The following is a 115,343-nucleotide window of genomic DNA, read 5'->3' on the forward strand; positions in this document are numbered from 1 at the left end:
CGGATGATACAGCAGTTATATGCTGGTTGTTTGTTTCTATTGTCAGGATACTGTTTTTCATGTTTTTTCATGGAGAGTTTGATCCTGGCTCAGGACGAACGCTGGCGGCGTGCTTAACACATGCAAGTCGAACGATGACGACCGTGCTTGCACGGTCTGATTAGTGGCGAACGGGTGAGTAACACGTGAGTAACCTGCCCTCCACTTCGGGATAACCTCGGGAAATCGTGGCTAATACCGGATATGAATCCTTGTCGCATGGCGGGGGTTGGAAAGATTTATCGGTGGGGGATGGACTCGCGGCCTATCAGTTTGTTGGTGAGGTAATGGCTCACCAAGACGATGACGGGTAGCCGGCCTGAGAGGGCGACCGGCCACACTGGGACTGAGACACGGCCCAGACTCCTACGGGAGGCAGCAGTGGGGAATATTGCACAATGGGCGAAAGCCTGATGCAGCGACGCCGCGTGAGGGATGACGGCCTTCGGGTTGTAAACCTCTTTCAGTAGGGAAGAAGCGAGAGTGACGGTACCTGCAGAAGAAGCGCCGGCTAACTACGTGCCAGCAGCCGCGGTAATACGTAGGGCGCAAGCGTTGTCCGGAATTATTGGGCGTAAAGAGCTTGTAGGTGGCTTGTCGCGTCTGCCGTGAAAACCCGAGGCTCAACCTCGGGCGTGCGGTGGGTACGGGCAGGCTAGAGTGTGGTAGGGGAGACTGGAACTCCTGGTGTAGCGGTGAAATGCGCAGATATCAGGAAGAACACCGATGGCGAAGGCAGGTCTCTGGGCCATTACTGACACTGAGAAGCGAAAGCATGGGTAGCGAACAGGATTAGATACCCTGGTAGTCCATGCCGTAAACGTTGGGCACTAGATGTGGGGGACATTCCACGTTTTCCGCGTCGTAGCTAACGCATTAAGTGCCCCGCCTGGGGAGTACGGCCGCAAGGCTAAAACTCAAAGGAATTGACGGGGGCCCGCACAAGCGGCGGAGCATGCTGATTAATTCGATGCAACGCGAAGAACCTTACCAAGGCTTGACATGCACCGGACGACTCCAGAGATGGGGTTTTCTTCGGACTGGTGCACAGGTGGTGCATGGTTGTCGTCAGCTCGTGTCGTGAGATGTTGGGTTAAGTCCCGCAACGAGCGCAACCCTTGTTCTATGTTGCCAGCACGTGATGGTGGGGACTCATAGGAGACTGCCGGGGTCAACTCGGAGGAAGGTGGGGACGACGTCAAATCATCATGCCCCTTATGTCTTGGGCTTCAAGCATGCTACAATGGTCGGTACAATGGGTTGCGAAACTGTGAGGTGGAGCGAATCCCAAAAAGCCGGCCTCAGTTCGGATTGGGGTCTGCAACTCGACCCCATGAAGTCGGAGTCGCTAGTAATCGCAGATCAGCAACGCTGCGGTGAATACGTTCCCGGGCCTTGTACACACCGCCCGTCAAGTCACGAAAGTCGGTAACACCCGAAGCCAGTGGCCCATCCTCGTGAGGGAGCTGTCGAAGGTGGGATCGGTGATTGGGACTAAGTCGTAACAAGGTAGCCGTACCGGAAGGTGCGGCTGGATCACCTCCTTTCTAAGGAGCATCACCAATTATGGTGGCCATCTGCCTGCCCGAGTGTGGTGGGGGTGGTTGCTCAAGGGTGGAACATCAACGAATGGGCACTTCGCTTGCCGGCGATGTCTTCTAGTACGACCTTTCGGGGTCTGGAACGGGAATGGCCGGTGGGTTTGAGGTGGAGACACGCTATTGGGTTGTGAGGCTGCACGCAGCCCCGACGGGCCCTTCTTTGGAAGGGCGTTGTGGGGGTGTGTGGCTGGTCCTCCCTGATGCTGCTTGGCGCGAATGCGTAGGTGGTGTTGGTGTGGGGTTGTTTCTTGAGAACTGCATAGTGGACGCGAGCATCTTGTAAGCAATTTTTATTGACATTGTGTCTTTGTGTTGCCGTAAGTTTTAAAGGGCGCACGGTGGATGCCTTGGCAAGAGGAGCCGACGAAGGACGTGGGAGTCTGCGTTAAGCCTCGGGGAGTTGACAACCGAACTGTGATCCGAGGATGTCCGAATGGGGAAACCCACCACGAGTCATGTCGTGGTACCCGCCACTGAATGTATAGGTGGTGTGGAGGGAACGCGGGGAAGTGAAACATCTCAGTACCCGCAGGAAGAGAAAACAATAGTGATTCCGTGAGTAGTGGCGAGCGAAAGCGGATGGTGGCTAAACCTGGTCTGTGTGATACCCGGCAGGGGTTGCAGGTTGGGGGTTGTGGGACGTATCAGAACTGTCTGCCGGCAGTTCGGCGTGGACGTGCAGCGGTAGTCGAAGTCGTGGTGAGTGCGACGGCGTAGAGGGTGTGACCCCCGTAGACGAAATCGATGTGCGGCGTGATGCTGTTCCCGAGTAGCACCGGGCCCGTGAAATCCGGTGTGAATCTGCCAGGACCACCTGGTAAGCCTGAATACTACCTCTTGACCGATAGCGGACAAGTACCGTGAGGGAAAGGTGAAAAGCACCCCGGGAGGGGAGTGAAATAGTACCTGAAACCGTGTGCTTACAATCCGTCGGAGCCTTTAGGGGTGACGGCGTGCCTTTTGAAGAATGAGCCTGCGAGTTAGTGGTCGGTGGCGAGGTTAACCCGTGTGGGGTAGCCGTAGCGAAAGCGAGTCTGAACGGGGCGTTCAGTCGCCGGCTCTAGACCCGAAGCGAAGTGATCTATCCATGGGCAGTGTGAAGCGCGGGTAAGACCGCGTGGAGGCGCGAACCCACTTCAGTTGAAAATGGAGGGGATGACCTGTGGATAGGGGTGAAAGGCCAATCAAACTTCGTGATAGCTGGTTCTCCCCGAAATGCATTTAGGTGCAGCGTTACGTGTTTCGTGCCGGAGGTAGAGCACTGGATAGGCGATGGGCCCCACCGGGTTACTGACCTTAGCCAAACTCCGAATGCCGGTACGTGAGAGCGTAGCAGTGAGACTGTGGGGGATAAGCTTCATAGTCGAGAGGGAAACAGCCCAGAACATCAGCTAAGGCCCCTAAGCGTGTGCTAAGTGGAAAAGGATGTGGAGTTGCTGAGACAACCAGGAGGTTGGCTTAGAAGCAGCCACCCTTGAAAGAGTGCGTAATAGCTCACTGGTCAAGTGATTCTGCGCCGACAATTTAGCGGGGCTCAAGCACACCGCCGAAGCTGTGTCACTCCGGTCTTGTACTGGGGTGGGTAGGGGAGCGTCGTACAGCCAGCGAAGCTGCGGGGGAACCCAGTGGTGGAGGCTGTACGAGTGAGAATGCAGGCATGAGTAGCGAAAGACGGGTGAGAAACCCGTCCGCCGATTGATCAAGGGTTCCAGGGCCAGGTTTATCCGCCCTGGGTTAGTCGGGACCTAAGGCGAGGCCGACAGGCGTAGTCGATGGACATCGGGTTGATATTCCCGAACCGATCGTAGGAGGACCCATACCGAGGCAGTCGATGCTAACCACCCGAGCCGTCTCTTCACCCTTCGGGGTGGGGTTGGTGGTGAGGCTGGGAACCAAGGTTGTAGTAGGTCAGCGCATGGGATGACGCAGAGAGGTAGCTTCCGCGGACTTAATGGAATAGTCCGTCTAAGCGTGCAGCCCGGCCCCGGGTAATGCTGGGGCCTTGAGGGTGAGACGTGATGGGGATCCCGTATGGGCGTAGGTGAGTGATCCTGTACTGCCAAGAAAAGTTCCGGCGTGACGAATACGGTCGCCCGTACCCTAAACCGACTCAGGTGATCAGGTAGAGAATACCGAGGCGTTCGAGAGAATCGTGGTTAAGGAACTCGGCAAAATGCCCCCGTAACTTCGGGAGAAGGGGGGCCCTATCCGTGAGAGCGGTGAGGGCCGCAGAGACCAGGGAGAAGCGACTGTTTACTAAAAACACAGGTCCGTGCGAAGTCGTAAGACGCTGTATACGGACTGACGCCTGCCCGGTGCTGGAAGGTTAAGAGGACCGGTTAGAGCCCTTCGGGGTTCGAAGCTGAGAATTTAAGCCCCAGTAAACGGCGGTGGTAACTATAACCATCCTAAGGTAGCGAAATTCCTTGTCGGGTAAGTTCCGACCTGCACGAATGGCGTAACGACTTCTCCACTGTCTCAACCGCGAACTCGGCGAAATTGCATTACGAGTAAAGATGCTCGTTACGCGCAGCAGGACGGAAAGACCCCGGGACCTTTACTATAGTTTGATATTGGTGTTCGGGACGGCTTGTGTAGGATAGGTGGGAGACTGGGAAGCATTCACGCCAGTGAGTGTGGAGTCGTTGTTGAAATACCACTCTGGTCGTTCTGGATTCCTAACCTCGGTCCGTGATCCGGATCAGGGACAGTGTCTGATGGGTAGTTTAACTGGGGCGGTTGCCTCCTAAAGAGTAACGGAGGCGCTCAAAGGTTCCCTCAGCCTGGTTGGCAATCAGGTGTTGAGTGTAAGTGCACAAGGGAGCTTGACTGCGAGACTGACAAGTCGGGCAGGTGCGAAAGCAGGAACTAGTGATCCGGCACCTCATTGTGGAATGGGTGTCGCTCAACGGATAAAAGGTACCCCGGGGATAACAGGCTGATCTTGCCCAAGAGCTCATATCGACGGCATGGTTTGGCACCTCGATGTCGGCTCGTCGCATCCTGGGGCTGGAGTTGGTCCCAAGGGTTAGGCTGTTCGCCTATTAAAGCGGTACGCGAGCTGGGTTTAGAACGTCGTGAGACAGTTCGGTCCCTATCCGCTGCGCGCGTTGGATATTTGAGAAGTCCTGTCCCTAGTACGAGAGGACCGGGATGGACTGACCTCTGGTGTGCCAGTTGTTCTGCCAAGGGCATGGCTGGTTGGCTACGTCGGGAAGGGATAACCGCTGAAAGCATCTAAGCGGGAAGCCTGCTTCGAGATGAGATATCCGTGCACCTTTTGGTGTGGGAGGGCCCCAGTAGATGACTGGGTTGATAGGCCAGATGTGGAAGCGCAGTAATGTGTGGAGCTGACTGGTACTAATGGCCGATGACTTACTTCAACACTATTGTTTGCGTGTGTGTTTGCGTCCACTGTGCGGTTCTTGGGAAACAACTCCTCGGAGCTGGATCACTCTTGGGGGGGGGTGTGTCTGGTTCTGGAGGGGCTTGTTGTCTCATAGTGTTACGGCGGTCATAGCGTCGAGGAAACGCCCGGTTCCATTCCGAACCCGGAAGCTAAGCTCGATTGCGCCGATGGTACTGCACTCGGGAGGGTGTGGGAGAGTAGGTCGCCGCCGGACATCTTCACTGGGAGTGGAGGAGTGCTTGAACCCCTTATGGGTGTTCGCCTCCTCCACTCCCATTTTTTTTATGCCCAAAACTCGGAAGGCCACGCGCGTTGGCTGGGCTGCCATTCTCGCGGCGGTGGTCCCTTGATCCCGTGCACCACCCCCGCTTCCGCCATGATGCTCGGCTCGAGCGCTGCATAGCCGGCGCTCTGGGCGCTCGAGCGTTGCACAGACGGCCTTCTGAGCCGTAAGAGCGCCGACTGCGCAACGCTCGTGAGCGTGGAGGGTCCAGAGATCGTCGTACCGCTCACGCCGGGACCACCGCGGCGGCCCGGTCACCCTTCTCCCCGGTAGACTCGGTGGCTGGGCAGAGCCGCGCCGCACCGCCCAGGAGCTCGATGACTCACCGTCTCGAGCGACAGCACACCACAGACGGGGTGCGCCCTCACGGGGTGCCCCCTCGGACCACCAGGAGAGCCATGCCGTCCACGTTGCCGGGAGTTCCCGACATCGATGAGCAGCTCGCAGCCGATGTTCTCGAGCAGCTCGGAGTCGTCGAGGAACGGCTGCGTGCCTCCGTCGCCACGTCCGATGACATGGTCCGCTGGACTGGCCGGCACCTCATGGATGCGGGCGGCAAGCGTGTGCGTCCGATGCTCGTGCTGCTCGCGGCATCCCTCGGTGACATAAAGGCGGAGAGTGTGATCGAGGCTGCCGTCCTCGTCGAGCTCACGCACCTGGCGAGCCTCTACCACGACGACGTCATGGATTCTGCTCCAACCCGTCGGGGCACGGACAGCGCTCACGCGCTGTGGGGCAACAACGTCGCCATCCTCACCGGAGACTTCCTCTTCGCACGGGCCAGCGCGCTCAGTGCCCGCATCGGCACCTCGGCGGTGCGCGAGCACTCCGAGACCTTCGAGCGTCTGTGCCTCGGCCAGCTGCACGAGACCGTCGGCCCCACGGCTGAGGACGACCACTTCGCGCATTACATCTCCGTGCTCTCGGACAAGACCGCATCGCTCCTCGCCCTCGCGGGCAGCCTCGGGGCGTCCCTCGGCGGGGGACCTGAGGGATCGGCGGAGGTGTTGCGTCGTTACGGCGAGAAGATCGGAGTCGCCTTCCAGCTCGCCGATGACGTCCTGGACCTCGAGAGCGATGCGTCCACCAGCGGGAAGACTCCTGGGATCGATCTGCGCGAAGGCGTTCCCACGATGCCGACTCTGCTGGTGCGCCGTCGCGCCGCCGAGAAGCAGGACGCCCGCTCGCTGGACATGGTCGCCCGCCTCGACGGCGACCTCAGCTCCGATGCTGCTCTCGACGAGCTGGTCTCCCTGCTGCGAGAAGACCCCGCCCTCGAGGAGACCCGCGAGCTCGCCCAGCGCACTGCCGACGAAGCGGTTCAGATCCTCGCCGAGCTGCCGGCCGGACCGGTGCGCGACGCACTGACGGCGTTCACGCGGACTCTGGTCGAGCGCAAGTCCTGACCCTCGCGGCGGGGAGAACAGCGCCGCGGCCCGGTGTGAGCCGGGGGAGTGGCCCACGGGTGTGGCGTGATGCGGACTCCGTGGTGCTGACGGCTGTCTACGAGTACCCTGGGCACGGCGTGCGCGCGACGGGGCCCGGTCCCTGGCGGCGGCGGAGCGGGCAGGGGTCGTCGGCGCGCTGAGAACTGAGCGATGTGCTGGGGGTACGTCCATGTCTGTCACTGCGCGACCGAAGCGGCGCCGCAGGAACCGCGTCACCGTCGTGTCCTCGGCGGTCTTCTCGGTCATCGCGCTGGTGCTGACGGGCTTCGCCCTCTCCCATCCCGGTCTGACCTCCTCCGAGGTCGACGTCTCCAACGGCGGCGTCTGGGTCGCGAACCAGGACCGCGGGCTCCTCGGCCGGGTGAACGTCGATGCCGGCGAGATCGATGGCAAGGTCGCGTCGACCGGCCAGGATCTCGACATCATCCAGTCCGGCTACCACGTCTTCGAGACAGGGCCGCGCGGCATCACCCCGATCAACACCACCTCCGTCACACGGGGCGGGCTCGTCGAGCTGCCCGAGGGGTCCGTCGTCAAGCTCGGCCACGACCGCGTCGTCATCTCCGCTCCCGACGGCAAAGTCTGGATCGTCTCCCCGGATGAAGCCGCCGCGTTCAGCACCGCCACCGTCGACCCCGTCCATGAGGGCGGCAGCGGGCCGCTGCCCGTGACCGTCACCGATCAGGGGCACGTCTACGTCCTCGACGGCAACGAGCTGGTGAAGTTCCCTCGCGCCGAGTCCACCCGGGAGACCGCCGCGGACGATCCCCTGGTGGCGGGGAACCTGTCGACCAAGCCCGAGGACGTCCAGCTCACCTCCGTCGGCGACCAGCCCGTGATCATGGACCGGCCCAATCGGCAGCTCCGCGTCGGTACGGAGCTCAAGGCCTACGACCTCACAGAGTACGGTGTCTCCTCCCTCGACGACGCCGAGCTCCAGCAGGCGGGAGCCGCCTCGGACGACTTCGTGCTCGCCACCGTCGACACCCTGTTCGTCATCCCCTTCGACGGGGGCGAGGCGACCGCGATCCCGGCCGGCGGCAACGGCAGCACCGTGGTGCCTCCCGCCCAGGTGAAGGGATGCGCCTACGGGGCCTGGGGCGGCTCGCTGCGCTACGTCCGGGCCTGCGAGGGCCAGGAGCCCGTCAAGGAGTCGATCCCCGACGCCGAGGACTCCGACGAGCTCAAGCTGCGCGTCAACCAGGACCTGGTGATCCTCAACGACCAGCGGTTCGGGCTGTCCTGGCAGATCATGGACAGCATGGAGCTGGTCGACGACTGGGTCATCGAGCAGGAGATCCAGACCGACGACTCCAAGAAGCGTGAGCGGGAGACCCTCACCACCACGATCACCAACACCGCGGCCGAGCGGGAGGAGGAGAACCGCGCGCCCACGGCGAAGGACGACTCCTTCGGCGTGCGCGCCGGCCAGAGCGTGGTGCTCCCGGTGACGCGCAACGACTCGGACCCCGACGGCGACATCCTCACCGCGAGCGTGGAGGGGGACCAGCCGAGCATCGGCACGGTGACCCCGATCCGCGGCGGGACCCAGCTCCAGATCGATGTGGACGAGGACGCCTCAGGCACTGCCACCTTCGTCTACGAGGCGGATGACGGCCGCGGGGGCACCGACACCGCGACCGTGACGCTCGAGGTTCGCGCCGACGGGGAGAACTCCGGGCCGCGGCCTGCCGAGGACAGGGTGACCAAGGTCCAGGTCCGCTCGGGCCAGGAGGTCAGCTTCAACATCCTCCCGTACTGGGAGGACCCCGACGGCGACGCCTTCTACCTGGCCAACGCCACCGTGGCCCCCGAGGACCTGGTCACCTTCCGTCCCGACGGCCTGATCACGTTCAATGACGCCGGCCTGGCGCCGGGCACCAAGCAGGTCCAGCTCACCTTCCGCGACGAGCACGGCCAGACCGGTGAGGGCATCGTCGAGATCGAGTCCGTCACCGAGAGCGACCTGACCCCGATCACGACCGCAGATCACGCCACGATCGTCGCCGGGCGCAACACCACCATCAAGCCGCTGCTGAACGACCTGAACCCCAACGGCGGGAACCTCGAGCTGATCAGCGTGAGCGATGCGGACGGACTCGACGTCGAGCCGGTGCTGGACGCCGGCACCGTCAACGTCGAGGGCAGCACCCCGGGCGTCTACTACCTCGAGTACACGGTCGGTGCCGGCGGCTCGAGCGCCTCGTCGATGGGACTGATCCGCGTCGACGTGATCGAGCCCGATGCCGAGGACCTCGCCCCCGTCGCCGTGGACGACATGGGCACGGTCACCACCGGCACCGACACGCTGCTGGACCCGCTCGAGAACGACGTGGATCCCACCGGCGGCGTGCTCGTGGTCAACACCGTCGAGGTCCCCGAAGGCAGCGGCCTGAAGGCCACCGTCGTCAACCACCACCTGGTCCGGGTCGAGGCCGAGCCCGGCGCGGTGGTCGCGACCGAGCCCGTCCCGCTGACCTACGAGGTCGCGAACTCCTCCGGCCGGTCCACGGGCACCATCCGCGTGATGGTCGCCAGCACCGACACCCAGTTCGCCAACCCGGTGGCCGCACCGGATCGCGCGGTGGTGCGCGCCGGCGACATGGTCAACATCGACGTGCTGGGCAACGACATCTCGCCGACGGGCGCGGATCTGCATCTGGGCCAGGAGCTGGACAGCACCCGCGCCGATGACCTGGGCGACACCGAGCCCCATCAGGACCAGGTGCGCTTCCGGGCGAACGATGACGCCTCCGGCGAGGCCGTCGTGCAGTACGAGGTGGTCGACTCCACCGGCCGCACCGGCTCCGCCCTCGCGTACATCACGATCGTGCCGCGGGACGCCGACAACACCGCGCCCAAGCCGGACAACCTCACGGCCCGTGCGGTGGCCGGCACACCCGTGCGGATCCCGGTGCAGACCACCGGGATCGACCCTGAGGGCGACTCGGTGATGCTCACCGGCGTCACCAGCCCGATGCCCACGCTCGGCGAGATCGTCAGCGCGAACGGGGAGTGGATCGAATACCTCCCGTACGACGATTCCGTCGGCACCGACCGCTTCCGTTACCAGGTGATGGATCGGCACGGCGCGATCGGCACCGCCGAGGTGCTGGTCGGCATCGCCTCTCCCAACGATCGCAACCAGGCCCCCTACGCGGTCGACGACACCGTCGAGGTCCGACCGGACCGTGAGGTCCAGATCCCGGTGCTCGACAACGACACCGACCCCGAGAGCGACCAGCTCTCGGTGGTGCGCAGCGATGTCGAGGCGATGACCGATATCGAGGAGCATCCGCCGGCCGAGGGCGCGGAGGACGGTTATGTCACCGTCACCACCCCGTCCGAGCCGGGCACGCACACCCTCCTCTACGCCGCCTCCGACGGCCAGCTCAAGAGCTCGGCCACCGTGACCGTCAAGGTCGCGGAGAACGCTCCGCAGCGCTCCCCGGTGGCCCGGGACGACTTCGTCCCGGTCGAGGACGTGATGGACCCCGACCAGGTGGCGGTGGACATCAACGTGCTCGACAACGACTCAGACCCCGACGGCAGCACCAGCGACCTGGTGGTCGAGCTGGAGGGCTCGCCCGAGGGCGCGCAGCTGCTCGACGAGGACGGCACCGTCCGGGTCACGCCGCAGGAGGAGCAGCAGCGCCTGCGGTACACGATCACCGATGTGGACGACCGCACCTCGGCCGGGTACATCTGGGTCCCCGGTACGGCGAAGCAGGCCCCCGTCTGGGTGGGACAGCCGCTCGAGGTGCAGGCCGGCTCCGAGGGGACCGTCGACCTCTCCGATCCCAACAACGTGCGCGTGCGCCCCGGCGGCCAGCCCGCACAGGTCACCGACCCGGGCTCGGTCACCGCACAGCACCACGACGGCGGTGAGCTGGTCCAGGACGAGAACACCCTTCTTTACCGGCCGGCAGCGGACTTCTCCGGCAACGACACCATCACCGCCGAGGTGACCGACGGCCCCGTCGGCGATCCGACGGCGGCGGTCGCGACGCTCGCGATCCCGGTCGTGGTCACCCCGGAGGAGACGAACCTCCCGCCGACGCTGCAGGGCGCGCAGCTCGAGATCGAGCAGGGCGGGCCGCAGTCGACCATCGATCTCTCCGCGGGAGCAGAGGATCCTGAGGGCGATGAGCTGACCTACGCGATCGGCGAGTACACGGAGGACCCGGAGATCTCCGTGTCCCTGGACGGCTCCACCCTGAGCGCGGGCGCGTCCACGAGCTCACCCAAGGACACGATCCTGGAGGTGCCGATCAACGTCTCCGACGGGACGAACCCTGCGGTGACGGCGAGTGTGCAGATCACCGTCGGCGGCTCGCAGCGACCCACGATCTCCGCCGCGCTGGACGAGGCGACGATCGATGCGGGGCGCACCGATTCGATCGCCGTGCTCGAGAACGATTCGAACCCCTTCCCGGGCGGGGATCGGGAGATCCTCGACGTGGGCCTGATCTCCGGTGACGGAGAGGTCTCCCTGGACGGCGATCAGGTCGTGATCACGCCCGATGCGCAGTACTCCGGCATCCTCAACGCCCGGTACACGGTCGTGGACGAGACCGGCGACCCCGATCGTCAGGTCAGCGGCGAGATCCGGGTGACCGTGCGCGGCCTGCCGGATGCCCCCTCTGCCCCGCGCATCGGCGAGGTGGGGGACGGATTCGTCGAGCTGAACTTCTCCGCGGGCCCTGACAACGGCGCCCCGATCACGGGCTACGAGGTCACGAGCGTGACCGGTCCCTCGATCAGCCAGACGTGCTCCTCGACGTCGTGCACCATCGACGGGCTGACCAACGGCTCGGAGTACACCTTCCAGGTGATCGCCATCAACGAGGTCGGCGAGTCCGACCCCTCGGCCGCCTCGGCGGTGGCGCGACCTGACGTGCGCCCGGACAAGCCTGCACAGCCCACGGTCGAGCGCGGTGATGGTCAGCTGACCGTCACCTGGACCCCGCCCACGAACCGCGGCTCGGCGCTGCAGTCCTACACCGTGCAGATCTACGACTCCTCGAACCAGGCTGTGAGTAGCCGGGAGGTCGCCGCCGGCACCACGCAGACCGTGTTCTCCGGCCTCGAGAACGGGGTGAACTACCGGTTCCGGCTCCTGGCCCGGAACCTCTCCGAGGAGCCCTCGGAGTGGTCCGAGTGGTCGCAGCTGGAGCATCCCGCGGGCAAGCCGAAGAAGCCCGCGAGCGCGCCGACGGCCGAGCGCGTCAACGATCCGCGCGGCGGCGCGATCACGGTCACCTGGGCGGCGATGGGGAAGGACCGCAACAACGGCGAGCCGATCACCAGCTACGTCGTCACGTCCTCCTCGGGGAAGTCGCAGACCGTCCAGGCGCCCAAGACCTCCGCGACCTTCACCGGTATGGACGCCGATTCGGAGCACACATTCACGTACATCGCCGTGAACTCTGTGGGCAAGGGGCCCGAGTCCTCGGACCGTTCCAACGCGGTGACGCCGTGGGCGAAGCCTTCGCCGCCGACCAACGTGACGGCGAGCATGCCCAGCGAGGGCGAGGGCAAGGGCCCGAACGGCCGCGCGACGGTCCATTGGGACGCCGCCGACGGCAACGGGACCACGATCACCAAGTACGTGATCTACGGCGGCCCCTCACCGGTCACCGTCGATGCCTCGAAACGCAGCCATGAGTTCTCCGGCCTGAAGAACGGTACGAGCTACCGGTTCACCGTCGAGGCCCGCAACGGCTTCGAGAAGAACGGTGGTGTGAGCAAGCGGTCGAAGGAGTCCAACGCCGTGCGGCCGTACACCACTCCGGACCGCCCATCGATCACCTCGACCAGCAGCAAGTGCACCGGCGCGAACTCGTGCCCGGTTGAATTCACGTTCACCGCCCAAGGCGACGGCGGCGGATCCGGCCGGACGCTCCACTACCGCATCGGCGGCGGCGACTTCCAGACCACGACCAACGGCGAGATCACGGTGAACAAGGAGATCAAGGCCGGCACGACGGTCGAGGCGGAGGCCTACGTCTCGATCGACGAAGGCCTGAAGAGCTCCACCGCCTCGAAGTCCCAGAAGGCGCGCTCCTGGCAGAAGACCCCGAAGTTCAGCGAGGTCACCTGGGGCTCGTACGTCCCGCCGGGCACGAAGGGCTGTTCGAACAACAACTGCAAGTGGTTCCGGCTCTCGCTGCGGAACATGACTCCCGGTGAGACCTATCGGGTCGCGTTCTCCAACGAGGGCGAGACGCATTACAAGATCATCGAGATGACGGCGAACAGCAACGGCACGGCGACCTCGGCGTCGCAGGAGAACTTCTACGGGTACGTCCGCGGCGGGGTACCCGATTGGCCGATGACCGTCGACGTCGAGGTGAACGGCAAGTGGGTGAAGGTGGCGGACGGCATCTACAGACCGTGATGACACTCCGCCCGATGCCCGGCCTTCCGCTCCCGTCCCTCCCACAGAAAGATCCCCTCCTCCCATGACCATGACCCCCGAACAGGCCCGCTGGTTCGCCGAGACCTTCGACAAGCTCGTCCAGAGCGTCGGTCAGGCCGTCCTCGGCAAGAACGAGGTGGTCCGCCTCGTGCTGACCGCGATGATGGCTCCCGGCCATGTGCTGCTCGAGGACGCACCCGGCACGGGGAAGACCTCGCTGGCCCGCTCGATCGCCGCGACCGTGCAGGGCACCAGCACCCGCATCCAGTTCACCCCGGATCTGCTGCCCTCCGACGTCACGGGCGTGACGATCTACGACCAGAACACGAAGTCCTTCGAGTTCCACAAGGGACCCGTCTTCGCGAACGTGGTCCTGGCCGACGAGATCAACCGCGCCTCGCCCAAGACCCAGTCGGCGATGCTCGAGGTGATGGAGGAGGGGCGGGTCACGGTCGACGGCGTCACCCATGAGGTCGGCAACCCCTTCATGGTCATCGCCACCCAGAACCCCATCGAGCAGGCCGGCACCTACCGCCTGCCCGAGGCGCAGCTGGACCGCTTCCTGATGAAGACCTCGATCGGATACCCTGATCACGCCTCGAGCGTCCAGATCCTGCAGGGCTCGGCCGCGCGGGACCGCAGCGCCCAGCTCACCCCGCGCATCTCCCTGCAGGCCGTCAACGACATGACCCAGCTGGCCGCCACCGTGCACGTGGACCCGGCGGTGCTCGAGTACGTCTCGCGCCTGATGGAGGAGACGCGCCTGGCGCCCGAGGTGCGGGTCGGGGTGTCCATCCGCGGCGCCCTCGCGCTGATGCGCGCGGTGAAGGTGTGGGCGGCCGTCAACGGCCGTCACTACGTGATCCCCGACGACGTCAAGCACCTGGTGGAGCCCGTCTGGCTGCACCGTTTCGTGCTCGATCCCGAGGCAGAGTTCGCGGGCACCACGGCCAAGAGCGTGATGACCAAGATCCTCAGCGAGGTGGCACCGCCCCAGGCGCGGCAGCAGACGGCATGAGCGCCGTCCGTCGACGAACTGCGAGGAACGAGCGGGAGGAGATGGACGCGTGAGCGCCGTGCGTCGAGGCACTGTGAGCAATGACGAGGGGGAGAGCAGCGCATGAGCTCCGAGAGCTCTCTGCCCAGCGACACCGCGGACGCGAAGGCGGCCAAGGCGCAGGCGAAGAAGCTCCGCAGGTCCGCGAAGGCCGAGGCACGAGCGGCGGCGCGCGCCGAGCGCAAGCGCGCCCGGGCCGTCGCACGCGGCGCCTCCGAGGACACCGCAGGCGGCGTGCAGCAGGCCGAGGCCGGGCAGAGCACCGGTGTGGCCGGGCTGCGCGACCGCTTCGTGGAGCTGTGGCTGCGTCGGATCCACCCGGTCCTGGACGTGGTCTCCCCGATCGGATGGGCGGTGCTCGCCGTCACCGCCGTGTGCTGGTTCGTCGGCCTCACCCTGCACGTGACCGAGCTGAACGTGATCGCTTTCGCGCTCACCGTGCCGCTGGTGATCGCTGCGCTGTTCGTCCTCGGGCGCGCCTCCTACCGGGTGACGCTGGACCTGCAGACCCACCGTGTGGTCGTCGGCACCCGTGCTGTTGGCCGGGTCGAGGTCGCCAACCCCACCACGCGCGACATCCTGCCCTCGCGGATCGAGCTCGCGGTGGGCTCGGCCACCGCCCAGTTCATGGTGCCGCGGCTGCGCGCCGGGGCTGAGCACGAGGAGCTCTTCGCGGTGCCCACCAAGCGGCGCGCGGTACTGGTCGTGGGCCCGGTGCGCTCGGTGCGCGATGATCCGCTCTCGCTGATGCGCCGCCAGGTCACCTGGGCCAAGGAGCAGGAGCTGTTCGTGCACCCGCGCACGGTGCGGCTCGACGAGGCCGCCAGCGGCTTCCTGCGCGACCTCGAGGGAACCCCGTCCTCGGACCTCTCCAGCTCCGACATCGCCTTCCACGCGCTGCGCGACTACGCCCCGGGCGACGACCGTCGGCACGTGCACTGGCGCACCACCGCCCGCACCGGCAAGCTCATGGTCCGCCAGTTCGAGGAGACCCGGCGCTCGCACGTGGTCGTCGCGCTCGACAACCTCGCCGAGCACTACGCGAGCGATGACGAGTTCGAGCTGGCCGTCTCGGTGGCCGCCTCGATCTCCGCACAGACCTTCCGGGAGGAGAAGGAGCTGACGCCCTTCTCCTTCGACGAGCGGCAGAGCACTCGCACGATGCGCTCGATGATGGATGACTACACCGTGATCGAGCAGCTGGGGGGCCGGCTCTCCTTCCATGAGCTGGGGCAGAAGGCCGCTGATCTGGCGCCCAACGCCTCCGCGGTGATGATGGTGGTCGGCTCCCACACCACGGCCCGCGAGCTCAACTCCGCCGCCAACCAGCTGCCGATCGGGGTGATGGCGGTGGCGATCCGCTGCGTGGACGATGCCGAGGTCAAGCGTTCGGCGATCGGCGGCCTCGACGTGGTGACACTGGGCTCGCTCGACACCCTGGCGCGCGCCCTGAGGGCGGTGGGACGATGAGCCGGACCGCTGCGGCCAAGCGTCCGCCCAGCCACTTCTCTAGCGTGACCACCACGCGCCGCGCCCTGGACCTGTTCGCGATGGGCGGGATGTTCCTGCTGGCGATCCTCGGATTCCACCACGTCTACGGCGGGATCCAGTACCTGCTCACGGGTGTGATGGCGCTCGTGTTCGGCACCTTGATCGCTCTGATCGGCGCTCGCTGGCGCTGGGGGCCGCTGCGCATCGCCCCGGCCCTGCTGGTGGTCTACTTCCTGTTCGGGCCGATGCTCGCCGCGCCCACGCGTGCGCTCTGGGGAGTGATCCCCAGCCCCGGCGCGCTGTGGGAGCTGGTCAAGGCACCGATCTCGAGCTGGAAGTCCGTCCTGACGGTCGCTCCTCCCGTGGGTGTCGCCCAGGGCGTGCTCGCGGTGGTCTGGATCAGCGCGCTGCTGCTGTCCCTGCTGGGGATGAGCGTGGTGCTGCGCTCCCGGCTGTACGTGCTGGCCTGGCTGTTCCCGCTCGCCCTGGTGGGCGTGACGATCTTCTTCGGCACCGACCAGGCCTTCCTCGCGGTGACCCGCGGCGTGCTCTACGCGATCCTCTCCGTGGCCTGGCTGACCTGGCGGTTCGAGGCCGGGCGCCTGTCCAGCGCCCGCTCCACGATCATCTCCGACTCGGTGCGACCGGGATCCTGGAAGAACCCGGTGCTGCGTCGGCGCGTGATCGGCGGCGCGCTGATCATGGTGCTCGCCGGCGGCGGTGCCGTCGCGGCCCAGTCCCTGCTGGACCCGCCCGCGGGGTCGATCCGGTATGCGGCCCGTGACCACATCACCCCGCCGTTCGATCCGAAGGAGTACGTCTCCCCGCTGACCGAGTTCCGCGGGTATCACAAGCACCAGCGGGCTGAGACGCTGCTGACCGTCTCCGGCATGAGCAGTGGTGAGCATGTGCGCCTGGCGACCATGGACCAGTACGACCTGCAGGTCTACAATGTCGCCAGCAGCCGCGACCGTGACGGCGGCTCCGGCGCGTTCCTGCGCACCGCCCCCGGAGTGGACCTGCACGACGGCAGCGGTCAGGAGCGCGTCTCCACGATCACCATCGGCGCCTACTCGGGGGTGTGGCTGCCCACCATCGGCCAGCGCACCAACCGCATCGACCTCGAGCAGATGACTCCCGAGCGCTCGAGCGTCACCGCGGAGAACCTCTACCTCAACGAGCAGTCGCAGACCGCGGTCAACGCGATGGGGGTGCGCGAGGGGGACGTCTACGAGCTCACCTACGAGCCGTACACCGAGCCCACCGCGGAGCAGCAGCGCACCGCCGAGTTCGCCGACGTCGACCTGCCCGAGGACCTGCCCTTCGAGGAGATCACGGCGGTGGCCGAGGAGTGGGCGGGCACCTCCGACTCGGACTTCGAGCGGTTCCAGCACCTCTCGCGCATGGTGCAGAAGGACGCCTACTACTCCCATGGGCTCGACGGGGAGGCGGCCTCGCTGTCCGGCCACGGCGCGAGCCGGCTGATGGCGATGATGGAGGAGTTCGGCTTCGACGAGGACGCGCCCGATGCCCAGCCCATGGGCCGGGTGGGGGACGAGGAGCAGTACGCGGTGCTCACGGCGGTCCTCGCCCGCTCTATCGGCATGCCCGCTCGGGTGGCGATGGGCTTCGAGGTCCCCGCCGGGCAGGATGGGAACGTCACCATCACCGGCGAGGACGTCACCGCGTGGGTCGAGGTGAAGTTCGAGGGCATCGGCTGGGTGCGCTTCGATCCGGCGCCCGACGAGGACGAGGAACTCACCCAGCCCGAGCCTCAGGATGTGGAGAAGCCGCTTCCCCAGGTGGCGCAGCCTCCGCCTCCGCCGGCCGAGCCGCCCACGCCGCCGCCCGGCGCGATGAGCGAGGACAGCGAGGACGAGGACGAGCCCGTCGAGGAGACCGACTCGTGGGTGGTCTACCTCGGGTTCGCGGCGATCCCGGTGCTGCTGCTGATCCTCGCCATGCTGACCGTTCTCATCGCGAAGCGGGTCAGGAGAGGGCGCCGACGCACCCGCGGCGAGCTGCCGTCGAGGATCGACGGCGGCTGGCAGGAGATCCTCGACCTGATGACGGACCTGGGGCGCGCCCCGGATCCTCTCCGCACCCGCGCCGAGACCGCGGCGATGCTCCAGGCGGACATCCCCTCGATGGGCGCCGTGCTCCTCGCCGGCCGTGCGGATCGCGCGGTCTTCGGCCCCGACGACCTCCCGGAGGCGGCGGCCGAGGAGTACTGGGCGCAGGTGATGGAGGCACGGCGTAGCATGTCCGCTGCGGTGCCGTGGCACAAGAGGGTGCGTGCGGCACTCTCGTTGCGGTCCTTCCGGCGCCGCTCCGCGGAGCGGCGTGCTCAGCGCAGGCGCGACCGGGCCAACTCCCGGGCCCGGGCCAAGGCGCTGCGACGTGCCGAGGCGATGCGCCGCAGCCGCTCCTCCCACCGCGTAGCAGCGAAGAAGTCGAGATCGTCGAAGAAGGGCCGGGCCTGATGAACCAGACGCGATACTGCAGCACCTGCGGGTCCCTGCTGTCCCAGAGCGCGGCGATCTGCGGTGAATGCGGCGCCCGCTACCAGGAGTCCCCCTACGAGCGTCGTGCCACCGACGCGCCGGGCGCCTGGTCGCAGGCTCCGATGCCGCGACGCCGTGACCTCGGCAGCGCACCGGAGCAGGAGGGGCAGGACGAGGGCATCGAGCTGGTCTCGCGCGAGTCGCTCGAGCCGAAGGCTCCCGGGGCGACGTCGCTGCGGAGCCAGGAACAGTACGATCAGTTGATGGTCACCCAGTCACCGATGCACCAGCCAGGACCGGGCTCCGCCTCGGGCGCCCCCGAGGGGCCGGGCTCCCCGGCCGGGGCACCGCGAGCGGGAGCGCAGATGGAACCGCCGCTGGACGGGTGCGCCCCGGCCTCCCCGCTGAAGCGGTTCCTGGCCGCTCTCGTGGACTCGGTGCTCGTCTCGCTGGTGACGCTGCCGCTGCTCATCGGCAGCATGATGCTGCTGCTCTCCGAGTCGATCGGGCTGCTGCCGCAGATCCTGATCGGCGTGGGGGTGGCGCTCCCGGCCGCGTACACCGTCCTGATCATCTGGCTGGTGGGCGCGAAGGGCTTCAGCATCGGCAAGCTGATCCTGGGCCTGCGTGTGACCCGCTACAGCGCTGCCGGCCCGATCGGTTTCGTGCGGTCCCTGGGCCGCTGGTTCCTGTACGGGCTGATCCCGCTGATCATGGCGCTGTCGATCTTCATCGACCCGAAGAAGCACCTGCGCGGCGTCCACGACCGGGCCGTCGACTCGGTGGTGGTGGACCTCAAGGAGGGGCGCAACCCCCTCAAGCCGCGCCCCGACGACTTCGAGCGCGAGGGCGCCGAGCACTACCTCGGCGCCCCGTCGGTCGCGGTCTCCACTCATCAGAACCTCCTGGCCGAGCCCGGCGCGGCCTGGCAGGACGAGTCCTCCGGGGAGCCGGCGCAGCCGTCGGTCCAGGGAGCCGGTGCCTGGGGCGAACCGCAGCAGATGGCCCCGAGCCCCTACGCACCCCCGTCCTCGAGCGCCTCGGCCCCGGAAGCCCCGATGCCGAGCACCGGCTGGGACGGACAGCCCGTCGCACAGAACCCCTCGGTACCGTCCGCGAGCGGTGACGGGGGATGGGCCCCGCCGCCGGTGGATCCGGTGCCGCCGGCGCCGTCGTGGGACGAGCCGGCCGGGCAGACCCAGGGCTGGAACGAGCCGGAGCCCCAGCCTCAGTGGGGTCAGCCCTCGCCCGCCCCGCAGCCGGAGTGGGGTCAGCCGTCGCCCGCGCCCCAGCCCGAGTGGAGCCAGCAGTCGTCGGCGCCGCAGCCGGAGTGGGGTCAGCCCTCGCCTGCGCCGCAGCCCGAATGGGATGCGCAGCCGGCGCAGTCCTGGGACCAGCCCATCGAGGGTCAGCCCAGCGCACCGCAGGCTCCCGCGGCCGACGCCGCGCAGGGATGGGCCCCGCCCGCCCCGGCCCAGCACCCCGCCCCCGTGCAGGAGCCTGCCCCGGTGCACGACCCGGCACCGAACGCTCCGAGCGAGCTGACCGCCGATGCCTGGGACTCCGGCGTCGACGAGCAGACGCGACTGACCGCGCCGGAGGGGGCGCTCGGCGATCTCGAGCAGACCCGCCTCTCGCCCGCCCGCCTGCCGCAGGTCAAGCAGCTGCGGCTGACCACGGACGACGGCGCCGAGCGCGTCGTCGACAAGGCCGTGGTGATCGGGCGCAACCCCTCCGCACCGGGAACGGAGGTGCTGTTCGTGATGAAGGATGACACCCGCTCGGTGTCCAAGACCCATCTGCTGATCGACGGCACGGGAGAGGACATCACTGTCACCGATCTGGGCTCCACCAACGGTTCGGCGATCCTGCGCGAGGACGGCTCCCGCGAGAGCCTCGTGCCGAACTCGCCCACCGTGCTGCCCACCGGGGCGCAGCTTACGCTCGGCGACCGGACCCTGTCCGTGGAGAGGACGCAGTGATCGACCGTTCCCTGTCCGACCCGGATCTCACGGGCACGATCCGCGTCGTCTCCGCCGCCGCGACCCATGTGGGTCACGTGCGCGCCACCAACGAGGACAGCATCCTCAACGCGCCGCCGATCTACCTGGTCGCCGACGGCATGGGCGGCCACAACGCCGGCGAGGTCGCCAGCGCGATCGCCGTCGAGGAGTTCGAGAAGCTCACGATCCAGGAGAACGTGACCGTCGAGCAGCTGGGGGAGGCGTTGCGCTCCGCGGCGATCCGCATCGGCGAGCTCGGCGGCGAGGCGACCCTGGGCGCCGGCACCACGGTTGCGGTGGTCGCCACGATGGTGCTGGACGGCGTGGGCTACTGGGTCGTGCTCAACCTGGGCGACTCCCGGGTCTACCGGCTCTCCGGCGACATCTTCGAGCAGGTGAGCGTGGACCATTCCGTGGTCCAGGAGCTGATGGACCGCGGCGAGCTCACCCCCGAGCAGGCCAAGATCCACCCCTACCGCCACATGGTCACCCGCGCCCTCGGCGCCGGGCCGGACTCCGATCCGGACTACTGGCTGATCCCCGCCGAGGCGGGGGACCGGATGCTGATCTGCTCGGACGGTCTGACCGGCGAGGTCGACGACGCCGCGATCGAGAAGCTGCTGCGCAGCCCCTCGGATGTGCGCACGCTCAGCCAGGACCTGGTGGGCAGGGCACTGGACGGCGGCGGCCACGACAACATCAGCGTGGTCCTGGTCGAGGCGGTCGAGGTGGTCGGGCAGTCCCGGATCGCCGAGGACACCGCCTCCCGTGACGGTGCGGAGCCGCAGGACGATGGTTTCGAGATCGACGAGGACACCCTTCCGCGAGGCCTTCGCGACGGTGGCGACGAGCGTCGATGAGCGAGGAGAAGGGCATCACCCCCGAGGATCTGCTCGGGGTCGGCACCTGGGTGCGTCAGGGGCCGGCCACGCTGGTGGTGCGCGAGAACGGCTGGGTGGTGCTGGTCCCGGGGATGCGCAAGCAGGTCACCGAGGCGGCCTGGGAGGTGCTCGGGCGGAAGCCTGCCCCCGAGGAGTTCCTCGACGCGTTCCTCGACGCCGGTGAGCTCGAGAGCATCGACAAGCTCAAAGCCCTGCTGTTCGGCTTCCACGACGGCACCACCGGCACCTTCGGCGTCAAGGGCTCGACACCGATCGTCGTCCACACCGCGGAGGGTGCGCAGCTCATCGCGGGCACGGAGGAGGAGCCCTTCGTGCTGAAGACCCTCGAGGGCGTGCGGCGCACCGCCTTCGGCGACCTGCCGGCCGAGGACGCCGTGGGGCTGCCCCGGGTGAGCGCCGGGATCATCCCCGTGCGTGGCTTCGTGCACGCCACCGTGGACCCTGCCGACCTCGCGGAGGCCGAGCGCACCGCCCTGGCCGAGCAGGTCGAGGAGCAGGGCCGCTCGATCGAGGATCCCGAGGCGAAGAAGCGGCGCGCCGCCGCCCCGAAGCCCCCGCCGCGGCCCGCCGGCAGCAGCGCCTCCGCACCGTTGATCAAGCCGGCCACCGCGGACCGTCCCACGGGATCGATGCCGCCGTCCCTCTCCCGCGGATCCGGCGGACGTTCCACCGCGCCGGCCGCCGCAGAGCCCGAATCCACGGGCCCGAACATGTTCGAGGGACTCTTCGCGAGCGCACCTCCCGCCGCCGAGGCCCCGCCCGCTGCTCCGCCCGCGCCGCCGCAGCCTGCCGCCCCAGCGCCGGCGACGGAACAGGCACAGGCGTCGGCTCGGCGGACTGCGCCGGGCCCGGCGGGCAGCCCCCGCGACCCGCCCCGAGCGGCTACGAAGGCATGCAGGGCACACCGGGCCAGCCCCCCAGGCCCGCCGGATACGCCGACGCCGGCGCGGCCGGCCACCAGGTCGGCCACCGCGGGCCCGACGGCCAGCCCCCGTCGGCACCGGCTCCGGCCGCTGCCCAGCAGGCACGGCCCCCGTCGAGCGGCCCGGGCATGCCCGCCTCGGCGAACGGACCGGGGCAGGTGGTCGGCGGCGGCGTGACGCTGACCGGACTGGTCTGCCCCAACGGTCACGCGAACTCCCCCGAGCACACAGCCTGCCGCGTCTGCGGCGTCCCGCTGCCTCGGGAGCCGCGCACCGTGGTGCGCCCGCCGCTGGGCATGGTCGCGATCACCGGTGGCGGCCGCATCCTGCTGGACCGCACCGCGATCATCGGCCGTCGGCCCCGCGCCTCCCGGGTGAGCGGGAACGAGGTGCCGCAGCTGATCACGGTGCCCAGCCCCCAGCAGGACATCTCCCGCTCGCACCTCGAGCTGCGGCTCGAGGGATGGCACGTGGTGGCGCTCGATCTGGGCACCACCAACGGCACCACCCTGTACCGGGAGGGCTACGAGCCGGTGCGGCTGCGACCGCGCGAGGGGATGGTCCTGCGCCACGGGGACCGCCTGGATCTGGGAGACGGAGTGCATCTGATGTATGGGGAGAGGGCATGAGCTCGAGACCACCCTCACCGCCGCCCCGGCTGCCCGGCTACGAGTACGAGCAGCTGCTCGGCTCGGGCGGCTTCGCCGACGTGTTCCTCTACCGACAGTTCCGCCCGCAACGGCGGGTGGCGATCAAGGTGCTGCTGTCCAACGTCCTCGACGAGTCGGTGCGCCGACAGTTCGACTCCGAGGCCAACGTGATGGCGCAGATGTCGACCCACCCCTCGATCGTGACGATCCACCAGGCCGAGGTCTCCGAGGACCATCGCCCCTACCTCGTCATGGAGTACTGCCCGCGCCCCAACTACGGGGTGCGCTTCCGCAAGGAGCGGATCACCGTCGCCGAGGCGCTGCGCGTGGGCGTGCAGATCGCCGGCGCCGTGGAAACCGCCCATCGCGCAGGCATCCTCCACCGCGACATCAAACCCGCGAACATCCTGGTCACCGACTACAACCGACCGGCCCTGACCGACTTCGGGATCTCCATCGCCACCGGGCAGGGAGATGACGTCGAAGACTCCCAGGGGATGTCCATCCCGTGGTCCCCGCCGGAGTTCTTCGCCGATCCGCCGCGGGCCGACGTGCGCTCAGACGTGTTCTCCCTGGCCGCGACCGTGTACTCGCTGCTGGCGGGGCACACCCCGTTCGAGCGGCCCCGGCAGCGCAACACCGCCTCCGACCTCATCCACCGCATCTCCAGCGAGCCGCTCGCCCCGCTGAACCGCCCCGATGTTCCCCCGGAGCTGAACCGGGTGCTGTCGATCGCGATGGCGAAGGAGCAGTCCGGGCGCTACGACACCGCCCTCGCCTTCGGGCGCGGGCTGCAGCAGGTCGAGCTGTCCCTCTCCCTGCCGGTCACGCAGATGGACGTGCTCGACGAACGCGGCACGGGCATGCCGCACAGCGCCGAGGACGACGACCTCGACATGCACACCCGGATCCGCAAGGTCGCCACCGTCGACCCGGACTCGGGCGGGACCACGGGACCGGGAATGCGGCGCCGGCTCGATCCCTACGCCGGGGTCGCCCCCGCCCTGGCCTCCCCGTCGGCACCCGGCATCGGGCCCGGCCCCGCCGGACCGATGGACAGCGCCGGGGAGTCGACGGTGCTGCGGCCCGTCGGCGCCCGCCAGCCGGGGCTCTCCGCGGCCTCGCCGCCGTCGGCCGTGGCCGCGCCGGAGGCTGCGGAGGAGGAGAGCGGCGGCACCCCCGTGTGGCCCTTCGTGACGCTCGCGGCGGTGCTGGTGATCATACTCGGCGTGGGCGCGACGCTCGGCGTGCGCCACTTCCTGATCCCCGAACCGGAGCCGATCGCGACCTCGCAGGTCAACACCGTGACCCGGGCGGGTGCACCGCTCGAGCCGCCCACCGATCTCACGATCGAGATCATCGCCCCCGAAGGGGACGGCGCGAACGAGACCGGCCGGGTGCAGGTCTCCTGGGAGCCCCCGGCAGGGGTCACCGAGGACGAGCACTACCTCGTCCGCTGGAAGGACATCCCCGAGAACTACGACCGCTTCGATGTGCCGGTCGAGGTGCACGGGGAGAACTCGACCGTCCTCGAGCTGCCGCCGAACCTGCCCGAGCGCTGCATCACCGTGCAGACGGTCAACCCCAACGGCAACGCCAGCCAACCGGTCGAGGAGTGTCTGGATGAGCAGTGACGGGTACGGTTCTGCCATGTGCGGTGACGGTGACAGAGGGGACAGCTGACGATGGCGTCGACGATTTCGGTCGAGTTCTGCGGGGAATGGTTCCGCGTCGAGGACGGCGAGGAGCTCACGATCGGCCGCGAGGCCGACCTGCGAGTCGATGAGGACAACCCCTTCCTCCACCGACGGTTCCTCACGATCGTGCAGGTGGAGTCGATGTGGTGGCTGGTGAACATCGGCTCGCGGCTGTCGGCCACGGTCACCGACGGCACCGGCTCGATGCAGGCGTGGCTGGCGCCCGGTGCACGGATCCCGCTGGTCTTCGACGTGACCAAGGTGGTCTTCACCGCGGGCCCCACCACCTACGACCTGTCCGTGCACGCGGACTCGCCGGAGTTCGCGCGGATCGCGGGCCCCGAGGATCCGGCGGGGGAGACCACCGTGGGTTCGGTGCAGCTGACCCCGAGCCAGAAGCTGCTGATCCTCGCGCTCGCCGAGCCGATGCTCACCCGTGAGGGCTCCGGGATGAGCGCCGTGCCCACCTCGGCGCAGGCCTCCTCGCGCCTGGGATGGCCGCTGACGAAGTTCAACCGCAAGCTCGACAACGTCTGCGACAAGCTGGACCGGCTCGGCGTGCGCGGACTGCGCGGCGGTCCTGGCAAGCTCGCCAGCAACCGGCGCGCCCGACTGGTGGAGCACGCTGTCTTCTCGCGCCTGGTCACCCGGGACGATCTGCCGCTGCTGGACGAGGCCCAGGACGCGGACGAGGACTGAACGCCCCACCGCCCGCACGGGCGGAGGAGGCGCACTGCAGCACAGCCAGCGGACGGCCGGGAGGCCGCCGTATCAGGCGGGCCGGGAGCCCGCTGAGGGGGAGGACCACAGATGCGCATCAAGCTCACTCTGCGCAGGCCCGAGGACCGACTGACCGACCTCGAGGTCACCGCCGACGCCACGGCCACCGTCGCCGACGTCGCCGGCGCGCTCTACTCCGCGGACCCTCTGCGCGGCGACGCGGAGGTGCCCGAGGGGCTGACCCTGCAGGTCCAGGACCCCGGCGCCGGGGCCGGGGCGAAGGGCGTGCGCTCGCTGGACCGCGAGATCGACCTGATCCAGGCGGGCCTGCGCTCCGGCAGCGTGGTCTCCATCGCCCGCTCCTCCACCGAGTACGCGACCCGTTCGGAGTCGCGCGGCGCGGCAGTCGCGCTGATGCGCGTGCTCTCCGGCCCCGAGGCGGGGCGAGAGTTCCCGCTGCCCACCGGTTCGAGCGTGATCGGCCGCGAGGGCGATCTCGACATCCGCATCGCCGACCCGATGCTCTCCAAGCGCCACGCCCGCATCAACGTGGGCGACACGATCGAGATCGTCGATCTGCAGTCCTCCAACGGCGTGGTCATCGGCGGCGAGCAGGTCCAGCGCGCCGTGGTGGGCCCCTCGGACACGGTGCTGATCGGCCAGACCACCTTCTCCGTGATCGCGCTGCACCGGCTCGGCGGCACCGCTCCGAGCTCGCCGGTGGTGGAGTTCAACCGCTCCCCACGCGTGGTGCCCCGCTTCCCCTACCGGCCGCTGAAGGCGCCCACCCCGCCCAAGGAGCCGCAGCCCCAGTTCTTCCCGATCTTCATGATGTTCGCGCCCATCCTGATGGGCGGATTCATGTTCTCGATGACTCAGAGCCCGTTCTCGCTCATGTTCGTGTTCATGATGCCGATGATGGCCACCGCCGGGTATCTCAACCGCAAGTTCCAGCAGAAGAAGATGCTCGAGAGGCAGATCGAGAACTTCGAGGAGGGACTGGCCTCCCTCAAGCGCCGCGTCACCGCCGCGCAGGACCTCGAGCGTGCGGTGCGCCTGGTGGAGGCGCCGTCGGCCGCGGACACCGTGGATGCGGCCTTCCGCCTGGGCCGACTGCTGTGGACCCACCGGCCCGAGCACAACGCCTTCGGGACCGTGCGGCTGGGCCTGGGCATCGCCGAGTCCCGGGTGGGGATCGAGATGCCGGGGGAGAACGATGCGATCCCCAAGTACTACGACATGCTCGATGACATGAACGAGGAGTACAAGATGATCGCCGGGGTGCCGGTGGTCGCGGAGCTCCGTTATGCCGGCAATCTCGGGGTCGCCGGCGGTGGGGAGGAGGCCGACGGGGTCGCCCGCGGCATCGTCACCCAGATCTTCTCCCTGCACTCCCCGGCGGAGGTCGCGATCGCGGCGATCACCTCCCGCTCGAGCCGGGAGATGTGGCAGTGGCTGAAGTGGCTGCCGCACACCTCGAGCCCTCACTCCCCGCTGCCCGGCGACCATCTCGCCGACACCCCCGGGCGCGGCACCTCCCTGCTCTCGCGCATCGAGGAGCTGATCGAGCAGCGCGCTGGCGACGCCCCGCCCACGCTGCGCACCCCGATGACCTCCGACGTCACCCAGGAGCCGCAGGCCCCGCCGGAGCCGATGACCCCGAACCTGGTGGTCGTCATCGAGGACGACGCCCCGGTGGACCGTGCCCGCCTGGTGCGCATCGCCGAGCGCGGCCCGGACGTCGGCGTGCACGTGATCTGGTGCGCCGCGAACATCGCGGCGCTGCCCGCCGCCTGCCGCACCTATGTCTCCGTCGAGGAGTCCGTGGAGGGCGCGAGCGCCGGCCACGTGCGGGTGGGGGAGCGGTTCTACCCCGTGACCGTCGAGACGGTCTCGGTCGAGGTGGCCTCGGGCGTGGCCCGGCACCTCTCCCCGGTGGTGGACGCGGGCGTCCCCATCGACGACGACTCCGACCTCCCGCGCGCGATCTCCTATCTCAAGCTCGGCGGCATGCAGATGGCCGAGGACGCGAACTACATCATCGAGCGGTGGAAGGAGAACAACTCTCTCACCCCGCGCGACGGCTCCGAGCCGCAGCGCCGCAAGCACGATGCGAACCTGCGCGGCCTGATCGGCCACAACGGCCAGGACGCCTTCCACCTGGACCTGCGCACCAACGGCCCCCACGCCCTGGTGGGCGGCACCACCGGCGCCGGCAAGTCCGAGTTCCTGCAGGCCTGGGTGCTGGGCATGGCCACCGCCCACAGCCCCGACCGGGTCACCTTCCTGTTCGTGGACTACAAGGGCGGCGCCGCCTTCGCCGACGCGGTGGACCTGCCGCACACGGTGGGCCTGGTCACCGACCTCTCCCAGCACCTGGTGAGACGCGCCCTGACCTCCCTGCGCGCCGAGCTGCACTACCGCGAACACCTGCTGAACCGCAAGAAGGCCAAGGACCTCATCTCGCTCGAGCGCACCGGCGACCCCGAGGCGCCGCCGAGCCTGATCATCATCGTGGACGAGTTCGCGGCCCTGGCCAAGGAGATCCCCGAGTTCGTGGACGGGGTCGTGGACGTCGCCGCGCGAGGCCGCTCCCTGGGACTGCACCTGATCCTCGCCACCCAGCGCCCGGCCGGCGTGATCAAGGACAACCTGCGCGCCAACACCAACCTGCGCATCGCCCTGCGGATGGCCGACGAGGCCGACTCCAAGGACATCCTGGGCGACAAGATGGCCGCGCACTTCGATCCCGGCATCCCCGGTCGCGGGGCGGCCAAGACCGGACCGGGACGCATCGCCACCTTCCAGACCGGGTACGCGGGCGGCTGGACCACCGACGAGCCCGAGCGCGCCCGGATCGACATCGTCGAGAAGGACTTCGGCACCGGTGAGCAGTGGGACATCCCCTCCCCGCCCACCAAGGAGGTGAAGGACCCCGGCCCCAACGACATCTCCCGCGTGGTCGCGACCGTGAAGGCCGCGGCCGAGAACGCCGGGGTGCCGGCACCGCGCAAGCCGTGGCTGTCCGAGCTCGCCGACGCCTACGACCTCTCCCGCCTGCCCACCCGCCGCACCGACGAGGAGTTGCTGCTGGGCGTCATGGACGTCCCCGAGGACCAGGCCCAGCCCACCATCTCCTACTACCCGGACCGCGACGGCAACATGGCCATCTACGGCACCGGCGGCTCCGGCAAGTCCACCACCCTGCGCACGATCGCGATCTCGGCCGCCTCGACCGTGCGCGGCGGCCCCGTGCACGTCTACGGCCTCGACTTCGGCGCCTCGGGCCTGACCATGCTCGAGGAGCTGCCGCATGTGGGCTCGATCGTCCCCGGCGACGACGAGGAGCGCGTGATCCGCCTGCTGCGCACCCTGCGCGGCATGATCGACGAGCGCGCGAAGGTCTTCGCGAAGGTGCGCGCCGGCTCCGTCTCCGAGTACCGCGAGCTCGCCGGCAGGCCCGACACCCCGCGCATCCTGCTCCTGGTCGACGGCATGGCCGCCTTCCGCGAGGCGTACGACTACTCCAACCTCAGCAAGTGGTTCACCGCCTTCGTGCAGATCGCGACCGACGGGCGCCAGGTGGGCGTGCACGTGATCGTCACCGGCGACCGCCCCAACGCCATCCCCACCTCGCTCGGCTCCTCGATCCAGCGCCGCCTCATCCACCGCATGGCCAGCAGCGACGACTACGCCGCCTTCGGCGAGCCGAAGGACGTGCTCGAGGGCGCCTCGCCCCCCGGCCGCGCCATCCAGGACGGCCATGAGGTGCAGATCGCAGTGCATGGCGGTGACGCGAACGTCGCCATCCAGTCCCGCGAGGTCGCCAAGCTCGCCCAGGCGATGCGTCGCGCCGGTGTGCCCGAGGCCCCCGAGATCAGGCGCCTGCCCGAGCGCGTGGAGTTCTCCTCGCTGCGCCCCGTCGTGGACGGCCTGCCCGTGCTCGGCCTGGCCGACGAGACCCTCTCCGAGCTCACCTTCGAACCGCGCGGAGCATTCATGGTCACCGGGCCCATGGGCTCGGGCCGCACCACCGCGATGCTGACCATCGCCACCGGTCTGAAGGCGATGGACGAGCCGATGCGCCTGGTGCGCTTCTCCTCGCGCCGCACCCCGCTGACCGGCCTGCCGATCTGGGACGTCGAGGCCTCCGACCCGGACACCGTCAAGGACCTCGCCGCGCAGCTGCGCCAGACCATCGAGTCCGGCGCCGTGGGCGAGGGCAGGCTCGCCCTGTTCATCGACGGCGTCGCCGACTTCACCGGCAGCGGCATCGAGAACGACCTCGACAAGCTCATCCGCGCCAGCACCCGCGAGGGCCAGTTCGTGGTGGGCGAGAACGAATCCGCCTCCTGGTCGCAGGCTTACGTGCTCGCCCAGCCCTTCAAGGCGGGCCGCCGCGGCCTGCTGCTGCAGCCGGGGGACATGGACGGCGACTCACTGCTGGGCACCGGACTGGGGAGGATCCGTCGCGCGGACTTCCCGGCGGGCCGCGGATTCCTCGTCCACAGCGGCCGGGCGATGAAACTGCAGGTCGCACAGATCACCACCGGCTGATCGCCGGGGCGGGGCGGCCGGCAGACCCGCCCCGGTCCGGCTCCGACGGCCCGCCCCCGCTGCCGGGACGGGCCGTCATCCACATGGGGACTCCTCCCCATCGCCGCAGCGCACCGATCGCTCTACAGTGAATGCTGTCGAGAACGACAGCAGGCCGGTGCACCGCACAGGAGCGCGGGCGCGAGACATCAGGAAGGGGAGCCCGAGCCGTGAACGCCACGAAGGGTATGAACGTCGAAGAGGTCCGACGGATGTCGGCACAGCTCCGCGAGGCCGCCGAGGAGATCACACGGATCGAGCAGGAGCTCACCCGCGGCCTCGAGGACGTGGACTGGACCGGGCCTGACGCCGATCGATTCCGGGGGCAGTGGGCCGGGGAGATGGTCCCGGCGCTGCAGCAGATCATGAACTCGGTCAACGAGCTCGGGGACTCGGCGGACCGCAACGCCGCCGAGCAGGAGGCGACCTCCTCGAACTGACCGAGGCAACGCTCGCGACCGCACCCGGAGCCCGAACGGAGAACCGTTCGGGCTCCGTCGTCGGCTGGTATCTTGGGCGCCGTCAGTGGTGGGAGGAAACGGAGCGACGTATGGCACAGAGGATCCAGTACCCGAGCGCTGATTTCCCGGGGCCGCCGCAGATCAGCATCGAGGTGCCGGACGACTGGGAGACGCTCACCGTCCCCGGTGTCCAGGTGGCCGTCGCACAGCCCCGGGTGGAGGGCAGCTTCCGCGCGAACGTGGTGGTGACCATGCAGCGGTTCGGCTCCGACTTCACCCTCGACGCGGCCCGCGAGGGGCTCGTCCAACGCAAGGCCGCGCTGCCCGAGCTCGAGGAGCTCGGCACGGGGGAGATCGAGATCGAGGGGATGACCTGGATCGCCAGCGAGTACGGATACACCCAGCCGGGCCGGCCCACCGTGGTGCAGGCCGCCCGCTACGCCGTGGTGGACCGCGGGGGAGCGGCCAAGGACGTGCTGGAGATCGTGGGCAGCTGCGGCGCCGAGAGCGCCGACGACGAGATCGAGACCGTCCGCGCTATCCAGGACTCCATCACCCTGGCCTTCGACTGACTCGCACTCGGCTCACGCCGGCACCGCTGCGGCAGAGCACTGCCGCAAGCAGCCGTGCAGACCTCTGGACGACCCCGGACCGCCAGGTCCGGGGTCGTTCTGCATGGGCAGTGCTGACCGGGGAGTTGTCCCCATCGTCAGGTGGGGGTGGGCGTTCTAGGGTGGTGTCATCACCTGGGGGACAGGGTCGAGGATGCGGCGCTGCTCCGTGGAGGTCTTCTCCGGTGGGTGGGACCGTGTTTGTGACGACGAGATGGAGGACACCATGAAGAAGGGCATGATTCCTGAGGCGGTTGAGCAGATGGCTCAGCAGATCCAGGATGCCGGCGAGGAGACTCGTCAGATCTTTCAGCAGATCCAGGGTCGGGTCGAGGGTTTCGACTGGACGGGTGAGGATCGCGATCGTTTCGTGAGCGAGTTCAGTGATGCGCTGGGTCAGCTGACTCAGCAGGTGGCGGATCAGGCCGGCGAGCTGTCGCAGCGGGCGACCCAGAACGCTGCGGCGCAGCGTGAGGCGTCTTCCTGAGTTTTCTTTTCTTCAGTTTTTCTTTCTTTGTTGTGCAGCTCTGAGATGGGGCGGAAGGGGTAGGTCATGGCTTTCAAGGGTATGAATCCGGAGGAGGGCCGCGAGGTCGCGCAGGGCGTGAGCGAGGCGGGTCAGCAGATCAATGAGGTGGTGAGCGCCGTCACGAACGTCGTGAACTCCGTGGAGTGGGTCGGTCCGGACTATGAGGCGTTCCGTGAGGAGTGGAACTCCTTCGTGAGTGGTCCGGTGGCTGGTCTGGTGAACGGTCTGTCGGAGAAGGGTCAGCTGCTGACCCAGCATGCTGAGGAGCAGGACACGACCTCGAACCAGAACTGATCTCTGCTCTTCGACGGGCAGGGCCCCGCACCCCGTTTCTCGGGGGTGCGGGGCCCTGCCCGTAGGCGCTCACGGGCACTCACGAGTGCTGACGGCCGCTCACGGCGCGCCCCTGTGCCCCAGCGCGTGCTCGAGCACGTGCCGAGCGGGGCCGGCGCAGGAGCGGCGCCGAGGGTTGTCCACAACGCCCTCTCCCCACCGAAGTCCTGTGACCTGCGGCGATGCCGGTTCTCGGGATGGGGAGGAGCATGGGGAGTTGTCCCCATCGTCAGGTGGGGGTGGGCGTTCTAGGGTGGTGTCATCACCTGGGGGACAGGGTCGAGGATGCGGCGCTGCTCCGTGGAGGTCTTCTCCGGTGGGTGGGACCGTGTTTGTGACGACGAGATGGAGGACACCATGAAGAAGGGCATGATTCCTGAGGCGGTTGAGCAGATGGCTCAGCAGATCCAGGATGCCGGCGAGGAGACTCGTCAGATCTTTCAGCAGATCCAGGGTCGGGTCGAGGGTTTCGACTGGACGGGTGAGGATCGCGATCGTTTCGTGAGCGAGTTCAGTGATGCGCTGGGTCAGCTGACTCAGCAGGTGGCGGATCAGGCCGGCGAGCTGTCGCAGCGGGCGACCCAGAACGCTGCGGCGCAGCGTGAGGCGTCTTCCTGAGTTTTCTTTTCTTCAGTTTTTCTTTCTTTGTTGTGCAGCTCTGAGATGGGGCGGAAGGGGTAGGTCATGGCTTTCAAGGGTATGAATCCGGAGGAGGGCCGCGAGGTCGCGCAGGGCGTGAGCGAGGCGGGTCAGCAGATCAATGAGGTGGTGAGCGCCGTCACGAACGTCGTGAACTCCGTGGAGTGGGTCGGTCCGGACTATGAGGCGTTCCGTGAGGAGTGGAACTCCTTCGTGAGTGGTCCGGTGGCTGGTCTGGTGAACGGTCTGTCGGAGAAGGGTCAGCTGCTGACCCAGCATGCTGAGGAGCAGGACACGACCTCGAACCAGAACTGATCTCTGGTCTTCGACGGGCAGGGCCCCGCACCCCGTTTCTCGGGGGTGCGGGGCCCTGTTCGTATGTGCTCACGGGCACTCACGGGTGCTCACGGGCACTCACGGGTGCTGACGGCCAGTCACGGGCACTCACATGTCCGAGCCCGCTCCGCGGATGCTGCACGACGGGGCGGGGCAGCGCAGAGCACGGCAGAGCACGCCGCCCGGCGGGTCAGCGGTAGTTGACGAACTGCAGCGCCACGTCCAGGTCCTTGCCCTTGAGCAGGGCGATCACGGCCTGCAGATCATCGCGGCTCTTCGAGGAGACGCGCAGCTCGTCGCCCTCGATCCGGGCCTTGACACCCTTGGGCCCCTCGTCCCGGATCAGCTTGGAGATCTTCTTCGCGTCCTCGGTGGCGATGCCCTCCTTCAGCGCGGCGGCCAGGCGCATGTCCTTCCCGGACTGCTTCGGCTCGCCCACGTCCAGCGCCTTGAGGGAGATGCCTCGGCGCACGAGCTTGGACTGCAGCACGTCGAGCACCGCGAGCACCCGCTCCTCGGCATTGGCCGTCATCACGATCTCGTCACCGCTGAGGGTGATCGAGGCTCCCGTGCCTCGGAAGTCGTACCGCTGCCCGACCTCCTTGACGGCCTGGTTCACGGCGTTGTCGATCTCCTGGCGATCGAGCTTGCTGACGATGTCGAACGATGAATCTGCCACGGGGGCTCCTCCCTCTTCGCGGCCGCCCGCGCGGGCCGGCCGCCTCACTGCACACGAGCCCTGGACGGGCTGTGACGCTCTTCATGCACTTCGGACCGCTTCTCGGTTCGCGCCGAGCCCGCGGTCCCGCTATGCTGTTTCGAGTCCGCTTCCGGCGGCCACACGATCTCGATCGGGTGGGCAACGGGAGCAGTCACGGCAGATTACCCGAGCGGCCAAAGGGAGCTGACTGTAAATCAGCTGGCATTGCCTACGGGGGTTCGAATCCCTCATCTGCCACTGCGGAGGATCCATGTGATCCGAAGCACCGGGGCCCGCCCCCGAATTGCCTCCGGGCAAGGAGACGGGTAAGGTTCACAGGGTTGCCCTGATAGCTCAGTCGGCAGAGCATCTCCATGGTAAGGAGAAGGTCAAGGGTTCGATTCCCTTTCAGGGCTCTGATTGGATGTGGCGGCCCGGTCTCATTCGAGATCGGGCCGCTTCATCGGTCATGCCGGGGTAGCTCAGACGGTCAGAGCGCACGACTCATAATCGTGAGGTCGCGGGTTCGATCCCCGCCCTCGGTACCACACCGGTCCACACCGGAGTGCAGAATCCACATCCCCCGAGCACGGGGACCCACGAGGCGCGCTGCGGAGTGCGCCACCCGGACGAAAGAGGCGAACCGTGGCGAGCAAGAGCTCTGACGTGCGTCCCAAGATCACCATGGCCTGTGTTGACTGCAAGGCGCGCAACTACATCACCAAGAAGAACCGTCGCAACACCCCGGATCGGCTCGAGCTCTCCAAGTTCTGCCCGACCTGCGGCAAGCAGACGGCGCACCGCGAGACCCGCTGAGCGGGCCCACCGCACTTCCACGAAGGCCACCCGGTACATCACCGGGTGGCCTTCGTCGTTCCCGCGAACACGTCACATCGGCCCGGCGCCGCGGGCGGTCGCGCCACCCCGGCCCCTCGCCGGTGAGATGATCGGGGAGAACCCTTCCCTCGGCCCCGCCGACCAGACCTCGGGAGATGCCATGACCCTCACACCCGATCCCGCCTTCGCCGGCCGCAGCTACCCGGCGGGCCCCGTGCACACCGTCTCGGCCGCGAAGATCATCGAGTTCGCACGCGCCACCGGTGCCGCCTCCCCGCTCCACACCGACCCCGAGGCCGCGCGTGAGGCGGGGCACGCGGGCGTGGTCGCTCCGCCCACCTTCCTGGTCTCCCTCGCCCAGGCCACCGAGGCGCAGTACATCGAGGACCCCGACGCCGGCATCGACTTCACCCGCGTCGTCCACGGCGAGGAGACGTTCACCCTGCACCGACCCGTCGTCGCCGGGGACCGCCTGATCCCCACCCTCACCGTCGAGTCCGTCCGCGCGGCCGGCGGCCACTCCATGATCACCACCCGCGTGGACATGACCGAGGAGTCCGGCGCGGACGTCGCCAGCGTGCGCAGCATGCTGATCGTCCGCGGCGCCTGACCACGCCCGCCCTCCCGACTCCCCGGAACCCAGGAGCAGACATGACCCCCACCCGACGAGGTCATCGAGGCGGTCTCCGCCGCCGACGCCGCCGGGGAACAGCTGCTCGTGCTCGGCGGCGGCTCGAACCTGGTCGCCTCCGACGAGCCCTTCGAGGGCACCGTGGTGCTCCTGCGCGACCCCGAGGACCCGCCGCTGCTGGACGCCACCTGCGAGGTCGGCGCCTCCGGCGAGCCCGACGGGATCCCCGTGGACCCGTCCGAGCTCACCCCGCTGGACCCCACCTGCGGCGGCGCGATCGTGGAGTACTTCGCAGGCGTGGACTGGGACCGGGCGGTGCGCTATGCGATCGCCCGCGAGATGGTCGGGATCGAGGCCCTCTCGGGCATCCCCGGCACCGTCGGCGCCACCCCCATCCAGAACGTCGGCGCCTACGGGCAGGAGGTCGCCTCGACCATCTCCCGCGTGCGCACCTGGGACCGGGAGAAGAACGCGGTGCGCACCTTCTTCGCGGCCGACTGCGGCTTCGCCTACCGCGACAGCGTCTTCAAGCGCACCCGCTACTCGGGCCCCGTGCCCTCGGCCACCGGACGCTACGTGGTGCTCTCGGTGACCTTCCAGCACACGATCGGCTCGCTCTCGGCGCCGATCCGCTACGCCCAGCTCGCCGACGCCCTGGGCGTCGAGGTGGGCCGGCGCGTGCCGATGTCCGAGGTGCGCGAGGCGGTGCTGCGCATCCGCGGCGAGAAGGGCATGGTGCTCGACGCCGCCGACCACGACACCTGGAGCGCCGGCTCCTTCTTCACCAACCCCATCCTCTCGGCGCAGGACGCCGCACGCCTGCCCGAGCAGGCACCACGCTTCGACGCCGGTGACGGCCGCATCAAGACCAGCGCCGCCTGGCTGATCAGCAGCGCGGGCATCGAGCGGGGTCATGCGCTGGGGGAGCGGGCGTCGGTCTCGACCAAGCACTCCCTCGCCCTGACCAACCGCGGCGGAGCCCGCAGCGAGGACCTCGTGGCCCTCGCCCGGGACGTCCAGGCACGGGTCGAGGGCGCCTTCGGCATCCACCTCGAGCCCGAGCCCGTGCGCCTGGGCCTCGAACTCTGACCTCGACAGCAGGCACCGCACCCGCCGTCCTAAGATGGCACGGCGGCCCATATCGCCGCTCCGCCCCGTCCCCGCAGGAGGCCCCGTGAACGTCCTCGACCAGTCCATCGCCGAGCTCGACCCGGACATCGCCAAGGTTCTCGATCGCGAGCTGGAGCGCCAGCAGCGCACCCTCGAGATGATCGCGAGCGAGAACTTCGTCCCCCGCGCCGTGCTCGAGGCGCAGGGCTCGGTGCTCACCAACAAGTACGCCGAGGGCTACCCGGGTCGCCGCTACTACGGCGGCTGCGAGGAGGTGGACGTCGCCGAGGAGATCGCGATCCAGCGCGCGAAGGAGCTCTTCGGCGCCGAGCACGCGAACGTCCAGCCCCACTCGGGCGCCTCCGCGAACGCCGCGGTCATGCACGCTCTGGCCCGCCCGGGCGACAAGCTGATGGGCCTCTCCCTCGCCCACGGGGGCCACCTCACCCACGGCATGAAGATCAACTTCTCGGGCCGCCTCTACGACATCGTCGCCTACGAGACCGAGCCCGGCACCGGGCTGATCGACATGGACAAGGTGCGCGAGCTGGCCGTGGCCGAGCAGCCCAGGGTGATCGTCGCCGGCTGGTCCGCGTACACCCGCCAGCTCGACTTCCCGCAGTTCCGCGAGATCGCCGACGAGGTCGGCGCGACCCTCTGGGTGGACATGGCGCACTTCGCCGGGCTGGTCGCTGCGGGCCTGCACCCCAGCCCCGTCCCCTACGCGGACGTCGTCTCCACCACCATCCACAAGACCATCGGCGGCCCCCGCTCCGGCATGATCCTGTGCACGGAGAAGTGGGCCAAGAAGATCGACTCCGCGGTCTTCCCCGGCCAGCAGGGCGGCCCGCTGATGCACGTGATCGCGGCGAAGGCCGTGGCGCTCAAGGTCGCCGCGACCGATGAGTTCAAGGACCGCCAGGCCCGCACCCTCGAGGGCGCGAAGCTCCTCGCTGAGCGCCTCCAGGCGGAGGATGCGAAGGCCGCAGGCGTCAAGGTCATCTCCGGCGGCACCGATGTGCACCTGGTGCTGGTGGACCTCACCGGCAGCGAGCTGGACGGCCAGCAGGCCGAGGACCGCCTCCACGAGGTCGGCATCACCGTCAACCGCAACGCGGTCCCCAACGACCCGCGCCCGCCGCGGGTCACCTCCGGGCTGCGCATCGGCACCCCGGCGCTCGCCACCCGCGGCTTCGGCGCCGAGGAGTTCACCGAGGTCGCCGACATCATCGCCCTCGCCCTGACCGGCGGGGCGGACCTCGCCCAGCTGCGCGAGCGCACCGCGGCCCTGGCCGCGGCCAAGCCGCTGTACGCAGACCTGCAGCAGTACTGAGCAGCACCGTGGGGCCCGGCACATCGCGCCGGGCCCCACGGCTGTCCCCGCGGCCGCAGACGCCGGCCCGCCCCGCACACCCCGCGACACCCACCGCGACACCAAGGAGCGCCATGACGGCCCAGATCCTCGACGGCAAGGCCACAGCGACAGCGATCAAGGAGGAGCTCGCCCGGCGCGTCACGCGACTGGTCGAGGCCGGTCATCAGCGCCCGGGCCTCGCCACCGTGCTGGTGGGCGATGATCCCGGCAGCGCCGCCTATGTGCGCGGCAAGCACCGCGACAGCGAGCAGATCGGCCTGCACTCGATCCAGCGTCAGCTCCCGGCGGACGCCACCCAGGCCGACGTCGAGGCCGTCGTCGACGAGCTCAACGCCGATCCCGCCTGCACCGGCTACATCGTGCAGCTGCCGCTGCCCCCGCAGATCGACACCGACGCGATCCTCGAGCGGATCGACCCGGCCAAGGACGCCGACGGCCTGCACCCCACCAACCTCGGCCGCCTGGTGCTCAACGCCAACAAGCCCATCCTCACCCCCCTGCCCTGCACCCCGCGCGCGGTGATCGAGCTGGTCGAGCGCCACGGGCAGGACTTCCGCGGCAAGGACGTGGTGGTCGTCGGGCGCGGCGTCACCGTCGGCCGCTCGATCGGGGCGCTGCTTACCCGGCGCGAGCACAACGCGACCGTCACCCTCTGCCACACCGGCACCACCGACCTCCCCTCCCACCTGCGCCGGGCCGATGTGATCGTCGCCGCCGCGGGTGCCGCGCACCTGGTGCGCGCCGAGGACATCAAGCCCGGCGCGATCGTGCTGGATGTGGGCGTCTCCCGCCGGGAGGTTCCCGAGGGCGGCAGGGCGAAGCTCGTCGGGGACGTCGATCCCGCCGCGACCGAGGTCGCCGGCTGGCTGAGCCCCAACCCGGGCGGCGTCGGGCCGATGACCCGTGCGCTGCTGCTGAAGAACGTCGTCGAGGCGGCCGAGCGCGCCGCCGGCATCGAGGAGTCCGCGTGAGCTTCACCATCGCCAACGTCAACGTCAACGGCCTGCGCGCCGCCGCCCGGAAGGGGATGGGCGACTGGCTCGCCTCCACCTCCGCGGACGTCATCACCCTGCAGGAGGTGCGCGCCCCCGAGGAGCTGCTGGCCGGCCTGGTGGGGGAGGGCTGGACCATCGTGGGCGAGGCCTCGCTGCTCAAGGGACGCGCCGGCGTCGCGATCGCCGCCCGCACCTCGCTCGAGAGCATCGACCTCGAGGGTGTGCGCCGCGGCCTGCCCGGGCTCGACGAGGATGCGCACACCGGCCGCTGGCTCGAGGCGGACCTCGAGGACCCCCTCGGGGACGGCAGGCACCTCACCGTCATCTCCTGTTACATGCACTCGGGCAACACCGAGAAGCCGCAGACAATGACCGACAAGTACGCCTTCCTCGACGCGATGATGCTGCGCCTGGAGGAGCTGCGGGCCGACGGACGCCACGTGGTGCTCACCGGTGACATCAACATCGCCCACACCGAGTGGGACATCAAGAACTGGAAGGGCAACCTGAAGTCCGCCGGATTCCTGCCCGAGGAGCGCGCCTACCTCGACCGTCTCACCACCGAGGCCGGTTTCGTGGATGTGCACCGGAGCCTCCACGGCGACGGCCCGGGCCCCTACACGTGGTGGTCGCAGCGCGGCAAGGCCTTCGACAACGACGCCGGCTGGCGCATCGACTACCAGCTGACCACCGAGGAGCTCGCCGCCAAGGCCACCTCCGCGCAGGTGGATCGCGCGCCGAGCTACGACACCCGCTGGTCCGACCACGCCCCGCTGGTGATCAGCTACTCCTGACCCGGCGCACACACCAGGAGGCCCGGCCCCGCATGTCGCGGGACCGGGCCTTCTGTGGTGCTGGGCGGGCTGAGCGCCGACCGCTCAGACGCGGCCGGTGATCACGGCCTGCTTGACCTCGGCGATCGCCTTGGTCACCTGGATGCCGCGGGGGCACGCCTCGGTGCAGTTGAAGGTGGTGCGGCAGCGCCACACGCCCTCCTTGGAGTTCAGGATCTCCAGGCGCTGCTCGCCGGCGTCATCGCGCGAGTCGAAGATGAAGCGATGCGCGTTGACGATCGCGGCCGGGCCGAAGTACTGGCCGTCGGTCCAGAACACCGGGCACGAGGAGGTGCAGGCGGCGCAGAGGATGCACTTGGTGGTGTCGTCGAAGCGCTCGCGCTCCTCGGCGGACTGCAGCCGCTCGCGGCTGGGCTCCTGACCCTTCGCGATCAGGAACGGCATGACCTCCTTGTAGGAGTCGAAGAACGGCTCCATGTCGACGATCAGATCCTTCTCGACCGGCAGGCCCTTGATGGGCTCGACGGTGATCGGCTTGGAGATGTCGAGGTCCTTCAGCAGCGTCTTGCAGGCCAGACGGTTGCGGCCGTTGATCCGCATCGCGTCAGAACCGCAGATGCCGTGGGCGCAGGAGCGGCGGAAGGTGAGGGACCCGTCCAGATGCCACTTGATCTCGTGCATGGCATCGAGCACACGGTCGGTGCCGTGCATCGTGACGGTGAAGTCCTCCCAGTGGGTGCCCTTGTCATCCTCCGGGTTGAACCGCGCGATGCGCAGCGTGACCTCGAACGAGGGGACCTCTTCGGCGCCCGCGTCAGCCTTGGGCTTCTCAGCGACGGCAGTCATCAGAACGTACGCTCCTTCGGCTCGTAACGGGTGATCACGACGGGCTTGGTGCCCAGACGGATCGAGGTGCCCTCGGCGCCCTCCTCACCCGGGAGGGTGCGGTAGGCCATGGTGTGCTCGAGGTAGTTGACGTCATCGCGGGCCTCGAAGTCCTCACGGAAGTGGCCGCCGCGGGACTCCTTGCGGTTCAGCGCGCCGAGGGCGACGATCTCCGCGAGGTCCAGCAGGAACCCGAGCTCGACCGCTTCCATCAGGTCGAGGTTGTAGCGCCGGCCCTTGTCCTGGATCGCGACGGTCTCGTAGCGCTTCTTGAGCTCCTTGATGTCCGCGAGCGCCTTGCGGCAGGTCTCGTCGGTGCGGAACACCTGGACGTTCGCGTCCATGGTCTCCTGCAGGGCGCTGCGGATGTCGGCGATGCGATCCTCGGTGGCAGGGCGGTCGCGCAGCCGCTCGAGCAGCTCCACGGTGGGCAGCTCGAGGCCCTCGGGCAGCTCGGGCATGTCCACCGTCGCGGCGTGCTCCGCGGCGGCGATGCCGGCGCGGCGGCCGAAGACGTTGATGTCCAGCAGCGAGTTGGTGCCCAGCCGGTTGCCGCCGTGCACCGAGACGCAGGCGGTCTCGCCCGCGGCGTAGAGCCCGGGAATCACGTCGGTCGCGTTGGCGAGCACCTCACCGCGGATGTTGGTGGGGATGCCGCCCATGCCGTAGTGGGCGGTCGGGAAGACGGGGACCGGCTCCGTGTACGGCTCCACACCCAGGTAGGTGCGGGCGAACTCGGTGATGTCCGGGAGCTTCGCATCGATGTGCGAGGGCTCGAGGTGGGTCAGGTCGAGGTAGACGTAGTCCTTGTTCGGACCGGCGCCGCGACCCTCGCGTACCTCGTTGGCCATCGCGCGCGCCACGACGTCGCGCGGGGCGAGGTCCTTCAGCGTGGGGGCGTAGCGCTCCATGAAGCGCTCCATCTCGCTGTTGCGCAGGATGCCGCCTTCGCCGCGCGCGGCCTCCGAGAGCAGGATGCCCAGGCCCGCCAGGCCCGTCGGGTGGAACTGGAAGAACTCCATGTCCTCGAGCGGGATGCCGCGACGGAACGCCATCGCGGGGCCGTCACCGGTGAGGGTGTGGGCGTTGGAGGTGGTCTTGAAGATCTTGCCGAAGCCGCCGGAGGCGAACACGACAGACTTCGCACGGAAGATGTGGATCTCACCGGTGGCGAGCTCGTAGGTGACCACACCGGAGGCGCGCACGCCCTCGTCGGTGCGGGGGTCGCCGGTCATCAGCACATCGAGCACGTAGTACTCGTTGAAGAACTCCACCTGCTGCTTCACGCAGTTCTGGTAGAGGGTCTGCAGGATCATGTGGCCCGTGCGGTCCGCGGCGTAGCAGGCGCGGCGCACAGGGGCCTCGCCGTGCTCACGGGTGTGCCCGCCGAAGCGGCGCTGGTCGATCTTGCCCTCGGGCGTGCGGTTGAAGGGCAGGCCCATCTTCTCCAGGTCGAGCACCGCGTCGATGGCCTCCTTGGCCATCACTTCGGCGGCGTCCTGGTCCACCAGGTAGTCACCGCCCTTGACGGTGTCGTAGGTGTGCCACTCCCAGTTGTCCTCCTCGACGTTGGCCAGGGCTGCGCACATGCCGCCCTGCGCCGCGCCGGTGTGGGAGCGCGTGGGGTAGAGCTTGGTGACGACCGCGGTGCGCGCGTCTTTGGAGGCCTCCAGGGCTGCGCGCATGCCGGCACCACCGGCGCCGACGATCACCACGTCGTAGTTATGGGTCTGCATGTCTGGTGACTGCTCCGTTTCAGGTCGACCGGGAAGAGAAGGGGGCGGCCGGTGAGCTCACCGGCCGCCCGGGGGCGTCAGCCCTCGCAGAAGGAGGGCAGCAGGCTCGGCTCGGCGCCGACGGGGCACGGCTCGAAGGTGAAGATCACCAGGGTGCCCAGGACGATCGTGACGATCACGGCGAAGTAGAGCAGGCCCTTGAGGACCAGGCGGACACGATCGTTGCGGGCGTAGTCGTTGATGATCGTCCGCACGCCGTTGCCGCCGTGGATCAGGCCCAGCCACAGCATCAGCAGGTCCCAGACCTGCCAGAAGGGGGAGGCCCACTTGCCGCCGACGAAGGCGAAGTCGATGCCCTTGACTCCCTCGCCGAGCCACAGGTTCACGAAGAGGTGGCCGAAGACGAGGATCACCAGCAGCACGCCGGAGGCGCGCATGAACAACCACGAGAGCATCTCGGAGTTGATCCCGCGCTGGCCGGTGCGGCGATAGCGGGTGGTGGGATCGGGCAGGGAGGTTCCGGTCTGTGCACTCATGGTCACGCTCCGAACATGTGCATGAGGTGGCGGGGGAGGAAGCCGGCCATGAGGACGACCCACACGACCACGACGCCCCAGAACAGGCCGCGCTGGCGCTTGGTGCCCTGGGACCAGAAGTCCACCAGGATGATGCGCAGGCCGTTGAGGGCGTGGAAGAGGATCGCGCCGACGAGGCCGACCTCCCCGAGGCCGAACACCACGGTCTTGTAGTGCCCGATCACCTCGTTGTACGCCTCGGGGGAGACTCGCACGAGAGCGGTGTCCAGGACATGGACCAGCAGGAACAGGAAGATGAGCATTCCTGAGATGCGGTGGGCGACCCAGGACCACATGCCCTCGCGTCCGCGATAGAGCGTCCCGGATTGGGCTGAAGCCACGGAGTTCCTCCAGAAGCGTCGGGATGAAGCCGGGAACGGTGATGAGATGCCGCGAAGTGCGGCGCACGGCCCGGCCGGCTCATGGCCGGACGGCTGTCACGGCGTGGCGACGCGGGAAGCCACTTCACGACACGGCGACATCATCATCGCCCCCGACAGGGGCCGTTCCAGCGTAGCACCAGGCAGGGTGGGTGATGTGCCGCTCGATCACCGCGCGGGAGGTTCGCGGAACTCGCCCTGGGCGCCGCGCCCGCCGGGATACGCTGGGCCTATGCCGCTTTCTCCCTTCGTCCCCGTGATCCCTGCAGGTGGCGCCGGTACGCGACTGTGGCCGCTCTCACGCCGGTCGCGGCCCAAGTTCCTGCTCGACCTGACAGGGGAGGGGCGCTCACTGCTCCAGCGCACGCTGGAGCGGCTCGCGCCGCTCGCGGACCGTCCGCCGATCGTGGTCACCGGCGCCCTGCACGAGCAGGCCGTGCGCGAGCAGCTCGGAGCGCCCCTCGGCGCGCCCGGGGCGGTGCGGGTGGTCGCCGAGCCGAGCCCGCGCAACTCGATGCCGGCGATCGCGCTCGCGGCGGCGCTCGCGGAGCGCGATGACGAGGAGGCGGTGATCGGCTCCTTCGCCGCGGACCACCTGATCGAGGACGACGAGGCCTTCGCTCGCGCCGTGGACGCCGCCCGCCGGGCCGCCGAGCACGGCTACCTGGTCACCCTCGGCATCGAGCCGACGGGCCCGGCCACCGGCTTCGGCTACATCGAGCGCGATGCGCAGGCGAGGCAGGCGCACCGGGTGCTCGAGGGGACCGGTGCGGTGCCCGTGGCGCGCTTCGTGGAGAAGCCCGACCGCGCGCTGGCGCAGGAGTTCGTGGACAGCGGCCGCTTCCTGTGGAACGCCGGCATGTTCGTGGTGCGCGCCCGCGTGCTGCTCGACGAGCTCGAGGCCCAGATCCCGCCCCTGGCACGGGGAGCCCGGGAGATAGCCGCCGCCCATGGGAGCGAGCGCCATGACGAGGTGCTCGAGAGGGTCTGGCCCACGCTCACCGCGATCGCGATCGACCACGCCCTGGCCGAACCCCTCGCCGCGGCCGGGAAGGTCGCGCTGGTGCCCGCACGCTTCGACTGGGACGACGTCGGCGACTTCGCGGCCCTCGCCCGCCAGCTGCGCGAGCGCCGCGGTGCGGTGGAGGCCTCGACGGGGGACGGCGACGTCCAGGTGCTGGGAAGCGCCCACGTCGATGCGCTCTCCTCCCGCGCCACGGTGTACGGTGCCACGGATCGCCACATCGCCCTGGTCGGGCTGGACGGCATCAGCATCGTCGACACCGAGGACGTGCTGCTGGTGCTCGCCGACGAGCAGGCGCAGGACCTCGCCACGCTCGTCGCCCGCCTCGAAGAGCAGGGGCGGGGGCACCTGCGCTGACGCCGCCCTCCGCGACCACCGCGACAGGCGCACGACCCCGGCGAACCGCGCCGTGGGCCCTCGGCACGGAACACAGGGAGTGCACAGGTGGAGCAGACGCAGCAGGTGCTGCTGGGCACCGACCGGCAGCGATCGATGCTCGGCCCGGAGGGGCTGATCGCCTCGACCGTGAGGGAGAAGTCCACCGAGCTGAGGGACATCCGGCGCCACCTGCACCGCCATCCCGAGCTCTCCCATCAGGAGCACGCCACCACCGATTTCGTCGTCGAGCAGCTGCGTGCGCTGGGCCTGTCCCCGGTGCGCATGTCCCTCACCGGCCTGATCTGCGACATCTCCGGCAGCGACCCGAGCCTGCCGCTGATGGCGCTGCGCGCGGACATGGACGCGCTCGGCATCCCTGAGCTCAGCCCCGTCGCCTTCCGCTCCACCGTGGACGGGGTCTCCCACGCCTGCGGCCATGACGTGCACATGAGCGCCGTGCTCGGCGCGGCCACCGCGCTGGTGCGCGTGGCCGAGGCCGGGGGCCTGCACCGCGGGGTGCGGCTGATCTTCCAGCCCGCCGAGGAGATGCACCCCTGCGGGGCGCTCGAGCTGATCGGCCAGGACGTGCTCGACGGCGTCGACTCCATCCTCGCCCTGCACTGCGACCCCGGGGTGGACGTGGGCCATGTGGGCCTGAAGACCGGCCCCATCACCTCGGCCACCGACCCGGTGACGATCCAGGTGCGCGGTGCCGGCGGGCACACCTCCCGCCCCCACCTCACCCAGGACCTGGTCTACGCGCTCAGCTCGATCGCGACCCAGCTGCCGGCCGCGCTCACCCGCCGCATGGACCCGCGCTCCGGGGTGAACCTCACCTGGGGCAGCATCCACGCCGGCTCCGCCTTCAACGCGATCCCCAGCAGCGGCACCCTCGAGGGCACGCTGCGCTGCCTCGACCACGAGGCCTGGGACCGGGCCGAGGAGCTGCTCGAGACGGTCCTCGCGGACCTCGTGCGCCCCTGGGGAGTCGAGGCCCGGGTCACCCACGACCGGGGCGTCCCGCCGGTGTCCAACAGCGCCGGCAGCGTCGAGGTGCTCGCCGCCGCGGTGCGCGGCGTCCTCGGCGAGGACAACCTCGACCCCACGGCGCAGTCCCTCGGCGGCGAGGACTTCGCCTGGTACCTCGAGAAGGTCCCCGGAGCCCTCGCCCGCCTCGGCACCCGCACTCCGGGCGGGCGCACCTACGACCTCCACATGGGCGACCTGATGATCGACGAGCGCGCGATCGGCATCGGCGCGAGCGTGCTCGCGGCCGCCTGCGTGCAGCGGGACCTGCTGCCGCGCTGAGCGCTCTGCAGGAGACGGGCGCGACACCCGGCGTTCACGCTTACGCCAGATCCGCGTCGATTTCATAACGGTTCCACGAAGTGGGACCGAAGCGGGCTCCGCGGGGCCTCGGCACGGATATGGTCCGAGTCGCACTGCGACAGCGCTGTCGCCACGGACCCCACGGGGGCGATCCGTCCCCGCCTCTGAATCGAAGGAACCCTCATGAAGAGCATCACGCGTGCGCTCGCCCTGGTCGGCGCCGGCGCCCTGACCCTCGCCGCTTGCGGCACCGCCCCGGAGGAGACCGCCGGAGGCGGCGGTGGCGGCAGCGACGCCGGTGGCGCCGGCAGCGACTACAAGGCCTGCATGGTCTCCGACGCCGGCGGCTGGGACGACAAGTCCTTCAACGAGTCGAGCTACAACGGCCTGCTGGCCGCCGAGGAGAACCTCGGCATCCAGAAGCAGACCGCCGAGTCCACCTCCGACTCGGACTTCGCCCCGAACATCAACAACATGGTGACCGAGGGCTGCGACCTCATCATCACCGTCGGCTTCCTGCTGGCCCCGGCCACGGGCGCCGCCGCGCAGGCCAACGAGGGCACCGACTTCGCGATCGTCGACTCGACCGCCCAGGACGCCGATGGCAACCCGATCGAGCTCGACAACGTCAAGCCCCTCGAGTTCGACACCGCCCAGGCCGCGTTCCTGGCCGGCTACCTCGCCGCGGGCATGACGGAGACCGGCAAGGTCGCCACCTACGGCGGCATGGACATCCCCACCGTCACCATCTTCATGGACGGCTACGTCGACGGCGTCGCGCACTACAACGAGACCCACGACTCCGACGTCGAGGTGCTCGGCTGGAACAAGGAGTCCCAGCAGGGCTCGATCGTGGGCACCTTCGAGGACCAGTCCAAGGGCAAGGCCGTCTCCGACGAGTTCTACAACGCCGGCGCGGACATCGTCATGCCGGTCGCGGGCCCCGTGGGCGCCGGCACCCTCGCCTCCGCCAAGGAGGGCGATGATCGCAAGGTGATCTGGGTCGACGCCGACGGCTACGAGACCAACTCCTCCGATCCCGAGGCGCAGTCGGTCATCCTCACCTCCGTCATGAAGGAGATGACCGTGGGCGTCGAGGACGTCATCACGGGCGCTGCGGGCGGCGAGTTCGACGCCAACCCGTACGTCGGCACCCTCGAGAACGGCGGCGTGGGCCTGGCCCCCTTCCACGACTTCGAGGACGAGGTCCCCGCAGAGCTCTCCGAGGAGCTGGAGACCCTGACCCAGGAGATCATCGACGGCACCGTGGTCGTCGAGTCCGAGGCCTCTCCCGCAGGAGCCTGATCCGCTGACCGGAGCGCGGTCCCTGCCCGCGAGGGCGGGGACCGCGTCCCGTGTCTCGACATCGACCGGCCGAGCCTCTCGGCCCGCACCGACGGAAGCGAGTGCTGTGAAGCTCGAACTGCGCGGGATCACGAAGACCTTCGGGAGCTTCGTGGCCAATGACGCCATCGACCTCGTCGTCGAGCCCGGGGAGATCCACTCCCTGCTCGGCGAGAACGGGGCCGGCAAATCCACCCTGATGAACGTGCTGTACGGGCTCTACCGGCCCGACGGCGGACAGATCGTGATCGACGGGGAAACGGTCAGCTTCTCCGATCCCGGGGATGCGATGGACACCGGGATCGGTATGGTGCACCAGCACTTCATGCTCGTGCCCGTCTTCACCGTCGCGGAGAACATGGTGCTGGGCCACGAGCCGACCAAGGGCGGTCTGCTCGACCTCGCCGCGGCCCGCCGCCTGGTGCGCGAGATCTCCGCCCGCTTCGGCTTCGACCTCGACCCGGATGCCCTGGTCGAGGACCTCCCCGTCGGCGCCCAGCAGCGGGTCGAGATCATCAAGGCGCTCAGCCGCCGCGCCGAGGTGCTCGTGCTGGACGAGCCCACCGCCGTGCTCACCCCGCAGGAGACCGACGAGCTGATGGAGATCATGCGTCAGCTGCGGGCCGAGGGCACCTCGATCGTGTTCATCACCCACAAGCTGCGCGAGGTCAAGGCGGTCTCCGACCGCATCACCGTGATCCGGCGCGGCAAGGTGGTGGGGGAGGCGGACCCCTCCGCCGACCAGGCCGAGCTGGCCTCGCTGATGGTGGGCCGCCAGGTCTCCCTCGCCCAGGACAAGGCCGAGGCGGCACCGGGCGAGGTCGCGCTCGAGGTCACCGACCTGCGTGTCACCGACGCCGCCGGGATCCGCACCCTCGACGACGTCTCCTTCGAGGTGCGCCACGGCGAGGTGCTCGCGATCGCGGGCGTCCAGGGCAACGGCCAGACAGAGCTCACCGAGGCGCTGCTGGGCCTGCAGGAGAACGTGCACGGCTCGGCGCGGCTCGAGGGCCGTGAGCTGGTGGGCCGCAGCACCAAGCAGGTGCTCGACGCGGGCGTCGGCTTCGTGCCCGAGGACCGCACCCACGATGCGCTGGTGGCCGACTTCTCGGTCGCCGAGAACCTCGTGCTCGACCAGCACGACCGGGCGCCCTACGGCAGCCCCGTGGCGATGCGGCTGAAGCCCATCCGGGAGAACGCCGAGAAGCTGATCCCGGAGTTCGACATCCGCACCGGCTCCTCGGCCGCGGCAGTGTCCACCCTGTCCGGCGGCAACCAGCAGAAGGTCGTGATGGCCCGTGCGCTCAACCGTGAGCTCGCGCTGCTGATCGCCTCCCAGCCCACCCGCGGCGTGGACGTCGGCTCGATCGAGTTCCTCCACCGCCGCATCCTCGACGAGCGGGACAAGGGCACCCCGGTGGTGATCGTCTCGACCGAGCTCGACGAGGTCACCCAGCTCGCCGACCGCATCGCCGTGATGTACCGCGGCAGGATCCTGGGGATCGTGCCCGGTGACGAGGACCGTGACGTGCTGGGCCTGATGATGGCCGGCTACACCGCCGAGGCGGCCCGCGAGGCCGTCGCCGCCGGTGCCCGCACCGCCGACTCCCAGCTCGCCGACGAAGGAGAGATCGCCTGATGAGCACCTCTACCCACACCGCGGGCTCCGCACCTGGCGTCGGCACCGGCGGCGCCGACGCCCCGCCGCCCGAGCAGACGGCGGAGACCGCGCTGGCCAGGACGCTGCAGAGGATCGCGCGTGGCGACGTGCTCGTGGTCGTGATGAGCTTCGTGTTCGCGTTCCTGATCGGCTCGGTGCTGATCCTGATCGCCGATCAGGAGGTCCGCGCGACCCTGGGCTACTTCTTCGACCGGCCCTCCGACGCCCTGACCGCCATCTGGCAGTCCGTCACCCAGGCCTACGGGGCGATGTTCCGCGGCGCCGTCTTCGACGGGCCCGGCTTCTCCCGCGTGGCCGAGGACGTCCGCGAGGCGGGCGGCTCCGGCACCTACGTGTTGCTGCCCGCCCTGGCCGCGGGCCTGCGCCCCCTCACCGAGACCCTCACCGTCGGCACCCCGCTGATCATCGCGGCGGCCGGCATGGCCGTCAGCTTCCGCGCCGGATTGTTCAACATCGGCGGCACCGGCCAGCTGATCGTGGGCGCGATGGCGGCCGGCTACATCGGCTTCACCTTCGACCTGCCCGTCGTGGTCCACCTCCTGGCCTGCCTCCTCGCGGGCCTGCTGGCAGGCGGACTGTGGGGCGGCATCGCCGGCTTCCTCAAGGCCCGCTTCGGCGCCAACGAGGTCATCAGCACCATCATGCTGAACTGGATCGCGACCTACCTGCTGTTCTTCGCGCTGAAGACCGCGGCGTTCACCGGCGCGAACCAGTCCCAGCCCACCTCGCCGTCCGTGGGCGAGAACGCGGCCCTGCCGCTGCTGCTGGGCACCGGCTTCCGCCTCCACGCGGGCCTGTTCGTCGCCGCAGGCGCGGCCGTGCTGCTGTGGTGGCTGATGAGCCGCTCCACGATCGGCTTCCACTTCCGGGCCGTCGGCTCCAACCCGCGCGCCGCGCAGGTCGCCGGCATCTCCCCGGCCCGCACCGCCTTCCTGGTGCTCGCCGTCGCGGGCGCCCTGGTGGGCCTCGCGGGCGCGGTCCACGTGCTGGGTACCGAGCGCCGCCTCACCGAGGGCGTGGCCGGCAACATCGGCTTCGACGCGATCACCGTGGCGCTGCTGGGACGCTCCGGCCCGGTGGGCATCGTGCTGGCCGGCCTGCTGTTCGCCGCGCTGTCCACCGGCGGCCGCTTCATGGAGACCAACCAGGGCGTCCCGCTCGACCTGGTCCAGGTGATCCAGGTGCTGGTGGTGCTGTTCATCGCGGCGCCGCCGCTGGTGCGCACCCTGATCGGCCTGCGCCGCATCGACAACCCCGCCGCCGGTGCACGCGTGCGCCGCGCGCGCCGGGCCCGCGGCAGCGCGGACACCGCCGCCGTTGCCTCCGGCGCCGCCGCCGTGGCCGCAGAGAGCTCCGCCGCCTCCCGCACCGGAGCCCCTTCGGCGAGCCCCGACGGATCCTCCTCCGCGAACAGCCCCGCCTCGGCCCCCGAGGGTGGGCCCGGGCCGGGCGACCGCCCGACGCAGCCGCCGGGCCCCGACCCGACCCCGCCGGAGGGCCCGCACGGCCCCACCGCTGGCAGCACGGACAGCGCTGACAGCACCGACCGCACCGACGCGCAGGAGGACGAGCGATGAGCACCGCACCCGTGGGCGTCACGGACGACTCCGCCGGCGAGAAGCAGCTCGACGACAGGCGCCCCCGCAGCTGGTGGCACCTGCCCGCCACCACCACCGTGATGGCCCTGATCGCCCTGGTGCTGTTCGGGCTGCGCGGCATCCCCGGCGTGAATTCCACCTACGTCCTCGCCCGTGAGGGCGACCTCAACCCGCTGGGCATCGTGCCCGAGCGGATCGCGGTGCCCGCGATGGGCGGCGCGATCGCGCTGTCCGTCCTGGCGCTGGCCGCCTCGGCGGGCCTGTGGGTGCTGCACGCCCGCAGCGCGCGCCCGCACCGCGGCGCACGACTGGCCGTGATCGCCCTGTTCGCAGTGGCCTGGATCCTCGCCTTCATGACCTGGGTGATCTCCCAGCGCGCCCTCGACGTCACCACCCTGCTGCAGGGCACGATCGTGCTCGCCGTCCCGCTGGCCTTCGGTGCGCTCTCGGGCGTGCTCTCCGAGCGCTCGGGCGTCATCAACATCGCCATCGAGGGACAGCTCCTGTTCGGCGCCTTCGGCGCCACCCTGATCGGCTCGATGACCGGCAGCGTGTGGATCGGCCTGCTGGCCGCGCCCGTGATGGCCCTGGTGATGGGCGCGATGCTGGCGCTGTTCGCGGTCGGCTACCACGTCCAGCAGATCATCGTCGGCGTGGTGCTGAACGTCTTCGCGATCGGCATCACCTCGTTCTTCTTCGGCACCGTCATGCGGGACAACCCCGCGATGTTCAACGCCCCGATGCGACTGCCCACCCTGCGCATCCCGGTGCTCGCGGACATCCCCGTCCTCGGCCGGGTGCTGTTCGAGCAGAACATCCTGGTGTATCTGATGTGGATCGTGGTCGCCGGGCTCACCATCGCCCTGTTCCGCACCCGCTGGGGTCTGCGCGTGCGCGCCGTGGGCGAGCACCCCAAGGCCGCGGACACCGTCGGCATCGCCGTGAACCTCACCCGGTGGAAGAACGTGCTGCTGGGCTCGGCCGTCGCGGGCCTGGGCGGCGCGACCCTGACCATCGGCACGGGCGTCGCCTTCGGCGAGGAGATGTCCGCCGGCAAGGGCTACATCGCCCTGGCCGCGATGATCCTGGGCCGCTACCACCCCGTCGGCGCCCTGCTGGCGGCGCTCACCTTCGCCTTCGCGGACTCGCTCCAGCTGCGCCTGGGCACGATGTCCGCCGCCGAGGGAGGGGTCTCCATCCCGGGCGACTTCCTGCTGATGCTCCCGTACATCGTCGCGCTGTTCGCGGTGGCCGGAGTGGTGGGCCGGGTGCGGGTGCCGGCCGCGAACGGCCAGCCCTACGTCAAGCAGTGAGACGATCGTGGGCATGAGGACGAACCAGAGCCCCGCGCATGCCGCTGACGGCACAGCGCACGACGAGTTCGACGAGCTGCTCGCCGCGGCGCGCGAGATCGCCGAGCGCGCCTACACCCCGTACTCGCACTACCGGGTGGGCGCCGCCGGCCTCACCGACGACGGCCGCTTGGTGCGCGGCTGCAACGTCGAGAACGCCGGCTACGGCGTCACCCTGTGCGCGGAGTGCGGGATGATCAGCGAGCTGATCGCCAGCGGCGGCGGGAGGCTGCGCCGCTTCGTGTGCGTGGGCGGCGACGAGCGGCTGAGCCGCGACGAGCGTGACGTGGTCATGCCCTGCGGCCGCTGCCGCCAGCTGCTGTCCGAGCACGCCGGCGAGGACCTCGTGATCCTCACCCCCGAGGGCCCGCGGAGCATGGACGAGGTGCTGCCGCAGGCCTTCGGACCCGCCGACCTCCGACTCTGACCCGACCGGCCGGCCGGCCATCCCGGCCCCGCCACCGCCCGGCCCACCGGCGGCCGCGCCCCGACCCCGAGGAGCACCCATGAACGACGCCCCCGCAGCCACCGCCGTCGAACCGTTCGACGTCGTCGACGTCATCCGCACCAAGCGTGACGGCCACCGCCTGGCCGATGACCAGATCGACTGGGTCATCGACGCCTACACCCGCGGCGTGGTCGCCGAGCAGCAGATGGCGGCGCTCGCGATGGCGATCTTCCTGCGCGGCATGGACCGCATCGAGATCGCCCGCTGGACCCACGCCATGATCGACAGCGGCGAGCGGATGGACTTCGCCGCCCTGTCCAAGCCCACCACCGACAAGCACTCCACCGGCGGGGGGGGGGACAAGATCACCCTCCCGCTGGCGCCGCTGGTCGCCTCCTACGGCGTCGCCGTCCCGCAGCTGTCCGGCCGCGGGCTCGGCCACACCGGCGGCACCCTCGACAAGCTCGAGGCCATCCCCGGCTGGCGGGCTGACCTCAGCAACGCCGAGATGATGGCCCAGCTCGAGAGCGCGGGCGCGGTGATCTGCGCGGCCGGCTCCGGCCTCGCCCCCGCGGACAAGAAGCTCTACGCGCTGCGCGACATCACCGGCACCGTCGAGGCGATCCCGCTGATCGCCTCCTCGATCATGTCCAAGAAGATCGCCGAGGGCACCGCCGCGCTCACCCTCGACGTGAAGACCGGCGCCGGCGCCTTCATGAAGGACGAGGCCGACGCCCGCGAGCTCGCCCGCACCATGGTCGACCTCGGCACCGACGCGGGCGTGCGCACCGTCGCGCTGCTGACGGACATGTCCGCGCCCCTGGGGCGCACGGCCGGCAACGGCCTCGAGGTGCGCGAGTCCCTCGAGGTGCTCGCCGGCGGCGGCCCCGCCGACGTGGTGGAGCTGACCTGCGCCCTGGCCCGCGAGATGCTCGAGGCCGCCGGGGTGCGCGATCCCGACGTCGAGACCGCGCTCGCCGACGGCCGGGCGATGGACTCCTGGCGCGCGATGATCTCCGCCCAGGGCGGGGACGTGGACGCGCCGCTGCCCACGGCGAAGCACGTCGAGGAGATCCGCGCGAGCGAGGACGGCGTGGTGACCGGGCTCGACGCGATGGGCGTGGGCGTGGCCGCCTGGCGGCTCGGCGCCGGCCGCTCCCGTCCCGGCGAGGCCGTGCAGGCCGCGGCCGGCGTCGAGATCGAGGCGCACATCGGTGAGCAGGTGAAGGCCGGGGACGTGCTCGCCCGACTGCACACCGACACCGCCGAGCGCATGCCCCGCGCGCTCGAGGCGATCGACGGCTCCTGGACCCTCGCCGCCCCGGGCACCGAGGTCCCGGCCCGCACGATCGTCAAGGACCGCATCGCCTGAGCGGGTCCTGAACCAGGACGAGCGGCGCCGGCCCCCGGGAGGGGATCCGGCGCCGCTCGCTGCGTGGAGGGGAGGTCAGGAGGCCGACGTGCTCGCAGCGCGCAGCGCCGGCAGGATGTGCTCGACCATCAGCGGGGCCAGCCGCACCCCGGGCGCGGGAGCGTCGAGCCCGATCCAGCGGTGCTCGGCGAGCTCCGCCCGCACGGCGAGGTCCGCGGGCAGGGGAGCACGCGTGGTCCAGACCGTCGAGCGGACCAGGGTGTCCGGCTCGTTCGCGGCCGGCGCCTCGAAATCGCCCAGCAGCGTGAGCTCCTCGGCATCGAGCTCCACCCCGAGCTCCTCACGACACTCTCGCAGCGCCGCCTCGAGCGCGCTCTCACCCGCCTCGAGCTTCCCGCCCACCTGCATGTAGCTGCCGGTGCCGCGCTTGCGCACCGCGAGCACCTCGGGACCGTGCTCTCCCTCGCGCAGGAAGCACACCGCGGTGATCCGCAGCACCGCATGGCGCGGGGATCGTGCTCGCAGATGCTGGGAGGCCTCGGCGCATCCGGTCAGTCGCCGCACCCAGTCCGTGCCGCGGTGCAGGCCCTCAGGGCGCATCCCCGACGCGATCCAGCGTGCGATGTCGCCGCGCTGGGCGCGGGCCAGGGACCAGCCCCGCCACAGCAGCGTGTGCGGCGGCTTGCGGCGCTCGCGCAGGTCCCGCGCCAGCCTCAGCGCGAACACCACCGGCACGGGACGGCGCAGCACGATCGCATCGGCCAGCAGACCGGCGGCCGCGAGCGGCGCGATCAGCTCGGCGGCGAAGATGCCCTCGGCGATGAGCAACGGGGCATTTCCCGCCTCGAGCCGCCGCATCCCCTGGCGGCGCGAGACCGAGATCGAGTAGACGGGCACGTCGGCGGCGCCGTCGTGGGCGAGCGAGGTGAGCGCCTCGAGGGCCGCCTCGCCGTCCCAGGAGGCGGGATCGTCCCAGTCCACGATGCCGTAGCGGCGGGGGAGACCCGGCTCGTCGAGATCGCGGTAGAACTCGTCCAGCGGGAGCACCGGCAGCCCGGAGCGGCGTGAGAGCTCGCCTTTGCCACTGCCCGAGGGGCCGACGAGCAGGACGATGCGGCGCGGGGCCCGGGATGACGGCAGGGAGGAGGTCACGGCCGTCCAGTCTAGGTCAGCGTCCTCGCAGCGCCTCTCTCACGAGATCCGCAGCACCACCTTGCTGCTGGTGGGATCGGACACCTGGGTCTCGAAGGCGGCGGGCGCGTCCTCGAGGTCGTGGACGTGGCTGATCACGTGGTCGGCCAGATCGGTCGCGGCCAGGAGCTGCACGGCGTCCTCGATCTCGCTGACGAAGCGGTAGGTGCCGCGGTAGTCGATCTCCTTGGAGACCACCGGTCCCAGCGTCACCGAGACCGGGGAGGGCGGGAGGTTGCCCACCTGCACCACCACCGAGGCGCGGGTGATCGAGCGGAAGATCGCATCCAGCGAGGCAGGGGCGCCCGAGGCCTCGAAGGCGACGGTGATCGACTCGGCCATGCCCTCGGCGGAGCCGAGCGCCTCGTCCGCGCCCACCGCGAGGGCGCGCTCGCGGGCCGGGCCGGCCAGGTCCACGGCGGTGATGCGTGCGGCACCGGCGGCGCGGGCGGCGAGGATGACCAGCAGGCCGACGGGACCGCAGCCGGCCACCAGCACGTGGGCGCCCTCGACCTCGCCCGCGCGGCGCACCGCGTGGATCGCCACGCCGAGCGGCTCGGCGAGCACGGCGCGGCGGGTGTCCAGCCCCTCGGGGAGCGCGACCACCTGCTCCGCGCCGACGGTGAGCACCTCGGCGAAGCCGCCGTCGGTGTGCGGCTCCTGCGCGGCGGAGCCGAGATAGGTCAGCTGCGGGTGGAGGTTGTCCCGCCCGGCCAGACGCTCGGGCAGCGGACCGGTGGTGCGGGCGGGATGGACGGTGACCGGTTGCCCCACGCTCAGAGCGTCGACGTCGGCGCCGAGGCGCAGCACCCGCCCGGAGACCTCATGGCCCAGCACGAAGGGGTGTGACATCACCGCGGTGCCGGAGATGCCGTGGCGCCAGTACGCGATGTCGGAGCCGCAGATGCCGCCCCATTCGATCGCGATCTGCACCTGACCGGCAGCCGGTGCGGGGACGGGGCGGTCGACGAGGCGGAGGTCGCCGACGCCGTGGATCTCCAGTGCACGCATGGATGTGACCTTTGCTCTCGAGGACCGAGGGCGCAGCCGCCGGAGGGTGTCGGGCGAGCAGAGGAGGCGCCGCATCGGTGATCGCAACCTATCGCAGGGGCGGGGGAGCGGGCGGTGCCGGTCCGCGAGCGCGGGCCCGGCGGGGCTGGTGCGCGAGCGCGGGCCCGGGCTCGCTGAGCCGCGCTGAGGGCTGCGCCGTGACCGGATCGACGCCGCGGCGGATGCGCGGGGCCCCGCCCGTCTGCCAGGATCTGTCCATGACCTCTCTCGATCGCGCACAGCTCGCCTCCCTCATCGACCACACCCTGCTCAAGCCCGAGTCCACCCCGGAGGACGTCGCCGCCCTCGCCCGTGAGGCCGAGGAGCTGGGCACCTACTCCATCTGCGTCTCGCCCTCGATGCTCCCCGTCGAGACCACCGTCAAGGTCGCCACCGTCTGCGGGTTCCCCTCCGGCCAGCACTCCGCCGAGGTCAAAGCCTTCGAGGCGCGCGAGGCCGTGAGCAGGGGCGTCGACGAGATCGATATGGTGCTGAACGTGGGCCAGGCCCGCGCCGGCGACTTCGAGGCCGTCGAGCACGAGATCCGCGCGGTGCGCGATGTCGCCAAGTCCCCGGTCGTGCTCAAGGTGATCATCGAGTCGGCCGCCCTCACCGATGAGCAGATCGTCGGCGTGTGCGAGGCGGCCGAGCGCGCCGGCGCGGACTTCGTGAAGACCTCCACCGGCTTCCACCCCGCCGGCGGCGCGAGCGAGCACGCCGTGCAGCTCATGCGCAGCACCGTCGGCGATCGCCTGGGCGTCAAGGCCTCCGGCGGGATCCGCACCCGCGAGGCCGCCGAGGCGATGGTCGCCGCGGGCGCGAGCCGCCTGGGCCTGTCCTCCTCGAAGGCCATCCTCGACGGCGGCACCGGCACCGGGTACTGAGCCGCCCGGGCCCGCGCCGAGCAGGTGCCGGCCCCGAGCATCGCGCTCGCGCGGCCGAGCATCGCACCCGTGCGAGCGCAGGAACGCCCGCGCAGGGGCCCCGGTACGGGGCGTCCTGCGCGGGCGTCCTCGGCTCAGGCGGCGCCGAGCACCAGGCGCAGCTCGTCCTTCAGCGTCTCCAGCCGCTCGTCGGCCCGTGCCCGGATCTCGCCGATCCGTGCGGCCGGGGCGTCGGCAGGGATCTGCGTGACCACCTCGAGGTAGCACTTGAGCTTCGGCTCGGTGCCCGAGGGGCGCACCACCACGCGGGTGTCGTCCTCGCTGCGCAGCAGCACCCCCTCGGTGGGCGGCAGCCCGGTGGTCTCCACCGACCCCTGCGAGAGGTCCTGGTTCATGACCACCGGCGAGGACAGCAGCGTCGCCGGAGGCGCCGCCCGCAGACGCTCCATCATCTGACCGATCAGGGACAGGTCCTCCACCCGGATCGACAGCTGCGAGGTCGAGAACAGGCCGTGCCGGGCGGCGAGCTCATCGAGCCGGCCGATCAGCGTGGTGCCCTCCGCCTTCGCCTCCGCCGCCATCTCGGCGACCACCAGCGCCGCGGAGAGGCCGTCCTTGTCCCGCACCACCTCCGGCAGCACGCAGTAGCCGATCGCCTCCTCGTAGCCGAAGACGATCCCCGGCGCGCGGGTGATCCACTTGAAGCCGGTGAGCGTCGCGGCGGCTTCGAGGCCGCCGCTCTCGGCGACCGCCCCCAGCCAGCGGCTCGAGACGATCGAGCGGGCCAGCACCCCGCGGTAGCCATGGCGGCGCACCAGGTGCTCGCCCAGCAGCACGCCGAGCTCGTCCCCGGTGAGCATGCGCCAGTTGCCCCGGTGCGGATCCAGCACCGCCGCGGCGCAGCGGTCCGCGTCGGGGTCGTTGGCGATCACCACATCGGCCTCAAGGGTGCGGGCCAGCTCGAGCGCGAGATCGATGGCCCCCGGCTCCTCGGGGTTCGGGAAGGCGACGGTGGGGAAGTCCGGATCGGGGTCCGCCTGCTTCGCGACCGGGTGCACATCGGTGAACCCGGTGCGGTGCAGCGCCGCGAGCGCCGTCTCGGTGCCCACCCCGTGCATCGCCGTGTGCACGATCCGCACCTCGCGCGGGCCCTGCGGGTCCGGCAGCGCGCAGATCGCCTCGAGATAGTCCTCGCGCAGCTGCTCCCCGAGCAGCTCCACGCCCGCCTGCGCGACGGGGATGTCCCGCACCGGGCCCACGGCCGCGATGCGCGCCGCGATCTGCGCATCCGAGGGAGGCACGATCTGCACGCCGCGCCCCTCGGGCCCGGCCGCGCGACCGCCCAGATAGACCTTGTAGCCGTTGTCCGCCGGAGGGTTGTGCGAGGCGGTCACCACGATGCCGGCGTCGGCCTCCAGATGACGCACCGCGAAGGCGACCAGCGGAGTGGGGCCGAAGCGCTCGAGCAGCTGCACCCGGCAGCCGGCCGCCGTCATGATCTCCGCCGAGCGCTGCGCGAAGTCGCGCGAGTTGTAGCGGGCGTCGTAGCCGATCACCACGCGCGGCTGGTCCAGGCCCAGGTCCTCGCGCAGATGATCCGCGAGACCGCGCGCGGCGCGGGAGACCACCGCGAGGTTCATCCGGTTCGGGCCGGGCGCCATCGCGCCGCGCAGTCCCGCCGTGCCGAACTGCAGATCCGCGGCGAAGGCGTCGGCGATCTCCTCGCCGGCGACGGTGCTGCCCGCCTGCGCCTGCTCGAGCAGGTTCTCGAGCGCGGCCCGGGTGACGGGATCGGGATCGTCCTGGATCCACTCCTGGACGCGGGAGTGGAGGGCGGCGTCCAGGCTCATGCCGCGCCGTCCGTGATGCGCCGCACCGTCTCGGCGAGCAGGCGCGAGATCCGGGGACCGGCGTCCCGGCCCGCCTGCAGCACCTCCTCGTGGCTGAGCGCTTCGCCGCTGATCCCGGCGGCGAGGTTGGTGACCAGGGAGATGCCCAGCACGTCCAGGCCCGCCTCGCGCGCCGCGATCGCCTCGAGCGTGGTGGACATGCCCACCAGGTCCGCGCCGATGACCTTCGCCATCTGCACCTCGGCCGGGGTCTCGTAGCTGGGGCCGGAGAACTGCATGTACACGCCCTCGTCGAGGCTCGGATCGACCTCGTGGGCGATCTGGCGCAGCGCCGGGGTGTACAGGTCGGTGAGGTCCACGAAGTTCGCGCCCACCAGGGGAGTGGCGCCGGTGAAGTTGATCTGGTCGCGGATCAGCACCGGGGTGCCGGGGGCCCAGTCCGGGTTGATGCCGCCGCAGCCGTTGGTCAGCACCATGGTGCGGGCCCCGGTCGCGGCGGCGGTGCGCACGCCGTGGACGACGGCGTCCACGCCTGCGCCCTCGTAGTAGTGGGTGCGGGCGCCGAGCACGAGCGCCCGGGCACCGGTGCCCTCGACGCGGATCGAACGGAGGGTGCCCACGTGACCGGCCACCGCGGGCGGGCGGAAGCCGGGGATCGAGGTGGCGTCGGCCTGCCAGACGGTCTCGCCCAGGAGGTCCGCGGCACCGGCCCATCCCGAGCCGAGCACGAGGGCGAGATCATGGGCGGGGACACCGCTGGCCTCGGCGATCGCGGCGGCGGCGTCGCGGGCGAGCTGGTACGGAGCGGATGCGCTATCAGTCATGGACCGAAGGTAGCGCAGACCGCCGCCCTGCGTGACCCCGTCGGCGGGAGGGGACGGCCCGGAAAGAGGTGGATCTCGCACCGGGCGGGCCGACGGCCTGCGGTCCTCCCCCAGTGGCGGAAAACGGCCCCCCACCGGCCCGTCTTTGTGACAATGGCGGGGTGAGCGATCCCAGCACAGCACTGCCCTCCGATCCGCGACGCGTCCCCAGCGCGGGAGACCGTCCCCGCGTGGTGATCGTGGGCGGCGGACCGGGCGGCTACGAGGCCGCGCTGACCGCCGCACGCCACGGCGCGGCGACCGTCCTGATCGAGGAGAGGGGCCTGGGCGGCGCCGCGGTCCTCACCGACGTGGTGCCCTCGAAGACCCTCATCGCCACCGCGGACGTGCTCGACCAGGTGGCCGGGTCCCCGCAGCTGGGCATCCGCGACGCCGATACCGGCGCGGCCCCCACCGGGCAGACCCTCGACGTCGACCTCGCCGCCGTGAACCGCAGGGTCAAGGACCTCGCCGCCGCGCAGTCCGCGGACATCCGCGCGAGCCTCACGGAGGCGGGGGTGGAGCTGGTCGACGGCCGCGGCCGGCTCGACGGGCCCGACCGGGTCGAGGTCCTCGATGCCGCAGGGGAGCGCCTCGGCCAGCATGAGGCCGACGTGATCCTGCTGGCCGTCGGCGCGAGGCCCCGCGAGCTCGAGTCCGCCCCCTGCGACGGAGAGCGGATCCTGAACTGGACCCAGCTGTACGAGCTGGACCGCCTGCCCGAGCACCTGATCGTCGTGGGCTCGGGCGTGACCGGCGCCGAGTTCGCGAGCGCCTACCGGGCGCTCGGCAGCGAGGTCACGCTCGTCTCCTCCCGCCAGAAGGTGCTGCCCGGCACAGACGCGGACGCCGCGGACGTGCTCGAGGGCGCCTTCGCGCGTCGCGGCGTGACCGTGCGCTCCCGCTCGCGCGCCGAAACCGCCCGCCGCACCGACGACGGGGTGGTGGTCACCCTCACCTCGGGCGAGGAGATCACCGGCAGCCACGTGCTGATGGCGCTCGGTGGGATCCCCTGGACCGCGGACCTGGGTCTCTGGACCGCCGGAGTGCGGGTCAGGGACTCCGGCCACATCGAGACTGACAGGGTCTCGCGCACCTCCGTGCGCGGGATCTACGCCGCAGGCGACTGCACCGGGGTGTACCCCCTCGCCTCGGTCGCGGCGATGCAAGGCAGGATCGCGATGCACCATGCGCTGGGCGATGCGGTCTCCCCGCTGATCTCCACGCAGGTCTCCTCGGCCATCTTCACCAGCCCCGAGATCGCTGTGGTCGGGGTGAGCGAGGAGGACGTGCTCAGCGGCGAGGCCGCCGGCGAGGTGCTGGTGCTGGGGCTGGACACCAACCCCCGCGCGAAGATGCAGGGGATCACCGAGGGCTTCGTGAAGCTGATCGTGCGCCCCGGCTCCCACACCGTGATCGGTGCGGTGGTGGTCGCCCCGCGGGCCAGCGAGCTGATCCTGCCGTACACCCTCGCCGTCGCCCACCGGCTCACCGCCGAGCAGGTGGCCGGCACCTTCACCGTCTACCCCTCGCTCACCGGCTCGCTCGCCGAGGTGGCCCGGCGCCAGGTGCTCGACTCCCAGGAGTGACCGCGCGGCGGCGTGCGCGGAGCAGGAGGGGGCGGGGTCAGTCCTCGATCTGGCAGAGCACGGCGCCGGCGGAGACCGTCGCGCCGATCTCGGCGTTCAGCGCGGTCACCACACCGGAGCGGTGCGCGGTGATGGGCTGCTCCATCTTCATCGCCTCGAGCACCACCAGCAGATCGCCGTCGGCGACGCTCTGGCCCTCCTCGACGACGACCTTCACGATCGTGCCCTGCATCGGGGCGGAGACGGCGTTGCCGCCCGCCGCAGCACCCTCGGCACCGCGATGCTGGCGCTTGCGGCGCTGACGCACCGGGGCCTGCGGGGCGCGCAGCGAGGCGGGGAGGCTGATCTCGACCTTGCGGCCGTCGACCTCGACCACCACGGACTCGCGATCCTCCGGCTCCTCGGGCTGCGAGGGCAGCGGCGCGGCGGGCAGATCGTTGTCGAACCCGGTCTCGATCCAGCGCGTGTGGACCTCGAAGGCCTGCTCCGGATCGGCGGGGGCGAAGGCCGGGTCCTCGACCACCCTGCGGTGGAAGGGCAGGACCGTCGGGATGCCCTCGATGTGGAACTCGGCCAGGGCGCGGCGGCAGCGCTCGAGCGCCTCCTGACGGGTGGCGCCGGTGACCACGAGCTTGGCGAGCATCGAGTCGAACGCGCCGGAGACCTCATCGCCCGCGCGCACCCCCGAATCGATGCGGACGCCGGGGCCCGAGGGCACCTCGTAGCGCTGGATCCTGCCGGGGGCGGGCATGAAGCCGCGGCCGGGATCCTCGCCGTTGATGCGGAACTCGAAGGAGTGGCCGCGCACCACCGGATCCTGCTCGCTGATGTGCTCGCCGGCGGCGATGCGCAGCTGCTCGCGCACCAGGTCCACGCCCGCGATCTCCTCGGTCACCGGATGCTCGACCTGGAGGCGCGTGTTGACCTCGAGGAAGGAGATGGTGCCGTCCTTGCCGACCAGGAACTCGCAGGTGCCGGCACCGATGTAGCCGGCCTCGCGCATGATCGCCTTCGAGGCGGAGACCAGCTGGGCGTTCTGCTGCGGGGAGAGGAAGGGCGCGGGGGCCTCCTCGACCAGCTTCTGGTGGCGGCGCTGCAGCGAGCAGTCACGGGTGGAGACCACCTGCACGTTGCCGTGCATGTCCGCCAGGCACTGGGTCTCGACGTGGCGGGGGGAGTCGAGGTACCGCTCCACGAAGCACTCGCCCCGTCCGAAAGCCGCGATCGCCTCGCGCACGGCGGAGTCGAACAGCTCACGGACCTCGGACTCCTCGCGGGCGACCTTCAGGCCGCGGCCGCCGCCGCCGAAGGCCGCCTTGATCGCGATCGGCAGGCCGTGCTCGCGCGCGAAGTCGACGACCTCGTCGGAGTTCTTCACCGGATCCTTGGTGCCGGCGACCAGCGGCGCGCCCGCCTTCTGGGCGATGTGTCGGGCGGAGACCTTGTCCCCGAGTTTCTCGATCGCCCCGGGCGGGGGGCCGATCCAGGTCAGCCCGGCGTCGATCACGGCCTGGGCGAAGTCAGCGCGCTCGGAGAGGAAGCCGTAGCCCGGGTGGACCGCATCCGCACCGGAGCGGTGCGCGATGTCGAGGATCTTGTCGACCACGAGATAGGAGCTGGCGGCCGTGGTGCCGCCCAGCGCGTAGGCCTCGTCGGCGACCTGCGTGTGCAGGGCGTCGCGGTCGGGATCCGCGTACACGGCGACCGAGCGGAGCCCTGCATCCCGGCAGGCCCGTGCGATCCGCACCGCGATCTCCCCACGGTTGGCGATGAGCACCGTGGACAGCGGGCGGGGCTTGGAGGAGCGTGCGGGCATTGGCGATGGTTCCTTCCGGGAGTCAGCAGTGGTCGAGTCTAGTACCGCAGATGCTCAGGCGTCGCCAGGGCTCGCAGCGAGGTCGTCGCCGTGAGCGGACCACAGCTGGTGGACCCCCAGACCGATCTCCCCGAGCATCCGGCGCAGCAGCGGCAGGGACAGCCCGATCACGGTGTGCGGGTCGCCGGCGATGCGCTCGATGAAGGGCCCGGCCATCCCGTCGATCGCGAAGCCTCCGGCCAGGCCCAGCGGCTCGCCGGTGGCGACATAGGCGTCGATCTCCTCGTCGGTGATCTCCGCGAAGCTCACCTCGCAGCTCGCGGTCGCGCCGAAGGTCGCGCCGGTGCCGCCGTCCTCCTCGTCGCGATCATCGACCAGCCAGTGCCCCGAATGGAGCACGCCGGTGCGACCCCGCATCGCACGCCACCGCTCACGGGCCCGCTCGGGGGTGTGGGGCTTCCCGATCACCTCGCCGTCCAGCTCGAGCATCGAGTCGCAGCCGAGCACCACGTAGCCGCCCTCGCTGCGCGCGGTCGCGGTCTGCGCCTTCTCACGGGCCAGCAGCAGCACCTCCTCGGCCGCGCCGAGCTCCTCACCGGCCTCGAGCGCGGCCGCACGGGCCCGCTCGAGGATCGAGGTCTCGTCGAGATCGACCGGGAGCGCGGAGTGCTCGATCCGCGCGCCGTCGAGCACGGCGCGCCGTCCCTGGGAGGCGGAGGCGAGCAGCAGCAGCGGATCGTGGTCGGGCGCGGTCATCGCAGAGCCTCCTCGAGGACGGAGAGCGGGAGGCTGCCCAGGGCCAGGGCGTCCCGGTGGAAGTCGCGGGCGGGAGCGGCGGAGCTCGCCCGCAGCTGCTCCCAGACCCGCTGCCCGATCTTGTAGGACGGTGCCTGGCCGGGCCAGCCGAGGTAGCGGTGCAGCTCGAAGCGCTGCTCGGCCTCGGTCACGCCCCAGTGGGCGCTCATGAAGTCCCAGGCCTTCTCGTAGGTCCAGGCGCCTCCCGCGGAGCCGGCGAGACCCTCGGGCATCGGCAGACCGCAGTGCAGGCCGATGTCGAGCACCACACGGCCGGCGCGCAGACGCTGCGCATCGAGCATGCCCAGCCGGTCCCCGTCGTCGGAGAGATGGCCCAGCTGCTCCATCAGGCGCTCGGCGTACAGGGCCCAGCCCTCGCCGTGGCCGGAGACCCAGCACATCAGCGCGCGCCAGCGGTTCAGGGTGGCCGCCTGCATGGTCTGGATGCCCACCTGGAGGTGATGGCCCGGCACGCCCTCGTGGTAGACGGTGGTGGTCTCCAGCCAGGTGCGGAACTCGGTGGTGCCGTGGGGGACGTCCCACCACATGCGGCCGGGACGGCTGAGGTCCTCGCTGGGGCCGGTGTAGTAGATCCCGCCGGAGCCGGTGGCGGCGATGCGGCACTCGAGCCGGCGCAGCGGCTCGGGGATGTCGAAGTGGGTGCCGGCGAGCTCGTCGATCGCGCGGTCGCTGAGGTCCTGCATCCAGGCCTGCAGGGCGTCGGTGCCGTGCAGCACCCGGGCCGGATCGGAGTCCAGCGCCCGCTTGGCGGCCTCGACCGAGCGGCCGCCGCCGTTGCCGGCGGACTCATTGATCCGGGAGGCCACCTCCTCCTGCTCGGCGACGATCGCGCGCAGCTCCTCGATGCCCCAGGCGTAGGTCTCGTCGATGTCGATCGTGGTGCCCAGGAAGGTGCGGGAGGCGAGCGCATAGGCGTCGCGGCCGACGGCGTCGCGCTCGGGCGCGCGCGGCGCGAGGGCCTCGAGCTGGTCGGCGAGAGCGAGGTAGCCGCGCGCCGCGGCCGAGGCCGCCTCGGTCACCTGGGCGCGCTGGGCGTCATCGCCCACGGCGTCCTGAGCGAAGCTGTGGAAGAAGCCGTCCTGTGCGGCGAAGCCCCGCGCCTGCTCGGCGCCCAGCAGCAGCTGGCGGCGGGAGGAGAGGACCCCGTGCTCGGCGGCCTCGTGCAGCGACTCGACCCAGCTGGCCAGGGAGGCGGGCATCGCCGCCATGCGCTGAGCGATCACCTGCCAGTCCTCGGCGGTGTCGGTGGGCATCTGGTCCAGGATGTCCCGGGACTGGAGCGGCGAGGCGAGGTTGTTGACCGCGGAGATGTCCAGGCGCTGCTCGGCCCGCTCGATCTCGAGCCCGAGCCGCTCGGTGAGCGCGGCGCGGGTGACCGTGTCCACCGCGTCCTGATCCGGCACCTCGGCCGCGCGGGCGAGCAGGGTGCGGGCCGCCTCGGTGCGCTCGGCGGTCGCGGCGGGGGAGTAGTCGGTGACCTCGCCGTCATGGCCGGGGACCCCGAGCGAGGTGGCCAGGTACGGGTCGAGACGTGCGCTGAGATCGACGTACTCGTCGGCGAGACGGTCCAGCGCGGTGGAGGCGCGCACGGCCTCAGGGGGTGTGGTCGGCATGACCGGGAGTCTACGTGCGGGGACGGTGCTCACGGCGCACGCGGCCGGGCGCTGCGGAACGTCCCGGGAGAAGTCCAGCAGGGCCCGAGCGGGGTTCAGCGGTCGGAGAACTGCCAGGCGGTGGCCGACGCCATGCCGCGCAGTCCGTGCGCCCGCGGATGGCAGTGGACCGGATCGCTCCACGCCCCAGCACCCGGCCCCCGACCCTCGGCGAGCAGGCGCTCCTCCGCCTCGAGCCGGCTGGTGACGCTCATGGCGGAGACCACCACCGCGATCGCGGCCAGCTCGTCATCGCGCAGATATCCCTGCACGAGGCGCACATCCGAGGTGCGCACCGCAGGCTCCGGCCCGGGCTGCGCCGGGGCCGTGTCCTCGACCGCGCTCACAGCGGGATGTTCCCGTGCTTCTTGGTGGGCAGGGTGTCGCGCTTGGTGCGCAGCGCGCGCAGCGCCCGGGCGATCTCCAGGCGGGTGTCCGCCGGGCGGATCACGCCGTCGATCCAGCCGCGCTCGGCGGCGGTGTACGGGGTGGCGAACTGCTCCTCGTACTCCGCCTGGAACTGCGCGCGCTGGGCCTCGACGTCCCCGCCCTCCTCGGCGACCCTGCGCAGATCGCCGCGGTGGAGGATGTTCACCGCACCCTGGGAGCCCATCACCGCGATCTGGGCGGTGGGCCAGGCGAGGTTGATGTCCGCCCCGAGCTCCTTGGAGCCCATCACGATGTAGGCACCGCCGTAGGCCTTGCGCGTGATCACGGTGATCAGAGGGACCGTCGCCTCGGCGTAGGCGTACAGCAGTTTCGCGCCGCGACGGATGATGCCGCCGTACTCCTGATCGGTGCCGGGCAGGAAGCCGGGCACGTCCACGAAGGTCAGTACCGGGATGTTGTTGGCATCGCACAGGCGCACGAAGCGCGCGGCCTTCTCGGAGGCGTCGATGTCGAGGGTGCCGGCCAGATGCGAGGGCTGGTTGGCGATGATGCCCACGCTGTAGCCCTCGACGCGGCCGAAGCCCACCATGATGTTCTGCGCGAACAGCGGCTGGACCTCGAGGAACTCCTCGTCGTCCAGCACCGCCCGCAGCACCGAGAGCATGTCGTAGGGCTGGTTGGGGGAGTCCGGGACCAGCGTGTCCAGGGCGGTGTCGGCCGGGGTGGGGTCCTGGTCGAAGGGGACCGGGAAAGAGGGCGCGGGGCTCAGCGTGTTCGAGGGCAGGTAGCTCAGCAGGTCCTTGACGTACTCGATCGCCTCGGCCTCGTCGGGCGCCATGTAGTGCGCGACCCCGGAGCGGGAGGAATGGGTGCGGGCGCCGCCCAGCTCCTCGAAGCCGACGTCCTCACCCGTGACGGTGCGGATCACGTCGGGCCCGGTGATGAACATGTGCGAGGTCTTCTCGACCATCACGATGATGTCGGTCAGCGCGGGGGAGTAGACGGCGCCGCCCGCGGCCGGCCCCATGATCAGGGAGATCTGCGGGATCACGCCGGAGGCGCGGGTGTTGCGCTTGAAGATCCCGGCGAACATCGCGAGCGAGGCGACACCCTCCTGGATGCGCGCGCCGCCGCCGTCGAGGATGCCGATGATCGGCACCCCGGTGCTCAGCGCGAGGTCCTGGATCTTCTGGATCTTGCGGCCGTGCGCCTCGCCGAGCGACCCGCCGAAGACCGTGAAGTCCTGGGAGTAGACGCACACCTGGCGGCCGTCGATGGTGCCGTAGCCGGTGACGATGCCGTCGCCGTCGGGGCGCTTGCGGTCGATGCCGAAGCTGCGCGCCTGATGGCGCACGAACCGATCGGTCTCCACGAACGAGCCGTCGTCCAGCAGGTCGGTGATCCGCTCCCGGGCCGTCTTCTTCCCTCGGGCATGCTGCTTCTGGACCGCCAGCTCGTCTGCCGCGGAGACCGCGGCGGCGTCACGCTCGCGCAGGTCCTCGAGTCGCTGAGCGGTGGTGAGCGGCCGCGGGGCGTCGGTCACGGGGCCTCCTTGCGGCCTGCTGGGCCGCGTGGTCATACGGCGGATGGACACCGGGATACTACGCTACGCAGGTCCGACGACGGCCGCCCCGTCCCTCGACGGCGCGCGCGACCGTGGGGGAGAGAACAACGGCGCACGAGGCAGGACGGGAGACGCATGGACGGCACGGACGGCAGCGACGGCAAGGACAGCACGGACCTCATGGGCGCTTCACCGCACCCCCTCGCTCCGCGGATCCTCCGCCTCGGCGCCGTCACCTCCACCCAGGACGAGGCCTCCCGGCGCCTGCAGCAGGGGACGCCCGCGCCCTTCGCCGTCACCGCGCGGCGCCAGACCTCCGGCAGGGGGCGGCTGGGACGCCCCTTCGAGAGCCCCGAGGGTGCGAGCCTCTCGTGCACCTATGTCCACCGCACCGCCCTGGACCCCACCCGCCGGGGCTGGATCCCGCTGGTCGCGGGCCTCTCTGCGGTGCGGGCGCTCACCGAGGTGACAGGGCGGCTCGCCCCCGCGCAGGTCGGGCTGAAATGGCCCAATGATCTGCACACTCCCGACGGGCGCAAGCTCGGCGGGATCCTGGTCGAGGGCCGCGGTGCCGAGCACGTGCTGGTGGGGATCGGCCTGAACCTGCGCGCGCCCCTCTCCCCGGCCGACGGCGGCGTCGTGCCCGGCGCTGCGTGGCTGCGCGGAGAGGACGGGCTGTGCGAGGACGACGGACCGCCCGCGCCGCCCGAGGGCCCGTCCACGGGGGAGGTGCTGCGCGAGTCCCTCGAGACTGCGCTGGTCACGACCCTGCGCGAGGAGCTGGAGCGCCTCGAGTCCGTTCAGGGAGACGCCGTCCGCGCGGGAGTGCGCGACCGGTACACTATGACGTGCCTCACACTGGGGCGCAGGGTGCGGATCGATCCGTTGGGACGCCGGGCCGGTGGCGGGGACCCTCCTCGTTCCTGGTCGGGCCTTGCGCGAGAGATCGACGAGCACGGCAGGCTGGTCGTCGACCTCGAGGGCGACGGCCGCAGGGCCGTGGACGTCGGCGACGTGAGGCACCTGCGGCCGGAGGCGACCGCCGGCACCCCGGAGGATGGGGCGTCGGACATCGAGCAGGAGGAGCACGTCACGTGACCGGAGGCATGGAAGACCTGGAGCGCGCCGCAGCCCGGGAGGGGAGCACCCCCGCTCGGGAGCCATCCGTGCCGCAGGACTCCGTCCCGGTGGAGACCACGGAGCTGCCCGACCTCTCGGAGGCCGCGGCGGGAGCGGCCTCCCTGGACGAGAGCGAGATCCTCGACCTGAACAAGCGCTTCGCCGCGGTGCGCCGCAGCGTGGGCGCGCTCGAGAAGGTGCTGCTGCAGGGACCGCGCAAGTACTCCCGGCGCGACCTCGCCGAGCAGCAGGACATCCCCGAGCGCCTCACCTCCGTGTACTGGCGCTCGCTGGGCTTCACCCCGGTGGACGAGGACACGGTGGTCTTCACCGAGGAGGACGCCTACGCGATCGGCGACCTCGCCGCGATCGTCGAGGAGGGCGTGATCACCGAGCGCGCCTTCTCGAGCATCTCCCGCGGCCTCGGCTTCCACATGGGCCGGCTGGCCATGTGGATCACCGAGGCGCTGGTGGACGAGGCGAAGTACGCCGACGGCCTCGACGACGCCCAGGCGCGCCAGCAGATGCTGGACTCCATCCCCGAGCTGCTGGAGATCTTCGAGTCCCAGGTGATGTTCGCCTTCCGGCGGCAGCTGGCCGCCTATGCCGCCCGGGCCGGCAGCGAGGTGCTCCACCGCGACACCGACGAGCTGTTCCCGCTGCAGCGGGCCGTCGGCTTCGCCGATCTGGTGCAGTTCACCCGGCTCGCCCAGGACCTGCCCGGCGCGGAGCTGGCGGACATGGTGGGCCGCTTCGAGTCGGTCAGCCGCGACATCATCTCCGTGGGCGGCGGCCGCGTGGTCAAGACCGTCGGCGACGAGATCATGTTCCTCGCCGACACGCCCGAGGACGGCGCCCAGATCGCCGTCAGCCTCGCCGAGATGATCACGGAGTCCCCGGACCTCCCACCGGTGCGGGTGGGCCTGGCCTGGGGGTCGATGTTCTCCCGATACGGCGACGTCTTCGGTCCCACCGTCAACCTCGCCGCCCGCATGGAGTCCGTGGCCCGGCCCGGCGCCGTGCTGGTCGACTCCGACACCGCCGACGCCGTCGCGCAGGCGATGCCGGGCGGATTCGCGCTCGCCGAGGGAGACGACGTCGAGCTCCACGGGATCGGCACCGTGCACGTCCAGGAGATGCGGCGCGACCGCTCGGCACCGCTCGATCTGGGCCTGTGACCGAGCCGGCCGCGGCGCGCGGAGGACCTCCGCCCACCGCCGCGACGGCGGACCTGTGATGATGGAGAAGAGCCCGGCCCCTCACCGGATCGGGCGGTCCCTGCAGGCACCGACGTAGGATGGATCGCGTGACACGACTGCTACTCGTCGAGGACGACTCGGCCATCGCTGAACCCCTCTCCCGCGCGCTGGACCGGGAGGGCTACACCGTCACGCGTGCATCGCGAGGGATGGACGCGCTGTCGATCGCGGCGGGGCCGGACCCGATCGACCTGGTCATCCTCGACCTCGGCCTGCCCGACCTCGACGGCCTCGAGGTCGCGCGGCGCCTGCGCAAGGGCGGGCTCGAGTGCCCGATCCTGATCCTCACCGCCCGCGCCGACGAGGTCGACGCGGTGGTCGGCCTGGACGCCGGCGCGGACGACTACGTCACCAAGCCCTTCCGTCTCGGCGAGCTGCAGGCGCGCATCCGCGCCCTGATGCGGCGCTCCCAGGCCACGGAGGAGTCCGGCGACAGCTACGACGTCAACGGTGTGATGCTCGACGTCTCCGCGCGCCGCGCCTACGCCGACGGCGAGGAGCTGAGCCTCTCCGCGAAGGAGTACGACCTGCTGACCGTGCTGGTGCGCGAGTCCGGCAGCGTGGTCACCCGCGATGACCTGATGCGCGAGGTGTGGGGCGCCGAATGGTGGGGCTCCACCAAGACCCTGGACATGCACGTCTCCTGGCTGCGCCGCAAGCTCGGCGACGACGCCACCGATCCCCGCCGGATCACCACGGTGAGGGGAGTGGGCTTCCGCTTCGAGACCGGCACGGAGAGCTGACCGGTGAGGCAGCGCGTGCTGCAGGCCACCATCATCACCGTGCTGCTGGCCGTGCTCATGCTCGGCATCCCGCTGGGCATCTCGTGGCTGCAGCTCGTCGAGCAGAACCTCAGCAACCAGGCCACCTCGATCCTCGACGCGGTGCGCGTCGACACCGATGCCCGTATCCAGGAAGGCGGGGAGATCGACGAGGCGCAGCTGCAGCGCCACGTCGATGCGCAGACGGACCTGAACATCGCGATCTCGGTCACTTACGAGGGCACCACCACCGCGGTCGGTGACCCCCCGGGTCAGAAGCCGGTGAATAGGAACACCAACGGTGCCTCCGGCCAGTCGATCGCGGTGTACATCCCTGAAAGGGACGTGCGCGCCCACACCGCGAGCGCCTGGGTGCTGATCACCGTGGCGGGTCTCGCCGCGCTGTCGATCGGCGTCTCCGTCGCGCTGTGGCAGGCCCAGCGCATCTCGCTGCCGCTGGCCCGCCTCTCGCGCCGCGCCGAGGAGATGGGCGCCGGTCGCTCCCGCGGCCCCTGGTACCCCTCGGGGATCGCCGAGATCGACGACGTCGCCGAGGAGCTCGCCCGCTCCGGCGCCATGCTCAACGAACGGCTCGAGGCGGAGAGCCGGCTCGCCTCCGACGCCTCCCACCAGCTGCGCACGCCCCTGACCGCGCTGTCCATGCGGCTGGACGAGATCCTCGCGACCAGCTCCGAGGAATGGGTGCGCGAGGAGGCCCGCATCTCGCTCGAGCAGATCGACCGGCTCACCGAGGTGGTGCACGACCTCATCAACGCCCCGCGCTCCTCCCAGCGCCGCACCCCCGGCGTGGTCGAGCTGCGCCACGTGCTCACCCAGCAGAGCGAGGAGTGGTCGCCCGCCTACCGCCGCGCCCACCGCGAGCTGCGCGTGCAGGTGCCGCGCAGCGCCGCCGTCTGGGGATCCAACGGCCCGCTCACCCAGGTGATCGCGACCCTGATCGAGAACGCCCTCGCCCACGGCGCGGGCCGCACCACCGTCAAGGTGCGCCGCAACGACCACTCGACCGTAGTCGAGGTCTCCGACGAGGGCGGCGGCATCGAGCCGGAGCTCGGCTCGAGCATCTTCGAGCGCTCGGTCTCCGGCAGCGGCTCGAGCGGCACCGGCGTGGGCCTGGCGCTGGCCCGCACCCTGGTCGAGGACGACGGCGGGCGGCTCGAGCTGCTCACCGAGAACCCCACGACGTTCGGTGTGTTCCTCATCTCCGCGCCCGGGGACACCGAGGTGGAGGACTACGACGTGGTCGGGACCGGCCGCAGCCCCCGCCCGTCCCGGGACACCCGCGGCGGGCGCTTCGCCAAGAGCGGCAGCACGCGCCGCGCCGACATGTCCGGCGGCGACGCACCGCGCGCCGACTCCGGCGGCGACGACCTCGACTCCCTGCCCCAGGGGTCCGTGGTGCGGCGCCGCCCGCGTCCGCGCTGAGGTAGTGAAACGTGTCATGCGTCGATGCTGCTCGGCGAGGACTCGCTCGTTACAGTTCCGAGCGCCGATCCTGATCAAGCGTTTGTTCGAAACCGCTCAAAGAGGTGTGAATCGCCGATTCAGGACAGCCATATGGCGGCTCTTCAGAATTGAGTGTGGGCGCGCCGGTGGTGCTGGGTGGCTGCGGATAGACGTCGAGGTCCTCGATGATGAGCGAACTCTTACCTCTGCTCGCACCAAGGATTTCGACGATGCATCACCATAGTTGCCCGTGCCCCGACGTGCTCGACCGCTGTTGAAACCGCGATCTTCCCCTTGACTTCTCCGGCCTGCACCTCGTCGAGGTCACGAACGTGAAGCCGGACCTGGTCCTCGAGGTCGAGTCCTGCGACGCAGTGGCGGGTTGCCCGGGATGTGGTGTCATCGCAACTGGTCACGGCCGGATCATGACCCGGCCGGTCGACGCGCCCTGGGCCGGCAGGCCAGTACTGATCCGGTGGCACAAGCGTCGCTGGATCTGCCGCGAGGAGCTCTGCGAGGTGGTCTCGTTCCTCAAGCAGGACCCAGACGCCCACGCGCTGCGGGGTCTGCTCAGCACTCGCGCGTTCCCATGGGCGATCAGACAGCTGTGCCACGAGGGCGTAACGATCCACGTCCTGGCCAAGCAGCTCGGGACGACCTGGAACACGCTCTGGTCCCAGGTCCAGCCCATCCTCGCGCGGGCCACGGCGGGCCCTGCCCGATTCGAGGGGCGTGGAGGCTCTGGGCGTGGACGAGCACATCTGGCACCACCGTGACCCGCGCCGGCGAGGCCCGAAGGAACTCGCCGGGATGGTCGACGTGACTCGCGGCACCCACCCCATGGCGAGGCTGTTGGACCTGGTCCCGGGTAGATTCGGGATGGGCTGCCGCAACTGGGCGGACGAGCTGGACGAGTCGTTCCGCCAGGGGATCAAGATCGCGACGCTCGACCCGTCCCAGGGATACAAGAACGCGATCGATGACCGGCTTGAGGACGCGACCTGCGTGATGGACGCTTTCCACATCGTCAAGCGCGGGGGCCGCGGTCGATGACATCCGCTGCCGGATCCAGCAGGAGACCCTGGGCCATCGCGACCGGACGGGTGATCCTCTCTACGGGATCCGCCACTTCCTGCACGCCGGCAGGGACCGGCTGAGCATTCGTCAGCAGGCACGAATGGAGACCGCGTTCGCCGCACCTCCCGCAGGCCTCGCGGTCGAGGTCGCCGACCAATTCACCCAGGGCCTCCGCGAAGTGTTCCACCGGCCCACACCCGCACGAGGCTGCCAGATCGCCCAGCGCCTCATCGACACGCTCCCCTCCTGCCCGATCCCCGAGATCGCACGGCTCGAGAAGACGCTGAGTCGATGGAATACAGCGTTCCTGGCCTACTTCGACACCGACGGCGCGAGCAACGGCGGGACAGAGGCCGTCAACGGGATCATCGAGCTCGGCCGCCGCATCGCCCGCGGCTTCCGGAATTTCGAGCACTACCGCCTCCGAATGCTCCTCATCACCGGCGGCCTCGACGCCTCACCCCACACTCAACTCTGAAGAGCCCTCATAGTCCGTGGGATGAGCTCTCTGATACTCCTCAACAGCTACGAAGAACGCGTCCGGATCGCTCTTCTTGACCTCTGCCATCGCAGGTTGTGTGAGGACGAGCGAAACAAGAACGGCGGCCGAGGCGGCCACCAGTGTGCGGATCTTGCTTGTTCGAGTTGTGGTCCTGATGACTGGACTCCTTGTCGGGAGTTGCAGCCGTCCAAGGGCACCCGCAGAAGCTATGAAGACGCGGTCGCCTTGCGGTCCCCTCATCAGGCTGACGACGTCGTACGTCGTTTTGCGAGGTCCTCGTTGGCCCCATGTCGCACCACCCTGCGCACGCTGACCAGAATCTTGCAAGAGCCCGTAAAAATCAATGGCACGTCCGGAAGAGCCTGATCAGTCCTTCTTTTGCACCTCCGGTTCGGTCTGCTCCTGTGCACGTTCGGCGTCTCGATCCTTGAGCCCATCGCGGACTCCTCGGCGCACGGCTAGATAGACGATGTAGCCCGTGACCGCTATTGCGAGAGCGGTCAGAGCGAGTAAGGTCAGTGGATCCATTTGCTCTCTCCTCTCGGTTCTCCAGCCACCCTATCGAGCAAGTGGGATGGTGTCCGGAGAGTTGAGTGGCTCTTCCCAGATTAGGGGGTAGCGGTGGGGCGTGGGGTGGGCGCGTCGGTGCCGGGATAGACGTCGAGGTCTCCCGAAGATGGAAGTTCTGACACTCTGAATCGGCCCAGGTTTGATGCCGCTGCTGTTTGAGTCCGGAAGGATGGACAGCATGCCGAAGAAGATCGATCCCCAGCTGCGCGCGAGGTGCGTGCGCCTCGTGCGAGAGCACCAGCAGGAGTACCCCTCCCGGTTCGCCGCATTGGTCGCGGTCGCCCGCCAGGAAGGCGTCTCGAAGGAGTCCGTGAGACGGTGGCTGGCCCAGGCTGGCGTCGACGACGGCACCCGCCCCGGCGTCACCAGTAAGGAGTCCGCCGAGGTCAAGCGCTTGAAGGCCGAGAACCGGCGGTTGCGGGAGGATAACGAGATTCTCCGGAAGGCGTCGATTTTCTTCGCGGGGGAGCTCGACCCCCGCAACCGCTGATCATCGCGTTCATCGACGAGATGAGAGCCGAGGGTTTCGCAGTCGAGTCGATCCTCCGCGTCCTGCGCCAACAGGGCCTGAGGATCGCTGCAAGGACCTACCGGTCTTGGAAGAGCCCGGCCCGAATCACAGCCCGCACCGTCACAGATGCCCTGGTCGAAGACCAGATCCGTGCCCTGGCCTAGAAGGTCAACGAGGCCACTGGACTGGTCCAGATGACTCCCGAGGGTCTCTACGGGCGACGGAAGTGGGTCGCCCTGCTCCGCCGCCAGGCTGGTCTCACCGCCACGTCTCGCGGTGCGGTGGACCGAGCGATGAGGACCCTCGGGCTTGAAGGTGTTCGGCGGGCGAAGAAGCTGCGCACCACCATCCCTGATCCGGACGGGAAACGTGCCGGTGACCTGCTGAACCGTGGCTTCACCGCGGCGGCTCCGAACCTGGTCTGGGTTACCGACTTCACCTAATTTCGCACCTGGGCGGGGTTCGTCTATGTCGCGTTCGTCGTGGACGTCTTCGCTCAGCGGATCGTGGGCTGGCACGCCAGCGCGAGCAAAAAGGTCGACCTGGTCATGACCCCGCTGCGGATCGCGCTCTGGCAACGCGAACGGGAAGGAAAGCCCGTCTCACCAGGGGGTTTTGCCCATCACAGCGATGCAGGGTCTCAATACACAGCGATTCGGCTGACCGAGCATCTCGCGCTCGAGGGCATCTCCCCGTCGATCGGGACCGTCGGCGATGCCTATGACAACGCCCTGATGGAGACCGTGAACGGGCTCTTCAGGACCGAGTGCATCCGCACCACCGTCTTCCACACCGGCCCCTATCGGACCCTCGCAGACGTCGAGTACGCGACCTCCGGGTGGGTCGACTGGTATAACAACAGGCGCCTCCACGGCTCGCTCGGGATGCTCACCCCGATAGAGTTCGAGACGCTCCACTACGAGGCCCTCACCCGAGAGCCCGAACCCGCAAAGTAGCGGCAGAGAACCCGGGCCGATTCACTTCGGCGCTATGACGCTGTCCGGTGCCAGTGAGCCATGGAGGCGGAGGCTTCGTTAGACTGGCGGTCGTGTCTGCGACCCCGCCCTGCCCCGACCAGCCCCGCCGCTCCCGAGGGGGCGCCCGCCCGCCGGATCGGGGTTGTCGGCGCGGGCCAGCTTGCCCGTATGATGCTCGGTCCCGCAATCGAACTGGGCCTCGAGCTCGAGGTGCTCGCCATAGATTCGGCCGAGAGCGCCGCCGCCGTCGCCGCCGTAATGCAGTTCGGACGCCACGACGACGAGACGGCCGTGCGGGAATTCGCCGGAGCGGTCGACGCCCTCACCTTCGACCACGAGCACGTTCCCACCGCGATCCTCGAGGGGATCGAACGTGACGCCATCGCCGCGGTTCGACCCGGGTCGGCCGCCCTCGCTCACGCTCAGGACAAGCTCGTCATGCGCGAGCGGCTCACGGCCCTCGGTCATCCGTGCCCGCGATGGTGGCGGATCGGGTCCGCCGCCGCGCTCGAGCACGCGCTGTCCAAGTCCGGCGGCCGGATCGTGGTCAAGACCCCGCGCGGCGGGTACGACGCCCACGGCGTGCGACTCATCGAGGACGCCGCGCAGGGCGAGGACTGGCTTGAAGCGCACGGCGAGCTGCTCGCCGAGGAGCTCGTGCCCTTCACCCGCGAGCTCTCCGCCCAGGTCGCCCGTCGCCCCGGAGGAGAGGCGATCGCCTACCCCGTGGTGCAGTCGGTGCAGAAGGACGGGGTCTGCTACGAGGTCGTCGCCCCCGCCCCCGATCTCGATGCGGAGAGCCAGCAGCGGATCCAGGCCCTGGCCCTCGCGATCGCCGAGGACCTCGACGTCACCGGGATGCTCGCCGTCGAGCTGTTCGAGACCGCGGACGGCCAGGTGCTCGTCAACGAGCTGGCCATGCGCCCCCACAACACCGGGCACTGGTCCATGGACGGCGCCGTGACCGGACAGTTCGAGCAGCACCTGCGCGCCGTCGCGGATCTGCCGCTCGGGGCCACCGACCCGATCGCCCCCGCGGCCGTGATGGTGAACCTGCTCGGCGGCATCGCCGAGGACCTCGCCCCCGGAGCGCATGCCGCGCTCGCCGCCGATCCGGCGCTGAAGATCCACCTCTACGGCAAGTCAGTACGTCCCGGCCGAAAGATCGGCCACGTCACCCTCGTCGGCGACGATCCCGCCGCACTGCTCGAACGTGCCCATCGCGCCGAGCGCCTGATCATCGACGGACCGCCCCAGCCCGCACCCACCACCCCCGGAGGACACCGATGACCGAGAGCACCGCACACCCGAGGGTGGGCATCGTGATGGGGTCGGACTCCGACTACCCGGTGATGAAGGCCGCCGAGGAGGCGCTCGCCGAGTTCGACCTCAGCGCCTCGGTCGAGGTGATCTCCGCGCACCGCATGCCCGAGGACATGGTCGCCTGGGGCCGCGGCGCCGCCGAGCGCGGACTGCGCGTGGTGATCGCCGGAGCCGGCGGCGCCGCCCACCTGCCCGGCATGCTCGCCTCCCTCACCCCGCTGCCCGTGATCGGGGTGCCGGTGCCGCTCAAGCACCTCGACGGCATCGACTCCCTGCTCTCGATCGTGCAGATGCCGGCCGGCGTGCCGGTCGCGACCGTCTCGATCGGCGGGGCCCGGAACGCAGGGCTGATGGCCGCCCGCATCCTCGCCGCCGGCGGGGACCCCGAGGCCGCCGCGCTGCGCGAGCGGATGATCGCGTTCCAGGCGGAGCTGCGCCAGATCGCTCTTGCCAAAGGGGAGAAGCTGCGAGAGAGCCGGTGAGCTCCTCCGCCCCCGCCGCGCCGACGGGACGGATCGCCTGGCTCGATCTCGCCCGCGCCGCGGCGATCGTGCTCGTGGTGGTCTACCACGTGGCCTCGGGCGCCGGATACGACCTGCTTCCCCGGGACGGCGGCGCGGCCGGCTACTGGTGGTCGTCCGTCAACATCATGCTGGCGCCGATCCCGATGAACCTGTTCTTCCTGATCTCGGGCATGTTCGCGGTGCGCGCCGTGCACCGGCCGTTCGCCCGGGTGGTGCGCCCGCGGATCCTGGACATGGCATGGCCCTACCTGCTGTGGAGCGCCGTCTTCGCCGTGACCGCGTGGACCCGCTACGCCCCCGAGGACCCGGTGGGCTACATGCGCAGCCAGGCCGAGGCGACCCTGGTGGTGATGGGACCGTACTGGTTCATCGCCGTGCTGCCGGTGTTCTTCCTCGCCGCCCGGCTGGGCCGGGACCGGCCCCGCCTGCTGCTTGCCGCAGCGCTCGCCGTCTACCTCCTGGCCTGGCCGCTGAAGATGCTGATGCTCACCCAGGAGTGGATCCCCGCACTGGTCAGCGAGGGGCTCTACCGGTTCACGATCTACGCGGTGTGGTACCTCGGCGGGTTCGTCCTGCGGGACCGGATCATCGCCCTGGTGGGCGGGATCGGGGCGCTGCGGGGCCTGCTGATCCTGGGCCTCTTCGCCGTGGTCACCGCCACCATGTTCTTCGGCCAGTACGCCCCGCTGCTCGAGCGCGCGCTGCATGCCGCCGCCTCGCTCACCGGAGTGCTCGGCGTGATGGCTCTGCTGCCCCGTGCCGCGAGCAGCGCACCGATCGCCCGTGCCGGCTCCCTGGTGGGCAGCCGCACGCTCGAGATCTACATGATCCATCCGCTGGTGCTCAACGCCGTGGTGGTGCTCTACCCCGGCAGCGCGCTCGACGCGGCGCTGCACGGCACATGGACGGCGGATCTGCTGCTGATTCCGGCGGTCTCGGCGCTCGCCCTCGGCGCCGGGCTGCTCGCCCACACCCTCGCGGCCCGCCCGGGCCTGGGCTGGCTGTTCGAGTTCCCGCGCGCACGGGAGAGGAACACCACCACCGGCGGGGCGCGCCCGGGGAGTCCCTGAGCCCGGGGTGCGGGCGCGGTATCGTCGCCCCCATGAGCGAAACCCCCGCCTACCGGGTCGCCCCGGGGGCTGACATCTCGGAGGACGCGACCATCGGGGAGGGCAGCTCCGTCTGGCACCTCGCCCAGGTGCGTGAAGGAGCCCGCCTCGGCACCGGCTGCGTGATCGGCCGCGGCGCCTACATCGGCTCCGGCGTGCAGATGGGCGATGGCTGCAAGGTCCAGAACTACGCGCTGGTGTACGAACCGGCCGTGCTGGCGGACGGCGTCTTCGTCGGCCCCGCCGCCGTGTTCACCAACGACCACTTCCCCCGTGCGGTGAACCCCGACCTGAGCCCGAAGTCCGCGAACGACTGGGAGCCGGTCGGCGTGACCTGCGAGACCGGTGCCTCGATCGGAGCGCGTGCCGTGTGCGTCGCCCCCGTCACCATCGGTGCCTGGGCGATGGTCGCCGCGGGCGCCACCGTGGTCAAGGACGTCCCCCCGCACGCGCTCGTCGCGGGAGTGCCCGCGAGGCGGCTCGGCTGGGTGGGACGCTCGGGAGAGAAGCTCGTCCCGGCCTCCGACGGCACCGACGCCTGGGTCTGCCCGAGGACAGGGGAGTGGTACGTCCCCGACGACTCCACCGGCGGGCTGCTGCTCGCCTCCTCGCCGCTGGCCGATGCACCGCGCCCGGCCACGCTCACCGACCCCGACGCACAGGATGGACTTCCCGCATGAACAGCGAACTCACGATGATCCCGCCGGCGAGGCCGTTGATCGGTCAGGAGGAGCGGGACGCGGTCGATCGCGTGCTGGCCTCGGGGATGGTGGCGCAGGGGCCGGAGGTCGCGGCGTTCGAGGAGGAGTTCTCGGCGGCGCTGGTGGGCGGCCGTGAGGTGGTCGCGGTGAATTCGGGCACCTCGGGTCAGCATCTGGGGATGCTGGCGCTGGGTCTGGGCCCGGGCGATGAGGTGATCGTGCCCTCGTTCACCTTCGCGGCGACGGCGAACACGGTCGTGGTCAGTGGTGCGACGCCGGTGTTCGTGGATGTGGATCCGCGCACGTTCACGGTGGATCCGGCGGCGGTGGAGGCGGCGATCACCGAGCGGACGGTGGGGATCCAGCCGGTGCATCTGTATGGGCATCCCGCGCCGATGGATGCGCTGCTGGCGATCGCTGAGCGGCATGGTCTGTGGGTGTTCGAGGACGCGGCGCAGGCGCATGGGGCGATGTGGCAGGGCGCGCAGGTGGGAACGTTCGGGGATGGGGCGATGTTCTCGCTGTATCCGACGAAGAACATGACCTCGGGCGAGGGTGGGATGGTCTCGCTCGCGCGGCCGGAGACGGCTCGTCAGGTGCGGCTGCTGCGCAATCAGGGGATGGAGACGCAGTACGCGAACGAGGTCGCGGGGTACAACAACCGTATGACCGATATCCATGCGGCGATCGGTCGGGTCCAGCTGGGCAGGCTGCCGGGGTGGACGGCGACGCGGCAGGAGAACGCGGCGTTCTTCGATGCGCATCTCGAGGGGGTGGTGACGCCGGTGGTGGTCGAGGGGGCCTCGCATGTGTATCACCAGTACACGATCCGGATCGAGGGTGCCTCGGCCACGGAGCGGGATGCGTTCGCGGCGGCGCTGCGGGAGGAGCATCTGGTGGGGTGCGGGGTGTACTACCCCACGCCGGTGCACCGGCTGGCGACGTTCCGGACCGAGGTGGATCTGCCGGTGACGGAGATGCTGGCGCGCGAGGTGCTGTCGCTGCCGGTGCATCCGAGCCTGACGGATATGGATCGTGAGCGGATCGTGGCTGCGGTGAACACTGTGGCGAAGGCGGGGGCGTGAGCATGCTGGGCAGGAAGAAGACGCTGCGGGCGGGCCTGATCGGTCTGGGCATGATGGGTCGCCACCATGCCCGCAACCTCCGCTCCCTCGAGGATGTCGAGCTGGTCGCCGTCGCCGATGCGCACGGCGATCCGCATGGCGCCGCGCCGGGCCTGGAGGTGCTGCCGGGTGTGGAGGCGCTGATCGCCGCGGGGATCGACTACGCGGTGGTCGCGGTGCCCACCCAGTTCCACCGGGACGTGGCGATGGCGCTGGCCGGGGCCGGGATCCACACCCTGGTCGAGAAGCCGCTGGCCTTCGACATCGGGGAGGCGGAGGAGATCACCGCCGCGTTCGAGAAGGCGGGCCTGGTGGGCGCGGTCGGCTACATCGAGCGCTACAACCCGGCGCTGCAGGAGATGCGCAAGCGCATCGCCGAGGGGCAGCTGGGGGAGATCTACCAGATCATCACCCGCCGGCAGGGCGGGTTCCCCGCCCGCATCGCCGACGTCGGCGTGGTCAAGGACCTCGCCACCCACGACCTCGACCTCACGGCCTGGGTGGCCCAGTCCCCGTACGCGTCCGTCGCGGCGACCTCCACCCGCCGCTCCGGCCGCAGGGACGAGGACATGGTCTCGATCACCGGACGCCTCGAGGACGGCACCATCACCAACCACCTGGTGAACTGGCTGACCCCCTTCAAGGAGCGCGTCACCGTGGTTACCGGCGAGAAGGGCGCCCTGGTGGGCGACACCCTCAACGCGGACCTCACCTTCCACTCCAACGCGGAGGCGGCGACCAACTTCTGGGAGTCGATGGCCTCGTTCCGAGGGGTCAGCGAGGGCGACTCGATCACCTACGCCCTGCACCGCCAGGAGCCGCTGGCCACCGAGCACCAGGCCTTCCGAGACGCGATCCTCGGCAAGGGCTCCAACATCGTGACCATGCGCGAGGGCCTGCACACCGTCCGCACCGTCGAGGCCGTGCTCGAGAGCGCGCGCGAGGGCACCGTGGTCAGCCTCGACTGACCTCGAAGACGCTCCGCCACGAGCACCCCACGGCGTCCCACCGGCCGCACGGCCGGCGGGACGCCGTCACTCGTGGGAGGAGCCGAACAGGCTGCTTCCCGGCACCCACTCGTCGGCGAGGAACTGCTCGGCGAACTCGCCCAGCGGCGTCATCCCGGCCGCGGTGCGCCAGGCGATGCGGCGCGGCGATGCCCCGGTGATCAGCGCATCGAAGCCGAGCGGGTGATCCACCACGGCCCGGACAGTGCGCAGCCGCGAGCGCAGCTGCGGGATGCCGGTGCTCTTGGCGACGGCAGCGGCCGTGCGTCGTGCCCGGGAGCGCTCGAGGGCGCGCGGCGCCGCGGTGGGCGCCGGCTCCCCGCTGACCGACGCGTACAGCTCCTCGGTCATCGCCCGGTACCACTCACGGGAGGAGATCGCCTCGTCAGGGGCGCTCTCGTAGACTTCCCACACCCCCAGCTCGTGCATCGGCAGCGCCCACTCGAGCCCTGCGTGCTCGTAACCGCGCATCGACTGGAGGATGTACTTCGCCTGCCGCTCCCGCTGCCAGAACCAGCGCACGGCGTCCATCCGCGCGCGGGGAGCGTCCTCGAGGCGCACCTCGGTGAAGAAGCGCTGCAGCTCCTCGACCACCGAGGGCAGGCGCACCGCCCGGCGGGACTGCGAGCGCAGCGCGAAGTGCCAGGGCTCGAGGCACCGCACGATGCCCGCCGGGGTCACCTCTCGGCCGTGCCGCAGCGGCTCGTCCTTCGCGGAGCTCACCACGGTGTGGCCCGGGATCACGATGCTGCCCGGGGGCAGGGTGCCCTCTGCGGTGAGCCGCCGGATCGCGTACCAGTCCTGGACGTGGGGGAGGGAGGCGCCGGAGGAGGCCTCGCGCAGGAAGGACCCGGTGGACGGGTCGGTCCAGGCCTGGCGCAGCTGCTGCGGGGTGTGGGAGACCTGCTGCCAGGGCAGGCCCAGGCTCTCGGCGATCCGGGCGGAGGCGCGCGCCTCCGCGTTGCGCGGCAGTCCGTAGGTGAAGGTCTGGACACGCGGATAGCCGTCGCGGGCCAGCAGCGCGGCGAGCAGGCGGGAGTCGAGGCCGGCCGAGAGCGGCAGCGCGATCACACGACCGTCGGCCCGCTCGTAGAGCCGCTGCATCTGAGCATCCAGCGCCGCGGCGAAGGCGGCCGTGAACGAGGGGATGTCCTCGAAGCCGGGCCGCTGCAGCTGCAGGCGGCGCTCGAGCCGCGCCGTGATCTCGCCGGTGCGGCGGTCGATGCGCACCGTGGTGCCCGAGGGGACCTGACGCACCCCCTCGAGCAGGGAGCGGTCGCCGAGCACGAACCCGATGTGGCGGAACTCTGCGGCGGCCTCCGCCTCGAGCCGCCTGCCGCCCAGGGCGTCGGCGACGGCGAAGGCGTCCTCGCCCACGTGCACCTGCTCGCCCTGCACCGCGTAGAACAGCGGCCAGGAGCGCAGGTGATCGGTCAGCAGCTGGATCTCGTCCTCGGTGACCAGCACGGCGGAGAAGAGCTCGCCGCCGCGGCGCAGGGCCTGGGCCGTGAGCTCCGCGGGGACCGCGGCGCCCGGGGCCAGGCGCACGAATCCGTCGCGGCCGACGGCGGTCCACCGTGTACTAAGATGCGGGACGACGGTCAGCATGGGCTCCTCGTGGGCGACGCGCCGGGACGCGAGTCGAGGTGACCCGCCAGTTCATCGTACGCATACCGATCGCGAGGTGGTCCGGACTTGGGCTCCGCCACCGGGATCCGGGCACGGGTCGAGAAGCTGGTCAGGAAGTACCCCACACTGCGCCACGTGATGGTGCTGCTGACCGGCACCGCCATGGCGCAGGCCGTGGTGATGGGCGTCTCGGTGATCACCGCCCGCCTCTTCACCCCCGAGGCCTTCGGCCAGTTCGCCGTCTACGGCTCCCTCACGGCGATCGCCATCACCATCGCCTCGATGCGCCTGGACATGACGATCATGCTCCCGGAGGACGACGACGAGGCGCGCCGCATCGCGCGCGTGGCCACCGTCAGCAATCTGATCGTCGCCGGGCTGTTCACCGTCGCCGCCTTCGCGCTGCGGGATCTGGTGATCGCCCAGTACGACGATCCCGAGCTCGCCTCGTGGCTGCTGATGGGCGGGCTGACGGTGTTCTTCGTGGCGCAGGCGACGATGATGCAGTACTGGTACAACCGCCGCACCGATTACCGCACCATCTCCGTGAACCGGGTGCAGCAGGCGATCGGCTCCGCCGGGGGCCAGCTCGGCTTCGGCCTGCTGGGCCTGCGCAGCCTGCCGGGGCTGATCTTCGGCACGCTGATCGGGCAGGCCTTCGCCTTCGTGAACCTGCGGCTGCGGGCGAAGTCCCTGTACCAGCCGATCCCGGAGGGCACCGCGAGCGGACTCGACCTGGTCAAGCGGTACAAGAAGATGCCGCTGCTGAACATGCCCACGGCGCTGGTGGACTCCGTGCGGGTCAACGGGATCACCCTGCTGATCGGCACCGTGGCGCTGGGAGCGGTGGGGCAGTTCAACCTCGCCTGGCGGATCCTGCAGGTGCCGATCGGTCTGATCAACAGCGCCATCTCCCAGGTGTTCTTCCAGAAGCTCGCGCGGATCCGTCCCGGGGAGATGCTGCCGCTGGTGCGTGCCACGATCCTGCGCTCGCTGCTGATCGCGATCGTCCCCTTCGGCCTGATCTACCTGGTCTCGCCGTGGCTGTTCACTCTCGTGTTCGGGCCGCAGTGGGATATGGCCGGCGACTTCGCCCGTGCCCTGACGCCCTGGCTCGCCATGCAGCTGGTGACCTCCCCGATCTCCACCGTCTTCGTGGTCACCGAGAACCAGCAGTGGATGCTCGTGTTCTCGATCATCTTCTGCGCCGCCCCGCTCTCGCTGCTGTACTTCTCGCCGCTCGCGCTGCTGGACACCGTGTTCTGGCTGGGACTGCTGATGGCGGCGATGCTCGTGATCATGCTGGTGATGTCCCTGTTCGCGGCGCGCGGCTACGATCGCAGGCGACCGTCGGGACCCGATGCGACGGATGCCGATCCCGAGACCGACCCCGAGCCCACGCAGCCGGCCGTCTGACCCCAGGAGCCAGCGCATGAGAATCCTCGTCATCCCCTCGTGGTACCCGGATGCGGCCGAGCCCCTGAACGGCTCGTTCTTCCGTGAGCAGGCCCTGATGGTGGCGGGCGCCGGTCACGAGGTGACCGTGCTGGTGCCCCAGCTGGTGCCCCTCGTCCGCTGGCGCGGCCCCTCGCACACCCGTGAGCAGGACGGCCCGCTGACCGTGCTGCGGGTGAGCGTCCCCGCGCTTCCCCGTCCGCTGCAGCGGCTCGAGCAGGAGCTGATGGGGCGTCTCGCCGAGCGGGCCCACCGCAGCATCGCCGGCGAGCCGCCGGAGGTGCTGCACGCCCACTCGGTGATGCCCGCGCTGCTGATCGCCCAGGACCTCGCCGTGCGCTGGGGGCGCCCGCTCGTGCTCACCGAGCATCGACCCTCGAGCCTGAGCACCCCGCGCTCCACGGCGCGGCAGGCGCACCTGCAGCACGCCCTCGCCGACGCCGAGGTCATCGCGACCGTCAGCGAACCCTTCGCCGAGGCCATCGCCGCGCACTACGACATCGCGCAGCCCGAGGTGATCCCGCTGCCGGTGCCCGATGCCTTCTTCGCCGCTGGCGCCGTGCCCGGGCCCCAGGCTCCGTACACGTTCCTGCACGTCTCCAACCTGGTGCGCAACAAGCGCACCGAGGAGACCCTCGAGGCCTTCGCCGCCACCACCGCCGAGGTCGACGCCCGCCTGCTCATCGCCGGCGGCACCCCGCAGCGTGCCGAGCAGATCCGCGCGCACGCGCAGGCCCTCGGCGTCGTCGAGCAGGTCGAGGTGCTCGGCCGGGTCGAGCGCGAGCGCCTGCCCGAGCTCATGTCCCGCTCCCACTGCCTGGTGCTGGCCAGCGCCGTCGAGGCAGGGGGCACCGTGCTCGGGGAGGCGCGCGCCGCGGGCCTGAGCGTGATCGCGACCGAGACCTGGGCCGGACGCGCCTGGGTCGAGGCCGGCACCGGCGAGCTCGTGGGGATCGACGATCCCGCCGCGCTGAGCGGGGCGATGACCCGTCTGGCCCGCGAGGGCCGCGGGCGCGAGCGTGCCGGGCGCGAGGCCGTCCGCGCCTCGGCCCGGGAGATCTTCTCGACCGACGCGTTCCTCGCGCAGCAGATCGCGATGTACCAGCGCGCGATCGATCGCGGTGCTGGGCCCCGGATGCTCTTCCACGCCCCCTTCCCGATCGACCCGCATCCCGCGAGCGCGAGCCGCCTGCGGCCGCTGCGGATGCTCGAGGCCTTCGACGGTCTCGGGTACCGGGTGCATCCGCTCACCGGCGCGCCCCGACAGCGGGCCGTCGCCTATCGCACCGCCCGTCGGCGCGTGCGCGCCGGGCAGCGCTTCGAGCTGCTGTACTCGGAGAACTCCACCCAGCCGAACCTGCTCGCGACCAGCATCCGCGGCGGGATCGCACCGCTGCTGGAGGCGAGGATCCTGCTGTGGGCACGACGCACGGGCATCCCGGCGGGCGAGTTCTACCGCGATGTGTACTGGCGGTTCTCGACCTCCCTGCGCAGCGTCCGCACCCCGCGCGCGGCGCTGATGAACCTGCTGTACCGCCTGGACCTCGCCGCGCTGCGCCTGAGCCGCACGCACCTGTTCCTGCCCTCCGAGCGGATGGCGCCCATCGTGCCGGTGCCGCCCGAGCACAGCAGCGCGCTCCCGCCCGGCGCGACCGTGGTCGACACCGGCTCACCGCAGGGCCTGCACCTGCTGTACGTGGGCGGGCTGGGCCCCGAGTACGGGCTCGACGCCTGCGTCGAGGCGGTCTCCGGCACCCCCGAGGCGACCCTCACCCTGTGCGTGCCCGAGGCGCAGTGGGAGGCGCACCGGGAGCGCTACGCACCGCACCTGGGCGAGCGGATCCGCGTGGTCCACGCCTCCGGCGCGCAGCTCGAGCCGCTCTACGCGGCGGCCTCGGCGTGCGTGCTCTTCGTCGAGCCGGGGGAGTACCGCACCTTCGCCGCCCCGGTGAAGTTCTTCGAGTACATCGGGCACGGCAAGCCTGTGCTGCTCAGCCGCGGCACCTACGCCGGAGACCTCGGCGAGGCGCTCGGCGTGGGCCCGGTGATCGAGTACTCCGCCGAGGCGCTGCGCACCGAGCTGCAGGACCTCCACGCCCATCCCGAGCGCCTCGCGCAGTATGCGGACAGCGCCCGTCGCGTCCGCCATCAGCAGACCTGGACGGCGCGCGCCGAGCAGGCGATCGCCCGGCTCGTGCCCGGACGGGCCTGAGGACGGGGACGCCCGCCCCGGGGCTCACCAGCCGCTGTCGCGATACCCGGCCAGCACCTCGGCCAGCGCGGCCTCGGGGGAGTGATGCTCCCGCACCCACTCCCGGGTGGACCGGGAGGCGGGGGAGGCGAGCTCCTCGAGCACCAAGTCCACGAGCTCGTCCGGCCCGCCGCCGACGCCCAGATCCACGCCGCCCACCACGGGCGGGATGCGCAGCGAGGGATGGCTGCCGTCGTACCAGCTCGGGTTCAGCGGCGCCGCGAGCGGCACCTCGCTGGCCAGGGCATCGAGCTCCGAGGCGCCGAGCACCCCCGAGAGCTGACCGATGCACAGCCGCGCCCCCGCCACGGTCGCGAGGAACTGCGCATGGGGCATCTTGGGCAGCAGCCGCACCCCGGCCGCAGCGGCCTCGGCCGCGAGCGGTCCCCAGTCCAGTCCCAGCAGCACGGGCGCCGACGGGCCCGTGACCGCCGCGGCGAGGGTGCGCGCGAGCGCGATCTGGGCCGCACCGCCCTTGACCTCCTCCCAGCGGGAGGGGAAGAACAGGTACTCGCGCCCCCCGGTCGCAGAGCGCACCGGCCCGGGCAGCTCGGCGGCGCCGTGCTCCGGAAGCGGCACCGGCACCGGCACCAGGCGGGCGTCCCCGCGCAGCGGGGAGACGTGCTCGCGCAGATCCGGGGTCGAGTAGAAGACCACGTGGGCATCGCGCACGGTGCCGCGCACCAGGTCGCGGTGGGCCAGCTCGTACTGGCGGGAGCGGATGTCGGTGCCGTGCAGGTGCAGGGCGAAGCTGCGGCCGAAGGCCCAGCCGGCATGGCGACGGGCCAGGGCGCTGTGCACGTGGAGGCGGCGCGAGCGCATCCGCGCCGTGAGCAGCTCGGCCTCCCAGCCCAGGCCGCGCGCCGCCTTGCGAAGGACCTGCTGCGCCGTGCCGCGGGCCGGGGGAGTCGTGGCAAGCGGCAGCACCCGCCAGCGGCGCCCCGTCCCCTCCGCCGCCCGCGCCAGGAGGGTCGCGGTGTAGGCAGGATCGCTCAGATGGAGCACGCTGAGGTAGTCAGGCTCGGCCATGGCGTGCGCTCACTCCCTCTCGACGGTCGGATGCGGGTGGTGCCGATCACGCAGGAGATGACGGGCCGGCAACAGTGCACCGGGACACGAGGCCCCTGCGCCGGACGATCATCTGCACCGCATAGTCTTGCCGCGGACGCCACGATCCTAGGGCACCGCCCCCCCCCGGTGCCCTCTTCCCGCCCCTCTACCGCCGTCTCGTCACGAAAGGGCCCCTATGGAGCACCTCCAGGCCTGGGCGAGCACCGCCCCGCTCCTGGCAGCGCTGCTCGTGGTGGTGTATCTGCCGGGCCTTGCCGTGCTGCGCCTGGCCGAGGTGCGGCGCAACCTCGCCCTCGCCATCGCCCCCGCGGTGACCTGTGGTCTGGTCGGCGTCGGCGGCATCACCCTGGACCTGCTCGGCGTGCCGTGGAACCCGGTGACCTTCCTGCTGGTCACCCTCGCCGGATGCGCCCTGGTGCTGGCCTACCGCGCGGTGCTGGCGCGCTCGGGCCAGGAGCGCCTCCCGATCGGCGGCCGGATCGCGCGCGTGCACTGGAGCCCGCGCCAGCGCCTGGTGGTGGTCGCCGCACTGGTCGTGGCCGTGGCCTTCCACTGGGTGCCGGTGATGATGGTGGTGGATCCCTACTTCCCCGCCTCGCTGTCGGATCCGATGTTCCACTACAACGGCATCAACGCCGTGATGAACACCGGCAACGCCTCGATGTTCGGTGCGATGGACTGGAACTACGGGCTGCGGGTGCTGGACGTGACCTACCCGTCGGTCTGGCACGCGCTGGCCGCCCTGGTCGCCGGGCCGACCGCCGTGGTCGAGGTCGCTCACGTGCTGAGCTACCTGATCACCCCCGTGATCTTCCTGGTGGGGATGACCTGCCTGGGCGCCGAGGTGTTCCCGCTGCGTCGGCTGATGACCGTGCTGACCCCGCTGCTGGCCGCCGGCTTCGTGGCCTTCCCGGACTACATGACGGTAGGCAAGGGGTTCTGGCCCAACTCCCTCGCGCTCGCCCTGTTCCCGGGCGTGCTCGCGATGGCCGTCGGCGTGTTCCTGGACATCGCCAAGGGCCGCCTGGACCGTCACCTCGTGCGTTACACCGGCAGCGTGCTCGTGCTCCTGTCGGGCACCGCCGGGCTCGTGCTCGCCCACCCCACCTTCATATTCACCCCGCTATGGGTGGGCGCACCGGTGCTCCTGGTGATCCTGGTGAGGCTGCTGCGCCGTCTCTGGAGGGTGTGGCCGCGCGGGCGCTTCCTGGCCGTCTCCGTCCTCTCGGCGCTCGGGGTGCTCGCCGTGCTGGGCGTCGTGCTCACCCACCCGCAGGTCCAGGCCGCCCTCTCCCGCCCGGTGATCGGCGAGTGGGAGGGGATCCTGGCCAGGGTCACCAGCAGCATCGTGCTGTGGCCGGCGAGCCGCAACGTGCTGGTGCTGCTGTGCCTGGCGCTGTTCTACGGGGTGGTGACGCTGCTGGGCGCCCTGTTCGCCGCGCGCGAGCCGCGGGCCCGCTGGGCGCTCGCGGCCTGGGCGATGCAGATGCTGCTGATCATCGGGGTGTACTTCCCGCTCCCGCTGCTCTCGAACATCTCCGGCCTGTGGTACTCGGATGTCTACCGGCTGTTCGCGGTGCAGGTGGTGTTCCTGCCGCTGCTGCTGTCGATGGCGCTCGGCGCGCTGTGGTCCGGACCGGAGGCGGGCGGGGGCGAGGAGCGCGCGCTGTGGCCCCGCTGCCTCGAGGAGTTGCGACCCCTGGCAGGGCGCACGCTGCTGCGCCTGGCCGTGATCGGCTTCGTGCTCGTCCACCTCGGGCTCGGCGCGTTCATGGCCCGCTTCTCCGCCTACGCCCCGGCCGGTCCCTCGATCGGCGAGAAGGCGGTGATCGGCTCCGAGGAGGAGCTGGCGCTGCTCGGCGAGCTCGATGCGCTGCTGCCCGAGGACTCGCTGGTGCTCGGGGACTCCCTCAGCGGCATCGGATACGCCCCCGCCCTGAGCGATGTCGACTCCGTGTTCACGCAGGTCTCCGCCCGATCCCTGGATGTCGACGGGAACTACCTGGCCGAGAACTTCGCAGACATCCACGAGGACCCGGTGGTGTGCGACATCGTGCGCCACTACGGGATCACGCACTACTACCAGGACGCCCCGGCGCGCTACGAGGGCGAGCTGCGCGATGCGAGCCTGCCCGGGCTGTACGGGGTGGACACCTCGGAGGGCTTCACCCTGGTCGCCTCCGCCGGGGACGCGAGCCTGTGGCGGATCGACGCCTGCGGCGAGATCCCCACCCGCGAGGACTGGTGGGACGAGGACTGGCGCGGCTTCACCGTCACCGGCGATCCCGCCCAGGAGGACGACGACGCCGAGCAGCCCGCGGGCGGCGATCCGCCGGAGGACGAGGCGGGCTGAGCCGCCCCGCACCCCGGAAGCTCAGCGCGCCAGCAGCTCCCGCAGGATCTCGTGGCCCACCTGGGCATCGGCCTCGAAGGACAGCTCGGGCGCGGCCCGGTCCGCATTGCGCTTCCAGGTGCGCAGGTCCTCCGCGGTGACATCGCGCAGCGAGGCCGCGATCGTCTCCGGCGCGAAGTCCTCGGAGACCACGCCGAGCTCGTGCCGCCGCGTGAGGTCGGCCATCTCGGGGGAGGGGCCCACCGCGATCCCGAGCCGGGCCTGGACGTAGTCGAAGTACTTGTTGGGCAGCGTCAGGTGCCCGTTGGTGTGCACCGGCGGCAGCCAGAACACGCCCAGGTCGTACCGGTTCAGGGTGTCCGGCAGCTGCATCGGCGGCACCGGATCCAGGAAGCGGATCCGCCCGCCGGCCGGCGCGCGCTCGGTGAGGCTGCGCATGTACTTCCCGCCGTCATTGGCCGGCACCAGGTACAGGTCCAGGCTGAAGCGCTCGGGCAACGAGGAGACCACGTCGATGGTCAGCTCGAGGTTCCGCCCGGCCACCGCCGCCCCCGAATGCACCAGGCGCACCCGGTCCTCGGACACCTCGCCGACGGGCAGATCGCGCAGCGGCGAGGAGTTGCGCATGGTGCGGGCCTCGACCCCGTAGCGCGAGAGGTAGAGCTCCCCGATCCGGTCGCCGACGGTGGTCACCGCCGCGCAGCGGGGCAGGTACGTCCGGCACAGGTGGTCCATCAGGGGTGCCACCAGCAGGCGCCAGGACAGGATGTGGGTGCGCTCCTCGGGAGCCCACTCGTGCATGTCCGCCCAGATCGGGGCCCCGTCGGCCACGCGGTCCGCGAGGGCGAGGATCCGCGCCTCGTTGGCGACCACCGCATCGAAGCGGCGCCCCTCGAGAGCCTTCAGCACCCACTGCACCGCGGGAGCGGCCAGCTCCGCCGCGGCCAGCCGGCGCAGGCCCAGCTTCGCGACCCCCGCCGGAGTCTGGGGCAGCGTCGCGAGGTGCTCGGGGACCTCGATGTGCTCGTCGGCGCCCTCGGGCCGGGGGCCGTAGCCGACGGTCGTGACACGACCGTGCTCGGCGACCACCGAGAGCTGGCGGAGCACCCGCGCATCCCGGTGGATGGGGGAGAGGCTGATCACGAGGAGCGAGGACTGCGACACGGGCGCCAGTATAGGAGGCCCTCCGGGGCGCTCCCGGGGCGCGCGCCGCTGCCCCGCACCTCTGCTCGCTTCCGTAGACTGCGAGGACGTCGTGACCCCTGCCCAGGAGACCATTCCCATGAAGATCCTGTCCGTCGTGGGCGCGCGCCCGCAGTTCGTCAAGCTCGCCGCGATCGCGGACGCCGCCGCGCAGCGGGACGACGTCGAGCACGTCATCGTCCACACCGGCCAGCACTACGACGCCGCGATGAGCGATGTGTTCTTCGCGGACCTGCGGATCCCCGCACCGGATGTGAACCTCGCCGTCGGCTCCGGCTCCCACGGACGCCAGACCGGCGCGATGCTCGCCGGGATGGACGAGGTGCTCGAGGAGCACCGCCCCGACTGGACCCTCGTCTACGGCGACACCAACTCCACCCTCGCCGGCACCCTCTCCGCGGTGAAGATGCACCTCAAGGTCGCCCACCTCGAGGCGGGGCTGCGCTCCTTCAACCGCCGCATGCCCGAGGAGCACAACCGGGTCCTCACCGACCACGCGGCGGACCTGCTGCTGGCCCCCACCGAGGTGGCCCGCGGCCACCTCGCCGCCGAGGGCCTGGCCGAGCGCACCCTGGTCACCGGCGACGTGATGACCGATGTGTGCCTGCGCGTGGCCGCCTCCGTCGAGGGCGCCCCGCCGGCCCTGCCCGAGGGCATCGACCCCGCCTCCCCCTACGCGGTCGCGACCATCCACCGCGCCGACAACACCGACGACCCCGAGCGCCTGCGCGCGATCGTCGCCTCTCTCCAGGTGCTCGAGATCCCGCTGGCCCTGTTCGCCCACCCCCGCCTGGTCGCCAAGGCGCAGGCCGCCGGGATCGAGCTGGCCGGCGGCGCCGTCCACGTGGCCGAGCCCGTCGCCTACCCGGACCTGGTGGGCGCCGTCCAGCAGGCCGCGGCCGTGGTCACCGACTCCGGCGGCCTGCAGAAGGAGGCCTACCTGCTGGGCACACCGTGCTCGACGGTCCGCACCGAGACCGAATGGGTCGAGACCCTCGAGAACGACTGGAACCGCCTGATCCTCGACCCCGCGGACCCTGCGCAGCGTCGACGCGCTGCGGGAGCGCGCCTGATGGGGACGTCCTCCCGCACGCCCCGCCGGCGCGGCGCGAAGCGCCCGCCCCATGTGGTGGTCGCGACCCGGGTGTACGCCCCCGAGCCCGTCGCCGCGGCGTTCCGGCTCGAGGCGCTCGTGCTCGCCCTCGAGCGGGCGGGTGCCGAGGTCACGGTGCTGACCTCGACCGCGCCCGGGACGGGCACGGCCCGCTCCCGCCACCGGAAGGTCTCCCGCTGGCCGGTGAGGCGCGATGCGCAGGGACAGGTGCGCGGCTACTTCTCCTACCTCAGCTTCGACCTCCCGCTCGCGCTGCGCCTGATGCTGCAGCGCCCCATGGACGCGCTCGTGATCGAACCGCCGCCCACCACCGGCATGGTCGGGATGGTGGCCGCTGCGCTGCGCCGCATCCCGTTCACCTTCTACGCCGCCGACGTGTGGTCCGATGCGACCGACAGCGTCGAGGGCGTGCCCTCCTGGGTGCGCGCCACGGTGCGCTGGGCGGAGAAGACCGTGTGGAGGCGTGCCGAACGCGTGCTGACCATCTCCCCGGGCGTGCAGCGACGCCTCGAGGAGCTGATCGACGCGAGCGACCACCTGATCATGGTCGGCAACGGGATCGACACCGAGACCTTCAGCGACCACGGGCCGGATGGCGGCGAGCAGGGCCCCTACTTCGTCTACGCCGGCACCGTCTCCGAATGGCAGGGCGCAGAGGTCTTCGTGGACGCCTTCGCCCAGGTGCGCGAGCAGCACCCCGAGGCACGGCTGCTGTTCTTCTCCGAGGGCTCCGGGCGGGACCAGCTCGAGCAGCAGGTGCGCGAGCAGGGCATCGAGGGCATCGAGTTCCGCGCCAAGATCCCGCCCACGCAGGTCGCCGCGCACCTGCGCGGAGCCGTGGCCGGGCTGTCCTCGATCACGCCCGGGCAGGGCTACGAGTTCGCGCTGCCCACCAAGATCTACGCCGCCACCGCCACCGGCACCCCCGTGATCCATGCCGGGGAGGGCGCCGCCCACGACCGGATCCGCGACAACCGCTTGGGCTGGGCGTGCGACTACGACACCGCGCAGGTGGCCGCGGCGATGGACGCGGCCCTGCGCGGCCACGGCACTCCCCCGGCGGAGGACCTGCGCGAGTGGACGATGCACAACGCGTCCCTGGCCGGCTGCGCCGCGAAGGGCGCCGCCGAGGTGCTCGCACCCCTGCACGAGGCACGGGCGAGCGGCGACTGAGCCGCCCGGCTCGCTCGAGCACCGCGAGCCGGAGGGCTCACTCGTACACGCAGTCCACCTCGATCAGGCGCGAGTGGGGCGTCTCGAACAGGACCGGGCCGAGGCTCTCGTCCGCCTGCTCGATCGGCCCGTAGCGGGCGTCCCACTGATAGGGCGTGCGCTCCTGGTAGATGTACTTCACGTGCGCCGAGCGCAGCACCTGGCAGGCCTCCGGATCGGTCGCGGCCAGCGGCACCGCATCCACCACCTCCTGGTCCGTGCCCTTGAAGGACATCCCCGCCACCGGGAAGCGCACGTTCATCCCGTGCAACGCGTACATGTGCGCGGCTCCCGAGAACGGGCTGGCCAGCAGCACATAGCGATGATCCATCTGATCGGTGACGGCGGCGAAGGCCTCGAGCTCATCGGGCTGCAGGAACCGGCCGCGGCCCTCGTACTCGGGGGCGAGGTTCTTCATCGCGTTGTCATAGCGCACCGGCACCGAGGTGCCGGCGGCCACCAGCACGGCGCACAGCAGCACCACGGCCAGAGGGCGCGCACGCCGCGAGGATCTGCGCAGCGCGGCGAGGAGCATCTCCAGCGCGGGCACGACCAGCAACACGCTCAGCATCGCCAGCGGCATCGCCAGGCGGTCCTGCCCGCGATAGAACAGCACGGACAGGTTCAGCGGGGAATCCACCGCGGCGTCCAGGTACAGCACGGCGAACACCGCCCAGGCCACCGCCACCCAGCGCTGCGGCGTGGTGAGGGTGCGGATCAGCCCCGGCCACCACAGCAGCGCGAGCACCACGCCGAGCGCCATCGGCCACACCGTCCACAGCCCGAGCACCACCTCGCCCAGCCCCGTCCACCAGGGCACCGCGAGCCCGCCCGAGAAGTTCGTGACGGTGGCGCCCAGCGGCGTCCAGGTCAGCACCGCGAGCGGGGTCAGGGCCAGCACGGGCACCGCCGCGAGCAGGGGCCGGGCGCGCCAGTGCGGGGCGCCGGTGACCGCGGTGAGGACGGCGATCAGCAGCAGCAGCGTCACCGCGACGTTCGGCTGCAGCAGGGCCAGGCCCAGCAGCACAGCCATCAGCACCCCGGCGGTGGTGAGCAGCTGCGGGGTGCTCACCTGGCGGGCGAGCACCGCGCGCCACAGCAGCACCGCACCGGCCAGCGCGCCGGGGATCATCGCCATCCCGACGAGGTTCGGCAGGGGGGAGAGGTGGATCCACTCGTTCATCGGCGCGGCCGGCACGATCGCGGCACCGAGCGCCGCCGCGATACCGGCCCAGCGCAGGTGCGGCCAGAGCACGTGGGCGAGCGCCCCGGTGCCGAGCACCCACGGCACCACGGCCAGGGCCAGGGCGGTGCCGTTGAGGATCGCGGGAATCGACCCCCACGGCATCAGGGAGGCCAGGTCATGGAAGGCCGCCGGATAGAACACGGGCTCGCCCACCGTGTTCGAGAGGATCCCCAGCGTCAGCGAGGAGCCCTCTCCGGTGCCGCGGATCCGGGCGAGGGCGCTGAGGTGATAGAGCGTGTCCCAGCGCTCGAGCACCGCGTCGGGGCGGCGCATCGCCGCGAGCACGGGCACCACGGCGACCCCCAGCGCGAAGACCAGCGCCGCTGGCGCCGCCCACCGGGGGAGGCGGAGGGGACCCGGCCGCTCGGGCGCGCCCCCGTCGGCCGGGTCGTCCTCACCCGCTCGGGACTGCGTGTGCAGCGGCGGCAGCACGAGCCCCAGCCTCGCCATCCCCCACGAGAGCCCCAGCAGCACCAGGGCGCAGCCCGCGAAGGTGGCGAGGTTCCAGGGCAGCCCGATCAGCTGCGCCACGATCGCACCCACTCCCGCGAGCGCCGCGGCGAGCGGCGGGGCGAGCACCAGGGCCGGGAGCCTGCCCGCGCCGAGCAGGCGCAGCGCGAGCGCGGTGGGGACATGGACGGCCGCCAGAGCCAGCAGCGCGGCCAGGAGCAGGGTCAGCCAGGTCGCCATCAGTCGTGCCGGTGCAGTGCTCGATCCCGGAACGCCGCCGGCTGCTCGGCCTCGTCGAGGGCGAGCCGGCGCGCCAGATAGGTGGTGCGCTTCTCGGCGGCCTTGGTGCGGGCCTCCTGCAGGGCGAGGAAGCCCAGCAGCACCAGCACCGTCGCATACAGCAGCAGGTCGGCGCCACGGCCCACTCCCACCAGATGCGCGACCCGGGTGAGCATGCCGGGGAAGAGCACCGTGAGCACCGCGAACACCGCGAAGGCGAGGATCAGCAGGCGGCGCACCGCGAGCTGCTTCGCGCCGCGCTTCATGAACAGCCAGCCGATGATCACCACGATCCCCAGCACCAGCAGCAGCTGGATGATGAAGGTGCGGTTGCCCACCAGCGTGGGCCCCAGCGCGTGGATCAGCTCGTGCTCACCCATCGGCTCAGGCCTGGTCGGGGGTCTGGTGGGTGGAGGCGGAGCCGTCGCCGAGCACGAGGCGGGGAGTGCCGGCCCAGTGCGCGGCGGTGGTGATGTTGCGGCCGTCCACGATCAGCTTCACCCCGGGCATGTCGGCGGCGCTGATCTCCCGGTACTCGGGATGGTTGGTCTGGACGATCACCAGGTCCGCGCTCTCACCGATCCGGTAGGGCTCCCAGCCGAAGCCGCGCAGCTCGTCCTCGTCGTAGAAGGTGTCGTGGACCGCGACGTCCGCGCCGTGCTCGCGCAGCGCCTCGACCACCGGGAACACTCCCGAGAACGCGGTCTCCTTCACCCCGGCCCGGTACGAGGCTCCCAGCACCACGGCCTTCATGCCCTGCAGATCGCCCAGCAGGTTCGCGGCCCGCTCCACGAGCTTCGCCGGCACCGACGCGTTCAGGGTGCGGGCGGTGCGGACCGTCTGCGCGAGCGGATCGGTCGAGAGGTACAGACGCGGGTAGACCGGGATGCAGTGCCCGCCCACCGCGATGCCGGGCTGATGGATGTGCGAGTAGGGCTGCGAGTTGCTGGCTTCGATCACCTTGTACACGTCGATGCCGTTGTCCTGCGCGAACAGCGCGAACTCGTTCGCCAGGCCGATGTTCACATCCCGGTAGGTGGTCTCGGCGAGCTTCGCCAGCTCCGACGCCTCCGGAGAGCCCAGATCCCACACCCCGTTGGGCTGGTGCAGGTCCGGGCGCTCTTCGAAGCTCAGCGCCGACTCGTAGAACTCCCGGGCCCGCCGCGAGCCCTCTTCACTGAGCGCACCGATCAGCTTGGGGTACTTGCGCAGGTCCTCGAACACCCGGCCCGTCAGCACCCGCTCGGGGGAGAACACCGCGAAGAAGTCCTTCGACTCCTTCAGCCCCGAGATCTCCTCGATCATCGGCACGAAACGACCCCGCAGCGTCCCCACCGGCAGCGTCGTCTCGTAGGACACCAGCGTGCCCGGGCTCAGGTGCTCGGCCAGCGAGCGCGTGGCGGCGTCCATCCAGGCGAAGTCCGGCTCCCAGGACGCATCGTCCACGAACAGCGGCACCACGATCACCACCGCGTCCGCGCCCGGGATCGCCTCGGCATAGTCCGTGGTCGCACGGAGCTTCCCCGCAGGGACGAGCTCGGAGAGCTTCTCCTGCAGCTGCGCCTCGCCCGGGAATGGCTCCGTGGCCTGGTTGATCAGCTCCACCTGACGGGGATTGACATCGACTCCGACCACCTCGTGACCGGCATCAGCGAACTGCACCGCCAGCGGCAGTCCGATCTTCCCCAGGGCGACAACAGCAGTCTTCAACTCGGCTCCTCCTCGTGGGGCACCTCTCGGTGCCGCATGCGCGTCGGTGACCACCAGGGGCGGCCCACCGTGACAGGGTATCCTCATCGGCCATCGCGGAACCCGTGCCCCGCGGCACGCTGCCATCGGTGATCTCACGTCCGACCGGCACCCCAGGAGGAGAGCCCTTGAGCACGTCCGATCCTGCCCCCGAGCAGCCCGACGCGCTGTCGTCCCCCGGATCCGACACCACCTGGTTCGTGGTCCCTCTGTTCAACGAGGGGCAGGTCGTGGGGGACGTCATCCGTGACCTGCGCACCCGCTACCCGCTGGTGGTGTGCGTGGACGACGGCAGCGAGGACGACTCGGCCCGGATCGCCGAGGAGGCCGGCGCCGTGGTGGTGCGCCACCCCTACAACATGGGTCAGGGTGCCGCGCTGAAGACCGGGATCGACTACGCCCTGCGCGATGCGGCCATGCGCCAGGTGGTGACCTTCGACTCGGACGGCCAGCATCGGGTCGACGACGCCGCCGCGATGATCGCCACGCGTGAGGAGAAGGGCGTGGACATCGTCCTGGGCTCCCGCTTCCTCGATGACCGCACCCGGCCGGGCCTGCTGAAGCGGGCCGTGCTGCGCGGCGCGGTGCTCTACACCAACCTCACCTCGGGCGTGAAGCTCACCGACGCCCACAACGGCCTGCGGGTGCTGGGGCGCGAGGCGTGCGAGAAGATCGCCATCGAGCAGAACCGGATGGCGCACGCCTCCGAGATCGTCGAGGAGATCGGCCGGCACCGCTTCACCGTCGCCGAGCACCCCGTGCACATCATCTACACCGACTACTCCCGGTCCAAGGGGCAGCCCCTGCTGAACTCGGTCAACATCGTGATCGACATGCTGTTCCGCTGACGGACTCCGCATCCCCGCCGCACGGCCTCACTCCGCGGCGGGGACCTCCGCGGAGCCGTCCGCGACGGCCTCGAAGAAAGCGGCGATCTCGGCATCGTCGGTGAGGATCGCGACGCCCGAGTGCTTGGTCTGGTACTCCGGGTTCTCCACGGGGATGCTGAGCGTGCCGCCCGAGTTCATGGCGGAGCGGGCGGTCAGCGCCATCCGGCCCACGTCCACGATGCCGGTGCCCTCGCTCGTGGTCAGCGCCTCCGAACCGGCCCCCGCCATCTGGACCTGGTTGACCGGGTTCAGGAGCACCGCCGGGGAGGTGGCCCGGTCCATCAGCGCCCCCACGAACTGCTGCTGGCGCTGCTGCCGGCCGATATCCGCGGTGGGGTCGAAGTAACGGGCGCGCACGAAGGCCAGCGCCTGCTCGCCGCCCACGTCATGGCAGCCCTCGGTCATCACCAGCCCCGAGCGCTCGTCGTCGACGTCGCGGTCGATGCACAGGTTCACATGGCCCACCGCGTCGACCACCTGCGCCACCCCGTCGAATCCCACCTCGACGTAGTGGTCGATGGTCAGGCCCGTGAACTGCTCGACGGTCTCGACCAGCAGGGGCGCTCCGCCGAAGGCGTAGGCGGCGTTGAGCTTGTAGCCGCCGTGCCCGGGGATGTCCACGAGGGTGTCGCGGGGAAGGGAGATCAGGTAGCTGTTCCCGCCGGGGGCCTTGTGCAGGAGCATGATCGTGTCGGTGCGGGCGCCGGCGGTGCCGTCGTCCGCGACGGACTCCCCGTCGCGACGGTCCGAGCCGGCGATCAGGTAGGTGGTCCCGGGCGTGTTCTCCGCTCCGGAGAGCGCCTCGACATGCTCGATGCGGCTGTCGGCCCACAGGCCGAGCCCTGCTCCCCAGCCGAGCACGAGCACCAGCACCAGCGCGAGCAGCGTGGCGCCCAGCCGCAGCGGGCGCGGCACCCGGGAGCGGCGCCTGCGGGAGCGTGCGGGCGCGGGAGCCTGCTCGGGATGATCCCACTGGGGGTGGGCCGGCTGCGCGCTCTCGCCGTAGGGGGGATCCCACTGGGGGTGGGCCGGCTGCGCGCTCTCGCCGTAGGGGGAGCGGGGGCTCTGCGCGGACGGGTGCTGCTCCGCCCGCGGCAGCGGGCGCGTCGGCGCCGGCTCCGAGGCGGAGGAGCGCGGTGCGGAGCGGCGGGGGAGCGGGCGAGCGCTCCCGCCTGCGCGTGCGCGATGTCCATGGGGGCGGCGCGGCCCTCCGGGGCGCGGGGAGCGTGGCGGCGGCATATCGCTCACAGCTGTCTCCTTCCGGCGGGGCCGTGCGGTCTCGGGCAGGGGTGCGCACGGTGCGGAGGAGGACCCTCGGTGCGTGCGGCGCTCGTCAGGGTAGCGGGCCGGGAGCCCCCGGCGCGCCCTCTGCGCGGTGGAACGGGGCGGATCCCGCGAACCTCCCGAGAACCTTCACACCCCGGTCATCGTGGCTGCCGGATCGGCCGTGGTCGTCTCCGTACACTGGGGCAGGCACCGCCTCGGCGGCACGGACCAGCAGCAGGAGACGCAGTGAACCATTCCGCACCAGCGGGCGATACGACGCCGCAGGAGAGCACCGCTCATCCCGACGCCGCCTCGGCACGGGTGGTCGCCGTCGTGGTGACCTACAACCGCGAGACCCTGCTCGAGGAATGCCTGGACGGCCTCGCCGCGCAGGAGCGCCGGCCCGATGCGGTCGTGGTCATCGACAACGCCTCCACCGACGGCAGCGGGCGCGTCGCCGACGAGCACCCCCTCGCGGCGGACGTGGTCCACCTGCGCCGCAACGTCGGCGGCGCCGGCGGTTTCGCCGCCGGGATCGCCCGCGCGATCATGCGCCACGACGCGGACTGGGTGTGGGTGATGGACGACGACACCATCCCGCGGCCGGGCGCGCTGGCCGCGCTGCTGGACTCCCTCGAGGCCTCCCCGGTGCGGCTGAGCGTGCTGAGCTCGCGCGCCGTCTGGATCGACGGCCGCGATCATCCCATGAACACCCAGCGCACCCGCCGCGACGCGAGCGCCCAGGAGAAGCGCGACGCCGCCCGCGCCGGCGGCCGCCCGATCCGCACCGCGAGCTATGTCTCCGCGCTGCTGAACGCACAGGACGTGCGCCGCCTCGGCCTGCCCTATGCCGACTACTTCATCTGGTCCGACGACTTCGAGCACACCGGGCGCCTGCTGCGCCGCGGCCGCGGCCTCCACGTGCCCGCCTCGATCGTCGAGCACCGCACCGCCCAGTTCGGCAACGCCCAGTCCCACCCGGGCTCGCGCTTCTACTACGACGTGCGCAACCGCCTCTGGGCGCTGCTGCGCACCTCCTCCTTCACCCCGCTCGAGCGGATCCTGCACGGAGGCGCGACGGCGCTGGGCTGGCTGCGACTGCTCGTCCGTCACCGCGGAGACCTGCTCGGTGTGGGGCTGCGCGGCCTGTTTGCCGCCCTGCGGCGGGGACCGCGGCCCTCGGCGACCGTGCTCCAGGCCGACGGCGACGCCGCGGCGGACGTCCGCGCGATCGAACGGGCGGCCGGGCGGTGACGACTCCCTCACCCGGGCACGCCGCCGGAGGGTTCCCGCGGTTCGCCGTGCTGATGCCGCTGTGGGGGAGGGACCTCCCCGACCGCTTCGAGCTCGCCCTGACCTCCGCCACCCTGGGGCAGCGGCAGCGCCCGGACCTGCTGATCCTCACCATCGACGGGCCGCTGCCTCCGGGGCTGGAGGCGATCGTCGAACGCGTCGCGAACGGCGAGTTCGGCCGCGCGGAGGTGCTTCGCCACGACGACCATCGCGGAGTCGCCGCAGCGCTGCAGGACGGGCTGGAGACCAGCCCCTACGACCTGGTCGCCCGGGCGGACGCCGATGACATCTGCCGCCCGGACCGCTTCGCCCTGCAGATCCCGCGGATGGAGCGGGAAGGGCTGGACCTGCTGGGCAGCGCGATGCGGGAATTCAGCGACCGCATCGCCCCCGGCACCGGGCCGCTGCGCACGCGCCCCCTCGAGCACGAGGAGATCGTGCGCTACCTGCCCTACCACAGCCCCTTCCATCACCCCACCGTGGTGCTCAGGCGCTCGGTGGCGCTCGCCGTCGGCGGCTACCGGGATCTCCCGCTGCTCGAGGACTACTGGCTGTGGGAGCGGATGATGCTGGGCGGCGCGCGGATGGGCAACCTGCCCGAGGTGCTCGTGGACTATCGCGTCGACGAGGAGCTCTTCGCCCGGCGCGGCGGGGGGAAGCTGTATGCGAGCGACGTGCGCCTGCAGTGGCGGATGCTGCGCGACCGGGTGCTGAGCCCGGGCCACTTCCTGCGCAACCTGGTGATCCGGGCCGCCTACCGCTTCTCCCCGGGCTGGGTGCGGCGGGTGGGCTACCGCCGCTTCGTCGAGCGCAGCGTGCCGCCGGAGAGGGCCTCATGAACTGGCACACACACGCCGCCGCGGCCCGGGATGTTGGCCTGCCGTTCACCTCCCGTGGATATTGTGAACCCACTGTCGGCGGACCCTCCGCACGAATCGAAAGGACCTTCTGTGTCGTCTCCTGATCTCCTGATCGTCGGCTCCGGCCTGTTCGGACTGACCATCGCCGAGCGAGCGGCCGTCGAGCACGGCGCGAAGGTGACCATCATCGACCGGCGCCCCCACATCGGAGGCAACGCCTACTCCGAGGCGGACGAGGAGACCGGCATCGAGGTCCACAAGTACGGTGCGCACCTCTTCCACACCTCGAACCAGCGCGTGTGGGAGTACGTCAACCGGTTCACCGAGTTCACCGGCTACCAGCACAAGGTGTACACCAACCATCAGGGCGAGGTGTACCCGATGCCGATCAACCTCGGCACCGTCAACCAGTTCTTCCGCTCCGCGCACACGCCGGACGAGGCGCGCGCCCTGATCGCCGAGCAGGCCGGGGAGTTCGCGGGCAAGGACCCCGAGAACCTCAACGACAAGGGCATCTCCCTGATCGGGCGCCCCCTGTACGAGGCGTTCATCAAGAACTACACCGGCAAGCAGTGGCAGACCGACCCCAAGGACCTGCCCGCCTCGATCATCTCGCGCCTGCCCGTGCGGTACACCTACAACAACCGGTACTTCAACGACACCTACGAGGGCCTGCCCAAGGACGGCTACACCGCGTGGCTGGAGCGGATGGCGGACCACCCGAACATCGAGGTGCAGCTGGAGACCGACTACTTCGACACCTCGCAGCCGCTGAACAAGGACGCCACCCGGGGGAACATCCCCGTGGTGTACACCGGCCCGGTGGACCGCTACTTCGACTACGAGCTCGGCGAGCTCGGCTGGCGCACCATCGACCTGGAGACCGAGCACCTCGACGTGGGCGACTTCCAGGGCACCTCGGTGATGAACTACGCCGACGCCGAGGTCCCCTACACCCGCATCATCGAGCCGCGCCACTTCCACCCCGAGCGCGACCACTACCCCACGGACCGCACCGTGATCCAGCGCGAGTACTCGCGCTTCGCGGAGTCCGGGGACGAGCCGTACTACCCGATCAACTCCAGCAGCGACCGTGAGCGGCTGCTGGCCTACCGCGAGCTCGCCGACTCCGAGCCGCGCACGCTGTTCGGGGGCCGCCTGGGCACCTACCAGTACCTGGACATGCACATGGCCATCGGCTCCGCCCTGTCCATGGCCGACAACAAGCTGACCGACCTGCTGCGCGCCTGAGCAGTCCGCCCCTCCGTGCGAGGGACGACCGATCGACGCCTACGAGGAGCCCCACCGCCCATGAACGCCACCGCCACCGCCGAGTCGACGAGCCCGACCGCCCCTGCGCAGAGGATCCTGCAGCGGCTGATCCTCCCGGCCGAGGTCTCGCCCGACATCGTCCCGCTGTACATCGAGGCGGAGGAGGCCCATTCGCGGGCCTCGAGCGGCTCGCTCGGGCTGCGGGGTGAGGGCCTCTCCTCCTCCCGCGCCGAGGAGGAGACGGTCAAGAGCACGTCGGCGCGCACGCGCGTCGACGTCAACGAGCTCAGCGAGCGGTACTCCGTGCGCATCCCCGCGCATTCGATGCGTTCCTTCGGCACGTACTTCAACGCGTTCCCGGCGAGCTACTGGCGGCGCTGGACCCCGGTGCGGAAGATCCGCCTGAGCGTGCGCACCGTCGGCAGCGGCCAGCTCGTGGTGATGCGCTCGACCGCGCGCGGCAGCCTGCAGCGCCACACCACGCTCGACATCACCGCCGACGGCCAGCAGACCGTGGATCTGCCGCTGATCGCGTTCGGCGACGGCGGCTGGTACTGGTTCGATGCGTACGCCGGCGACGAGGACTTCGTGATCCTCAGCGCGGAGTGGACGGCGGATGCCGACCTCGCGCGCACCGAGGGCACGTTCTCCATCGCGATGACCACGATGAACAAGGTCGAGTACTGCCTCGAGAACATCCGCACCGTGGCCGAGGCGCCGGCGCTGCGCGAGCTGCTGGACGTCATGTACGTCGTCGATCAGGGCTCTGACCGGCTGAACGATCATCCCGAGGAGCTCGCCCCGCTGCAGGAGGCGCTCGGCGCGCAGCTCGAGGTCATCGAGCAGGGCAACATCGGCGGCTCGGGCGGCTTCTCCCGCGGCATGTACGAGGCCTCGACCTCCGGCTCCGCCACCTACGTCATCAACTGCGACGACGACATCGTCATCGAGCCCGAGTCCCTGCTGCGCATGGTGACCTTCGCCGACTTCGCGACCCGCCCCACCCTCGTCGGCGCCCACATGTTCGACCTGAACAACCGCTCGGTGCTGCACGCCTTCGGCGAGATCGTGGACCCGTGGACGATCCAGCCCGCGCTGCCCACCTCGGCGCCCGAGATGCAGCACGACTTCGCCCAGGAGACACTGCGTTCGACCCCGTGGCTGCACCGCCGCACCGACGTGGACTACAACGGCTGGTGGACCTGCCTGATCCCCACCGAGACGGTGCGCGCGATCGGCCTGAGCCTGCCGGTGTTCATCAAGTGGGATGACACCGAGTACGGCCTGCGCGCCCGCCGCCACGGCTACCCGACGGTCTCCCTGCCCGGCGCGGCCGTCTGGCACGTCACCTGGGCGGACAAGAACGACGCCCTCGACTGGCAGGTCTACTTCCACGAGCGCAACCGCATCATCACCGCGCTGCTGCACTCGCACTACGAGCGCGGCGGCGGCGTGCTGGGCGAGTCCCAGTCGATCGACATCAAGCACCTCATCTCGATGCAGTACTACACGGAGCGGGCGCGCCTGAAGGCCCAGGCCGACGTGCTGCGCGGACCGGACTACCTGCACGGCGCGATCGGCACGACCCTGCCGCAGCTGCGCGAGATGGTGGCGGAGTTCGACGACTCCTCCGCGAAGGAGGGAGCGGAGTCCTTCCCGGCGGTGCGTCGCGAGCGGCTGCCGCGCAAGGGCCGCGAGATGCGCGCCCCGCACCGCGCCCTGCTGCCCGCCTGGACGCTGAAGATGATGATGCGCCAGGTCGCCGCCCCGACCACAGAGCTCTCCCGCGAGCACCCGCAGGCGGAGATCGCCCACCAGGACGCCAAGTGGTGGAGGCTCAGCCGCTACGACAGCGCCGTGGTCTCGAACGCCGAGGGCACCAAGGCCGCCTGGTACAAGCGCGACCCCGAGAAGGTCCGCGGGATGCTGGTGGAGACGCTCCGCACCCACGCGGCGCTGCTGATGCAGTGGAACAGCCTGCGCGAGACCTACCGCGAGGCGGCCGAGAGGATCACCTCCTTCGAGGCCTGGGAGCGGACCTTCGCCGAGAACCCGGCGCCGGTGCGTCCGCAGGATGAGGCCAGGAGCGCGACCGCGAGCTCCGGCGGCTCCGGGGGCACCGCGGCGTGAGCACGACCGGGGCCGAGGGCCGGATGCCCACCCGGCAGGAGCAGGCCGCCGGCTGGCGAGCGCCCGGGCAGGACGCGGGCTGGCTGAACCCGATCCGGGAGCGCTTCCTCCTGCGCCTGCTGGTGCGCAAGGAGCTGCGGGTGCGCTACCGCGGCAGTGCGCTGGGCATGCTGTGGAGCTACGTCAAGCCGGCGGTGCAGTTCATCGTCTTCTATATCGCGCTGGGCATCTTCCTGCAGCTGCAGCGCGACACCCCCGCCTATGCGGTGTACCTGTTCAGCGGCATCGTGGTGATCAACCTCTTCAGCGAGGTGTTCGGCAACGCCACCCGCTCGATCACCGGGAACCAGGCGCTGGTCTCCAAGATCTATCTGCCCAGCGAGCTGTTCCCCTGGGCCAGCATGATCGTCGCGCTGGTGCACTTCCTGCCCCAGCTGGTCGTGCTCGTGATCGGGGCGCTGCTGTTCGGCTGGCTGCCCTCGACCACCGCGGCGATAGCCTTCGTGCTCGGCATCGTCATCCTGGTGGGGTTCACCATGGGGCTGGGGATGATCACCGCGGCGCTCAACGCCGCCTTCCGCGATGTCGAGAACTTCGTGGACCTCATCGTCATGGTGGCCACCTGGCTCTCCCCGGTCCTCTACCGCATCTCGATGGTCGAGGAGCAGATCGGCGGGACCCTGTGGTGGTGGGTGTACCAGCTGAACCCGCTGACGATCGTCGTCGAGCTCTTCCACACCGCGTTCTGGCGCTACTCGCGCCCCGTGGTGGAGGTCATCGACGCGGAGCCCTGGCTGCGCGCCCCGGGCGAGCCCTTCGGGCTGTGGTGGGCCGGGATGCTGATCGCGGTGGCGACCTTCGTGATCGGCACCGTGGTCTTCGAGCGCGCGAAGCGTCGCTTCGCCCAGGAACTGTGAGGGAGGAGAGAGCATGAGCCCTCACATCGACGCGGTGCCGGAATCCGCCGCCGTGCCCACCGACCGCGAGATGGTGCGCATCGAGAAGGTCACCAAGGAGTTCTCGCTGCGCCATGACCACTCCCTGAAGGAGCTGGTGTTCTCGGCCCTGCAGCGCAAGAAGCTCGCCGACTCCTTCCTCGCCCTGGACCAGGTGGATCTCACGGTCCACGCCGGGGAGACCGTGGGCCTGATCGGCTTCAACGGCTCGGGCAAGTCCACCCTGCTCAAGACCATCTCCGGGGTGCTCTACCCGGACACCGGGCGGGTGCTGCTGCGAGGCCGCGTGGCCGGTCTGATCGAGGTGGGCGCCGGCTTCCACCCGGATCTCTCGGGCCGCGAGAACGTCTACCTCAACGGCGCGATCCTGGGGATGTCGCGCGAGCAGATCGATGAGAAGTTCGACGAGATCGTCGCGTTCAGCGAGATCGAGGAGTTCATCGACACGGACGTGAAGTACTACAGCTCGGGCATGTTCCTGCGCCTGGCCTTCTCCGTGGCGGTGCACACCGAGCCGGACATCTTCCTGGTCGACGAGATCCTCTCGGTGGGCGACGAGCCGTTCCAGCGCAAGTGCCTCGAGCGCATCCGCGAGCTGCAGAAGGCGGGCCGCACGATGGTGGTCGTCTCCCATGAGCTCGAGATGCTCGAGCGGCTGTGCACCCGCATCGTGGTGCTCCAGAAGGGCCGGACCATCTTCGACGGCGATCCCGCCGAGGCGGTGCGGACGCTGCGCGCCAGCTGAACCCCCGCGGCGCCCGGCGCCGGACGGACCGGGCCGCGGGTCTGGAGCGGCTCAGGAGCGGGGGAGTCGGCCTGTGACGGCCTCCTCCTGCGCCTGACGCTCGGTGACCGCAGCGGCGGGGCCGACGAGCCCCCCCCCCGCCAGCAGCAGCGCGAGCAGCGGCGCCGCCGACCGCAGGCCGTCCTCCTCCACCAGCATCCGCTCGCCGTGCGAGGGCGAGCCCTCGGGCTCCGGCGCGGCGGCAGGCCCGCTCCAGCCCGGCAGGGCCACTCCCAGCCGGTCGGAGCTGCCGCGCACCTCGCCGAGCCAGTCATGGGCCAGGGGCGGCAGCTCGCCGTCGTAGCGGGGGGCGAGCGAGACCGCCTGGAGGGCGAGCACCTCGTCGGCGCTCTGGGCGAGCGGGGAGGCAGGACGATCGGTCGCGACCACCCGCGGCTCCTCGGGGACGGCGTCCTCGGCGGGAGGCTGCGTCGTCTCGTCGCGCTCGAGCACCACCACCTCGGCTCCGAGGGACCAGGCCGCGAGCGCGAGCACCAGGCGCTTCCAGTGCGGCGGGAGGTCGAGCACCACGAGCTCGCCGGGTGCGAGGGCGATCTCGTCATGCAGATGCCCGATCGTCTTGATCACCCAGTTGGCCAGCACGTGACCGGAGAGCTCGATGCGTGCCGCCTCGCCGTACCAGGCCAGCACCGGGCCGGGCCCCTTCTCCTCGAGGACGCGCAGCAGCTGCGCGGCGGTGTCCGCAGGGGCGGCGGGACGGACGTTCACGACAGATCCTCCTGGGAGTCGGGGACGGAGACCTCCACGAGGATCTCCGGCAGCGGGGCGGAGAGCGACTCGGCGCCGAGCGCCGTGCGGATCCTCTCGGCGAGGGTCGCGGCGGCGATCAGCGCGGCGGGGGAGCGCTCGGCCGCCTCCACCACGATATGCGTGGAGCCGTCGGGGCGCGTGCTGATCCGCGAGCTCGCGGAGGGGCTGCTCTGCCCGGGACGAGGGATCGAGGCCACCCCGACCGCGCGGTCGATCCGCTCGCGCGCCGGTTCGGGGGACATCCGCGCGATCGGCTCCTGCTCGGCGCTCAGCCCGAGCGCCTCCCACACCGACTCGAGGCTCGGGCGGCGGAACCAGTCCTCCGGCCCGGTGCGGGAGAGCTGGCGGGCGGGGACGTCCGACGCGGTCGCCGCGGCCACGCCCCGCACCAGGGCGGCGGGCACCCCACTGGCCTTGCCCTTGACGAGGTCTGCGGCGGCGGCGAGCTCATCGGCGAGGTTGCGCACCGTGACGGTGAGCGCGCGGCCGTCGGCATCGGTGCCGCCGCGCAGATCCTGCAGGGAGGAGACCCCCGACGCACCGAGCGCGATATCACCGACGCCCACCCGCCAGACGCGGGAGGAGGTGTCCGTCAGCAGCACGCCCAGCTCCACGCCGAGCACGGAGACCAGCTGATCGCGCAGAGCGCGGGCGCAGGCATCGGGATCCTCGGGCAGCAGCAGCGGCCCCTCGGGCGCGTTGGAGGAGTCCACCCCCGCGGCCGCCATCACCGGACCGGAGGGGATCTGCACCACGGAGGTCACCACGCGCGTGTGCAGCCGGCGGGCGACGGTGCGCACCGCTGCGGCGCGGACCGCCTCGTCCCGCTCCTCGGGAGCGATGCGCAGGCCCAGCGCCTTCGAGACCACCTTGGTGGACAGGCACAGCACGTCACCGTCCTGCGGGCCGAGAGGGGCGAGCGCACGGGCGAGCAGCGCCCCCAGATCATCTCCCTCGCGGATCTCGGGGAGTCCGGTGATCGGGAGCACGCTCACCTCCCGCGGAGCAGGGGGCGGTATGGTCTGCGCGGGCGGGGCGACATCGGGCACGGGGCCTCCCGGACTGTGATTCGGATGCGACATGCAAGGCGACGCGCCGATGCCGCTTGACGGACCATAACTACACCGGTGTACTTTAGGCGCATCGGGCCCCCGGTGGTCGACGAATGCAGTGGAAGGAATGGTGGCCATGGACGAGGAACGGGTCGATGACGACACGCGCGCAGAGCTGACTCTGCTCGACCTCGCCGGGCAGGACTCCGACGAGGCCGAGCTGACCTGGCAGGAGCGCGCCCTGTGCGCGCAGACCGATCCGGAGGCGTTCTTCCCCGAGAAGGGCGGCTCCACCCGAGAGGCGAAGAAGGTGTGCGTCTCGTGCGAGGTGCGCGCGGAGTGCCTCGAGTACGCCCTCGAGAACGATGAGCGCTTCGGGATCTGGGGCGGGCTGTCCGAACGCGAGCGTCGCAAGCTCAAGCGCCGGGTGGTCTGACACCCTTCCTGGTGAGCGATCGTCACATCACCGCGGTCGTCCTGCTGAGCGGGACGACGACCGCGTCCACCCACGGTGCCCTGCGTACCGCGCTGTCCGAGCAGTCACGGTCGCCGGACCGCATCGTCGTGGTCGCCCCCTCCGATCTCGCGGGCGAGGTCCACGACGCCGTCGAGTCGGATCTCCTCACCGGCCGGATCGACGAGATCCTGCCCGTCTCCTCCTCCGTGAGCCGCTCCGGGGCGATCCACGAGACGCTCGAGCTGCTCGAGCGCAGTGCCGAGACCGCGCCGGAGCCGGGCGCCGAGCACGCTGAGACGGAGCAGGCCGCGCCCCGTCGGCGCCGCGCCCGCGAGGTCGATCCCGTCGCGGTCGAGCGCGAGCGCACCCAGCGCGCCGAGGAGCTGGCCCGTATCCCGCTGCGCCTGCGCGAGGAGCCGCTGCGCCCGGGACGCCGCGTCGGCGCCGTCGCCGAGGGTGAATCCTGGCTGTGGTTCGTGGTGGACGGCTCGACCCCCGGGATCGATGCGCTCGAGCACCTGCTGCAGATCGTCGAGGTCTCCCCGAACACGGCCGTCGTCGGCGCCAAGCGCGTGCGCCACGTCGAGCCCGAGGACGCTCTGCCGCTGACCGCGGAGAGCGCGGACGCGCTCGTCGACGTCGGCCTCACCCTCACCCATGGGGGCCGCATCGTCACCGGTGTGGACCCCGGCGAGATCGACCAGGGGCAGGCGGACTGGCGCCAGGACGTCCTCGCCGTGCCTCTGCCGGGCATGCTCGTGCGCGAGCAGACCCTGCGCGAGGTGGGGAGCCTGGATCCCGAGCTGCCGACCCCCTGGGCCGAGATCGACCTGTGCCGGCGGATCTGGCGCTCGGGCGAACGGGTCGCCGTGCAGGCCGGTGCCCGCGTGCTCCACCCGCATCCCACCCGGCCCCTGCTCGAACGGCTGCAGGAGCAGCGCACCGGGCAGATCCTCACCCTGCTCAAGCAGCGCTCCCTCATCCACGCCCTGCTCACCCTGGTGCTGCTGCCTCTCGAGACCCTCCTGCGCATGGGCGGAGCGATCGCCGCCTCCGCACCGCGCCGCGCCCTGATGGAGCTGCGAGCGGCCGCGGCGGTCCTGCCGCGTGCACGGCGCGTGCTGGGCCGCGCCCTGCGCGATCGCCGACGCTCCCGGGTGCCGCGCGGGCGCCTGGCACCCCTGTACGTCCCGCGCGGCGAGGGCACGCGGCGCTGGGCGGACGACCTGTGGAGCCAGCTGTTCGCCGACGACGACCGGCGCCGCCACATCCGCCGCACCACCTGGGGCATCGCCGGCACCCGTCATGGCCTCGACGACGCCGACTACGGACGCCACATCGTGTGGACCGCGGTCGTGGCCCTGGTCGCCACGGGGCTGGGCGTGCTCGCGCTGCGCGGCCTGTTCGGGCGCGGCGAGATCACCGGCCCCGGGCTGCGCCCCCTGCCGGACAGCTGGCAGGAGCTGTGGAGCGCGGCCTGGTCGAGCTGGGTCCCCGGCGGGCTGGGGGAGCGCGGCCCCGGCGATGCCCTGGTGCGTGTGCTCGGGCCGCTCCCGCTCGGCGGCGACCTGCTGGTGGAGGTGCTCGTCTTCGCCGCGGTGCCGCTGAGCGCGCTGCTGGCGTGGTGGGCCTCGGGGGCGATCACCCGCGCCGTCGGCGCACGCCTGGTGATCGCCACCCTCTGGGCGCTGGCCCCCTCGCTGCTGGCCGCGCTCGCCGTGGGCGCCTGGCCGCTGCTGCTGGTGCACATGCTGCTGCCGCTGCTGGCCCTCGCGCTCGGCCGCGCGATCGGACTGCCCCACAAGGTCTCCCAGGCGAGCGTTTCCGCCGCCGCTGCCGGAGGTCTCGTGCTGCTGGTGATCGGCGCGGTGCAGCCGGTGCTGGTGCTGCTCGGGGCTCTCGCCGTGCTGCTGCTCGCCCTCGCCGCCCCCGGACGGCGCCGACGCCTGCTGTGGGTGCTGCTGCCGTCCCTCGCCCTGCACGCCCCGTACCTGCCGCTCTACGTGGGACATCCCCAGCTGCTGCTCGCCGTGGCCGGGGTGCCGCCGAGCGTTGCCGGCCCCTCCCTGCTGGACCTCGCAGGTCTGTGGCCCGTCACCCCCGGGGTGCAGGAGCAGCTCGCCCCGCTGGTCGGGGAGGGAGCGGCCTCGCTGCTGCCCCTGCTGCCGGTGGCACCGGTCGTGCTCGCTGCGCTGCTGTCCCCGCTGATGTCCGGTGCGGCCGGTCGCGCGGGCCGCTTCAGCGTGCTGCTGGCCGCGGCCGCTGGAGCGACCGTGCTGCTGGCCCGCGGCACCTGGACCGCCGCTGCGGACGGGCAGCTGGTCACGCCGCCGCTGCACGCCTTGCTGAGCGTCGCCCTGCTCGCCCTCGCCGTGGGCGCCGCGGCGGCCTTCGACGGGCTCGCCCGCCGCGAGAGCGGCGACCATCGGGCCCGTCGCGCGATCACCGGGGTGGTCGGCGCCGTGGTCGCCGCCTGCTGCCTGGTCACCGTCGCCGGCTGGTCCCTGCTGCTGCCGGGACAGCTGCGGCTCGAGCGGGTCGAGGGCGGGGAGGTCCCTGCCGCGGCCGCCGACCAGGGACGCACCGACGCCCGGGCCCGCGTGCTGACCCTCCAGCTCGCCGACGACGGCGCGGTGGACGCCGGCCTCGTGGTCCACGGCGGCGACAGCATCATCCAGCACGCCGCCCTCGCCGATGCGCGCGACGTGGACACCGTCCGCGCCGGCACCGCCATCGATGCGGACCCCGCCTCGGCGGCGCTGCGGGAGACCGTCGCCGGGATGCTCTCGCAGGACGCTCCTGTCGCCGATGTGCAGACGGAGGACGGCTCCTCCGCGTACCTGGCCATCGCCTACGTGGTGGTCCAGGGGGACCGCGACGAGCAGGCCGAGCTGGTGCGCACCCTGGACACCTCCCCGCAGCTGGAGAAGGTCACCGAGGGCACCTGGGGCGGCATGTGGCGGGTGATCGACGCCTCCCCGCGCGCGCTGGTCACCGGCGGTGCGGAGCAGACCCCCCTGTCCAGCGGCGTCATCGACGCCGCGGGAGCGATCCCGGCCGACGAGGCCGAGCGCACCGTGGTGCTCTCCGAACGCTTCGACACCGGCTGGCGGGCCACCCTGGACGGCACCGAGCTCGCCCCGACCGAGGTCGACGGCTGGGCGCAGGGCTTCCAGGTCCCCGCCGGAGCGGCCGGCGAGATCGAGATCCATCGCGACCAGCCCCTGACGCTGCTGTGGCAGCTGCTGCTCGCCGCGGCGGTGGGCCTGACCGCGCTGCTGGCGATCCCGTGGCGACTGCGCGCACGCACGGCGGAGGAGATGTATGGCTGAGCACGATGCCCCTGCGCAGAGCCCGGACGAGCCGGAGACCCCCGCCGCCGGCACGGACCGCACCGGCGTGCGGCGCCTGCTCGCCCTCGCGGCCCTGATCCCGCTCGGCGCGACGGTGGGCGCCCTCGCCCTCACCCCGCCGCCGGAGCCCGTCGGCGTGCAGCACGCGCAGGCCGAGTCCCGGCCCGGCGCGAGCACCCGTTTCTGCCACGGCGCGCTCCAGCTGCCTGAGGAGCTGCTCGGGACGGGCACGGACGCCGAGCTCGCGGTGGCACCGCCGAGCCCCGAGATCTCCCTGCGCACGGTCTCCGCCGAACCGGCCTCCTCGCTGCTGTTCGGCACCGTCAGCGGCTCGGCGACCCTGCAGGAGGAGGACGGCTCCGTCCGCGCCCCCTCGATCACCACCCGCAGCGCCGACGGCACGGTGCTCGGCGACGACGCCGCCTCCCAGGACATGGGCGTAGCCCTGCAGGGCATGGGCGGCATCGAGGGCGCACCGCACGTCACCTCCGCCACCTCCCAGAGCGAGAGGCCCGTGGCCGACACGATCCAGGCCACCGCCACCACCAGCGGCGACTACCGCTCCCTGGCCATGACCCGCTGCACCGAGCCCGCCACCGAGGCGAGCTTCCTCGGCGTCTCCACCGGGAGGGGCGACAGCTCCGCGCTCGTGCTGAGCAATCCCACCGAGCGTCCCGCCACCGCCTCGGTGCAGCTGTGGACCGAGGACGGCCCCGCCGCGATGGAGGGCCGCAGCCAGGTGGTCGTCGCCCCCGGCACCGAGGAGCGGGTGCTGCTCGAATCCGTGGCCGCCGGGCACGACGCGGTGGGCGTGGACGTCTCCGTGATGGGCTCGCCGCTGTCGATGCACGTCCAGACCACGGAGCGCGACGGGCTCACCCCGGGCGGCGCCGAGATCCTCGCACCGCTGCCCGCTCCCGCGACGGAGCAGGTGATGCCGGGCGTGGACGTCGCCGGCACCGCCCCGACCGTCGTGCTCGCCAACCCTCGCGGCACCGACACCACCGCCACGATCCAGGTGCTCAGCGCCGAGGGACCGGTCGATTCCGCGACCCTCGAGGATGTCGAGATCCCGGCCGGCACCGTGGTGAGCACACCGCTCGAGGGACTGCCCGACGGCACCTACGCGGTGAAGGTGCGCTCCCAGGAGGCGCTGACCGCGGTCACCCGCAGCCAGCGCACCGGCGAGGACCTCCCCGGAGACACCGTCGGCTCGCCGGTGGACTTCACCCTGGTGGAGCCCGCGCCGGCCCTGCGCTCGCACGGGATGAGCGCCCTGCCCGCAGGCGGCATCGGGCAGCTCACCCTGACCGGCACCGCCGACTCCGCGGTCACCGTCATCCCGATCGCGGCAGACGGCTCCGCGGGCGAGGCGCTGAGCGTCGAGGTCGGCGCTGACGCCACCGCGACCCTCACCGCCGCCCAGCTCACGGTCGGGGACGCGCCCGCCGTGGGGATCACCGTCGTGCCGGAGGTGCCCGGAACGGTCCACGCCGCGTGGACGCACCGGGTGCGGGATGGCGCCGGCGGCCTGCTGCTGTCCGCCGTCCCGGTGCCGGGCGCCGAGGGCGGCGGTGCCCCCGTGACCGTGCGTCTCGAGGGCTGAGCGACGTGCTGTGAGCTCGTGAACGGCAGGAGCTCGGCGAATCCGGCGGGGCTGAGAGGGGCGGACTCAGTCCGTCCAGGCCCCCGGGTCGATGTCCTCGGGGGCGATGTTCAGCAGCGAGCCGATCTGCTCGGCGAGCACCTGCCGCACGAGCATCTCGAGCTCCGCCTCGGTGCTGCACCTGGTCTGCAGCGGCCGCCGGTACACGATCACCCGCGCGGGATGGGTGCGCGAGGGCGGGATCACCCGGCCCAGCAGCACCGTCGCATCGTCCCAGGGGCCCGGATCCGCCGGCGGCACCTCCTCGACCAGCACCTGCATGTGCGCCAGGCGCCGCGGGAACCGCTGGGCGATCATCGCTCCGGCATCGGTGACCAGCTCGTCGAAGCGCTCGCGGCGGGTGCGATGGCCGGGCAGGTGCGGGGGGATCAGGTCCCAGCGCCTGCCGCGCCCACGACGGTCCCGGCGGCGGGGACTCTGCCGGGGACCGGCAGGGCCGGGGAGCAGTGGCTCGACATCCATGGCCCGCACTCTAGCGCCAGGGACTGCGCGGAGAGGACCGCAGCGGGGTGTGTGGCGCCCCGCCCCGGGCGCGCCTCGCACCTCGTGCCGCCCGGCCGCCGTACACTGCTGGACGTGCCTGCTCGTGAATGCTCCCGGACCGCCTGCTCCAGGCCGGCTGTCAGCTCGTTGACCTTCGTGTACGAGGACTCGACGGCGGTGCTGGGCCCGCTGTCCCGCCTGAGCGAGCCCCACGCCTACGACCTGTGCCGTGAGCACGCCACCCGGATGACCGCTCCGCGCGGCTGGGAGCTGCTTCGCGTGCCCGGCGGCGAGGAGGTCAGCGACGATCTGATCGCCCTCGCCGACGCGGTCCGTCCCCGCCGCGAGGGGTCCTCCTCTCCCGCCTCGCCGGGCTCTGCCGAAGCTCCCCGGCTCCCCTCCGAACGCGGCGCGGCGCCGTCCCGCCACCTGCACGTCATCAGGAGCACGAATGACTGAGACCCGCGACTCCCGGCCCGTCACCGCGTCGGGACGCCACGACCTGTCCGGCATCGTCAAGGCCAATGACGTGCGCGGCCTCGCCGGCGAGGAGCTCACCGTCGAGGTCGCCCGGGCGCTCGGAGCCGCCTTCGCGGACTTCCTCGAGGCCCCCGAGCTGATCGTCGCCCATGACATGCGACTGAGCTCCCCGGAGCTGTCCCGAGCCGTCATCGAGGGGGCCGTGCGCCGCGGCGCGATCGTCGCCGACGCGGGCCTCGCCTCGACCGATCAGCTCTATGCGGCCTCGGGCCTGCACCGCGCCGCCGGTGCCATGATCACCGCCTCCCACAACCCCGGCCCGGACAACGGGCTGAAGCTGTGCCTGCCCGGCGCGCGCCCGGTGGGCCGTGACTCCGGGCTCGAGGAGATCCGCCGCCGGGCAGAGGAGTACCTGGATGCGGGGGAGATCCCGGTCCACGGCGAAGGACGCTCCGAGGCGCTCGACACCCTGGAGGACTACGCCCGCACCCTCCACTCTCTGGTGCCCCTGCCCGAGGAGCGCGCCCTGCGCGTGGTGGTCGACGCGGCCTCCGCGATGGCCGGGCACACTGCCCCCGCGGTCCTGGGCGCGCTGCCGCAGATCGAGCTGATCCCGCTCCACTTCGAGCTCGACGGGACCTTCCCGCACCACCCGGCCGATCCGCTGCGCCTCGAGAACCTCCACGATCTGCAGGAGGCGGTGGTCCGTGAGGGCGCCGATCTGGGAC

Annotated in this window: 85 protein-coding genes, 3 tRNA genes, 3 rRNA genes and 3 pseudogenes (1 of these 94 running past the window's edge); 69 read left to right on the forward strand and 25 right to left on the reverse strand. The window is 70.7% G+C overall.

Going from position 1 to position 115,343, the window contains the following annotated elements; translation table 11 throughout:
- Positions 1–66 precede the first annotated feature (66 nt).
- From BN4251_RS01520 to BN4251_RS01615, 21 genes are all read left to right on the forward strand, one after another.
- A 16S ribosomal RNA gene (locus BN4251_RS01520) occupies positions 67–1,586 on the forward strand.
- Between the two features lie 369 nt (positions 1,587–1,955).
- Positions 1,956–5,023: ribosomal RNA gene (locus BN4251_RS01525) — 23S ribosomal RNA — on the forward strand.
- Positions 5,024–5,146: 123 nt separating this feature from the next.
- Positions 5,147–5,263: ribosomal RNA gene (gene rrf, locus BN4251_RS01530) — 5S ribosomal RNA — on the forward strand.
- Together the 16S, 23S and 5S rRNA genes form the textbook arrangement of a ribosomal RNA operon.
- 467 nt (positions 5,264–5,730) lie before the next feature.
- A complete protein-coding gene (locus BN4251_RS01535) occupies positions 5,731–6,738 on the forward strand; it encodes a polyprenyl synthetase family protein (protein ID WP_087483423.1) in 1,008 nt (335 codons plus the stop codon).
- A gap of 211 nt (positions 6,739–6,949) precedes the next feature.
- Complete coding sequence (locus tag BN4251_RS01540; protein ID WP_087483424.1) at positions 6,950–13,180, forward strand: Ig-like domain-containing protein; 6,231 nt, start codon at positions 6,950–6,952, stop codon at positions 13,178–13,180.
- Positions 13,181–13,244: 64 nt separating this feature from the next.
- Positions 13,245–14,219 carry an AAA family ATPase gene (locus tag BN4251_RS01545; protein ID WP_170931776.1) on the forward strand — a complete coding sequence of 325 codons (975 nt, stop codon included), beginning with the start codon at positions 13,245–13,247 and terminating at the stop codon, positions 14,217–14,219.
- A gap of 102 nt (positions 14,220–14,321) precedes the next feature.
- Entirely contained in the window at positions 14,322–15,728 is a 1,407-nt protein-coding gene (locus BN4251_RS01550; RefSeq protein WP_087483425.1) for a DUF58 domain-containing protein, read from the forward strand.
- Positions 15,725–18,232 carry a transglutaminase domain-containing protein gene (locus BN4251_RS01555; RefSeq protein WP_087483426.1) on the forward strand — a complete coding sequence of 836 codons (2,508 nt, stop codon included), beginning with the start codon at positions 15,725–15,727 and terminating at the stop codon, positions 18,230–18,232. Before BN4251_RS01550 ends, BN4251_RS01555 begins: the two co-directional genes overlap by 4 nt.
- Positions 18,232–20,235 carry an RDD family protein gene (locus tag BN4251_RS01560; protein ID WP_087483427.1) on the forward strand — a complete coding sequence of 668 codons (2,004 nt, stop codon included), beginning with the start codon at positions 18,232–18,234 and terminating at the stop codon, positions 20,233–20,235. Before BN4251_RS01555 ends, BN4251_RS01560 begins: the two co-directional genes overlap by 1 nt.
- The gene (locus BN4251_RS01565) at positions 20,232–21,116 is read left to right on the forward strand and encodes a PP2C family protein-serine/threonine phosphatase (RefSeq protein WP_087483428.1); all 885 of its coding nucleotides are present in this window, start codon (positions 20,232–20,234) and stop codon (positions 21,114–21,116) included. Before BN4251_RS01560 ends, BN4251_RS01565 begins: the two co-directional genes overlap by 4 nt.
- Entirely contained in the window at positions 21,113–22,258 is a 1,146-nt protein-coding gene (locus BN4251_RS18555) for a hypothetical protein (protein ID WP_170931777.1), read from the forward strand. The genes BN4251_RS01565 and BN4251_RS18555 overlap by 4 nt, the downstream gene beginning before the upstream one ends.
- Complete coding sequence (locus BN4251_RS18155; protein ID WP_170931778.1) at positions 22,255–22,710, forward strand: FHA domain-containing protein; 456 nt, start codon at positions 22,255–22,257, stop codon at positions 22,708–22,710. Before BN4251_RS18555 ends, BN4251_RS18155 begins: the two co-directional genes overlap by 4 nt.
- On the forward strand, positions 22,707–24,365 hold the full coding sequence (locus BN4251_RS01575) for a protein kinase domain-containing protein (protein ID WP_087483429.1): 1,659 nt from the start codon (positions 22,707–22,709) through the stop codon (positions 24,363–24,365). Before BN4251_RS18155 ends, BN4251_RS01575 begins: the two co-directional genes overlap by 4 nt.
- Before the next feature lie 51 nt (positions 24,366–24,416).
- Entirely contained in the window at positions 24,417–25,127 is a 711-nt protein-coding gene (locus BN4251_RS01580; protein ID WP_087483430.1) for an FHA domain-containing protein, read from the forward strand.
- Positions 25,128–25,238: 111 nt separating this feature from the next.
- Complete coding sequence (locus tag BN4251_RS01585) at positions 25,239–29,705, forward strand: type VII secretion EssC family protein (protein ID WP_087483431.1); 4,467 nt, start codon at positions 25,239–25,241, stop codon at positions 29,703–29,705.
- 209 nt (positions 29,706–29,914) lie between these two features.
- On the forward strand, positions 29,915–30,184 hold the full coding sequence (locus tag BN4251_RS01590) for a WXG100 family type VII secretion target (RefSeq protein ID WP_087483432.1): 270 nt from the start codon (positions 29,915–29,917) through the stop codon (positions 30,182–30,184).
- A gap of 110 nt (positions 30,185–30,294) precedes the next feature.
- Entirely contained in the window at positions 30,295–30,777 is a 483-nt protein-coding gene (locus BN4251_RS01595) for a hypothetical protein (protein WP_087483433.1), read from the forward strand.
- A gap of 265 nt (positions 30,778–31,042) precedes the next feature.
- Positions 31,043–31,303, forward strand: coding sequence for a hypothetical protein (locus BN4251_RS01600; protein WP_245810147.1), 261 nt, complete (start codon positions 31,043–31,045; stop codon positions 31,301–31,303).
- A 66-nt stretch (positions 31,304–31,369) separates the two neighbouring features.
- Complete coding sequence (locus BN4251_RS01605) at positions 31,370–31,639, forward strand: WXG100 family type VII secretion target (protein ID WP_087483435.1); 270 nt, start codon at positions 31,370–31,372, stop codon at positions 31,637–31,639.
- A 396-nt stretch (positions 31,640–32,035) separates the two neighbouring features.
- Entirely contained in the window at positions 32,036–32,296 is a 261-nt protein-coding gene (locus BN4251_RS01610; protein ID WP_245810147.1) for a hypothetical protein, read from the forward strand.
- A gap of 66 nt (positions 32,297–32,362) precedes the next feature.
- Complete coding sequence (locus BN4251_RS01615; protein WP_087483435.1) at positions 32,363–32,632, forward strand: WXG100 family type VII secretion target; 270 nt, start codon at positions 32,363–32,365, stop codon at positions 32,630–32,632.
- A gap of 211 nt (positions 32,633–32,843) precedes the next feature.
- On the opposite strand, the gene BN4251_RS01620 is transcribed toward BN4251_RS01615, so the two are convergent.
- Positions 32,844–33,332, reverse strand: coding sequence for a YajQ family cyclic di-GMP-binding protein (locus tag BN4251_RS01620; RefSeq protein ID WP_087483436.1), 489 nt, complete (start codon positions 33,330–33,332; stop codon positions 32,844–32,846).
- 197 nt (positions 33,333–33,529) lie between these two features.
- On the opposite strand from BN4251_RS01620, the gene BN4251_RS01625 reads away from it, so the two are divergent.
- The 9 genes from BN4251_RS01625 (at position 33,530) to BN4251_RS01665 (ending at position 39,095) form a co-directional block, all read left to right on the forward strand.
- Positions 33,530–33,611: transfer RNA gene (locus tag BN4251_RS01625), tRNA-Tyr, on the forward strand.
- An 85-nt stretch (positions 33,612–33,696) separates the two neighbouring features.
- Positions 33,697–33,769: transfer RNA gene (locus tag BN4251_RS01630), tRNA-Thr, on the forward strand.
- A 55-nt stretch (positions 33,770–33,824) separates the two neighbouring features.
- Positions 33,825–33,901 (forward strand) — tRNA-Met (locus tag BN4251_RS01635).
- A gap of 97 nt (positions 33,902–33,998) precedes the next feature.
- Positions 33,999–34,169, forward strand: coding sequence for a 50S ribosomal protein L33 (gene rpmG / locus BN4251_RS01640; RefSeq protein ID WP_029360274.1), 171 nt, complete (start codon positions 33,999–34,001; stop codon positions 34,167–34,169).
- A gap of 181 nt (positions 34,170–34,350) precedes the next feature.
- Positions 34,351–34,800 carry an FAS1-like dehydratase domain-containing protein gene (locus tag BN4251_RS01645; RefSeq protein ID WP_087483677.1) on the forward strand — a complete coding sequence of 150 codons (450 nt, stop codon included), beginning with the start codon at positions 34,351–34,353 and terminating at the stop codon, positions 34,798–34,800.
- 63 nt (positions 34,801–34,863) lie between these two features.
- Complete coding sequence (locus BN4251_RS01650) at positions 34,864–35,910, forward strand: UDP-N-acetylmuramate dehydrogenase (RefSeq protein WP_281255301.1); 1,047 nt, start codon at positions 34,864–34,866, stop codon at positions 35,908–35,910.
- A gap of 85 nt (positions 35,911–35,995) precedes the next feature.
- Positions 35,996–37,264: a serine hydroxymethyltransferase gene (locus BN4251_RS01655; protein WP_087483437.1), complete on the forward strand. Its 1,269-nt coding sequence runs from the start codon at positions 35,996–35,998 to the stop codon at positions 37,262–37,264.
- A gap of 113 nt (positions 37,265–37,377) precedes the next feature.
- Positions 37,378–38,277 (forward strand): bifunctional methylenetetrahydrofolate dehydrogenase/methenyltetrahydrofolate cyclohydrolase, encoded by a 900-nt coding sequence (locus BN4251_RS01660; protein WP_087483438.1) that lies wholly within the window; start codon positions 37,378–37,380, stop codon positions 38,275–38,277.
- Positions 38,274–39,095, forward strand: coding sequence for an exodeoxyribonuclease III (locus tag BN4251_RS01665; protein ID WP_087483439.1), 822 nt, complete (start codon positions 38,274–38,276; stop codon positions 39,093–39,095). Before BN4251_RS01660 ends, BN4251_RS01665 begins: the two co-directional genes overlap by 4 nt.
- Before the next feature lie 84 nt (positions 39,096–39,179).
- Here BN4251_RS01665 and BN4251_RS01670 read toward each other — a convergent pair whose 3' ends face one another.
- The 4 genes from BN4251_RS01670 to sdhC form a co-directional block, all read right to left on the reverse strand.
- The gene (locus tag BN4251_RS01670) at positions 39,180–39,941 is read right to left on the reverse strand and encodes a succinate dehydrogenase iron-sulfur subunit (protein WP_087483440.1); all 762 of its coding nucleotides are present in this window, start codon (positions 39,939–39,941) and stop codon (positions 39,180–39,182) included.
- A complete protein-coding gene (gene sdhA, locus BN4251_RS01675) occupies positions 39,941–41,716 on the reverse strand; it encodes a succinate dehydrogenase flavoprotein subunit (RefSeq protein ID WP_087483441.1) in 1,776 nt (591 codons plus the stop codon). Before sdhA ends, BN4251_RS01670 begins: the two co-directional genes overlap by 1 nt.
- Positions 41,717–41,793: 77 nt before the next feature.
- Positions 41,794–42,252, reverse strand: a complete 459-nt coding sequence (gene sdhD / locus BN4251_RS01680; protein ID WP_087483442.1) for a succinate dehydrogenase, hydrophobic membrane anchor protein — start codon at positions 42,250–42,252, stop codon at positions 41,794–41,796.
- Positions 42,253–42,254: 2 nt separating this feature from the next.
- Complete coding sequence (sdhC, locus tag BN4251_RS01685; protein WP_087483443.1) at positions 42,255–42,632, reverse strand: succinate dehydrogenase, cytochrome b556 subunit; 378 nt, start codon at positions 42,630–42,632, stop codon at positions 42,255–42,257.
- Positions 42,633–42,903: 271 nt separating this feature from the next.
- On the opposite strand from sdhC, the gene BN4251_RS01690 reads away from it, so the two are divergent.
- The 8 genes from BN4251_RS01690 (at position 42,904) to BN4251_RS01725 (ending at position 53,197) form a co-directional block, all read left to right on the forward strand.
- Positions 42,904–44,052 (forward strand): mannose-1-phosphate guanylyltransferase, encoded by a 1,149-nt coding sequence (locus BN4251_RS01690; protein WP_087483444.1) that lies wholly within the window; start codon positions 42,904–42,906, stop codon positions 44,050–44,052.
- Between the two features lie 87 nt (positions 44,053–44,139).
- The gene (locus BN4251_RS01695; RefSeq protein ID WP_087483445.1) at positions 44,140–45,381 is read left to right on the forward strand and encodes a M20 family metallopeptidase; all 1,242 of its coding nucleotides are present in this window, start codon (positions 44,140–44,142) and stop codon (positions 45,379–45,381) included.
- 204 nt (positions 45,382–45,585) lie between these two features.
- The gene (locus BN4251_RS01700) at positions 45,586–46,707 is read left to right on the forward strand and encodes a BMP family lipoprotein (protein ID WP_087483446.1); all 1,122 of its coding nucleotides are present in this window, start codon (positions 45,586–45,588) and stop codon (positions 46,705–46,707) included.
- 106 nt (positions 46,708–46,813) lie between these two features.
- On the forward strand, positions 46,814–48,385 hold the full coding sequence (locus BN4251_RS01705) for an ABC transporter ATP-binding protein (protein WP_087483447.1): 1,572 nt from the start codon (positions 46,814–46,816) through the stop codon (positions 48,383–48,385).
- The gene (locus BN4251_RS01710) at positions 48,385–50,004 is read left to right on the forward strand and encodes an ABC transporter permease (protein WP_087483448.1); all 1,620 of its coding nucleotides are present in this window, start codon (positions 48,385–48,387) and stop codon (positions 50,002–50,004) included. Before BN4251_RS01705 ends, BN4251_RS01710 begins: the two co-directional genes overlap by 1 nt.
- Positions 50,001–51,338: an ABC transporter permease gene (locus tag BN4251_RS01715; RefSeq protein WP_087483449.1), complete on the forward strand. Its 1,338-nt coding sequence runs from the start codon at positions 50,001–50,003 to the stop codon at positions 51,336–51,338. The genes BN4251_RS01710 and BN4251_RS01715 overlap by 4 nt, the downstream gene beginning before the upstream one ends.
- Positions 51,339–51,351: 13 nt before the next feature.
- The gene (locus BN4251_RS01720) at positions 51,352–51,804 is read left to right on the forward strand and encodes a cytidine deaminase (protein ID WP_087483450.1); all 453 of its coding nucleotides are present in this window, start codon (positions 51,352–51,354) and stop codon (positions 51,802–51,804) included.
- A gap of 79 nt (positions 51,805–51,883) precedes the next feature.
- Positions 51,884–53,197, forward strand: a complete 1,314-nt coding sequence (locus BN4251_RS01725; protein ID WP_087483451.1) for a thymidine phosphorylase — start codon at positions 51,884–51,886, stop codon at positions 53,195–53,197.
- 75 nt (positions 53,198–53,272) lie between these two features.
- Here the strand turns inward: BN4251_RS01725 and BN4251_RS01730 are convergent, their stop codons facing one another.
- Complete coding sequence (locus BN4251_RS01730) at positions 53,273–54,349, reverse strand: NUDIX domain-containing protein (RefSeq protein WP_087483452.1); 1,077 nt, start codon at positions 54,347–54,349, stop codon at positions 53,273–53,275.
- Between the two features lie 39 nt (positions 54,350–54,388).
- Entirely contained in the window at positions 54,389–55,399 is a 1,011-nt protein-coding gene (locus tag BN4251_RS01735) for an L-idonate 5-dehydrogenase (RefSeq protein ID WP_087483453.1), read from the reverse strand.
- A gap of 257 nt (positions 55,400–55,656) precedes the next feature.
- On the opposite strand from BN4251_RS01735, the gene deoC reads away from it, so the two are divergent.
- Positions 55,657–56,322 (forward strand): deoxyribose-phosphate aldolase, encoded by a 666-nt coding sequence (gene deoC, locus BN4251_RS01740; protein ID WP_087483454.1) that lies wholly within the window; start codon positions 55,657–55,659, stop codon positions 56,320–56,322.
- Positions 56,323–56,456: 134 nt separating this feature from the next.
- Here the strand turns inward: deoC and BN4251_RS01745 are convergent, their stop codons facing one another.
- Positions 56,457–58,172 (reverse strand): phospho-sugar mutase, encoded by a 1,716-nt coding sequence (locus BN4251_RS01745; RefSeq protein ID WP_087483455.1) that lies wholly within the window; start codon positions 58,170–58,172, stop codon positions 56,457–56,459.
- Entirely contained in the window at positions 58,169–58,996 is an 828-nt protein-coding gene (locus BN4251_RS01750) for a purine-nucleoside phosphorylase (protein ID WP_087483456.1), read from the reverse strand. Before BN4251_RS01750 ends, BN4251_RS01745 begins: the two co-directional genes overlap by 4 nt.
- A 161-nt stretch (positions 58,997–59,157) precedes the next feature.
- Here BN4251_RS01750 and BN4251_RS01755 point away from each other — a divergent pair, with 161 nt between their 5' ends.
- The gene (locus tag BN4251_RS01755; protein WP_170931780.1) at positions 59,158–60,624 is read left to right on the forward strand and encodes an NAD(P)H-quinone dehydrogenase; all 1,467 of its coding nucleotides are present in this window, start codon (positions 59,158–59,160) and stop codon (positions 60,622–60,624) included.
- A 37-nt stretch (positions 60,625–60,661) separates the two neighbouring features.
- Here BN4251_RS01755 and BN4251_RS01760 read toward each other — a convergent pair whose 3' ends face one another.
- The 5 genes from BN4251_RS01760 to BN4251_RS01780 form a co-directional block, all read right to left on the reverse strand.
- A complete protein-coding gene (locus tag BN4251_RS01760; RefSeq protein ID WP_087483457.1) occupies positions 60,662–62,440 on the reverse strand; it encodes an acetyl/propionyl/methylcrotonyl-CoA carboxylase subunit alpha in 1,779 nt (592 codons plus the stop codon).
- Positions 62,441–62,494: 54 nt separating this feature from the next.
- Positions 62,495–63,196, reverse strand: a complete 702-nt coding sequence (locus BN4251_RS01765) for a Maf family protein (protein WP_087483458.1) — start codon at positions 63,194–63,196, stop codon at positions 62,495–62,497.
- Positions 63,193–64,869 carry a DUF885 domain-containing protein gene (locus BN4251_RS01770; protein WP_087483459.1) on the reverse strand — a complete coding sequence of 559 codons (1,677 nt, stop codon included), beginning with the start codon at positions 64,867–64,869 and terminating at the stop codon, positions 63,193–63,195. The genes BN4251_RS01765 and BN4251_RS01770 overlap by 4 nt, the downstream gene beginning before the upstream one ends.
- A gap of 95 nt (positions 64,870–64,964) precedes the next feature.
- A complete protein-coding gene (locus BN4251_RS01775) occupies positions 64,965–65,255 on the reverse strand; it encodes a hypothetical protein (protein ID WP_087483460.1) in 291 nt (96 codons plus the stop codon).
- Positions 65,252–66,841 (reverse strand): acyl-CoA carboxylase subunit beta, encoded by a 1,590-nt coding sequence (locus BN4251_RS01780; RefSeq protein WP_087483461.1) that lies wholly within the window; start codon positions 66,839–66,841, stop codon positions 65,252–65,254. Before BN4251_RS01780 ends, BN4251_RS01775 begins: the two co-directional genes overlap by 4 nt.
- Positions 66,842–66,997: 156 nt before the next feature.
- Between BN4251_RS01780 and BN4251_RS01785 the strand changes: the two genes are divergently transcribed.
- From BN4251_RS01785 to BN4251_RS18950, 5 genes and pseudogenes are all read left to right on the forward strand, one after another.
- The gene (locus BN4251_RS01785; protein ID WP_170931781.1) at positions 66,998–67,960 is read left to right on the forward strand and encodes a biotin--[acetyl-CoA-carboxylase] ligase; all 963 of its coding nucleotides are present in this window, start codon (positions 66,998–67,000) and stop codon (positions 67,958–67,960) included.
- A gap of 68 nt (positions 67,961–68,028) precedes the next feature.
- A complete protein-coding gene (locus BN4251_RS01790) occupies positions 68,029–69,159 on the forward strand; it encodes an adenylate/guanylate cyclase domain-containing protein (RefSeq protein ID WP_245810149.1) in 1,131 nt (376 codons plus the stop codon).
- Positions 69,160–69,287: 128 nt separating this feature from the next.
- Positions 69,288–69,983 (forward strand): response regulator transcription factor, encoded by a 696-nt coding sequence (locus tag BN4251_RS01795; RefSeq protein ID WP_087483463.1) that lies wholly within the window; start codon positions 69,288–69,290, stop codon positions 69,981–69,983.
- A gap of 3 nt (positions 69,984–69,986) precedes the next feature.
- Positions 69,987–71,444 carry an ATP-binding protein gene (locus BN4251_RS01800; RefSeq protein ID WP_087483464.1) on the forward strand — a complete coding sequence of 486 codons (1,458 nt, stop codon included), beginning with the start codon at positions 69,987–69,989 and terminating at the stop codon, positions 71,442–71,444.
- A 251-nt stretch (positions 71,445–71,695) separates the two neighbouring features.
- Positions 71,696–73,020, forward strand: a pseudogene (locus BN4251_RS18950) (ISL3 family transposase).
- A 390-nt stretch (positions 73,021–73,410) separates the two neighbouring features.
- Here the strand turns inward: BN4251_RS18950 and BN4251_RS18160 are convergent.
- Positions 73,411–73,572, reverse strand: a complete 162-nt coding sequence (locus BN4251_RS18160; RefSeq protein ID WP_170931782.1) for a hypothetical protein — start codon at positions 73,570–73,572, stop codon at positions 73,411–73,413.
- A gap of 220 nt (positions 73,573–73,792) precedes the next feature.
- Here BN4251_RS18160 and BN4251_RS01810 point away from each other — a divergent pair.
- The 7 genes and pseudogenes from BN4251_RS01810 (at position 73,793) to BN4251_RS01840 (ending at position 80,851) form a co-directional block, all read left to right on the forward strand.
- Positions 73,793–75,081, forward strand: a pseudogene (locus tag BN4251_RS01810) (IS3 family transposase).
- A gap of 60 nt (positions 75,082–75,141) precedes the next feature.
- Positions 75,142–76,392: a 5-(carboxyamino)imidazole ribonucleotide synthase gene (locus BN4251_RS01815; protein ID WP_087483465.1), complete on the forward strand. Its 1,251-nt coding sequence runs from the start codon at positions 75,142–75,144 to the stop codon at positions 76,390–76,392.
- Positions 76,389–76,907 (forward strand): 5-(carboxyamino)imidazole ribonucleotide mutase, encoded by a 519-nt coding sequence (gene purE / locus BN4251_RS01820; RefSeq protein WP_087483466.1) that lies wholly within the window; start codon positions 76,389–76,391, stop codon positions 76,905–76,907. The genes BN4251_RS01815 and purE overlap by 4 nt, the downstream gene beginning before the upstream one ends.
- Entirely contained in the window at positions 76,904–78,019 is a 1,116-nt protein-coding gene (locus BN4251_RS01825) for an acyltransferase family protein (protein ID WP_087483467.1), read from the forward strand. The genes purE and BN4251_RS01825 overlap by 4 nt, the downstream gene beginning before the upstream one ends.
- A 32-nt stretch (positions 78,020–78,051) precedes the next feature.
- Positions 78,052–78,738: an acyltransferase gene (locus BN4251_RS01830; RefSeq protein WP_087483468.1), complete on the forward strand. Its 687-nt coding sequence runs from the start codon at positions 78,052–78,054 to the stop codon at positions 78,736–78,738.
- Between the two features lie 14 nt (positions 78,739–78,752).
- Positions 78,753–79,844: a DegT/DnrJ/EryC1/StrS family aminotransferase gene (locus BN4251_RS01835; protein ID WP_425426174.1), complete on the forward strand. Its 1,092-nt coding sequence runs from the start codon at positions 78,753–78,755 to the stop codon at positions 79,842–79,844.
- Positions 79,845–79,846: 2 nt separating this feature from the next.
- Positions 79,847–80,851 carry a Gfo/Idh/MocA family protein gene (locus BN4251_RS01840; protein ID WP_087483470.1) on the forward strand — a complete coding sequence of 335 codons (1,005 nt, stop codon included), beginning with the start codon at positions 79,847–79,849 and terminating at the stop codon, positions 80,849–80,851.
- Positions 80,852–80,917: 66 nt separating this feature from the next.
- On the opposite strand, the gene BN4251_RS01845 is transcribed toward BN4251_RS01840, so the two are convergent.
- A complete protein-coding gene (locus BN4251_RS01845) occupies positions 80,918–82,498 on the reverse strand; it encodes an asparagine synthase-related protein (protein ID WP_087483471.1) in 1,581 nt (526 codons plus the stop codon).
- An 87-nt stretch (positions 82,499–82,585) separates the two neighbouring features.
- Here BN4251_RS01845 and BN4251_RS01850 point away from each other — a divergent pair, with 87 nt between their 5' ends.
- Together BN4251_RS01850 and BN4251_RS01855 are read left to right on the forward strand one after the other, a co-directional pair.
- Positions 82,586–83,935, forward strand: a complete 1,350-nt coding sequence (locus BN4251_RS01850) for a lipopolysaccharide biosynthesis protein (protein WP_245810152.1) — start codon at positions 82,586–82,588, stop codon at positions 83,933–83,935.
- Between the two features lie 16 nt (positions 83,936–83,951).
- Positions 83,952–86,186 (forward strand): glycosyltransferase, encoded by a 2,235-nt coding sequence (locus BN4251_RS01855; RefSeq protein WP_087483472.1) that lies wholly within the window; start codon positions 83,952–83,954, stop codon positions 86,184–86,186.
- A 24-nt stretch (positions 86,187–86,210) separates the two neighbouring features.
- Here the strand turns inward: BN4251_RS01855 and BN4251_RS01860 are convergent, their stop codons facing one another.
- On the reverse strand, positions 86,211–87,254 hold the full coding sequence (locus BN4251_RS01860) for a hypothetical protein (protein WP_087483473.1): 1,044 nt from the start codon (positions 87,252–87,254) through the stop codon (positions 86,211–86,213).
- Between the two features lie 217 nt (positions 87,255–87,471).
- Here BN4251_RS01860 and BN4251_RS01865 point away from each other — a divergent pair, with 217 nt between their 5' ends.
- Positions 87,472–89,649 (forward strand): DUF6541 family protein, encoded by a 2,178-nt coding sequence (locus tag BN4251_RS01865; RefSeq protein ID WP_170931783.1) that lies wholly within the window; start codon positions 87,472–87,474, stop codon positions 89,647–89,649.
- Between the two features lie 21 nt (positions 89,650–89,670).
- Here BN4251_RS01865 and BN4251_RS01870 read toward each other — a convergent pair whose 3' ends face one another.
- Positions 89,671–90,813, reverse strand: coding sequence for a glycosyltransferase family protein (locus BN4251_RS01870; RefSeq protein ID WP_245810153.1), 1,143 nt, complete (start codon positions 90,811–90,813; stop codon positions 89,671–89,673).
- A 118-nt stretch (positions 90,814–90,931) separates the two neighbouring features.
- Here BN4251_RS01870 and wecB point away from each other — a divergent pair.
- Both wecB and BN4251_RS18415 read left to right on the forward strand, forming a co-directional pair.
- Positions 90,932–91,874 (forward strand): annotated as a pseudogene (gene wecB / locus BN4251_RS18410) (non-hydrolyzing UDP-N-acetylglucosamine 2-epimerase); the annotation flags it as partial.
- A 50-nt stretch (positions 91,875–91,924) separates the two neighbouring features.
- Entirely contained in the window at positions 91,925–93,139 is a 1,215-nt protein-coding gene (locus tag BN4251_RS18415) for a glycosyltransferase family 4 protein (protein WP_212647575.1), read from the forward strand.
- 37 nt (positions 93,140–93,176) lie between these two features.
- On the opposite strand, the gene BN4251_RS01880 is transcribed toward BN4251_RS18415, so the two are convergent.
- From BN4251_RS01880 to BN4251_RS01890, 3 genes are read right to left on the reverse strand one after another with little or no spacing between them, the layout of a single operon-like run.
- Positions 93,177–95,114 (reverse strand): DUF6541 family protein, encoded by a 1,938-nt coding sequence (locus BN4251_RS01880; protein WP_087483475.1) that lies wholly within the window; start codon positions 95,112–95,114, stop codon positions 93,177–93,179.
- Entirely contained in the window at positions 95,114–95,533 is a 420-nt protein-coding gene (locus tag BN4251_RS01885; protein ID WP_087483476.1) for a DUF2304 domain-containing protein, read from the reverse strand. Before BN4251_RS01885 ends, BN4251_RS01880 begins: the two co-directional genes overlap by 1 nt.
- Before the next feature lie 4 nt (positions 95,534–95,537).
- A complete protein-coding gene (locus BN4251_RS01890; protein WP_087483477.1) occupies positions 95,538–96,863 on the reverse strand; it encodes a nucleotide sugar dehydrogenase in 1,326 nt (441 codons plus the stop codon).
- Between the two features lie 167 nt (positions 96,864–97,030).
- Between BN4251_RS01890 and BN4251_RS01895 the strand changes: the two genes are divergently transcribed.
- Entirely contained in the window at positions 97,031–97,750 is a 720-nt protein-coding gene (locus BN4251_RS01895; protein ID WP_087483478.1) for a glycosyltransferase family 2 protein, read from the forward strand.
- A 27-nt stretch (positions 97,751–97,777) separates the two neighbouring features.
- On the opposite strand, the gene BN4251_RS01900 is transcribed toward BN4251_RS01895, so the two are convergent.
- Entirely contained in the window at positions 97,778–99,031 is a 1,254-nt protein-coding gene (locus BN4251_RS01900) for an LCP family protein (RefSeq protein WP_245810170.1), read from the reverse strand.
- Between the two features lie 273 nt (positions 99,032–99,304).
- Between BN4251_RS01900 and BN4251_RS01905 the strand changes: the two genes are divergently transcribed.
- The 6 genes from BN4251_RS01905 (at position 99,305) to BN4251_RS01930 (ending at position 106,314) form a co-directional block, all read left to right on the forward strand.
- On the forward strand, positions 99,305–100,312 hold the full coding sequence (locus BN4251_RS01905) for a glycosyltransferase (RefSeq protein WP_087483479.1): 1,008 nt from the start codon (positions 99,305–99,307) through the stop codon (positions 100,310–100,312).
- Positions 100,309–101,190, forward strand: a complete 882-nt coding sequence (locus tag BN4251_RS01910; RefSeq protein WP_245810154.1) for a glycosyltransferase — start codon at positions 100,309–100,311, stop codon at positions 101,188–101,190. Before BN4251_RS01905 ends, BN4251_RS01910 begins: the two co-directional genes overlap by 4 nt.
- 111 nt (positions 101,191–101,301) lie before the next feature.
- Entirely contained in the window at positions 101,302–102,462 is a 1,161-nt protein-coding gene (gene glf, locus BN4251_RS01915; RefSeq protein ID WP_087483480.1) for a UDP-galactopyranose mutase, read from the forward strand.
- A gap of 60 nt (positions 102,463–102,522) precedes the next feature.
- Positions 102,523–104,613 carry a glycosyltransferase gene (locus tag BN4251_RS01920; RefSeq protein WP_087483481.1) on the forward strand — a complete coding sequence of 697 codons (2,091 nt, stop codon included), beginning with the start codon at positions 102,523–102,525 and terminating at the stop codon, positions 104,611–104,613.
- A 23-nt stretch (positions 104,614–104,636) separates the two neighbouring features.
- Complete coding sequence (locus BN4251_RS01925) at positions 104,637–105,530, forward strand: ABC transporter permease (RefSeq protein WP_087483482.1); 894 nt, start codon at positions 104,637–104,639, stop codon at positions 105,528–105,530.
- A 13-nt stretch (positions 105,531–105,543) separates the two neighbouring features.
- The gene (locus BN4251_RS01930; RefSeq protein ID WP_087483483.1) at positions 105,544–106,314 is read left to right on the forward strand and encodes an ABC transporter ATP-binding protein; all 771 of its coding nucleotides are present in this window, start codon (positions 105,544–105,546) and stop codon (positions 106,312–106,314) included.
- A 51-nt stretch (positions 106,315–106,365) separates the two neighbouring features.
- On the opposite strand, the gene BN4251_RS01935 is transcribed toward BN4251_RS01930, so the two are convergent.
- Both BN4251_RS01935 and cofE read right to left on the reverse strand, forming a co-directional pair.
- Positions 106,366–107,082: a TIGR03089 family protein gene (locus BN4251_RS01935; protein ID WP_087483484.1), complete on the reverse strand. Its 717-nt coding sequence runs from the start codon at positions 107,080–107,082 to the stop codon at positions 106,366–106,368.
- Positions 107,079–108,113: a coenzyme F420-0:L-glutamate ligase gene (cofE, locus tag BN4251_RS01940; protein ID WP_245810155.1), complete on the reverse strand. Its 1,035-nt coding sequence runs from the start codon at positions 108,111–108,113 to the stop codon at positions 107,079–107,081. Before cofE ends, BN4251_RS01935 begins: the two co-directional genes overlap by 4 nt.
- A gap of 199 nt (positions 108,114–108,312) precedes the next feature.
- Between cofE and BN4251_RS01945 the strand changes: the two genes are divergently transcribed.
- The 3 genes from BN4251_RS01945 to BN4251_RS01955 are packed head-to-tail and all read left to right on the forward strand — an operon-like array spanning position 108,313 to position 113,592.
- A complete protein-coding gene (locus BN4251_RS01945; RefSeq protein ID WP_087483486.1) occupies positions 108,313–108,612 on the forward strand; it encodes a WhiB family transcriptional regulator in 300 nt (99 codons plus the stop codon).
- Between the two features lie 11 nt (positions 108,613–108,623).
- Entirely contained in the window at positions 108,624–111,965 is a 3,342-nt protein-coding gene (locus BN4251_RS01950) for a glycosyltransferase family 2 protein (protein WP_087483487.1), read from the forward strand.
- On the forward strand, positions 111,958–113,592 hold the full coding sequence (locus BN4251_RS01955) for a DUF5719 family protein (protein ID WP_087483488.1): 1,635 nt from the start codon (positions 111,958–111,960) through the stop codon (positions 113,590–113,592). Before BN4251_RS01950 ends, BN4251_RS01955 begins: the two co-directional genes overlap by 8 nt.
- Positions 113,593–113,658: 66 nt before the next feature.
- Here BN4251_RS01955 and BN4251_RS01960 read toward each other — a convergent pair whose 3' ends face one another.
- Entirely contained in the window at positions 113,659–114,114 is a 456-nt protein-coding gene (locus BN4251_RS01960; protein ID WP_087483489.1) for a metallopeptidase family protein, read from the reverse strand.
- Positions 114,115–114,228: 114 nt separating this feature from the next.
- Between BN4251_RS01960 and BN4251_RS01965 the strand changes: the two genes are divergently transcribed.
- Together BN4251_RS01965 and BN4251_RS01970 are read left to right on the forward strand one after the other, a co-directional pair.
- Positions 114,229–114,594: a DUF3499 domain-containing protein gene (locus BN4251_RS01965; RefSeq protein WP_342744502.1), complete on the forward strand. Its 366-nt coding sequence runs from the start codon at positions 114,229–114,231 to the stop codon at positions 114,592–114,594.
- Positions 114,587–115,343, forward strand: partial view of a hypothetical protein gene (locus tag BN4251_RS01970; protein ID WP_087483490.1) — the beginning only. The gene runs 983 nt beyond the window's last position; only the first 757 of its 1,740 coding nucleotides appear in the window; its start codon is at positions 114,587–114,589; its stop codon lies off the right edge, out of view. The genes BN4251_RS01965 and BN4251_RS01970 overlap by 8 nt, the downstream gene beginning before the upstream one ends.

Origin of the sequence: Brachybacterium massiliense, from assembly GCF_900184245.1 — a bacterium.
GTDB classification, from domain to species: domain Bacteria; phylum Actinomycetota; class Actinomycetes; order Actinomycetales; family Dermabacteraceae; genus Brachybacterium; species Brachybacterium massiliense.

Excerpts from the sequence above, each read along its gene's own strand:
- BN4251_RS01535 (WP_087483423.1), top strand. The coding sequence starts at position 5,731 with ATGCCGTCCACGTTGCCGGGAGTTCCCGACATCGATGAGCAGCTCGCA.
- BN4251_RS01540 (WP_087483424.1), top strand. The coding sequence starts at position 6,950 with ATGTCTGTCACTGCGCGACCGAAGCGGCGCCGCAGGAACCGCGTCACC.
- BN4251_RS01545 (WP_170931776.1), top strand. The coding sequence starts at position 13,245 with ATGACCATGACCCCCGAACAGGCCCGCTGGTTCGCCGAGACCTTCGAC.
- BN4251_RS01550 (WP_087483425.1), top strand. The coding sequence starts at position 14,322 with ATGAGCTCCGAGAGCTCTCTGCCCAGCGACACCGCGGACGCGAAGGCG.
- BN4251_RS01555 (WP_087483426.1), top strand. The coding sequence starts at position 15,725 with ATGAGCCGGACCGCTGCGGCCAAGCGTCCGCCCAGCCACTTCTCTAGC.
- BN4251_RS01560 (WP_087483427.1), top strand. The coding sequence starts at position 18,232 with ATGAACCAGACGCGATACTGCAGCACCTGCGGGTCCCTGCTGTCCCAG.
- BN4251_RS18555 (WP_170931777.1), top strand. The coding sequence starts at position 21,113 with ATGAGCGAGGAGAAGGGCATCACCCCCGAGGATCTGCTCGGGGTCGGC.
- BN4251_RS01575 (WP_087483429.1), top strand. The coding sequence starts at position 22,707 with ATGAGCTCGAGACCACCCTCACCGCCGCCCCGGCTGCCCGGCTACGAG.
- BN4251_RS01580 (WP_087483430.1), top strand. The coding sequence starts at position 24,417 with ATGGCGTCGACGATTTCGGTCGAGTTCTGCGGGGAATGGTTCCGCGTC.
- BN4251_RS01585 (WP_087483431.1), top strand. The coding sequence starts at position 25,239 with ATGCGCATCAAGCTCACTCTGCGCAGGCCCGAGGACCGACTGACCGAC.
- BN4251_RS01595 (WP_087483433.1), top strand. The coding sequence starts at position 30,295 with ATGGCACAGAGGATCCAGTACCCGAGCGCTGATTTCCCGGGGCCGCCG.
- BN4251_RS01600 (WP_245810147.1), top strand. The coding sequence starts at position 31,043 with ATGAAGAAGGGCATGATTCCTGAGGCGGTTGAGCAGATGGCTCAGCAG.
- BN4251_RS01605 (WP_087483435.1), top strand. The coding sequence starts at position 31,370 with ATGGCTTTCAAGGGTATGAATCCGGAGGAGGGCCGCGAGGTCGCGCAG.
- BN4251_RS01610 (WP_245810147.1), top strand. The coding sequence starts at position 32,036 with ATGAAGAAGGGCATGATTCCTGAGGCGGTTGAGCAGATGGCTCAGCAG.
- BN4251_RS01615 (WP_087483435.1), top strand. The coding sequence starts at position 32,363 with ATGGCTTTCAAGGGTATGAATCCGGAGGAGGGCCGCGAGGTCGCGCAG.
- BN4251_RS01645 (WP_087483677.1), top strand. The coding sequence starts at position 34,351 with ATGACCCTCACACCCGATCCCGCCTTCGCCGGCCGCAGCTACCCGGCG.
- BN4251_RS01660 (WP_087483438.1), top strand. The coding sequence starts at position 37,378 with ATGACGGCCCAGATCCTCGACGGCAAGGCCACAGCGACAGCGATCAAG.
- BN4251_RS01670 (WP_087483440.1), bottom strand. The coding sequence starts at position 39,941 with ATGACTGCCGTCGCTGAGAAGCCCAAGGCTGACGCGGGCGCCGAAGAG.
- sdhA (WP_087483441.1), bottom strand. The coding sequence starts at position 41,716 with ATGCAGACCCATAACTACGACGTGGTGATCGTCGGCGCCGGTGGTGCC.
- sdhD (WP_087483442.1), bottom strand. The coding sequence starts at position 42,252 with ATGAGTGCACAGACCGGAACCTCCCTGCCCGATCCCACCACCCGCTAT.
- BN4251_RS01690 (WP_087483444.1), top strand. The coding sequence starts at position 42,904 with ATGCCGCTTTCTCCCTTCGTCCCCGTGATCCCTGCAGGTGGCGCCGGT.
- BN4251_RS01700 (WP_087483446.1), top strand. The coding sequence starts at position 45,586 with ATGAAGAGCATCACGCGTGCGCTCGCCCTGGTCGGCGCCGGCGCCCTG.
- BN4251_RS01710 (WP_087483448.1), top strand. The coding sequence starts at position 48,385 with ATGAGCACCTCTACCCACACCGCGGGCTCCGCACCTGGCGTCGGCACC.
- BN4251_RS01715 (WP_087483449.1), top strand. The coding sequence starts at position 50,001 with ATGAGCACCGCACCCGTGGGCGTCACGGACGACTCCGCCGGCGAGAAG.
- BN4251_RS01720 (WP_087483450.1), top strand. The coding sequence starts at position 51,352 with ATGAGGACGAACCAGAGCCCCGCGCATGCCGCTGACGGCACAGCGCAC.
- BN4251_RS01725 (WP_087483451.1), top strand. The coding sequence starts at position 51,884 with ATGAACGACGCCCCCGCAGCCACCGCCGTCGAACCGTTCGACGTCGTC.
- BN4251_RS01735 (WP_087483453.1), bottom strand. The coding sequence starts at position 55,399 with ATGCGTGCACTGGAGATCCACGGCGTCGGCGACCTCCGCCTCGTCGAC.
- deoC (WP_087483454.1), top strand. The coding sequence starts at position 55,657 with ATGACCTCTCTCGATCGCGCACAGCTCGCCTCCCTCATCGACCACACC.
- BN4251_RS01745 (WP_087483455.1), bottom strand. The coding sequence starts at position 58,172 with ATGAGCCTGGACGCCGCCCTCCACTCCCGCGTCCAGGAGTGGATCCAG.
- BN4251_RS01750 (WP_087483456.1), bottom strand. The coding sequence starts at position 58,996 with ATGACTGATAGCGCATCCGCTCCGTACCAGCTCGCCCGCGACGCCGCC.
- BN4251_RS01760 (WP_087483457.1), bottom strand. The coding sequence starts at position 62,440 with ATGCCCGCACGCTCCTCCAAGCCCCGCCCGCTGTCCACGGTGCTCATC.
- BN4251_RS01765 (WP_087483458.1), bottom strand. The coding sequence starts at position 63,196 with ATGACCGCGCCCGACCACGATCCGCTGCTGCTGCTCGCCTCCGCCTCC.
- BN4251_RS01770 (WP_087483459.1), bottom strand. The coding sequence starts at position 64,869 with ATGCCGACCACACCCCCTGAGGCCGTGCGCGCCTCCACCGCGCTGGAC.
- BN4251_RS01785 (WP_170931781.1), top strand. The coding sequence starts at position 66,998 with ATGGACGGCACGGACGGCAGCGACGGCAAGGACAGCACGGACCTCATG.
- BN4251_RS18160 (WP_170931782.1), bottom strand. The coding sequence starts at position 73,572 with ATGGATCCACTGACCTTACTCGCTCTGACCGCTCTCGCAATAGCGGTC.
- BN4251_RS01815 (WP_087483465.1), top strand. The coding sequence starts at position 75,142 with ATGGAGGCGGAGGCTTCGTTAGACTGGCGGTCGTGTCTGCGACCCCGC.
- purE (WP_087483466.1), top strand. The coding sequence starts at position 76,389 with ATGACCGAGAGCACCGCACACCCGAGGGTGGGCATCGTGATGGGGTCG.
- BN4251_RS01830 (WP_087483468.1), top strand. The coding sequence starts at position 78,052 with ATGAGCGAAACCCCCGCCTACCGGGTCGCCCCGGGGGCTGACATCTCG.
- BN4251_RS01835 (WP_425426174.1), top strand. The coding sequence starts at position 78,753 with ATGATCCCGCCGGCGAGGCCGTTGATCGGTCAGGAGGAGCGGGACGCG.
- BN4251_RS01840 (WP_087483470.1), top strand. The coding sequence starts at position 79,847 with ATGCTGGGCAGGAAGAAGACGCTGCGGGCGGGCCTGATCGGTCTGGGC.
- BN4251_RS01845 (WP_087483471.1), bottom strand. The coding sequence starts at position 82,498 with ATGCTGACCGTCGTCCCGCATCTTAGTACACGGTGGACCGCCGTCGGC.
- BN4251_RS01855 (WP_087483472.1), top strand. The coding sequence starts at position 83,952 with ATGAGAATCCTCGTCATCCCCTCGTGGTACCCGGATGCGGCCGAGCCC.
- BN4251_RS01860 (WP_087483473.1), bottom strand. The coding sequence starts at position 87,254 with ATGGCCGAGCCTGACTACCTCAGCGTGCTCCATCTGAGCGATCCTGCC.
- BN4251_RS01865 (WP_170931783.1), top strand. The coding sequence starts at position 87,472 with ATGGAGCACCTCCAGGCCTGGGCGAGCACCGCCCCGCTCCTGGCAGCG.
- BN4251_RS18415 (WP_212647575.1), top strand. The coding sequence starts at position 91,925 with ATGGGGACGTCCTCCCGCACGCCCCGCCGGCGCGGCGCGAAGCGCCCG.
- BN4251_RS01880 (WP_087483475.1), bottom strand. The coding sequence starts at position 95,114 with ATGGCGACCTGGCTGACCCTGCTCCTGGCCGCGCTGCTGGCTCTGGCG.
- BN4251_RS01885 (WP_087483476.1), bottom strand. The coding sequence starts at position 95,533 with ATGGGTGAGCACGAGCTGATCCACGCGCTGGGGCCCACGCTGGTGGGC.
- BN4251_RS01900 (WP_245810170.1), bottom strand. The coding sequence starts at position 99,031 with ATGCCGCCGCCACGCTCCCCGCGCCCCGGAGGGCCGCGCCGCCCCCAT.
- BN4251_RS01920 (WP_087483481.1), top strand. The coding sequence starts at position 102,523 with ATGAACGCCACCGCCACCGCCGAGTCGACGAGCCCGACCGCCCCTGCG.
- BN4251_RS01925 (WP_087483482.1), top strand. The coding sequence starts at position 104,637 with ATGCCCACCCGGCAGGAGCAGGCCGCCGGCTGGCGAGCGCCCGGGCAG.
- BN4251_RS01930 (WP_087483483.1), top strand. The coding sequence starts at position 105,544 with ATGAGCCCTCACATCGACGCGGTGCCGGAATCCGCCGCCGTGCCCACC.
- BN4251_RS01945 (WP_087483486.1), top strand. The coding sequence starts at position 108,313 with ATGGACGAGGAACGGGTCGATGACGACACGCGCGCAGAGCTGACTCTG.
- BN4251_RS01955 (WP_087483488.1), top strand. The coding sequence starts at position 111,958 with ATGGCTGAGCACGATGCCCCTGCGCAGAGCCCGGACGAGCCGGAGACC.
- BN4251_RS01960 (WP_087483489.1), bottom strand. The coding sequence starts at position 114,114 with ATGGATGTCGAGCCACTGCTCCCCGGCCCTGCCGGTCCCCGGCAGAGT.